Below are 89,322 nucleotides of genomic sequence, written 5' to 3' on the forward strand. Positions count from 1 at the left end.
AGGAGGCCCGCGACGCCGCAGACGCCCCTTCGCTGCTGGGCGGCCTGCCCGGGCTCGGCGAGGACAGCCCGGTCTTCCTGCCCCGGCAGGCCGACCTGGTGGGCCTGGAGCCGGTCATGGGCGAGGAGGTGCTGGACGAGCTCCCCGGGTACCCGGAGGACTCGCCCGAGCTGGCCGCCGCCCGCCGGCGTCACCCCTCGCACCCCGACTTCGTACCGGTCCAGGCCTCGCACCCCGGTGCCGACCACGAGCGCACCGTGAACCGCCTGGAGGAGCTCGCCGAGGCCCGTACGGCCCTCGCGGACGTCCGTCCCGGCCCGCTGGGCACGCTCGACGTGTACGTCTTCACCGACGGCACGACGCTCTGCATGACCCCGGGGCACCGCGAGACCGCGGAGCGCCTCGCCGAGGCCCTGCGCTCGGGCACCGCCCCAGTCCTGCTCGGCGGCTCGGGGATCTCCGGCGCCTACGCCCTGACCTTCTCCTGCGGTGACGTCGAGGACCCCGACAGCAACGTCTACATCCTCGCGGACCGCGTCATCGCGTCGCTCTGATCTCCGCCTGCTCCACCAGCGATACGGCCTCGTCCAGGATCTCGGACGGGGCCTTCGCGCTTCCCCGGGCGCCCGATCCACCGCGCAGGGCCTCGGCGAGGTCCCGTCCGGCCACCGCCACCTGGTCCCCGACGACGAAGATGCCCGCGTCCGGCATCTCCCGCGGCGCCTCCCCGGGCGCCTCCAGGCCCTGCGCCCGCGACGAGAGCTCGCGGGCCAGCTCCAGCGCCACGGCGGCCGCTCCCTGCTGGAGGCGGCTCTGCGGTGCGGCCCGCAGCCGGTCGGCGAAACGTTCCACGGCGGCGCTCAGGGGCGAAGTATCCAGCACCCGGCCGACCTTACGCGCCGCCCGGGCACCATTGCCAACGGGCGAACTCTCCGGCACGGTGGCGTGAAGAGGACAGCACGGCAATACCTCCGGAGGCGCCCATGTCCGTAGAGTTCTCCGAGCAGACCCACCGCAACATGATCGACAGAATCCCCCAGACCACCGGTCGTGAGGTTTCCGACTGGCTCCGCACCGTCGACGAAGGCCCCTCCCTCGTCCGGTTCGAGGAGAAGGTCAGCTGGCTGCGCGGCGCGCACGAGCTGTCGTACGGCCAGGCGAAGGCGATCATCCACGAGTACGACCTGCGCAGAGCCGCACGCCGGTTCGGCTGACCCCCTCCCCCGACCCCCCAGTCCCTCCACACGCGGGAAGGCCCCGCGAGCTGTCGCTCGCGGGGCCTTCCCCGTGCTGTGCGTGCCGCACCGTGCGGGCCGGGCGGCCCACAGGTGCTGCTAGTCGTCGCCCGAGAGGATCGAGAAGATGCGCAGCATCTCGACGTAGATCCATACCAGGGTCATGGTGAGGGCGAAGGCCGCCAGCCAGGACTCCTCGCGGGGGGCGCCGTAGGTGATGCCGTCCTCGACCTGCTTGAAGTCCAGGGCGAGGAAGCAGGCGCCGAGGATGACACCGATGGCGCCGAACAGCAGGCCGAGGCCGCCGCTGCGGAAGCCGAGGCCGTCGCCGCCGCCGAAGACCGCGAACAGCGTGTTCACGAGCATCAGCAGGATGAAGCCCAGCGTCGCCGCCATCACGAAGCCGTAGAAGCGGCGGGTGACGCGGATCCAGCGCATCTTGTACGCGAAGAGCACGGCGGCGAAGACGCACATCGTGCCCATCACGGCCTGCATGACCACGCCGGGGCCGAGGTAGGTGCTGACGGCCGCGCTGATGACGCCGAGGAACACGCCCTCGAACGCCGAGTAGGCCAGGATCAGGCCCGGGACGGGCTTGCTCTTGAAGGACTGGATCATCGCGAAGACGAACGCGACCAGGGCGGCGCCGATGCCGATGGCGTACGACATGCCGAGGTTGGCCGGGTCGACCGGCAGCAGCACCCAGGAGAGGGTCGCCGTCACGATGAGCACGCCGAGCGTCATGGCCGTACGGCTCACGACGTCGTCCATGGTCATCGCGTTGGTGCGCGCCGGCGCCTGCGGCATACCCGTGGCCGGGTCGGTCGCGTAAGGGTTCGTCGCGTACGGGTTGGTCCCGGCCTGCTGGTGCTGCGCGTCAAAGCCCGCGTAGCCACCGTTGTCGCGGCTGAACCCCCGTCGCGAGAAGACCGGGTTACTGCTCCTCATCTCACTCCTCCGTGGCCACCGAGCGCGGCCTTGCAACAAGAGTAATGCGCTCGCAAAGAAAGCACCCTACTGCTGGAGGAGGATCTTAGGAGAAGGCATGGCGAAGCGCAGGGGATAAACGAGGGAGCCCCGCCGCAACCACGAGGAGGACCTCGCCAGAGCTGCGGAGTGCCCGGAGCCGGACTTGAACCGGCACGGCCCGAAGGCCAGCGAGGTTTAAGCTCGCCGTGTCTGCATTCCACCATCCGGGCAGGGCGTGGCGGCCCCCGTGGAAAAAGCCTTGAACGCTGTGCCGAGCCTATCCGGAACACACTCGCCGCCGACCGGCCGCCTATCCGATGTTGTCTGATTTTATTGGCGCTTGAGGGTCCGTCAGGCCCCAGAATGCACGGTCGGCCCGTTCTGGACGTCGATCACCACCTGTACGGGAATGACGGGATTTCGATGGCCCGCGCCACCCCGCGCGCCACCCTCCGCGCCACCCCGGGTGACAGCCCGCCGATCAGGCCTCCTGTCATACCAGAGGAGGAGGCGCGCCCGCCCGCCGTCACTCTCGAGTGGGCCCGGGAACAGGCACGGCGGCTGATCCGCGGCAGGTAAGGGCGCGGTGAAGATGGAGGAGTCCCGCACAACAGACCGAGGAGCCGTCCTGTGACCACCATGAACTACGCCCCGCACACCGCCCAGGCTGTGGCCGCCCGCGCCACCGGCCTCTCCAAGGTGTACGGCCAGGGCGAGACCCAGGTGGTCGCCCTGGACAACGTCTCCGTGGACTTCGGCCAGGGACAGTTCACCGCGATCATGGGCCCCTCGGGCTCCGGCAAGTCCACCCTGATGCACTGCGTCGCCGGCCTGGACACCTTCTCCGCGGGCTCCGTCCGCATCGGCGAGACCGAGCTGGGCTCCCTCAAGGACAAGCAGCTCACGCAGCTGCGCCGGGACAAGATCGGCTTCATCTTCCAGGCGTTCAACCTGCTGCCTACGCTGACGGCCCTGGAGAACATCACGCTCCCCATGGACATCGCCGGCCGCAAGCCCGACAAGCAGTGGCTGGACACCGTGGTGGACATGGTCGGCCTCTCCGGCCGCCTGGGCCACCGGCCCACCCAGCTCTCCGGCGGCCAGCAGCAGCGCGTGGCCGTGGCCCGCGCCCTGGCCTCCCGCCCCGAGATCATCTTCGGTGACGAGCCGACCGGAAACCTGGACTCCCGCTCCGGCGCCGAGGTCCTCGGCTTCCTGCGCAACTCCGTCCGCGAGCTCGGCCAGACCGTCGTGATGGTCACCCACGACCCCGTGGCCGCCTCCTACGCGGACCGCGTCATCTTCCTCGCCGACGGCCGGATCGTCGACGAGATGCTCAGCCCCACCGCCGACGGCGTGCTGGACCGTATGAAGGCCTTCGACGCCAAGGGCCGCACCAGCTGATCCCGGGTCCCGCCCCGGCCCTTCCTCCAGACTTCCAGCCCCAGGACTGAGATCCCCCATGTTCCGTACCGCCCTGCGCAACGTCCTCGCGCACAAGGCCCGGCTGCTGATGACGGTGCTCGCCGTCACCCTCGGCGTCGCCTTCGTATCCGGCACCCTCGTCTTCACCGACACCCTCAAGAAGTCCCTCTCCGGCCAGTCCGCCAAGAGCTACGAGGGCGTCGCCGTCTCGGTCACCTCGTACGGCCAGGGCCGCAACGAGCAGGGCGAGAAGGAGGGCGAGCCCGGCCTCGGCCAGCAGACCCTCGACAAGATCAAGGCGCTCCCGGGCGTCGACACCGTCTCCGGCCGCGTCTCGGGCTTCGCCGGCGTCGGCGACGAGAACGGCAAGCTGATCGGCTCCGGCTGGTCCAACCAGGGCGCCAACTTCACGCCGGTCAAGGACGGCAAGGACCCGCGCTACGCCTTCGCCCAGGGCGCCGGCCCGGCCAAGGCCGACGAGGTCGCCCTCGACAGGGCCACCGCCGACAAGGGCAACTACAAGGTCGGTGACAAGGTCCGCGTCGCCACCAACGGCCCGGTCAAGGAGTACTCCCTCGCCGGCGTCTTCACCACCGAGGACGGCGCCGTCCAGGCCGGCGGCAGCCTGGTCCTCTTCGAGACCAAGGTCGCCCAGGAGCTCTACCTCAAGCCCGGCTACTTCCAGGAGCTGTCGGTCGCCGCGAAGAACGGCACCTCCGCCGACAAGCTGCTCGCCGACATCAAGCCGCTGCTCGACAAGAACGCCAAGGCGCAGACCGGCACGGCGCTCGCCGCCGAGCAGGCCAAGCAGATCGAGAAGGGCCTCAGCAACCTCAGCACGATGCTGCTCGTCTTCGCCGGCATCTCGCTCTTCGTCGGCATCTTCCTGATCTACAACACCTTCACCATGCTGGTCACCCAGCGCACCAAGGAGCTGGCCCTGCTGCGCGCCGTCGGCGCCAACCGCGGCCAGGTCATGCGCTCCGTGCTCGCCGAGGCCCTCGTCGTCGGCGTCCTGTCGGCCGTCGTCGGCCTGGTCAGCGGCATCGGCCTGGCCCTCGGGATCCGCTCCGTCATCGGCTCCCTCGGCGCGAAGCTGCCGGGCGGCGCCCCCGTGATCGCCCCGGGCACCATCACCGCCGCCCTCGTCATCGGTGTCGTCGTCACCACCGTCGCCGCCGTGCTGCCGGCCTGGCGCACCGGCCGGATCGCCCCGGTCGCCGCCATGGGCAGCGCCCACCTGCCGGCCACCTCGAAGTCCCTGCTCGTACGCAACATCCTCGGCTCGATCATCAGCCTCGGCGGCATCGGCCTGGTCTTCCTGGGCGTGTCCACGGGCGGCAACACCGGCCGCATGACCATGGGCGGCGGCGCCTTCTTCATGCTGATCGGCATGATCGTGCTGCTGCCGCTGCTCTCCAAGCCGGTCATCGGCGCCGTCCGCCCGCTGCTGCAGAAGGTGTTCGGCGTCCCCGGCAAGCTGGCCGCCCAGAACGCGGTCCGCAACCCGCGCCGCACCGCCGTCACGGCCGCCTCCCTCGCGATCGGCCTGACCCTGGTCACCACGCTGTCCGTCCTCGGCATCACGGTCGGCAAGGTCGTCGACCGCATGAGCACCGAGAAGCTCAAGGCCGACTACCGGGTCTCCATGTCCTCCGACGCGGGCAGCCTCGACAAGTCCGTGGCCGAGACCCTGGCCAAGGCCCCCGGCATCAAGGCGGTCTCCCCGCAGTCGGCCGGCTACTTCCTGGTCGACGGCGACTTCCGGGCCGCCTCCGGCGTCAACCCGGCCACCATCGGCCAGCTCCTCAACATCGAGGTGCTCAGCGGCTCGCTCGACAGCCTCGCCCAGGGCGACGTCGCGGTCGCCGAGAAGACGGCCACGAAGCAGAAGTTCACCGTCGGCACCGCGCTCAAGCTGAAGTACGACGACGGCAAGGAAGCGTCGGTGAAAATCGGCGCGATCTACAAGGACATGGAGGGCCTGCTCTCCCCGTACATCATCGACAACAAGATCCTCAGCGAGCACAGCGAGGACATGTACATCCCCGAGGTGTACGTCAACGTCGACGGCGGGGCCTCCAAGGCCGCCCAGCAGAAGGTCGTCGACGCGCTCGGCAAGAACCCGGCCATCACCGTCGCCACCCAGCAGGACATGCGCAACGAGATGGGCGGCATGATCAACACGATGCTGAACATCATGTACGGCCTGCTCGGCATGGCCCTGGTCATCTCGGTGCTCGGCGTGGTCAACACCCTGGCCATGTCCGTCTTCGAGCGGACCCAGGAGATCGGCATGCTGCGGGCCATCGGCCTCGACCGCAGCCGGGTCAAGAACATGATCCGCCTCGAAGCCGTGGTGATCTCGCTCTTCGGAGCCGTCCTCGGCGTCGTCATCGGCATCTTCCTCGCCTGGGCCGTCGGCTCCACGCTGGCGAAGGCCATGCCCGGCTACGAGCTGATCCTCCCGTGGGACCGGATCGGGATCTTCCTCCTGCTGGCCGCCGTGGTCGGCGTCCTGGCCGCCATGTGGCCGGCCCGCAGCGCCGCCCGCCTGAACATGCTGACCGCCATCAAGACCGAGTAGCGCCGCACGCGGCGAGGACAGCAGGACGCGGACACGGAAGGGCCCCGGGGCGACATGCCCCGGGGCCCTTCCCGTCGGCGGCGCAACGCAGCGCAGGAACGATTACGCCGGCTGCCCGCCCCAGGTCCGCAGCCGCAGCGGCAGCCCCGAGTCCCCGCGTGCCGCGGAGCGCACGGCGAGCACCTGGTTGACCCCCAGGCGGCCCCGCTCGAAGCCGAGCGCGGAGGCGGCCATGTAGAGCTGCCAGACCCGGGCCCGGCCGGCCGAGGTGAGGGCCACGGCCTCGTCCCAGTGCTCCTCCAGCCGTGCCACCCAGGCCCGCAGGGTCAGGGCGTAGTGCTCGCGCAGCGCCTCCACGTCGCGGACCTCGAAGCCGGCCCGTTCCAGCTCGCCGACCGTGGCGCCGACCGGGGACAGCTCCCCGTCGGGGAAGACGTACGCGTCGATGAACTCGTCCACCCGGTAGGCCGCTTCGTCGGTCTCCGGCGGGCGGGCGATCTGGTGGTTGAGCAGCAGGCCGCCGGGGCGCAGCAGGGCGTGCAGGGTGCGCGCGTAGTCGCGGTAGCGGTCGGCACCGACGTGTTCGGCCATCCCGATGGAGGAAATGGCGTCGTAGGGCCCGTCCTTGACGTCCCGGTAGTCCTGGATGCGGATCTCGACCAGATCGGCCAGGCCCTCGTCCGCGACCCTCTTGCGGGCGTACACGGCCTGTTCGCGCGAGAGCGTGACCCCGGTGACGCGGGCGCCGTACTCGCGGGCCGCGTGCAGGGCCATGGAGCCCCAGCCGCAGCCGACGTCGAGGAGCCGGTCGCCGGGCTTCAGGGCGAGTTTGCGGCAGACCAGGTCGAGCTTGTCGTGCTGGGCCCGCTCCAGGGTGGAGCCGGGGGTCCAGTAGGCGCAGGAGTACACCATGGAGGGGCCGAGGACCCGCTCGTAGAAGTCGTTGCCGACGTCGTAGTGGTGACTGATGGCCTGCCGGTCGCGGCCCTTGGTGTGCCGGGGGCCGCCGCGCCGGGCCGCCTCCTCCGCGGGCGGCGCGGGCGCAGGCCACGGCCTGGCCAGGGCGACGAGGTCCCGTACGGCCTCCCGCGCGTCCGCGTCGCCCAGCAGTGCGGCGGCGGCCGCGGCGGTGTCCGCGGCGGCGGAGACCCGCCGGGGCAGGCGCGGGCGCAGCGCGCCCACGAGGGAGGTGGGCGGGGCCGGTGCGGGCGCCCGGTCCCGTTGCCAGAGCAGGCCCGCCACCCGGTCCAGCAGCTCGAACAGGTCGCCCTCGACGGTCAGGTCACCGGCGACCCAGGCCCGGGCCAGGCCCAGCTCTCCGGGCTTCCACAGGATCCGGCGCAGGGCACGGCGGCCCCGGACGACGAGTACGGGGCCGTCGGGCGGCCCGGCCTCGGTTCCGTCCCACGCGCGGATGCGCACGGGCAGGGGGCCGCCCAGCAGGGTCTCGGCAAGAGCGGCCAGCCGCGGAGCGGCGTCGGTCATGGCGCACCTCCACAAAGTTCCGACCCATCCCTCTACCCATCCGCGGCCCCGGGTACGCCGAAGGGGCCGCCCGCACCACGGATGGCGGGCGGCCCCTTCGGGGTCGTACATTCGGCCGGCTCAGCGGCCGGGCTCCCTACGCAGGGTCAGGAGGCCTTGGCCTTCTCGGCCGGGGCAGCGGCGGCGGCCGGGGCCGGCGCCGGCTTGGCAGCCTCGTAGAACTCCTCGCGCGGGGTCTCCAGCGCACCGAGGGAGACGACCTCGCGCTTGAGGAACATCGCGAGGGTCCAGTCGGCGAAGACGCGGATCTTGCGGTTCCAGGTCGGCATGGCCATGCCGTGGTAGCCACGGTGCATGTACCAGGCGAGCCGGCCCTTGAGCTTGATCTTCGTCTTGCCCATGACGATCATCGCGACGCCCTTGTGGAGGCCGAGGCCCGCCACCGCACCCTTGTTGGAGTGCGAGTACTCGGCCTGCGGGAAGCCCCGCATGCCCGAGATGACGTTGTCGCCGAGGACCTTGGCCTGGCGCAGCGCGTGCTGGGCGTTCGGCGGGCACCAGGCGTTCTCGACGCCGGCCTTGCGGGACGCGACGTCCGGAACCTGGGCGTTGTCGCCGGCGGTCCAGATGTAGTCCGTGCCCGTGACCTGGAGGGTCGGCTGGGCGTCCACGTGGCCGCGGGGGCCCAGCGGCAGGCCGTAGCGGGCCAGGACCGGGTTGGGCTTGACGCCGGCGGTCCAGACGATGGTGTTGGAGTCGACCTCGAGGCCGTTCTTCAGCACCACGTGGCCGTCCACGCAGGAGTCCATGGAGGTGTTGAGGTAGATCTCGATGCCGCGGGACTCGAGGTGCTCCTTGCCCCAGGTGCCGAGCTTGGGCCCGACCTCGGGAAGGATCTTGTCGGCCGCGTCGACCAGGATGAAGCGCATGTCCTCGCGCTTGATCGTGGAGTAGTACTTGGCGGCGTCGCGGGCCATGTCCTCGACCTCGCCGATCGTCTCGGCACCGGCGAAGCCGCCGCCGACGAAGACGAAGGTGAGGGCCTTGCGGCGGACGTTCTCGTCCGTCGTGGACTCGGCCTTGTCGAGCTGCTCGAGGACGTGGTTGCGCAGGCCGATGCCCTCCTCGACGCCCTTCATACCGATGCCCTGTTCGGCGAGGCCGGGGATCGGGAAGGTGCGGGAGACGGCGCCGAGCGCGATCACCAGGTAGTCGAAGGGCAGCTCGTACGCCTCGCCGACCAGCGGCGTGACGAGGGCGACCTTGCGGTCCTGGTCGATGCTGGTGACCCGGCCGGTGAGAACCTCTGCCTTGGGCAGCACGCGTCGCAGCGGGACGACGACGTGCCGAGGCGAGATGCTGCCTGCGGCCACTTCGGGGAGGAAGGGCTGGTAGGTCATGTACGAGCGCGGGTCGACGACCGTGACGGTCGCCTCGCCGTAGCGCATCTTCTTCATGATGCGCTTGGCTGCGTACAGGCCTACGTACCCACCTCCTACAACGAGGATCCTGGGACGCTCCGTGGTGCTCATGAGAACGAGTATCCAGCACCCAATGGGGTGTTGCTCGTGAGCCCCTTCACAAGGAGTCGGAGGGCCTCTGCTACACTCCGCCGCCCACGTGACGGACGTCATGGCGCGCGACGGGAACCAAGAGGTGACCGGAGTCGTTGTTCACCCGTCCTGAACTGGCCTCCGAGGCTTTGACCGGAGTAGACCACCGGGTTTCGTCCGTACCTCTGACGCGCAGCCCGCCGCCTCCGACGATCGCACGAACGCGAGACAAAAGGGGCTCCAGGACTTCCGGAAGGCCCCGAAGGGCCCTTCCCGGGACCCAGGAGGCCCCTTTTCCTTGTGAAGAACTTCACGAACTTTTTTTGGATCATGGCTTTCGCGACCCCCACACCCTGGTTCGAAGGTCGTTCGGCCGATGGACCCGGCGATTGTGTCCGTCATATCGGGTGGGACCACGGGTCTGCCATGCACATCCTCGCCGCGCTGACCGCCCTGGGGGACGACCCCTGCCGCGAGGACGCCGACGTCAAGAAACTCACCGGACCGTCCGGGTTCTACCGGCTCCGGATTTTCGTCGTCAGGGCAGGCGACCGCCGCGACGTCCACCGCGGCATCTGAGAACGGCGACGGCGCCCCGGTCGGTGGACCGGAGCGCCGTCGCCGTTCGGCGGCTCAGCGCCTCACGCGGGGCCCGCCATGCTCCAGGCGATGCCGTCGAGGATGTCGTGCTCCGAGACGACGACCTCGCGGGCGCCGGTGCGCTCCATGACGGCCAGCAGGACCAGCGCGCCCGCGCCGATCACGTCGACCCGGCCCGGGTGCATCACAGGGATCGCCGCGCGCTCGTCGTGCGTGGCCGCCAGCATCCGCTCGGTGATCGCGCGGACCTGCTCGTAGGAGATCCGGGAGTGGTGGATCTCCGAGGAGCGGTACTCGGGCAGCCCCAGCGCGATCGCGGCGATGGTGGTCACCGAGCCCGCCAGGCCCACCAGGGTGCGCGCCTCGGCCAGCGGCACGGTCTCGGCCGCCAGGTCCAGCGCGGCCTCGATGTCGGACCGGACGGCCGCGATCTGCTTCTCGGACGGCGGGTCGGTGACGACGCCGTCCACCACCAGGTGGCGCTCGGTCATCCGGACGCAGCCCACGTCCACGGAGCGGGCGGCCCGCACGTGGTCGTCGCCGACCACGAACTCGGTCGAGCCGCCGCCGATGTCGACCACCAGGAACGGCCGCTGCAGGTGTTCGTGCGCGGTCAGCTCCCTGGTGGCGCCGGTGAAGGAGAACTCCGCCTCCTGGTCGCCGGAGATCACCTCGGGCTCGACGCCCAGGATCTCCACGACACCGCGCACGAAGTCGTCGCGGTTCTCGGCGTCGCGGGAGGCGGAGGTCGCCACGAAGCGCACCCGCTCCGCGCCGAACTCCTTGATGACCGCCGCGTACTCGCGGCAGGCGGCGAAGGTGCGCTCCAGCGCCTCCGGGGCCAGGCGCCCGGTCCTGTCCACGCCCTGGCCGAGCCGGACGATGATCATCCGCCGGTCCAGCTCGACCAGCTCGCCCGTGGCCGGGTCGCAGTCCGCCACGAGCAGCCGGATGGAGTTCGTACCGCAGTCGATGCCCGCGACCCGGGTCACTGGGACTCCTCTTCCTTCTTCTCGCCGCACGGCGTGACGCAGGCGCCCTTGGCCCACCACTCGGGCAGCATCGCGAGGGCCTCGTCGCCGAACGGGTTCACGCCGGGGCCGGCGGCCAGCGAGTGGCCGACGAGCACGTGCAGGCACTTGACCCGGTCCGGCATCCCGCCGGCGCTCGGGAAGCCCTGGAGCACCTCGATGGCGTCGCGGCGCCGGATGTAGTCCTCGTGCGCGGCCTGGTAGGCGGCGGCGAGCTCCGGGTCCTCGGCGAGCCGCGCCTGCATCTCCTTCATCACGCCGTTGGCCTCCAGCGTGCCGATGGCGGAGGCCGCGCGCGGGCACGTCAGGTAGTACAGCGTCGGGAAGGGGGTGCCGTCGGGGAGCCGCGGCGCGGTCTCCACCACGTCGGGCTGCCCGCAGGGGCAGCGGTGCGCGATGGCGCGCAGCCCGCGCGGCGGGCGGCCGAGCTGCTGCTCGAACGCCTCGATGTCCGCGTCGGTCGGCTCGGTCCGGTCGGTCTGGGGCGGGGGCGTCTGCATGCCTGGAGGAAGTCTCTTCGTTCTCGTGGATGGGTGCTGCGGTGCTAGTCGTTGGGGCGGTCGGCCTTGTCGACGCCGTCCCAGACGTTGGAGTACCAGGGGCGGTCGGAGCCGGCCTGGCCGGTCCGGTGCGGCTCCGGGGGCCGGGATCCGGGGTCGCCCATGATGTAGCCGACCTCCCCCGGACGCAGGAAGTGCAGGTGCTTGCGCGCCTGCTGCTCCGCGTAGGCGTCGTCCTGCCAGCGGGCCTTCTCGTCGCGGAGCCGCTCCAGGCGGTCCCGCGCGGCCGCGGCGGCCCGCTGCTGCTCCGCGATCTCCGAGCGCTGGGAGACGTACTGGCGCATCGGATACGCGAGGGCGACGACCAGCGTACAGAGCACGAGCACCAGGAGTGCCGCCCTGCCGGTGAGGCGGCTGCGGCGCACCTGCCGGCGCGACTGCGAGCGGTAGACGTGGGCCGCGGTCCGCTCACCGAGCTGCTTGAGCCGCGTCGCGGTGGAGAAGGTGGAGAACCGATCCCGGTTCCCGGCCATTGGTCCGCCTCCCCTTATGTACGCACTACGCAATACGTCCCCGCACACGGTACGGGACCGAGTGCGGGGACGTACGGAGGCAGAGCGTGATTAGCCCTTGAAGCGCGGGAAGGCGCTGCGGCCCGCGTACACCGCGGCGTCGTCGAGGATCTCCTCGATGCGCAGCAGCTGGTTGTACTTGGCGACGCGGTCCGAGCGGGCCGGGGCGCCGGTCTTGATCTGACCGCAGTTCACGGCGACGGCGAGGTCGGCGATGGTGACGTCCTCGGTCTCGCCGGAGCGGTGCGACATCATGCACTTGAAGCCGTTGCGCTGGGCCATCTCGACGGCGTCGAGGGTCTCGGTCAGCGAGCCGATCTGGTTCACCTTCACGAGCAGGGCGTTCGCGGAGCCCTCCTCGATACCGCGGGCCAGACGCTCGGGGTTGGTGACGAACAGGTCGTCACCGACGATCTGGACCTTGGCGCCCAGGCGGTCGGTGATGGTCTTCCAGCCGGCCCAGTCGTCCTCGAACAGCGGGTCCTCGATGGAGACCAGCGGGTACGCCTCGACGAGCTCGGCGTAGTAGTCGGTCATCTCGGCGGCCGAGCGGGACTGGCCCTCGAACTCGTACTTGCCGTCCTTGTAGAACTCGGACGCGGCGACGTCGAGCGCGAGCGCGATGTCCTTGCCCGGGGTGTAGCCGGCCTGCTTGATGGCCTCGATGATGAGGTCGAGCGCGGCGCGGTTGGACTCCAGGTTCGGGGCGAAGCCGCCCTCGTCACCGAGACCGGTGGAGAGGCCCTTGGTGTGCAGGACCTTCTTGAGGGTGTGGTAGACCTCGGCGCCCCAGCGCAGCGCCTCGGAGAAGGACTCCGCGCCGATCGGGGCGATCATGAACTCCTGGATGTCGACGTTGGAGTCGGCGTGCGACCCACCGTTGAGGATGTTCATCATCGGAACGGGCAGCAGGTGCGCGTTCGGGCCGCCGAGGTAGCGGAAGAGCGGGAGGTCCGAGGCCTCGGACGCGGCGTGCGCGACGGCGAGCGAGACGCCGAGGATGGCGTTGGCGCCGAGCGAGCCCTTGTTGTCGGTGGCGTCCAGGTCGAACATGGCCTGGTCGATCAGGCGCTGCTCGGTGGCGTCGTAGCCGACGAGCTCCGGGCCGATCTGCTCGATGACGGCGAGGACGGCCTTCTCGACACCCTTGCCCATGTAACGGTTGGGGTCACCGTCACGGAGCTCGATGGCCTCGAATGCACCGGTGGAGGCGCCGGACGGAACGGCAGCACGGCCGGTGCTGCCGTCGTCGAGGCCCACCTCGACCTCGACCGTGGGGTTGCCTCGGGAGTCCAGGATTTCCCGGGCTACGACGACGTCGATGGACGGCACGAGCATCTCCTTCTGGGATGTGACGCTGGGTGTGCGGTGGCGTGTCAGGCCGTGGGATGGCCTTGCCGCCTAGAGCCTAACCGGCTTCCGGGGTTCGACCGGCCGACCGCCCGACCCCTGGGACGAAAAAGGGACCGAATACCCCTCTTCCGGGACATACGACTCTCGATTCCCGGCTCGCGGAGCCGCACACACCGCCGCCCGGCGCGTGGGGGGAAGGGCGCCGGGCGGTGGGAATTCTGCGCGTTGCGTGCGCTTTTGCGGCTATTGCCGCGGGGTTCAGCTGAGCTTCAGCTTCTGACCCGGGTAGATCAGGTCGGCGTCCGAGACGATGTCCTTGTTCAGCTCGAAGAGCTGCTGCCAGCCGCCCTTGACGCCGTTGGCCTCGGCGATGGTGCCCAGGGTGTCGCCCGGCTTGACCTCGTACGAGCCGTTGCCGGTCTTCGGCGCGGCCGGAGCCTCGGTGCGCTCGGAGCGGGTGGTCGGGGCCTCGGCGCGCTTGGTGTCCTTCTTCGGCGCGGCCTTGGTCTCGGCCTTCTTGGTCTCGACCTTCTTCGTCTCGGCCTTCGGCTTGGTGGAGGCCGGGGTCTCGGTGGAGCCGCCACCGGTGTAGGACGAGTTCGACAGGCCCTTGCCGCAGTGCGGCCAGGCGCCCTTGCCCTGCTTCTTGAGGACCTTCTCGGCCACGGCTATCTGCTGCGCCTTCGAGGCCTGGTTGGCCTGCGGGGCGTACGACTTGCCACCGAACGAGGACCAGGTGGAGGACGAGAACTGCAGTCCGCCGTAGTAGCCGTTGCCCGTGTTGATGGACCAGTTGCCACCGGACTCGCACTGCGCGACCTTGTCCCACTCGGACGCGGTGGCGGCACTGGCGGCGCCCGCGGCCATCAGGGGGGCGGCGACGGCCACACCGGCGACACCGGCGAGCGTGACGATGCGAACGGCCTTGGAACCGCGACGGTGCTTGCCCTTGCCGGAAAGCAGCATGAGGTTTCTCCTCACCGACGCCTACGAGGTGAGCTGTCGGGTTCGGGCCTGTGAGTGCCCGGCGGTGCGACCTTGCGCCCCGCTTAACCCCAAGCCGGTTGCGTGACCGTCTCTCAACGGCCGCTCGCGGCACCTACCTTGGTTCCCCCGCTCCTGCCTTCGGCGCTTTACGCGACGACTGTTCCCCCCGTCCGCCGGCAGGATTCGGCGATGCGGTCGAAGGAGCCCGCGGTGGCGGGCGACTCAGAAGGTAGACATGTCTCTCCCCGATGCTCAACCAGGAACATCGGGGAGAAACGGCCCCTACTTGCGCTCCCCGTGGGGGTGTTTGCGCAGGTGAGAACGGGGTTTGCGGAACCCCCGAGGCGGGACACGCCAGTTGACTGGAAGAGACGCATGTCTCACTTGCAGAAAACAGACAATCAGGTTCTTACCGGGCGAACCAACTGTCCTTATTAGGTGGTTAGATCCAGGTTCTGCCCGGGCTTGATGAGGTTGGCGTCTCCGCCGATGACCTGCTCGTTGGCCGCGTAGAGGCCGCTCCAGCCGCCCTTCACGCCCTTGGCGACCGCGATGGTCGCCAGGCTGTCGCCCGCCTGCACCGTGTAGACGGGGTCCGCCGCAGCATCGGACGGGGCGCCCTCCTCGGGCGAGGGGGCACCGCGGTGCTTGCCGTTGCCCTCGGCAGGAGTGGCGTCCGGGGTCGCCGGGGTCGTCGGCGCCACGGGGGCGGTCGGGTCGGCCGGGGACGGACTCGGGGTGACCGGCGGGGTCGTGGGCGCCGTCGGGTCGGCCGGGAGGGTCGGGACCGTCGGGTCGGTGGGGCTCACCGGCGGGGTCGTCGGGTCGGTCGGGACGACCGGGGTGCCCGGGTCGGCCGGAGGCGTCGTCGGGACGTCGGGCGCGGGCATGACGGGCAGTCCGACGGACGGCGCGTCGGGAATCAGGAAGGGGGAGCCCGAGGGGCTCGGCGTCTCCGCGGTCGGGAGCCCGAAGTCCGTGGCGGGCTTGCCGCCCGTGGTGGAGGGCACGGCGTCGTCGGGGCGGGACGGCGCGGGGCCCACCGCGGTGGCGCTGCCGGGCAGACCGGGGTCGACGACGGCGGCCGGACCCTGCTGGTCCAGTCCGGCGGAGGCCGCGCACAGCGGCCAGGCCTGCGGGCCCTGGGAGGCCAGCACGCGCTCGGCCACGGCTATCTGCTGTGAACGGCTCGCGAGGTCGGGGCGCTCGGCGAAGTCCAGACCGCCGGCCTTCTGCCACTCCTCCTGGGTGAACTGGAGCCCGCCGTAGGCGCCGCTCCCGAAGTTGGCGCTCCACGAGCCGCCGCTCTCGCACTCGGCCACCTTGTCCCAGGTGGTGGTGTCGGCAGCGGTCGCGCTGGTGGCAGCCAGCAGCGGCATGGCCAGCGCAGAGCCAGTGACACCGGCTGTGACGACCAGCGCGGGGACCTGGCGGGGGCGTCTGTGACGGCCGTTCCCGGAGAGCATGAGGGATCACCTTTCGCATAACAGCGGGGTAACGGCAGAACCTAGCGGCCTTCGAACGATTGTCACAAGTTCAAGCCGAATCTGACTTTTAATCAGAAGTCGCACAGGTGTTTTGAACCGTGAAGCGAACGGGAAGGGTGCGCAGCCCCCGCATGATCAACCCCCCACGCCAGCGCAGGTCTTGGGGTGGAACTGCCAGTTCCAGATCGGGCAGGCGCGTGAGCAGCGTCGCGAGGGCGGTCTGTCCTTCGAGTCGTGCGAGCGGCGCGCCCAGGCAGTAGTGGATGCCGTGCCCGTACCCGAGGTGCTGGTTGTCGGTCCTGGAGAGGTCGAGGGTGTCCGGATCGGCGAACCGCGCCGGGTCCCGGTCGGCGGCCGCGAGGACGACCAGGACCGGATCGCCGGTCTCGATCCGCTCGCCGCCGAGGGTCAGCGGCTGGGTCGCGAACCGCCACGTCGCCAGCTCCACGGGGCCGTCGTAGCGCAGGAGTTCCTCGACACCGGTGGCCAGCAGCCCGCTCTCCCCGGCGGCCAGGGAGCTCTGTAGCCGCTCGCGCTGGTCGGGGTTCATGAAGAGGGAGTGGACGCCGTTTCCGATGAGGTTCACGGTCGTCTCGAAGCCGGCGAAGAGCAGGATGAAGGCCATCGCGGTGGCCTCGCCCTCCGTCAGGTGGTCGCCGTGGTCGCTCGCCCGGATCAGGTCGGAGATCAGGTCGTCGCCCAGATCATCCCTTTTGCGATGGATGAGTTCACCGAGATAGGTCCGCATCTGCTTCACCGAACGGGCGACGCCGCCGCGCGGTCCGCCGCCGTGGCGGATCATCATCCCGGCCCAGTCACGGAAGTCGTCCTGGTCCTCGCGCGGTACCCCGAGCATCTCGCAGATGGCGTAGATGGGGAGCGGGAAGGCGAACTCGTGGATGAGGTCGGCCTCCCCCCTCTCCGCGAACCCGTCGATGAGGTGATCGGTGAGCGCCTGCACCCGCGGGGTGAACTCGGCGACCCTGCGCGGGGTGAACGCCTTCGACACCAGGCGCCGCAGCCGGGTGTGGTCCGGCGGGTCGATGTTCAGCAGATGCGTCATCAGCTCCGCCTTGCGCTCCCCCGGGATCCCGGTCTTGCCCTTGGCGTGCGCGGGCTCCGCGTGGTGCGCCGGATTCTTGCTGAGCCGCTGGTCGGCGAGGGCCTGGCGGGCGTCCGCGTACCGGGTGACCAACCAGGCGTCGACCCCGCTGGGGAGCTTGGTGCGGTGCACCGGCGCGTTCTCGCGCAGCCACGCGTAGGCCGGATAGGGGTCGGTCGCGAACTCCCACGTGAAGAGTTCGGGCGCCGCGCCGACGGAGGGAGTGGACGACTGATCGTGCATGTCCCCGACAGTAGCCGCCGCGCGCCGGCGGGCCGGCGCGGGCCGCGACCCGCCGATTCGTCATCCCATATGACTGCTTCGTCGCGGCTGTCCGCAGATCGGACAACACTTGACCTCGCCCCGTCCGGCACTCCTACTTTCGGTTGGTGGATGTGAGGATCTTGAAAAGCAGTTTCGCGGTGGTGGAGCGACGGGCCGAGCACGCGGTCAAGTTCTTCTACTCGCACCTCTTCTGGCACAACCCCGGAGTCCGCGACCTCTTCCCGGTCTCCTCCGAGGACATGGAACGCCAGCGGGACCGGCTCTTCGCCGCACTCACCCACGTCGTCTCCCGGATCGACGACGAGGCCCTCGGCCCCTACCTCCGCGACCTGGGACGCGACCACCGCAAGTTCCTGGTCCGCCCCGAGCACTACGCCGTCGTGGGCTCCAGCCTGCTCGCCGCGCTCGCCGAGACCTCCGGCGACGCCTGGACCCCGCAGGTGGAGAAGGCCTGGACCGAGGCCTACCAGCTGATCGCCGACGCCATGCTCGCCGGCGCCGACGCGAGCGAGGACCCGCCGTGGTGGGACGCGGAGGTCGTACGCCACCTCCAGTACGGGCGGGACATCGGCGTGCTCACCCTGCGGCCGCACGCCCCCTTCCCCTATCTCCCCGGCCAGTACACGAGCGTGAGCAGCGACCGCGTCCCCAGGACCTGGCGCACCTACTCCCTCGGCAACGCCCCCCGCCCGGACGGCACCGTCGACCTGCACGTCAGCCGGATCGACGGCGGGCGACTCAGCACCGCCCTGGTCGACGGGACGCGGCCCGGCGACCTCCTGAAGCTCGGCGCCGCGGGCGGGCAGCTCACCTTCCGCCGCTCGGACCGCCCGGCCAGCCTGATCGCCGCCGGCACCGGCTGGGCCCCGATCCGGGCGATGCTGGAGGACCTCGCGGACCGGCCGCCCGATCAGGACGTACGGCTCTTCGTGGTGGCCCGCGACGGCGCGCACCTCTACGACCGGCCGCTCATCGACGCGTACGGCACCTCGTGCGGCTGGCTCGACGTCACCTACATCACGCCCGCGCCCGGTCGGCACCGCAACGAGGCCACCGACCGGCTCGCGACGGCGCTGTGCAACCGGGGTCTCTGGCCCGACCAGGACGTCTACCTCAGCGGGCCGCCGCAGTTCATCGAGGAGACCGCCGGGCTCCTGGAGGGGCTCGGCGCCCGCCCCGGCCGTCTCTTCCACGACTCCGTACCCGCCGGGGCCACCGGCAACGGGCCCGGGGGCCGCCCGCTGGGCTTCGGCGAGTGGTTCCTGAACCGCCCGGCGCCGCACTGGCACAACCCCTCGGCCCGCGGCCCCAGGGAGTACTGACAGGACCGGAAGAACTACCGCGCGGGGTCTGCGACGCCCTCGGCCGCCCGGATCGCGTCCCGGTAGACGCGGGCCGCCGCGCGCAGTGCGGTCTCGGGGTCGACACCCTCCGCCTCGGCGCGCGCGGCCAGTTCCAGCAGTTCGTACCCGATGCCCTCGCCGCGGGGCAGCTCCACGGCCACGCCGCCGGCACGGGCCCGGCCCGCGAGCTTGGCGGCGAGCGCCAGGCCCGGCTGACCCACCGGGACCCCGTCGGTGACCGACTCCCGCCGCTTCTCGACCGCCTTGGTGCGCTGCCAGTGCGCGTGGACGTCCTCCGGGGTCTCGGCCTGTGCGTCGCCGAAGACGTGCGGGTGGCGGTGGATCAGCTTCTGCACGAGGGCCCCGGCCACGTCGTCGATGGAGAAGGCCCCCAGGGCCTCCTCGTCGTCCCCGCCGTCCCCGCCGTCCTCCCCGTCCTCGCCCGCCGGGATCCCCTCCTCGGCGATCCGGGCGTGGAAGACCACCTGGAGCAGCACGTCGCCGAGCTCCTCGCGCAGCTCCTCCCGGTCCCCGGCCTCGATCGCCTCGACGAGCTCGTACGCCTCCTCGATCGCGTACTTGGCCAGGCCCCGGTGGGTCTGCCGGGAGGTCCACGGGCATTCGCGGCGGACCCGGTCCATCACCTGGACCAGGTCCAGCAGGCGCGCCCCCGGCAGGTCGTAGGAGCCGGGCAGCAGCTCCAGGTCGGGCATCGCGACCCGGCCCGAGCCGGCCAGCCGGGCCAGCCCGTCGGTGAGCCGCTGGTCGCCCTCGCCGGCCGGGAGCACCACGACCGTACGGCCGCCCGCGCAGGCCGCCACCAGCTCGTGCGCGTCCGCAGCCGTGTGCTCGACCTCGACGCCCGCCTCCCGCAGGTACGGAAGCTGCGGATGGCCGGGGTCGGCGCACAGCACCCGGTCCGCGGCGTGCAGGGTCTGCCACGCCGGCCAGGACAGCACCCCGGGGGCGACCCGGTGGCTGGTGGTCAGCAGGACGATTCGGCCGGTGGGCTCGGCGGCGGCGGTGGACTGGGAGTGGTCGGTCACCCTCCGAACCTACCCCCGCCGCAGGACGTCAGGCTCCGGCGGGTTCCTGCTCGGGCCGGGTCCGCTGGGTGATCCACGCGGTGTCCGCCGGGCCGAGGCCGACCTGCTTGGCGTCCCAGGCCCCGTAGCGCGGGTTCACCTCGATGTGGAGGGCCTCGGAGGCCTTGGTGAGCGGCTCGATGATCCTCTCCTCGCCGAAGCGTGCGCTCAGCTTGTCGAGCAGCAGCCGGAAGCGCAGGTCCTCGTCGATCTGCTCGGGCGCCAGCGGGACCCGGGCCTGGAGGGCCATCTGCTCCAGCGCCGCCGCGCCCTTGTCCCCCTCCTGCGCCTTGCGGGCGTCCTCGATCTCCTTGGTCGTGACGGAGATGCCCGCGTCCTCGGCCGCCCGCTCCAGCACCCGCAGCTGGATCATCTTGCCGAGCTTGATCCGCTCCAGCTGCGGGGTGTTGGCGATGAGCGTGGCGGCCTGCTCGGACCGGTTCTGCGCGGTGCGGACGTCGTTCACCTGGGCCTGGAGCGCGGAGGTGGTGATCCGTTCACCGCCGACGACGGCCGCGGTGCCGGGCCGGGTCTCGCCCGAGCAGGCGGACAGCAGAGGCGCCGCCACGAGCAGGGCGGCGGAGACGGAGAGCGCAGTGCGACGGTGCAAAGGAGCCTCCAGGGCCGGGAGATTGTGCGTCAATGCACAAGGGCCGTGCGGTGATCGATGGTATGCAGTAAGGGTGGCCCGGGCCACCGGTTCGACCAACGATTCGCGGGGTGTCCGGGGTACGTGTCTGTTCGTGTCGCAGCCACTCCGCGGCCATCCCCGCTTCCCTCGGTACTGCCAGGGTCGGCCCACCATGTCGACACCGCACCGCTCGCCGCGCCGCCCCAGCCTGTCCGGTTCGGCGCTCGCCGCCCTGCTCACGGCGGTGGCCGTGTGCGCCGGGGACGCCGCCGCCCGCGTCTTCCCGTACGGATCGCGCCACCGCAGCGTGAACGACCTCGGCAATCAGTTCGTACCCTTCCACGCGCACCTGTGGGACCTCCTGCACGGCCACGCGCAGGGCGGACTGCTGTTCAACTGGCAGTCCGGATACGGCACGAGCTTCCTGCCCGACCTCGGCACCTACCTGGCCGGCCCGTTCTCCGTCCTCGTCGCCGTCTTCCCGCGCGCCGACATCGACCTGGCCGTGTACGTCGTCACCGTCCTCAGGACGGCGGCCGCGGCGGCGGCGATGGCCTGGCTGCTGCGCACCCTGCACCGGGGGCCGTGGTGGGCGGCCGGACTGCTCGGGGCCTCGTACGCACTGTGCGGCTGGTCGGTGATCGAGGCCTCCTACAACCCGATGTGGCTGGACGGGCTGATCGCGTTCCCCCTGCTGTGCCTGACCGGTGAATGGGCCCTGCGCGGACGGCGGGCCCTGCTCGCCCCGCTGCTCGTGGCCGTCTGCTGGACGGCGAACTTCTACACCGCCTACATGGCGACGCTCGGCGCCGCGCTGGTGCTGCTGGTACGGGTGGTGCTGACCCGGGAGGGCGTGCGGGCCCGGATCGCGGTGATCGCGCGGGCGGCCGGGACCACCGTGGCGGGCATCGCGCTGGCGGCGCCGGTCCTGCTGCCGCTGTTCCTCAGCTCGGGGCAGGCCTACCCGGGCTGGGTCAGGGAGTTCCGGCCGGTGTCCTGGGCGGACCTCTTCGCGCGGCTGCTGCCCGGGACCTACTCCTTCTCCTCCCCCGCCGTCTTCGTGGGCACCGGCACGCTGCTGCTGGTCGCCGCGCTGCCCTTCCACCGGGCGTTGCCGGCACGCGACCGGCTGTGGTGGACGGGGCTGACGGCGGCCGTCGCGCTCTCCCTGCAGTGGGCGCCGGCCCATCTGGCCTGGCACCTGTTCGCCACCCCGAACGGCAGCCCCTACCGGCAGACCTTCGTCCTGGCCGGGATCGCCGTCATCGCCGCCTGGACCGCGCTGGAGGTCGGCCTGCCGCGGCTGCCCGCGCTGGCCGCGGGGACGGGCCTCCTGGCGGCCGCCGCGCTGTGGGCGCGCACCAGCACCCTGACCACGACCGGGGGGTACGTACTGTTCGCGGCCGGCCTGGCGCTGACGGGTGCGGCCTGGTGGGCGCTGCGCCACCGCCGTCCGGTGCTCCCGGCGGCCACCGTGCTGGCCCTGGTCCTGCTCGCGCAGGCCGCGGCGACCACCGCCTTCGGCCACCGGGGCAAACTGGGCGGCCTCGACGACTACCCGTCCTGGGGGCAGGGCCACACCGCGCGCGCCCGGGCCCTGGCGGCCGCGGAGGGCTGGCCGGCGTACCGCACCGACCCCAGCCGGCCCGCCCTGTCGGGCAACGACCCGCTGCTGCTGGGCGGGGAGGGCGGCTCCTACTACAGCAGCCACACCCCCGAGGTGTTCACGCGGACGATGGTCGCCCTCGGTGCCGGCTGGACCTCGCGCGGCCGCAACGTGCAGAGCATCGACAACCCGGTCACCGACGCCGTCTTCGCGGTCGGCGCCCGCCTCCAGCCGGACGGCTCGATGCTGCGCGCCGAGGTGCCCCCGCTGGTGACGACCCGCCCGCCCGGCCCGGCCCTCTCCTACGGAGATTCGCCCTTCGCCAACCAGGAACTGCTTCTGGGCGCCCGCGTGTACGAGGACCCGATCGCGCCCGGGGTCTGCCGCGCGGGCACCGAGGCCCACCTGTGGGCGCCGGAGTACAACGCGACGGTCCGCCTCGCCGACGGCCCGGCCTTCCGGCTGAACGGCAACGCCCCCCGCAACCGGGCCGCCCTCCAGCCGATGGGCGTCTCCCGCGGCGCCTCCTCGGCGCTGGTCTTCGAGGCGGCCCCGCCGCCGCGCTGGACCCTGTCCTGCCTGGACCGCCCCCGCCTGGACGCGGCGGTGGCCGCCCTGCGTGCCACGGCCGCGACCTCGGTCCGGGTCGGCTCCTCCGGTGTCCGGGCCGACCTGCCCGCAGGCAGCACGGGCACGGCGGTCCTCTCCGTCCCCGCGATCGCCGGCTGGACCTGCAACGACCGTCCCGCATCGGCCCACCTGGGGCTGGTCGCGGTCCCCCTGGACCCCGGCACCACGCGGGTCGCCTGCTCCTTCCGCCCGCCCGGACTGCTCCCCGGGCTGGCGGTCGCGGGCGTGGCCCTCGCGCTCCTCGCGGTCACCGCCGTCAGGACCCGCGGCGCCCGCCGCCGGGCCGCCTGAGGGGCCGGTCCGTCAGCGGACCTGGCTGAGCCACTGCAGGGTGCGGCGTATCTCCGACGGGAAGGGATGCGCCGGGCCGTGCAGTCGTTCCGCGTCGAACAGCAGCCGGGCCAGGGTCTCGTGGGCCGCCGGGCGGTCGCCGAGGGAGAGCAGCAGGTGGGCGATCCGGCGGCGGATCTCCAGCGGCAGGGCCTGGTCCGGGTTGGCGTAGCGGTTCTCGAAGTACGGGAGCAGCGAGCGGTACTCCGCCAGGGCGGCGGCCGGCTCGCCGAGCTGCTCCAGGCACTGCGCCGCGTCGTAGCGGAACCGCAGCGACTGGGGGTCGCCCGCCGGGAACTCCTCGGCGAGGCGGCGCAGTTCGGGAAGGGCGCGGCGGTACTGCCCGTCGTCCATCAGCGTGGCCGCGTACTGCTTGCGCAGGGAGCGGACCACCGGGGAGCGCTCGCCGTGCTCGGCGGCCGCCGCCGGGAGGATGCCGCCGAGGATGTCCACGGCCTGCGTGAGCCGCCCCTGGTCCAGGAGCGTGCGGGCCTGGTCCACCGCGCCCGGGATGTCGGGCTTCTGCGGCACCGGAACCGGCGCGGGGGTCCGCGTCGGCGTCGGCGCGGACGTGGGCGGCACGGGGGTGCCCGTCGGCGTGGAGGTCGGCGGGGTGGTCGGCCGCGGCGGGATGACCGCGGCCCGGTCCGGCCAGGGTGCCTGGGGACGGACGAAGGGCCGGGTCGGGTCCAGCGGGCCCGACGCGCCGCGGCCGTCGCGGGCCGGGAGCAGCGGGGCGAGCGCCTCGTAGACCTCCTGCGCCGAGGACGGCCGGTCCTGCGGGTCCTTGGCGAGCAGGCGCATCAGGAGCGCCTCCAGCTCCTGCGGGACCTCCGGACGCTGCGGGCGCACCGGGACCGGGGCCTCGTACAGGTGGCGGTGGAGCACGCCCAGGGCGGTGGACCCGGCGAAGGGGACGTTGCCGCTGAGGAGTTCGTAGAGGAGCACGCCGAGCGCGTACAGGTCGGTGTACGGGCCCACCGCGCCGCTCATCGCCTGCTCGGGTGCCATGTACGCGGGGCTGCCGATGGGCGTGCCGGTGCTGGTGAGGCGGGTGGTGTCGGTGTCCATGACCGAGGCCACGCCGAGGTCGAGGACCAGGACGGTGCCGTCCGGGCGGACCATCACGTTGCGGGGCTTCAGGTCGCGGTGGACGATCGGCACCGCGTGCACGGCCGAGAGGACCGAGCACAGCTGCGCGACGACCGCGACCGCCCACTGCCAGGGGTAGGGGCCGTGGGCGGCGAGGTGGTCGGCGAGGTCGGAGCCCTCCACGTAGCCCATGACGAGGAACAGCTCGTCGCCGTCGCTGCCCGCGTCGTGGACGGTGACCAGGCCGGGGTGGTCCACCTGCGCCGTGACCCGGCACTCGCGCACGAAGCGGCGGCGCAGCTCCTCGGCGACGGTGCCGGGGCCGGCGACCTTGTCGGGGCGCAGCAGTTTGACGGCGACCCTCCGGTCCAGACGGCGGTCGTACGCCGTCCAGACCTGGCCCATGCCGCCCTGTCCGAGGATGCTCGCCAGCTGGTAGCGGTCTCCGATGAGGCGGTCGGTCACTGCTGCGGATCCCGGAAGGGGGTCTGGTTCGGGTCCTGGTGGTGCCCGCCGGGCGGCGGGGTCTGCTTGCGCAGCAGCTCGCTGAGCTCGTCGAGTTCGGCGCGGACCTGCCCGATGCGCGGGGGCGGGGTCGGCTGCGGCGGCACCTGCGGGGCGGCCGGTGTCTGGCCCGAGACCACGGTGGAGGCCTGGGCGTGCGGGTAGCCGTAGGAGGGCGAGGTCTGCTGCGGGTGGCTGTACGGCGCGGCCTGCCCCGGGTACCAGGGCGCGGGCGCCGCGGACCGCACGGCCTCGTGGTGCTTGATGTCGGCGACGAGGAAGTACACGCAGATCGCGAAGCCCGTGAGGATCGAGCCACCGGCGCCCAGGTTGCCCTGCCAGCCGTTGACGTCCGGGGTGGGGTCGAGCTGGATCAGCGTCATCCAGACGACGGCGAGCACACCGCTGAGCACCAGCAGCGCCCAGTCCCGGGACTTGCGGGTGACCAGCGCGAGCCGCAGCATCGAACCCCACGCCAGGAAGCCGCAGCTCAGGATGGGCAGCAGCATGAACACCACGCGCAATGTCACCACACCGCCCGAGGTGGACTGGGGGGCGTGCTGCGGCGGAAGGCCGGGGCCGTGCATCGCTGCTCCTGACGGGCCGTGCGGAAGAGGTTTCGGTCTGAGGGTATACAGCGTTCCCGGCCATCAGTGAGGGGATGCGCGCAACCGTTGCAGGGTCGCAGCACGGCACCCGCCGTGGTGGGGGCCGCGGCCGGGGAACCCTCGCTCCCCGGCCGCGGCCGCCGGTGCCTACGAGCCGAGGATGGTGGTGAGGAACTCGCCGGTCCAGGCCAGCAGTTCCCGGCCGACAACCGGCTTGCCGCCGATCTTGCCCGCCTTGGGGCGGGGGATCAGCACCTGCGAGGTGGCGGGCTTGAGGACCGTCCCCGGGTAGAGGCGCTTGAGCCGCAGCTCCTGCGACTCGCGCAACTCGACCGGACCGAAGCGGATGTTGTTGCCCTGGAGGGTGATGTCGCCGACCCCGCAGGCCCGCGCCAGCATCCGCAGCCCGGCCACCAGCAGCAGGTTCTCCACCGGCTCCGGGAGCTTGCCGTAGCGGTCGGTGAGTTCCTCGCGCACGGCCTTGATGTCCGCCTCGGAGGTGGCCGAGGCGATGGCCCGGTACGCCTGCAGGCGCAGCCGCTCGCCGGGCGCGTAGTCGTGCGGGACGTGCGCGTCGACCGGCAGCTCGATCTTGACCTCCAGCGGCGGCTCCTCCTCCACCCCTCCCTCGACGGCGGCCCGGTAGTCCGCCACGGCCTCGCCGACCATGCGGATGTAGAGGTCGAAGCCGACGCCCGCGATGTGGCCGGACTGCTCGCCGCCGAGCAGGTTGCCCGCGCCGCGGATCTCCAGGTCCTTCATCGCCACGTACATGCCGGCGCCCATCTCGGTGTGCTGGGCGATCGTCGCCAGCCGCTCGTGAGCGGTCTCCGTCAGCGGCTTCTCCGGCGGGTACAGGAAGTAGGCGTACCCGCGCTCGCGGCCGCGGCCGACACGGCCGCGCAGCTGGTGCAGCTGCGAGAGGCCGAAGTTGTCGCCGCGCTCCACGATCAGGGTGTTGGCGTTGGAGATGTCGATGCCCGACTCGACGATGGTCGTGGAGACGAGGACGTCGAACTTCTTCTCCCAGAAGTCGACGACGACCTGCTCCAGCGCCTGCTCCGACATCTGGCCGTGCGCCGTCGCGATCCGCGCCTCGGGCACGATCTCGCGCAGCTTGGCCGCCGCCCGGTCGATGGACTCGACCCGGTTGTGGATGTAGAAGCACTGGCCCTCGCGCAGCAGTTCGCGGCGGATGGCCGCGCCGATCTGCTTCTCCTCGTACGGGCCGACGAAGGTGAGCACCGGGTGGCGCTCCTCCGGCGGGGTGGTGATCGTCGACATCTCGCGGATGCCGGTCACCGCCATCTCCAGGGTGCGCGGGATCGGCGTCGCGGACATGGTCAGCACGTCGACGTTGGCACGGAGCTTCTTCAGCTGCTCCTTGTGCTCGACGCCGAAGCGCTGCTCCTCGTCGACGATGACCAGGCCCAGGTCCTTGAACTTCGTCTCCTGCGAGAACAGCCGGTGCGTGCCGATGACCACGTCCACCGAGCCCTCCCGCAGGCCCTCCAGCGTGGCCTTCGACTCGGTCTCGCTCTGGAAGCGGGACAGCGCCTTCACGTTGACCGGGAACTGGCTGTAGCGCTCGGAGAAGGTCCCGAAGTGCTGCTGCACGAGGAGGGTGGTGGGTACGAGGACGGCGACCTGCTTGCCGTCCTGGACGGCCTTGAAGGCCGCCCGGACCGCGATCTCGGTCTTGCCGTAGCCGACGTCGCCGCAGATCAGCCGGTCCATGGGGACGGACTTCTCCATGTCCTCCTTGACCTCGGCGATGGTGGTGAGCTGGTCGGGGGTCTCCGCGTACGGGAAGGCGTCCTCCAGCTCGCGCTGCCAGGGGGTGTCGGGGCCGAAGGTGTGGCCGGGCGCCGCCATGCGCGCGCTGTACAGCTTGATGAGGTCGCCGGCGATCTCCTTGACGGCCTTCTTGGCGCGCGCCTTGGTCTTGGTCCAGTCGGCGCCGCCGAGCCGGTGCAGGGTCGGGGCCTCGCCGCCGACGTACTTGGTGACCTGCTCCAGCTGGTCGGTGGGGATGTAGAGGCGGTCGCCGGGCTGCCCGCGCTTGGCGGGGGCGTACTCGACGAGGAGGTACTCGCGGGTGGCGCCCTGCACGGTGCGCTGGACCATCTCGACGTAGCGGCCCACACCGTGCTGCTCGTGGACGATGTAGTCGCCGGCCTCCAGGGTCAGCGGGTCGATCGTCTTGCGGCGGCGGGTCGGCATCCGGCCGAGGTCCTTGGTGGCGGTGCGCTGCCCCGTCAGGTCGGTCTCGGTGAGCACGGCCAGGCGCAGGACCGGGTCGACGAAGCCGTTGTCGATCGATCCGCAGGAGACGTGGACCAGGCTCGGCTCCAGCGCGGCCAGGTCCGGCTCCAGCCGGGCGGCGATGCCCTCGCCGGCGAGGACCTCGACGGTGCGGGCGGCCGGGCCGTGGCCCTCGGTGAGGTAGACCGTGTGCCAGCCGTCGGCGATCCAGCCCTTGGTGTCGGCCAGCGCGCGGGCGGTGTCGCCGCGGTAGGCCTCCGGGGCGTGCATGCCGAGCTTGAGGGTGTCCGAGCCGGACGCGTCCTCGTCGGCGGCGAACGGGGAGATCGACCACCACATCATGTCCAGCTCGCGGGCCCGGTCGCGGACGTCCGCGATGCCGCGCAGCGAGGCCGCGCCGACGTCGATGGGGGCCTCGCCGCCGCCCGCGGTGGCCGCCCAGGAGGCCATCAGGAACTCCTGGCTGGTCGCGACGAGGTCGGCGGCCCGGGTCCGTACCCGCTCGGGGTCGCAGACCACGGCCATCGCCCCGGCGGGCAGGACGTCGATCAGCAGCTCCATGTCGTCGACGAGGACCGGCGCGAGGGACTCCATGCCCTCCACCGCGATGCCCTCGGCGATCCTGCCCAGCAGTTCGCCGAGCTCGGGGTGGGCCTCGGCGAGGGCCAGGGCCCGCTCCCGTACGGCGTCCGTCAGCAGCAGCTCACGGCAGGGCGGCGCCCACAGCCCGTGTTCGGCGATCTCCAGGGACCGCTGGTCGGCGACCTTGAAGTAGCGGATCTCCTCGACCTCGTCGCCCCAGAACTCCACGCGCAGCGGATGTTCCTCGGTGGGCGGGAAGACGTCGAGGATGCCGCCGCGCACGGCGAACTCGCCGCGCTTCTCGACGAGCTCGACGCGTGCGTACGCGGCCGCCGCCAGGGCCTGGGTGACCTCGCCCAGATCCGCGGTCGCCCCGTTCCGAAGACTCACCGGAACGAGCTCCCCCAGGCCCTTGACCTGCGGCTGGAGCACGGACCGGATGGGTGCCACGATCACGCTCACGGGACCCGCGGCCGGGTCGTCCTTGCTGGGGTGCACCAGTCGGCGCAGCACGGCGAGGCGGCGGCCCATGGTGTCGCTGCGCGGGCTGAGGCGCTCGTGCGGCAGCGTCTCCCAGGACGGGTAGTCGGCCACCTCGTCGGGCGGCAGCAGGGACCGCAGCGCGGCGGCCAGGTCCTCGGCCTCGCGCCCGGTGGCGGTGACCGCCAGCACGGTCCGCCCGGTCTGCCGGGCCAGCGCGGCGATCGCGAAGGGGCGCGCGGCAGCCGGTCCGACGAGGTCCACGTGCATGCGGTTGCCGTCACCGGCCGCGGTGACCGCCTCGGTGAGGGCGGCGTCCCGGGTGACGGCGTCGAGCAGTCCGTGCAGGCTCATGAGGAGGCTTTCCGTCCGGTGGAGGGGCAACGCGAAGGGCCCGACACGTCGTACGGGCCGGGGGTTCCCACCCTACGACGGCGCCCACGGCGACGCGCGAGGGATTCGGGTCACGGCACGGCCCCCGACCCTCCTCATCCTTGTGACGTTGCTCCCGCTTTACGATGTTGACGTAACCACCGCCTGAGCTCGCCGCGTCCCCTTCCGCATGAGTTCACGCCGAACGGCCGAGGAGCACGAGTCCGTGACGAGCGATGCCATAGCCCGCCCGGTACCGGCGGCCCAGACCCCGCCCCGGGCGGCCACGCCCCGGTGGGCCGGACCCTGGCTGGTGGCCTGCGGGCTGTTCCTCGTCTACCTCGTCCTGTCCGTCGGCCGGTTCCGGCGCATGGACTGGGCCTCCTGGGACCTCGGGATCTTCGAGCAGGCGATCCGCGCGTACGCCCACCTCCAGACGCCCGTGGCCGACCTGAAGGGGCCGGGGGCCAACATCCTCGGGGACCACTTCAGCCCGATCATCGCGCTCGTCGCCCCCGTCTACCGGGTCTTCCCCGGGCCCGTCACGCTGCTGGTCGTACAGGCGGCGCTGTTCGCGCTCTCCGCCGTCCCCGTCACGCGGGCGGCCGCACGGCTCCTCGGCCGGCCACGCGGCATCGCCGTCGGCGTCGCGTACGGCCTGTCCTGGGGCGTCCAGCGGGCGGTGGAGTTCGACTTCCACGAGATCGCCTTCGCCGTGCCGCTGCTGGCGTTTGCCCTGGAGGCGGTCCTGGCCCGGCGCTGGCGGGCCGCCCTGCTGTGGGGGCTGCCGCTGCTCCTGGTCAAGGAGGACCTCGGCTTCACCCTGGCCGCCCTGGCCGTCGTCGTGGCCTGGCGCAGCCGCACCACCGACCGGCGCACCGCCGTGACCGCGCTCGCCCTCGCCGCGGCCGCCTGCGTCTTCGCCGTACTGGTGTTCACCGTGTTCATACCGGCCTTCGCGACCGACGGATACGGCTACTGGCACAAGATCGACGGGGCGGGGCCCTTCGCCGGCCTCGGCACCAAGCTGGCCACGCTGGGCTGGGTCCTGATCCCCACCTCCGGCCTGCTCGCCCTGCGCTCGCCGCTGCTGCTGGTCGCCGCCCCCACCCTCGGCTGGCGGTTCCTGTCCGGGGACGACCACTACTGGTCCACCGACTGGCACTACAGCGCCGTGCTCATGCCCGTCGTCGCCCTCGCCCTGGTCGACGCCATCGACACCGTCCGCCGCGGCGAGCGGCCCTGGCTGCGGTCCTACGCACTCCAGCTGCCCACGGCGGTGCTCGCCGCCTCCCTCGCGCTGGCCATGACCAGCATGCCCACCGCCAAGCTCACGGAGGCGTCCACGTACGAGAAGCCCGACCGCGTCATCGCGGTCGAGAAGCTCCTCGACCGGATCCCCGACGGGGCCACCGTGGAGGCGGACACCACCCCGCTGACCCGGCTGACCTCCCGCTGCCGCGTCCTGTGGATCGGCGGCAGCAAGGGCGTCGTCCCCGACTGGATCACCATCGACAACGGGAACAAGTGGGCCGGCGAGGACCCGACCCACTACGCCTCCCAGCTCCACCCCGGCGAGCGGTACACCCTCGTGGGCGAGGCCGGCGGGATCGTCCTGATGCAGCGCGACACCACCGGCTGACCCGCCCGGCCCGGCCCGGATACGGAAGAAGGGCGCAGGCCCGGGACGGTGAGTCCCGGGCCTGCGCCCACCCCCGTACGAACACGGCGCCGGCTACTCGCTCGCGATCGCGTTCAGTACGTTCATCCGTCCCGCCCGGAAGGCCGGGACCAGGGCGGCGAACAGGCCCACGAAGGCCGATGCCGCGAACACCCCGATGATCGTCGGCCACGGGATCTCCAGGACCTTCAGGCCCTCCAGCGCCAGCAGCTGCTGGGCGGTGGCCCCCCAGCCCATGCCCAGCCCGAGGCCGAGGAGGGCGCCGAAGAGGGCGATGACCACCGATTCCAGGCGGATCATGCGGCGCAGCTGGCGGCGGGAGAGGCCGATGGCGCGCATCAGGCCGATCTCACGGGTCCGCTCGACCACCGACAGGGCCAGGGTGTTCACGACACCCAGGACCGCGACGATGATGGCGAGGCCTAGGAGCCCGTAGACCATGTTCAGCAGCTGGCCGACCTGGTCCTTCAGGGCCTGCTTGTAGTCGGCCTGGTTGCGCACCACGTACTGCGGGTACTCGCCCATGGCCGCCTTGACCGACGTGTACGCGGCGGCGTCGGACTGCCCGTCCTCGGCGGTGGCCAGCATCATGAAGGGCAGCGGCATCCGGTCCGCCGGCACGTTCGCCCGGGCGGTCTCGGTGCTGATGTACTTCATGCCCTTGTCGAGGTTGCCCTCGTCGCTGGTGATCGCCGCGACCTTCAGTTTGACGGTCTTGCCGCCGGTGAAGGCGACCGTCATCTCGTCACCGAGCTTGATGCCGTGCGCGGTGGCGTAGAGGGAGCCGACCGACATGGAGCCCGCGCCGTAGGCGGCCGCGTGCTCGCCGGCCGTCATCTTGCGCCGGATGTCCTTGGCGTACGTCGGGTCGGTCGCGCCGACGTCGGTCTTCTCGTTGGTGCCGTCGGGCGCGGTGAGAGTGACCTCCAGCTGGCGGTAGGCGGTGACGTGGTCGAGGCCGGCGGTGGCGCGCAGGGCCTGCTCGGCCTGCGGCAGGACGGGCTGGCCGGACTCGGAGGCGACGATGTAGTCCGCACCGACCGACTTGTCGAGCTCCTCGGTCGCGGATGCCACCATCGAGGAGCCGACCACCGACAGGCAGGCGACCAGTGCGAGGCCGATCATCAGCGCGGCGGCGGTGGCGCCGGTGCGGCGCGGGTTGCGCAGGGCGTTGCGCTCGGCGAGCCGGCCCACGGACCCGAAGGGCCGCAGGACCACACCGGAGAGCACCCGCACCACGCCCGCGGCGAGCAGCGGGCCGATCACGATGAAGCCGACGAGGGTGAGGACGACGCCCAGGCCCAGCCAGAGGGATCCGGCCGCGGCCTTCTCGGCGGCCCCGGCGAGGTAGAGGGAGCCGCCGCCGACGGCGGTGAGGACCAGGCCGAGGGCGGCCCGGACACGGCCGGCCTTCTTGTCGCCCGGGGTGCCGGACTCGCGCAGTGCGGCCATCGGGGAGACCTTGCCGGCGCGACGGGCCGGGACGAAGGCGGAGACGACGGTCACGACGATGCCGAGGACGATGCCCACGACGGGGGTGGTCCAGGCGACGGTCAGGTCGTCGGTGGACAGCTGCATGCCCATCTGACCCATGAGTGCCATCAGGCCGACGGCCAGGCCCACGCCCGCTGCCACACCGAGGACCGAGCCGACCACGCCGAGCAGGAAGGCCTCGAGGACCACGGACTTCAGGACCTGTCCGCTGTCGGCGCCGATGGCGCGCATCAGGCCGATCTCGCGGGTGCGCTGCGCGACCAGCATGGAGAAGGTGTTGAAGATCAGGAAGATGCCGACGAGGAAGGCGATGCCGGCGAAGCCGAGCATCACGTACTTCATGACGTCGAGGAAGGCGCCGACGTCCTTGCGGTTGGCGTCCGCGGCTTCCTTGGCGGTCTGGAGCTTGTAGGCGTCCGCTCCGACGGCGCTCGCGATGTTCGCCTTGAGCTGCTCGTCGCTCACCCCGTCCTTGGCGGTGACGTTGACGTGCGTGAAGGAGTCGGGGGAGCCGAGCAGCGACTTCTGCGCGGTGGCGGTGTCGAAGTAGACGACGGCCGCGCCCGGGTTGGTCACGGTGAAGGTGGCGATACCGGTGATCTTCGCGCGGATGTCGCCGGTGATGGCGATGGTGCGCAGTTCGTCACCGAGCTTCAGGCCGTGCTTCTTCGCGGTGTCGGCGTCGACCATCACCTCGGTGGGACCGCGCGGCGCCTGACCCGAGGTGATCTTCATGGACTTGAGCTCGTTGTCGCTCCAGTTGCCCGCGATGGTCGGGGCGCCGGTGGTCGAGCCCATGTTCTCGTTCTTGGAGTTGACCACCGTGACGGCCATGGAGACGACGCCGCCCTCGGCGCCCTGGACCCCCTCGGCCTTCCTGACCTGCTCGACGACCGAGCCCGCCAGCATCTCGGGCTTGCCGCGGTCGGGGGTCTCCTCCCCGCTCTCGGCGGCCTTGGGGCTGACCGTCACGTCGGAGTTGGTGACGGCGAACAGCTTGTCGAAGGTGGTGTTCATCGTGTCGGTGAACACCAGCGTGCCGCAGACGAAGGCGACGGAGAGCAGGACCGCGACGGCCGAGAGCGCCATCCGCCCCTTGTGCGCGACGAAGTTGCGCCGCGAGGTCTTCAGGACCGTGTTGCTCATGAGGTCCGCCCGCGCGCGTCGAAGTCCTTCATCCGGTCCAGGACCTGGTCGGCGGTGGGCGCGTGCATCTCGTCGACGATGCGGCCGTCGGCCAGGAAGATGACGCGGTCGGCGTAGGAGGCGGCCACGGGGTCGTGGGTGACCATGACGATGGTCTGGCCGAGGTCGTCCACCGAACGGCGCAGGAAGCCGAGGACCTCGGCGCCCGCACGGGAGTCCAGGTTTCCGGTCGGCTCGTCACCGAAGATGATCTCGGGGCGGGCGGCGAGGGCGCGGGCCACCGCCACGCGCTGCTGCTGGCCGCCGGACAGCTCGGTCGGACGGTGCTTGAGCCGGCCGGCGAGGCCGACGGTCTCCACCACCCGGTTCAGCCACTCCGCCTCGGGCTTGCGGCCCGCGATGTCCATGGGGAGCGTGATGTTCTCCAGGGCGTTGAGCGTGGGCAGCAGGTTGAAGGCCTGGAAGATGAAGCCGATCCGGTCGCGGCGCAGCCGCGTGAGCTTCTTGTCCTTCAGCCCGGTGATCTCGGTGTCGTCCAGGTGGATCTGCCCGCTGGTCACCGTGTCGAGGCCGGCGAGGCAGTGCATCAGCGTGGACTTGCCGGAACCCGACGGACCCATGATCGCGGTGAACTGGCCGCGCATGATGTCCACGTCCACCTCGTCGAGAGCGACGACACGCGTCTCCCCGGAGCCGTAGGCCTTGACGACCTTCCGTGCCCGGGCCGCGACGGCAGCATGCCCTCCAGTACCCCCGTGCCTGGTTTCGGTCATTGCCGTTGTCACGGTCTGTCTCCTTCTTCGAATGCGTGCGTCTGCGTGCGCGCGTCGCCGTGATGAAGTCTGCGGCGGCACGACCTGCGGCGCGCTGGTGCCCGTAGCCGTATCCGTCCGGGGGTTATCCCCACCCGCACCCCCGGCTCGTATGGTCCAGTTAAGGAGATGCCCGACGCCTCCACCTCCTCCGCCGGGAGGAAAGACCCCTGGCCCGTAGTGCGGAGGGACCCCTAGGGGTTGTCCGCCCTTCGGACGACACGGCCTGAGGGATACCGCCCGCAAGGCGGTGGTGAGATGGTGTCCCCCGCAACTACGTGCAAGGGGAAGGGATCTCGGTGCCCGCAGCGGACAGCACGGACGGAGGTCCGGACGGCATACCCGCCGGGCGCGCGGGCGCCGCCCCCGGTGCGGCCGTTTCGGCCAAGGGCACGACCGACGGCGGAGCCGGCAGGCCCGCCGGACGCCCCCCGACCCCCGTCGTCGTCTCGCTGATGCTCGGCATGGCCCTCGTCGCCCTCGACAGCACCATCGTCGCCACCGCCGTCCCCCAGATCGTCGGCGACCTCGGCGGCTTCTCCGTCTTCTCCTGGCTCTTCTCCGGCTACCTGCTCGCCGTCACCGTCACCCTGCCGGTCTACGGCAAGCTGTCCGACACCTTCGGCCGCAAGCCCGTCCTGCTCTTCGGCATCGCCCTCTTCCTCCTCGGCTCGCTGCTGTGCGCGTCCGCCTGGAACATGGCCGCCCTCATCGCCTTCCGCATCGTCCAGGGCCTCGGCGGCGGCGCCCTCCAGGGCACCGTCCAGACCCTGGCCGCCGACCTGTACCCGCTGGCGGAACGCCCGAGGATCCAGGCCCGCATGTCCAGCGTCTGGGCCACCTCGGCCGTGGCCGGCCCCGCCCTCGGCGGACTGCTCGCCTCCTACGCCCACTGGCGGTGGATCTTCCTGATCAACCTGCCGCTGGCCGCCCTCGCCCTGTGGATGATCACCCGCCACCTGACCGAGCCCGTCCGCTCACCCGGCCGCCGCGGGCGCGTCGACTGGGCGGGCGCCCTCGGCGTCTTCTGCTGCGGCGGACTCCTCCTCTTCGCCCTCGTCCAGGGCGGCGTCGCCTGGCCCTGGCTGTCCGCACCCTCACTGGGCCTGCTGGGCGCGAGCGCCGTACTGGCCGCGGTGGTCGTCCGGGTGGAACGGCGGGCGGAGGAACCGATCCTGCCCGGCTGGGTGTGGCGCCGGCGCACCATCGCCGCCGTCAACCTGGCCATGGGGGCGCTCGGCCTGCTGATGGTCGCCCCGATGGTGTTCATGCCGACGTACGCCCAGTCCGTACTCGGCCTCGGACCCGTCGGCGCCGGACTCGTCATGTCGGTGATGACCCTCAGCTGGCCCGTCACCGCCGCCCTCAGCCAGCACGTCTACCGGCGCATCGGCTTCCGCAACAGCGCGGCCGTCGGCATCGGCCTCGCCGCGGTGATCCTCTACTCCTTCACCCTGCTGCCGTACCCCGCCCGGCCCTGGCAGCCCGCCCTGATCATGCTGCTGCTCGGCGCCGCCCTCGGCCTCTTCCAGCTCCCGCTGATCGTCGGCGTCCAGTCCACCGTCGGCTGGGCCGAACGCGGCACCACCACCGCCTCGGTGCTCTTCTGCCGCCAGGTCGGCCAGAGCGTGGGCGCCGCCCTGCTCGCCGCCGTCGCCAACGCCACCATCGCCGCCCGCCTGGCCGACGCCCCCACACCGGGGCTCCCGAGCCACCTCGACGATGTCGCCAAGGCCCTGGAACACCCTGACCTGCTCCCCCGGGCCGCCGCCGACCAGCTGCGCGAAGCCGTGGCCGCCGCCGTCGAGCACATCTTCCTCGGCGCGACGGCCGCCGCCGTGGCCGCGCTCCTCATCCTGCTCCTGGTGGCACCCCGCAGGTTCCCGGTCCTCCCCGAACTGCGCGACGACTGAGGTCCGCCGTGTCGCCTTGTCATGACCAGGGCAGTCGGCGACCCTCGTACGCAGCACCGACATCCGGGGGGACACCATGGCATCCGCACTGCTCGCACTGCTGTTACTGGCCGCGCTGGCCGGCCCGATCTGCCTGCGGCTCAGCCGCCACCCGGCCTTCATCACCGGCCGCGACGGCCGGCTCTCCACCTCGACCGCACTCGCCCTGGCTTGGACCGTGATCCTGGTCTGGCTCCTGCTCGCCATCCTGGGCCACGGCCTCACCGCGGGCGGCGGCGTGAAGTACTTCAGCGGCTCCGACGGCCCGCTGTCCACCCTGACGACGGTGTACCTGCCGCTCCTCGGCGGCCCGTACGTGGCGCTGATCGCGGCCAAGGCCGTCGTCGGCCTGCGCGTGGAACGCGGCAGCCTCGCCAAACCGGCCGCCCCGCCCACCGCGTCGGGCCGGCGCCCGCTGCGTGAGCTGATCGCGAACGACAGCGGACGCACCGACCTCGTCGACCTCCAGTACGTCACCCTCAGCGCGGTCACGATGCTCTACGTCGTCCTGTTCTTCCTCGCCGACGTGGGCGCGGGCCTCCCCCGCCTCCCGGAGGAGATCTGGGCCCTCACGGGCGCCCCGGCCGGTGCCTACCTGGTCAACAAGATGGCCACCCGCCCCAACCCGGTCATCACCGGCGCCTCGGTCTCCGGCGACCGCCTCACGGTCGAGGGCGGCGGATTCACCCCCGACCCGGCGGGCCGCCCGCCCCTGGTCACGGTCGACGACACCCCGCTGGAAGCCCGGCCCGACCCCCTGACCGGCGCACTGACGACCACCCTCCCGCCGACGGCGAAGCCGCCCCTGACGGTGGTGGTCACGTCCCGGGGCCTGCGCAGCGACCCGTACTGCTACGAGGGCCCCACCATCCCGGCACAACACGCCGGGGACGGGTCCGGGACGTAGGACGTGATGTGTCGGCGCGGCGGGAGCCCGGGGAAGCGGATCCGCCGTCCCGAACGACCCCAGCCCGTCCCGGGCCCGGGCAATGGCCCACCCCGGCACCGGCCCGGCCCGGCCATGGCAATGGCGCACCCCGGCACCGACTCCGGCCCGGCCAGGACCCGCGCAACGGCCCACCCCGACACTGGCCCACCCCGTCCCGGGCCCGGGCAACGGCCCACCCCGGCACCGACCCGGCCCGGCACTGGCCCACCCCGGCACCGACCCGGCCCGGCACTGGCCCGGCTCGGCCAGGGCAACGGCGCACCCCGGCAGCAGCCCGGCCAGGGCAAGGGCAACGGCCTCAGCCCTCCGCCGGGGCCCTCCCCGTCAGCGCCGACAGACTGGCCCTGACATGCGCCATGTGAGCCCGCATCTCCTCCTGCGCCTCCACGTGCTCGCGCAGCACCCGCTCCGTCTCACGCGAGATCCGCTCCTGCGCCACCCCCGCCTGCGCCACCAGCTCCGCGGCCCTCGCCTCCGCGTCCTCCTGGCCGTGCCGCGCCGCCTCCTCCGCCTCCGCGAACCCCCGCCGCGCCTCCGCCAGCCCGGACTCCGCGTACCGCTCCGACTCCGTGAGGCGCGCGTCCAGCTCCGCCTCCCTCGCCGCCAGCTCCCGGCCCGCAGCCTCCCAGCGCTCCCCCTGCTCCCGCTCCCGCTCCGCCCGTTCCGCTTCCGCCCGCCGCCGCACCTTCGCCAGCACCGCCGCCGCGTCCGCCCGCCACGCGGCAGCGTCCTGGCGCGCCCCCGCCCGCAGCTCGTCCGCCTCCCGCTCCGCCCGCGACAACCCCTGCCGCGCCCGGACCTCGGTCTGCTCGCGCACCGCCTCCGCGTCGCCGCGCGCCAGCTCCGCCACCCGCTCGGCACGCACCCCGGCCGCGTCCAGCGTCGCGGACACGTCCGCCCGCGCCTCCGTCCGTACGGCTTCGGCCTCCTCCTCCGCCAGCCGCAGGATCCGCCGGGCCCGCTCGCCCAGTTCGTCGTACGTCTGCGGGGCGAGCCCGGCCACGACCTCGCGCAGCCGCGCCGCCTCCGCCTCCATCTGCTTGGCCAGGACCGTCAGCCGCGCCACCCTCTCCCAGGCCTCGTCACGGCTCCCGGAGAGCCGGGCGAGATACCGGTCGACCTCTTCCATGCGGTAGCCGCGACCGCGCACGGTCGCAATGGGTGCACTCATCCTGGATGCGCCTCTCTCGCGGGGATTCCCGTCAAGGATGCGCCATTTGATCCCTGAAGCCCGAATGGCCGGGCCGAGACCCCCTCCGAGGGTCCCGACCCGGCCACTCAACCGATCACGCGGTCAGACGGGAGACGTCACAACAGCCCGTCCCACATCTGCTCCAGCAGCACCGACCACCAGCTCTCCGGCGACGAAAGCGCCGCACTGTCGAGCCCCGCCAGATTCGCCTGGAAGTCGACGGTCCAGCGACCCGCCTGCTCCGGCGTCAGATGCTGGCGCAGCCGCCACATGTGACCCAGCATCGCCATCGAGCGCACGAACTGCGGCAGGCTCGAATTCACGAACTGCGGGGGCACCGGAGCACCGCCCGGACCGCCCTCCACCGGCACCGCCACGATGTGCGCGGTCCCGTACTGCACGCACAGCGCCTTGCCGAAGTCGCTGCCGATCACGAGGTACGAGCCCGCGTCCGTCGCCGGCTGCACCTGCCGCTGCGCCGCCAGCTCGGCCAGCGTCGGCACCGGCTGCCCCGGCACCGCCTGCGCCCAGAAGAACGGCCCGAAATCGACCGGCAGGCCCGCCCACATCAGCGTCTGCGCCACGATCTCCGGCACACCCTGACGGGACACCGCCCGCTGGTCGAAGCGGAACACGCCCTGCGGACCGAACGCCGCCGCCAGCTCCTGCCCGATCGCGTCCAGCGGGATCGCCTGCTGCAGCGGGACCTGCGGCAGCGGCGCGCGCACCGGCGCCGGGCGCGCCGGACCGTCCGCGACCTGGTGCAGCTCGCCCTGGTGGGTGAGCAGGTGCCGCATGCCCTGCTGGCGGCCCGCGTGGTCCTGCCCGTACGGAGCCACGCTCGTGATCCGCACCTGCGGCCACGTCTCCCGGATCATCCGGGCGCAGTAACCGCCGGGCAGTTCACAGGACTCCAGCTCGGTGTGCAGCTCCAGCACCTGCTGCGGCGGCACGTTCATCGCGCGCAGCTCGTAGAGGATCTGCCACTCCGGGTGCGGGGTGCCGGGCGCCGAGCGGCGGATGAGCTGCTGCTCGGAGCCGTCGGGAGCGCGGTAGCGCAGCACCGCCTGGTAGCCGGGGCCGACCGTGGGCGCACCCGTCGGGGCCTGCGGCTGTGCCGCGGGCCCGCCCGGCGGCGGACCGGGAGGACCGGGGGGCTGCGGTACGCCGGGACCGGCGAGCATCGTCGCGGCATGGTCGAGCCCGCCACCGGGCGCAGCCGGGGCACCAGGCGCACCGGGCGGACCCGGAGGCTGCGGTACGCCGGGACCGGCGAGCATCGTCGCGGCGTGATGCGCCCCGCCACCGGGCGCACCGGGAGGACCGGGCGGGCCGGGAGGCTGGGGCGCACCGGCACCCGGAGCACCGGGCGGACCCGGAGGCGCCGGCGGCTGACCCGTCACGGCCGGACCGGCCAGCATCGTCGCGGCATGATCGAGGCCGCCACCGGGCGCACCGGGAGGACCCGGCGGGCCGGGAGGCTGGGGCGCACCGGCACCCGGAGCACCGGGCGGACCCGGAGGCGCCGGCGGCCGACCCGTCACGGCCGGACCGGCCAGCATCGTCGCGGCGTGGTCGAGCCCGCGGCCCAGCGACCCGGGAGCCCCGGGCGGACCGGGGGGCGCCGGCGGCTGACCCGGAGCACCGGGCGCACCGGGAGGACCCGGAGGCGCCGGCGGCCGACCCGTCACGGCCGGACCGGCCAGCATCGTCGCGGCATGATCGAGCCCACCACCGGGCGCACCAGGCGCACCGGGAGGACCGGGCGGCGTCGACGACTGCCCCGCACCCGGGGCCGCGTCGGCGCCCGGCCGCGAGACGCGGGCCCTGCTCGTCGGCGCGTCCGCGATGTCCTGCGGCGAAGACCCCAGCGCGGGCACCACGGCGGTCCTCGGCAGCTGGCTGCCGCCGGGCATCAGCGTCGTCTTCGCCTCGGAAGCCACCCCGGACGACGGCGCGTCCTCCAGGTCCGACCCGGACAGCGGCGGCGCGAACACGGTCGCCGGCAGCGGCACGGACGCGTCGTCCGAGCCGGAGTTCACATCGGTACCCGCCCACGGCGTGGCCCCGATCGGCAGCGCGGCAGCGGGCGTCGCCGGGACCCCGTCGTTGGCCGTCGGCTCGTAGGGGATCTCGCCCCCGCGCCGCAACGGCACCGCGTCCGCGGAACCCGGAACCGCAGCCGGCCCGGACTCCTCGGAAGCCGAACCCGAACCCGAACCCGAAGCCGAATCCGAAGCAGGCGCCGCATCGGACACCGCGTCCGAAACGGCGGGCTCCGGGGAGGCGGAAGCGGAGGACGCGGCCGACCGCGGAGCGATCCCCGCCCGGTCCGCCGCCTCCTGCAGCCACTCCGGAGGACTCAGCATGAACGAGGTCTGTTCGGAGTCGATCCGCGGAGGCGGAACCGAAGCCTCGGAAGCCGCGTTCGCAGCCACGGCCCCGTACTCCTCCTCGTACCGCCGGATCACCTCACCCACCGGAAGCCCCGGCCACAACGTGACCTCGCCGCTGTCCCGGGCGATGACCAGCCGCTGCCGGCCGCCCCCCGACACCGGACCCGCCGCGCGGTCCTCCGCCCACACCACGAACCCGAGCCCGAACTCCCGTACGCGCACCTCCCGGTGCTGGTACGCGGGCACGTCCCCGTTGATCCACTCCTCGGCGCGCTCCTGCGCCTGCGCAAACGTCACCATCGCGCCGTCACCCCTCATCCGAACCGGCACGCGCCACCGGAACCGAACGTGCGAATCCGCCGTCCACCATCAGACCGGCCACCGTCTCCAGTTCCGGCGGGTTGCCCGCCAACCGCTCAAGGAAGGAGTCGAAATCACCACCGCACGGCAGCAAAAGCCGCTCCACGCGCTCCTGCACCGACCATCCGTCCTGGTCACGTGCGTCGTCGTACGGGGAGAACCACACCGATCCGAGGCCCTCGCCCTTCACCTTCAGCGCGAGCAGCCCGCCCTGCACGAAGGCCACGCACAGGTAGTCCTTCGTCAGGTGGTCGCGCAAGCACTTGTTGGCGTAGACGAGGTCGTTGACCGCCGCCTCCTCACGCACCGTGAAGAACGGCTGGTCCACCAGCAGGCCGAGCTCCACGTCCAGGCCGGCGCCCACCGGCGCACAGCCGCCCGCCGCCTTCAGGAACGAGCGGTACGCCTCCGGCAGCCGGTAGCCGAGGTCCTCCTCGACACCCTGCACCTGGCTCTCGGAGACCGACACCACGGACTTCGGCAGCCCGATGTGCACCGGACGCAGCTCCTGCAACGCCCGCGTCCCGCGCTTGTCGTGGTCCACCGGAGCCGTCGCCAGACCCGCGTGATGCCGCAGCAGCGCCTTCACCTCGACCGGGACCAGCTCCATGCGCCGCGAACCCGCCACGTGGTGCCAGGTCCAGCCGTGCGGGGTGCCCACCGGCCCGACCGTGTCCCACAGCTCGTGCCCCGCGGCCTTCATCGCCGCGTTCGCGGACACGTAGTCCGTCAGCCGCAGCTCGTCCACGCCGAAGCCCTCGGGCGGCTCGGCGATCTCCACCGCCGCACGCGCGTAGGCGGAGAAGTCCGGATACCCGTCGCCGTCCATCCGCACTCCGTGGGGATGCCGAGCGGCCCGGACCGGGTCCGGGAAATGCACGACCTGCCCCGAGTAAGCGGCGTTGGGTGGCGCGGCCTGCTGCCCGAGCCGACCTGTCGTCATGGCGGTAGCCCCCTGCTGGATCTGGCTGGTTCACCACAGCCTATGCGCTGGGGCAAGAGGCTCCCTCGCCCGCGACCCGCACACCAGCCCGACGGCCAGGAACATCCGAATTGATACGAAAATTCGACCCCGCTTCCGTATGACAGATGACATTTGGCAGGCTGTCCCCGCGGCACGGGGGCGTGCGCGACAGCGGTCACCACCGCCGCCACGGGAGGGAAAGCGCGACCATGCAGAACACGGCAACACGTACGGAACCGGGCGATGGCACCGCCGACGCGGCAGGCACACCCGCCGAAGCGGGCGGCTCCACCGGCGACCCCCGCCTACGCTGGAGCAGCAGCGACGGCCGGCCCACCCCACCCGTCCTGCGCTTCCGCCGGGACGGCATCCTGCCCACCGTCGCCGCCGCGCTCTCTGTACGCGGCGAGACCCTCACCGGCACCGCCGGCAAGGCCGACCAGCCGCCCGCGCTGCACCCACTCGTCCAGGACTTCCTGGACACCCTCACCAGCGGCCAGCGCGAACGTTTCACCGGCCGATGTCCCGAAGCGATACTGCTCTCCCGACACCTGGCCTCCATCGAGGCCGCCCGCTCCCGACGCGCCTCCCGCAAGCCCCTCTCGCCCAGCGAGGCCCGCCGCTCCCTCAAGCACGCGAAGATCACAGCCCGGCACATCCGCGAGGACGGCGACCCCCTCCACGGCAGCTACGCGCCCCCCTGCCGCTCCTGCGACGCCCTCCTCGCCCACTTCGGCGTACGCCCCGTCGACCTCACCCCAGCCGAGTAGCCATGACGACCACCTCAGCCTCCTACGACCGCTCCTCGACCACCCGCTTCCCGGTCGCGGTGGACTCCGTGCTGCGGACCGCCGGCTGGGAACCCGGCCGCTGGGACGCCAAACAGGCCGAGTACTGGGCCGACGCCCTCCGGGACCACACCACCCCCGCCGGCCACCGGCACACGGTCTTCCCCGCCGCCGTCGAGGCCTGGGCGGAGTTCGGCGGCCTCACCGTCACCGCGCCCGGACCCGGCCGCCAGGTCGCCCCGAGCCCGCTGCGGATCGACCCCCTCACCGGACTCCACCTGGCGCGCACCTTCGCCGACCTGGGGCGGGCCCTCTCGACGCAGCTCTGCCCCCTCGGGGTGGAGGCCGACGGAGGCTCCCACCTCGCCCTCGACCGCGAAGGCCGCGTCTACGGCATCGACCACACCGGCGACTGGTACCTCGGCTCCACCGTCGACGAGGCCCTCACCCTCCTCCTGACGGGCCTCCAGCCGACGCGCTTGGCGCTGCCGCCGTCCTAGGCCGTTCCGCTCCCGCGGCGGGTCGCGGGTCCGGGTCCCACCCCGGACCCGGCGGCGCCACCGCGCCTCCCGGGACAGGCAGGCGCGCCCCCTCGCGGGGAGCCGGGCCGGGGTCGGTCGCGGTGCCGTACCCCTCGCGGGGGGCCGGGCCGGGATTTTCGGTCGTGGTCCCGTACCCCTCGCGGGCGGCCGGGCGGGATCCGGGCTCGGTGCCGTACCCCTCGCGGGGCGGCGGGGCAGGATCCGGGCTCGGTGCCGTACCCCTCGCGGGGCGGCGGGGCAGGATCCGGGCGCAATGCCGTACCCCTCGCGGTGCGGCGGGTCGGGATCCGGGCGCGGTGCGGGGGGTCGCGGTGCCGCCGAGGGGTATCTCCTCGGCTCGCGCCAGGCGGGCACTTCGCGGCTGTGGGCGGTGGTTGCGCGCTCGGCCTGCGGGGACACCCCTCCCCGTCCCCACTCCAGCAGTACGAGCCCGGTACCGGGAAGCCAACCGCGCCGGCCCGGAGCACGCAGCACGGGCAGGGGTAGCGGAGCGCCGGCGTGGGGTGGGGACACGGCGGAGTGTCCCCGCAGGACGAGCGCGCAACCCAGGCCGCCTGGCCGAGACCCCCCGCACGCGCCGAGCCGAGGAGATACTCCGGCGGGGCACCGCCCCACCCGTTCCATCCCGCCCCGCGGAAACCCGGCCACCCCGGCGGAAGCCGAGCGGCCCCGCGGAAACCCGGCCACCCCGGCGGAAGCCGAGCGGCCCCGCGGAAACCCGGCCACCCCGGCGGGAGGCGAGGGTCAGGGGAGTGGGAGTACCGCCGAGACTCTGAAGCCCCCCGTGTCCGTCGGGCCGGAGACGAAGACGCCGCCCAGCCCGAGCACCCGTTCCCGCATGCCGACCAGCCCGTTCCCGCCGCTCGGCAGCCCGACCCCGCCGGAGGCGCCCTCGCGCGGCCCGTTCTCCACCTGCATCGCCACCTCGCTCTCCCGGTGCGCCAGCCGTACGACGACCCGCGCCCCCGGAGCGTGCTTGTGGCAGTTGGTGAGCGCCTCCTGCACCACCCGGTACGCCGTCTGCTCCACCTCCGCCGCGTACGCCGCCCCCTCGCCCTGCACGACCATCTCGACGGCCATCCCGGCCGCCCGCGACTGGCCGACCAGCGCCTCCAGCGCCTCCAGCGAGGGCCCCTCGTCCGCGCCGCCCACGAGCGCGACCGGGCCCACCGGCACCGCTGCGGCCGCAGCCGCAGCCACCGCCGCCTTCGGCGGCGCCGCCCGCAGCACGCCGAGCATCTCCCGCAGCTCTGTCAGCGCCTGCCGCCCCATGTCCCCCACCAGCGCGGCGTTCTTCGCCGCCCGTGCCGGGTCCTTGACCGCCACCGCCTCCAGCGCGGCCGCGTGGACGACCATCAGCGACACCCGGTGCGCGACCACGTCGTGCATCTCCCGCGCGATCCGGGTCCGCTCCTCGGTACGGGCCCACTCGGCCCGCTCCTCCGCCCGGTCCGCCAGCAGCGACAGCTCCCGCTCCAGCGAGTCGGCCCGTTCCTGCAGGCTCTCCATCAACCGGCGCCGGGCGCCGATGTAGAGCCCGAGCAGCATGGGCGGCACGGTCAGCGCCACCGCGACGAACCCGGACAGCGCGACCACGAGCGCCGGATCGGCCTCCACGTCCCCGCGGGTCTTCAGGTACATCACGACGAAGGTCGCGACCAGCGACATCGAGGCCAGCGCCGCGATGATCCGCCGGGGCACCTCGGACGAGGCGAGCGAGTACATCCCCGCCACCGAAAGCAGGAACCCCATCTCGGCCGGCGCCACGGCGATGCCCACGAGCACCACGGCGATCGGCCAGCGCCGCCGCAGCACCAGCGTGGCCCCCACTGCGGCGCCGAACAGCACCCCGGCGGCCACGGGGATCCCCGCCTCGTGCGCGAAGCGGATCCCCTCCCATGCGCACTCCGCCGCGGACACCGCGGCCAGCGCCACGTCCACCACGGCATCCCGCCGCCGCGCCCACCACAAAGGCGGCCCAGCGCGGCCTTCCACTTCCCCCGTACTGGTCATGCCGTCCAGCGTACGCAGGCGTCCCGACAGACCACCGACAGAAGTCCGGCGCACACCGACAGACCGGATGCCGAGACCTGCATCCCACAGTGCGGGCGACTCGCGGTACACGCCCGCCGGCGCCGATCTTTACCGTCGCATTGGAGGGCGATGGTGCGGCATAGTAGGTGCCGTCGACTCGACCACCATGACGCAATGTCCGGTTTAGTCGGACATAGTCCCCTGTGGTGTAATTGGCAGCACTGAGGCTTTTGGTGCCTTATGTCCGGGTTCGAGTCCTGGCGGGGGAGCTTACGCACGTTCGGGTCCTGACCGCGGTGGTCGGGACCCGGCCTCGTTTCACGGCGTTAACGCCCCGGTATCCTTCACGGGTCCACCCCCGAAGCCGAAGGGCACACCCGTGAGCGCCAACCGCCCGGCAGCCGTCGTCGTACTCGCAGCGGGTGAAGGCACCCGCATGAAGTCGGCGACACCCAAGGTTCTGCACGAGATCTGCGGGCGCTCGCTCGTCGGTCACGTCGTCGCCGCCTCCCGCGAGCTGGACCCCGAACACCTCGTCGTGGTCGTCGGGCACGCCCGGGAGCAGGTCACCGCGCACCTCGCCGGCGTCGATGCCGACGTCCGCACCGCCGTCCAGCACGAGCAGAACGGCACCGGCCACGCCGTCCGCATGGCCCTCGAAGAGCTCGGCGGGCCCGTCGACGGCACCGTGATCGTCGTCTGCGGCGACACCCCGCTGCTGACCGGGGAGACGCTGGGCCGGCTCGCGCAGACGCACGCCGCCGACGGCAACGCCGTCACCGTGCTCACCGCCGAGGTGCCGGACTCCACCGGATACGGCCGCATCGTGCGCGACGCCGGCGGCGCCGTGACCGCGATCGTCGAGCACAAGGACGCCACCGACTCCCAGCGCGCGATCCGCGAGATCAACTCGGGTGTCTTCGCCTTCGACGGCGCCCTGCTCTCCGACGCGCTGGGCAAGGTCCGCACCGACAACAGCCAGGGCGAGGAGTACCTCACCGACGTCCTCGGCATCCTGCGCGAGGCCGGCCACCGGGTCGGCGCGGCCGTGGGCAGCGACCACCGCCAGATCCTGGGGATCAACAACCGCGTGCAGCTCGCCGAGGCCCGCGCCCTGCTGAACGCGCGCCTGCTGGAGCAGGCCATGCTCGCGGGCGTGACGGTCGTCGACCCGGCCAGCACGTTCGTCGACGTGACCGTGACCTTCGGGCAGGACGCGATCGTGCACCCCGGCACCCAGCTCCTGGGCGCCACGCACATCGCCGAGGGCGCCGAGGTGGGCCCCAACACCCGGCTGCGGGACACCCGGGTGGGCGCGGGCGCGCGCGTGGACAACACGGTGGCCGAGAGCGCGGTCGTGGGCCCTCAGGCGAGCGTGGGTCCGTTCGCGTACCTGCGTCCGGGCACGTCCCTCGGGGCCAAGGCCAAGGCCGGCACCTACGTGGAGATGAAGAACGCGACGATCGGCGAGGGCACCAAGGTGCCGCACCTGTCGTACGTGGGCGACGCGACGATCGGCGAGTACACGAACATCGGCGCGGCGAGCGTCTTCGTGAACTACGACGGTGAGCACAAGCACCACACCACCGTCGGCTCGCATTGCAAGACGGGGTCGGACAACATGTTTGTGGCACCCGTCACCATCGGGGACGGGGCCTACACGGCCGCCGGGTCCGTGATCACGAAGGATGTCCCGCCCGGTGCGCTGGCCGTGGCCCGTGGCCAGCAGCGGAATATCGAGGGCTGGGTGGCTCGCAAGCGTCCGGGAAGTGCCGCCGCGACGGCTGCGCAGTCGGCGACCTCGGAGGACTCCGAGCGCCCTTGAGGTGAACTGACCGGAAACAGGTACGCCTCGAACGGCGTACCGTGATAGGTGCACGCAATTCGGCTGGCTCACCGTGTGCGGGACGGACGCACATGGGGGCGAGCAGCTTCAACACGTCTGAGGAGACAGTGCTGTGACCGGGATCAAGACGACCGGCGAGAAGAAGCTGATGCTCTTCTCCGGCCGCGCCCACCCCGAGCTGGCCGAGGAGGTCGCGCACCAGCTGGGAGTCGGCCTCGTGCCGACCAAGGCTTTCGACTTCGCGAACGGTGAGATCTACGTCCGCTTCCAGGAGTCGGCGCGTGGCGCGGACTGCTTCCTGATCCAGAGCCACACGGCTCCGATCAACAAGTGGATCATGGAGCAGCTGATCATGATCGACGCGCTGAAGCGCGCGTCGGCACGTTCCATCACCGTGATCGTCCCGTCCTACGGGTACGCCCGCCAGGACAAGAAGCACAAGGGCCGCGAGCCGATCTCGGCGCGTCTGGTGGCGGACCTGCTGAAGACCGCGGGTGCGGACCGCATCCTGACGGTCGACCTGCACACGGACCAGATCCAGGGCTTCTTCGACGGCCCGGTGGACCACCTCTCGGCCCTGAACGTCCTCGCGGACTACGTGGGCGCCAAGGTGGACCGCACGAAGCTGACGATCGTGTCCCCGGACGCCGGCCGCGTGCGCGTGGCGGACCGCTGGTGCGACCGGCTGGACGCGCCGCTGGCGATCGTGCACAAGCGCCGCGACAAGGACGTCGCCAACCAGGTGACCGTCCACGAGGTCGTCGGTGAGGTCAAGGGCCGCGTCTGCGTCCTGGTCGACGACATGATCGACACGGGTGGCACGATCTGCGCCGCGGCCGAGGCGCTCTTCGCGCACGGCGCGGAGGACGTGATCGTGACGGCGACGCACGGCATCCTGTCGGGCCCCGCCGCCGACCGCCTGAAGAACTCCAAGGTCAGCGAGTTCGTCTTCACGAACACCCTGCCGGACCCGTCCGACCTGGAGCTGGACAAGATCACGGTGCTGTCGATCGCCCCGATGATCGCGCGTGCGGTGCGCGAGGTCTTCGAGGACGGTTCGGTGACGAGCCTGTTCGAGGAGCAGCAGTAAACCTCTGCGGCTAGATCCTTTTGAAGTGCGGCCTCCCCGCCGGGTAGACTCATCGAGTTGCTCGGCGAGGGAGGCCGCACTTCTGTGTGCGGATGCTCCGTTATCGACGCGCTCTTCGTAGCAGGCCGTTCAGGCCGGGTGACTGTGTCCATTTCCATCACCCCACGAGGAGTGAGCATGTCCGAGGTCAAGCTTTCCGCTTCCAGCCGTTCCAACTTCGGCAAGGGTGCCGCCCGTCAGGCCCGCCGCGACGGCCTGGTCCCCGGCGTCATCTACGGCCACGGCACCGCCCCGAAGCACGTCGACGTCGAGGGCCACGGCCTGATGATGGCCCTCAAGACCCCGAACGTCCTGCTGTCCCTGAACATCGCGGGCGACGGCACCGAGCTGGTCATCCCGAAGGCCGTGCAGCGTCACCCGGTCAAGCGCACCCTGACCCACGTCGACTTCCTGATCGTCAAGAAGGGCGAGAAGGTCGTCGTCGAGGTTCCGGTCGTGACCGAGGGCGACCTGGCCGCCGGTGGCAACCTGCTGGAGACCCTCCTGACCACGATCTCCGTCGAGGCCGAGGCCACCCACATCCCGACCGAGATCACCGTCTCGATCGAGGGCCTGGAGGCCGGTACGGCCGTGCACGCCTCCGACCTGAAGCTGCCGGCCGGCACCACCCTGGCCGTCGACGGCGAGACCGCCGTCCTGCAGGTCGTCGCCCCGCAGGCCGAGGAGCCGGCCGCCGAGGCCGAGGGTGAGACCGAGGGCGCCGAGGCCTGAGCCTCGCCCCTTCCCCTCAGCAGTTGCTGACCGACCGCCGTCCGGCTCCACTGGAGCGGGACGGCGGTCGTCTTCGTTCTAGGCGGTAAGGAGCTTTTGATGTCGGACGACGCGGCGCCCTGGCTGATCGTGGGCCTGGGCAATCCGGGTTCGGAGTACGCCGGGAACCGCCACAACATCGGGTTCATGGTGGTCGATCTGCTGGCGGAGCGGATCGGCGGGAGGTTCAAGGCGCACAAGGCGCGGGCCCAGGTGGTCGAGGGCCGCATCGGTCCGCCGGGGCCGGCGAACCGCCGGGTGGTGCTGGCCAAGCCGATGTCGTTCATGAACCTGTCGGGTGGGCCGGTGACGGCTCTGCGGGACTTCTACAAGGTGCCGCTGGAGCGGATCGTGGCGGTCCACGACGAGCTGGACATCGACTATCCGACGCTGCGCCTGAAGCTGGGCGGCGGGGACAACGGGCACAACGGCCTGAAGTCGATGACGAAGTCGATGGGTGCGGACTACCACCGGGTGCGGTGCGGCATCGGGCGCCCTCCGGGCCGGATGCAGGTCGCGGACTTCGTGCTGAAGGACTTCTCCTCCACGGAGCGCAAGGAGCTGGACTGGTTCGTGGACCGGGCGGCGGATGCGGTGGAGTGCCTGGTCTCGGAGGGCCTGGAGCGCGCCCAGTCGGCGTACAACGGGTAGCCGTTCACGCTTCGTTACATGGGACAAGTGCCTCGGAGTAGGTCAGTTCATAGCAAATTCGTACGCATGGCTCTTGACCGGGGCGGTGTCGCATCAGCATGCTTGCGCCGCCGCCCCCCATGGCCCCATGTTCCCCTCCCTCCCCAGAGGTGCCTCAATGCTCCGTTCCCGTAAGCGCTGGGCGGCTGTTGCCACTGCGCTGCTCCTCTCCGCGTCCGCCGGCCCGGCGTTCGCCGCCGATGCCTACGAGGTGCCGCTGCACCAGGCGAAGGACCTTCCGATCTACGCCGCCCAGTACAAGGGCAAGCCCGGTGAGACCTGCGCGTCCATACCCGCGACGAAGGACGGGTGGCACTTCATCGCGCCGGGCAGCCCGAACGAGGTCTCGTTCGTGAAGCTGACGGTGAAGTTCGAGCCGGGGGGCGAGCAGGTGATCACCGTGTTCGGTCCGCCGAACGACAACCACGCGTACGCGGCCTCGGAGCCCGGGGCGAAGCTGGTCTCGGCGGTCGCCGAGGTCGAGGGCACCACGGGCGGTGGCAAGAAGCTGGAGTGGTTCAACCTCTCGCACACCTGCCCGTCGACGGCCACGGCCGAGCCGACGCCGTCGCAGTCGTCCACCACGCCCGCGCCGTCGACGTCTACGTCGGCCTCGACGTCGCCGAGCACCAGCACGTCGGCCTCCGCGTCGGCGTCGACGAGCACGGGTCCGTCGTCCTCGACGAGCGTGTCGCCGTCTTCGTCGGCCTCCTCCCCCGTCCCGTCCGCGTCCGCCTCTGCCTCCGGCGGTACGACCGGTGGTGACCTGGCGAAGACCGGTTCCGACGCTCCGATCGGGCTGCTGGCCACGATGGCGGCGGTCCTGATCGCGGCCGGAGCGTTCCTCGTGGTCCGCCGTCGCAGGTCCGGTGCCCAGGGCTGAGCCCCATAGGTACGCAGAGGGGGGTCCCCCGCACCGGTCGGTGCGGGGGACCCCCCTTCTCGTGCGTACGGCGGCCGGGTCAGCCGGTGTTGCGCAGGCCTGCGGCGACGCCGTTGACGGTGAGGAGCAGGGCCCGGGAGAGGAGCGGGTCGGCCTCCTCGCCGCGGGCGGCGGCGGCGCGCTGGCGGGCCAGGAGGGAGACCTGGAGGTAGGAGATGGGGTCGAGGTAGGCGTCGCGCACGGCGAAGGTCTGCTGGAGCACGGGGTGCGAGTCGAGGAGCTCCTCGCCCCCGGTGATGCGCAGGACCTCGCGGACGGTGAGCTCGTGCTCGGCCTCGATGCGGGTGAAGACGTGCTTGAGGTGGTCGGGGACGAGGGTGTCGACGTAGTGGCGGGCGATCCGCAGGTCGGTCTTGGCCAGGGTCATCTCGACGTTGGACAGGAAGTTGCGGAAGAAGTGCCAGCGCTCTCCCATCTCGGTGAGGGCGTCCTCGTGCCCGGCCTCGCGCAGCGCCTTGAGGCCGGAGCCGACGCCGTACCAGCCGGGGACGATCTGGCGGGACTGGGTCCAGCCGAAGACCCACGGGATGGCGCGCAGGCCGTCGAGGCCCGCTCCGGAGTCGGGCCGGCGGGAGGGCCGGGAGCCGAGGTGGAGGTCGGCGAGCTGGTCGACGGGGGTGGCGGCGAAGAAGTACGCGGGCAGGTCGGGGTCTTCGACGAGCTCGCGGTAGGCGGCGTGGGCGGCGTCGGAGACGGTGTCCATGGCCGCGTCCCAGCGGGCGAGGGCCTCGTCGGACTGGCGGGGCGCGGTGTGCAGGGCGGAGGCCTGCAGGGTGGCGGCGACGGTCAGTTCGAGGTTCTCGCGTGCGAGGGAGGGGACGAGGTACTTGTCGGAGATGACCTCGCCCTGCTCGGTGACCTTGATCTCGCCCTCCAGGGTGCCCCAGGGCTGGGCGAGGATCGCGTCGTGGGAGGGGCCGCCGCCGCGGCCGACGGTACCGCCGCGGCCGTGGAAGAGGCGCAGGCGCACGCCGTAGCGGTGGGCGACGTCGCGCAGGCGGCGCTGGGCGCGGTGGATCTCCCACTGGCTGGTGGTGATGCCGCCGAACTTGGAGGAGTCGGAGTAGCCGAGCATGACCTCCTGGACGTCACCGCGCAGGGAGACCAGGCGCCGGTAGGAGGGGTCGGCGAGCATCTCGTCGAGGATGACGTCGGCGGCGCGGAGCTCGTCGGTGGTCTCCAGGAGCGGGACGATGCCGATCTTGGCCCAGCCGGCGTGGAGGTCGAGGAGGCCGGCTTCGCGGGCGAGGACGGCGGCGGCGAAGACGTCGTCGGCACCCTGGCACATCGAGATGATGTAGGACTCGATGACCTCGGGTCCGAACTTCTCGAAGGCGTCCTTGACGGCGGCGAAGACACCGAGGGTCTTGGCGCCTGCGGCGTCGAGGGGGGCCGGGGTGGGGGCCAGCGGGCGGCGCGAGCGGAGCTCCTTGGCCAGGAGCTTCTGGCGGTAGTCGCGCGGCATGTCGGCGTAGCGCCAGGATTCCTCGCCGAGGCGGTCGAAGAGCTGGCCGAGGGCGTGGTGGTGGGCGTCGGCGTGTTCGCGGACGTCCATGGTGGCGAGCTGCAGGCCGAAGGCTGCGAGGGTGCGGATGGTGCGGTCCATGTGGCCTTCGGCGAAGAGGCCGCCGCGGTGCTCGCGCAGGGAGGTCTGGATGAGGGTGAGGTCCGTGAGGAACTCGGCGGTGCCGAGGTAGTCGCGGCCCTCCTCGTGGGGGATGCCCTTGGCGAGGCGCTCGCGGGTGTTGAGGAGCTTCTGGCGGATGCAGGTGGCCTTGAGCCGGTAGGGCTCCTCGGCGTTGAGCCGCTTGTAGCGGGGGCTGATCTCGGGGAGGCGTTCGAGGTCGGCCTGGAGGGAGGCGAGGAGTTCCTCGGTGGCTCCGGTGTAGCGGATGGAGTTGGAGAGGAGGCTGCGCAGGAAGTCGACGAGTTCGAGGGCGTCGGTGATGCCGTGCTCGTGCTGGAGGATCAGCACGTCGCGGGTGACGTCGGGGGTGACGTTGGGGTTGCCGTCGCGGTCGCCGCCGATCCAGGTGCCGAAGGTGAGGGGGCGGGTGCCGGCGGGCAGTTCGATGCCGACGCGCCGTAGTTCGGCGGCGAGGTCCTCCAGGACATCGCCGACGGCGCCGGCGTGGAGTTCGTCGAGGTAGTAGATGGCGTTGCGGGCCTCGTCGGCGGGTTCGGGGCGGACGACGCGCAGTTCGTCGGTCTGCCAGACGAGGTCGATGTTCTCGGCGAGGCGGAGGTCGTGGCGGCGCCGGTCGCCGGCGCCGGTGACGGGCTCCTCCAGGAGGGCCGCGATGCGGCGCAGCTTGTTGAGGACGCTGCGGCGGGCCGCCTCGGTGGGGTGTGCGGTGAAGACGGGGCGGACGTTGAGGTTCTTGACCGTCTCGCGCAGGTGCTCGGGGTCGGCGTCCTTGAGCATGTCGGCGGTGCGGGCGAGGAGCCCGCCCTCGGCGGCCCGGTGGGCGCGCAGTTCCTTGCCGCGGTGGACCTGCTCGGTGATGTTGGCGAGGTGGAAGTAGGTGGAGAAGGCCCGCACGAGCTTGCCGGCGGTCTCCAGGTCGGTGTCGCCGAGGAGGGCGGCGGCGGCTTCGCCGTCGGTACGGGTGAGGGCGCGGACGCGTTCGACGAGGTCGAGCAGGTCCTGGCCTTCCTGGCGTACGAGCGTCTCCCCGAGGAGGTCGCCGAGGCGGCGGATGTCCGCGCGCAGTTCCGCGTTGGCGGTGGCGGCCGGGGTGACGGGGGCCTGCTGGGTGGCCAGGGGGGCCTTGTCAGCACTGCTCACAGGTGCGGCTCCTTGCAGTGTTCGAGCGCTACTGGGCGGTGGGCTCCCGGCCGTGCGCGGCGTTGACCCTTCGGACTGGCGTCCGGGGGACCGCCGCTCCTGAGGTGTGGCTCGGGCTGCCCGTGCGGACCGCGCTGTCCGACGGGGAACAGGATAGGTGTCCGATGCCCGTGCCTGGGCAAACGTCTCATAGGCCGAGTCGTCGGGGGTCCGGCGGCGGGTGGCGGGCGTGGGCGCGCGCCGGTTGTCGTGGCCGTGCTCCTCTTGTCCCGGGCCCCGGCTGCGCCATACTTACGATGCCGTAGGTTACGGGCCCGTAGGGTCTGGTGACCTGCGAGCCTCCGACTTCCCTCACCCCCCAGGGGACACCCATGACCACCAGCCCCGATCTGATCGAGGGTGCCTCCGCGCCCTCCGAGAATCCTGTGCCGTCCGCGACGCTGGGCGGCGAGAACAAGCGCTCGATCGAGCAGGTCGCCCTACTGCTGTTCATCACCGTTCCCTTCGTGGCGCTGCTGGCGGCGGTGCCGCTGGCCTGGGGCTGGGGGGTGAGCTGGCTGGACCTGGGCCTGATGGTGTTCATGTACTTCCTGGCCTGCCACGGGATCACCATCGGTTTCCACCGCTACTTCACGCACGGTTCCTTCAAGGCGAAGCGGCCGCTGCGGATCGTGCTCGCCGTGATGGGTTCGATGGCGGTGGAGGGTCCGCTGGTGCGGTGGGTGGCGGACCACCGCAAGCACCACAAGTTCTCGGACCACGAGGGTGACCCGCATTCGCCGTGGCGGTTCGGCGAGACGGTGCCGGCGCTGATGAAGGGCCTGTGGTGGGCGCACATCGGCTGGCTGTTCGACGAGGAGCAGACCGATCAGCAGAAGTACGCCCCGGATCTGATCAAGGATCCGGCGATCCGGCGCATCTCGCGGGACTTCATCTGGTGGACGATCTTCTCGCTGGCGGTTCCGCCGCTGGTGGGTGGTCTGGTGTCGATGTCGTGGTGGGGTGCGTTCACGGCGTTCTTCTGGGGTTCTCTGGTGCGGGTGGCGCTGTTGCACCACGTGACGTGGTCGATCAACTCGATCTGTCACGCGGTGGGCAAGCGGCCGTTCAAGTCCCGGGACCGGTCGGGCAACGTGTGGTGGCTGGCGGTGCTGTCGTGCGGTGAGTCGTGGCACAACCTGCACCACGCGGACCCGACGTCGGCGCGGCACGGTGTACTGCGGGGGCAGGTGGATTCGAGTGCGCGGCTGATCCGCTGGTTCGAGCAGCTGGGGTGGGCCACGGACGTGCGGTGGCCCTCGGCGTCCCGGATCGACGCCCGGCGCAGGGAAAACCGGCCGAACCCGGCATGATGGGGGACGTGGCGATCGACGGTAATTCCAGCAGCGACAAGCCCAGGCGTGGCCGCCGGGTCCGGATGACGGGCGCGGAGCGGCGCCAGCAATTGCTGGACATCGGCCGGACCCTGTTCGCGGAGAAGGGCTTCGAAGGCACGTCGGTGGAGGAGATCGCGGCGAAGGCCGGGGTGTCCAAGCCGGTGGTGTACGAGCACTTCGGCGGCAAGGAGGGGCTGTACGCGGTCGTCGTGGACCGGGAGATGCGCCAGCTGCTGGACGGGGTGACGGGTGCGCTGACGGCCGGGCATCCGCGGGAGCTGCTGGAGCAGGCGGCGTTCGCGCTGCTGGACTACATCGAGTCGTACACGGACGGTTTCCGGATCCTGGTGCGGGATTCCCCGGTCGCGCAGTCGACGGGTACGTTCGCGTCGCTGATCAGTGACATCGCCACGCAGGTGGAGGACATCCTGGGTCTGGAGTTCAAGGCCCGGGGCTTCGATCCGAAGCTGGCCCCGCTGTACGCGCAGGCGCTGGTCGGGATGGTGGCGCTGACGGGCCAATGGTGGCTGGACGTGCGCAGGCCCAAGAAGGCCGAGGTGGCCGCGCACCTGGTGAACCTGGCGTGGCACGGACTGGACGGGCTGGAGTCGAAGCCGCAGCTGGTGGGCCGCCGCAAGAGCTAGTGCGGTCACAGCACTGGGCGGTCTGCGGGCGGTACGACGGCGCCCCGTCACCGGTGTTCCGGTGACGGGGCGCCGTCGTGTCGTGCGGGGCTGCCTACCGGTCGGAGGCGGCTCCGGCGTCCGCGTCGAAGGGTTCCAGGAATTCGAGCCGGTTGCCCACGGGGTCCTCGGAGTAGAAGCGGTGGTGGCCCGGGAGGTTCTCGTCCCAGACGACCTTGGCGCCCCCCTCCTCCAGTCTCCGCGCGTACGCCTCGATGCCGGTGACCCGCAGTCCGGGGTGCGCCTTGCGGGCGGGCCGGAAGTCGTCCTCGACGCCGAGGTGCAGTTGGACGGGGCCGGCGGCGAACCAGCAGCCTCCGCGGGCGGCGAGCACGGGCGGTTTGGGGATCTCGGTCATGCCCAGGACATCGGCGTAGTAGGCGCGCAGCCGGTCCTCCGAGTCCGGCGGCGCGGCAAGTTGGACGTGGTCGACTGCGGTGAGCACGGTCAGGCCTCCTTGCGGGCGACGGCGAAGATCCTTCGGAACGGGAAGACGGTTCCGCGCGGCCCGCTCGGGTAGGCCGCGCGCAGCCGGTCGCGGTATTCGGCGAGGAAGGCGTCGACCGCTTCCCGGTCGTCGCCGAGGGCGGTGAGGACGGGCCGCAGGGCGGTGCCCTTGACCCAGTCGAGCACCGGGTCGGGCCCCTGCAGGAGCTGGTGGTAGGTGGTCTCCCAGACGTCGGCGTCGCAGCCGAGCGCGGTGAACCGGGCGAGGTATTCGGCAGGTTCGAGAAGGTGGATGTAGCGGGCGCCGTGGCCGGCGAGCCGGGACCGCCAGCGCGGGGTGTCGCACAGTTCCGCGAGCAGGGCGTGGCTGGGGGCGGTGAAGTTGCCGGGGATCTGGAAGGCAAAGGTGCCGCCGGGGCGCAGGCCGTTGATCCAGGCGCCGAAGGAGCCGGGGTGGCCGGGGACCCATTGGAGGGCGGCGTTGGAGACGATCAGGTCGTAGGGCTCCTCGGGGAGCCAGCCGGCGATGTCCCCGTGGCGGAAGTCGAGGCTGCCGCCGCCGGCGGTGGGGCCGGCGTACTGCTCGGTGGCGCGCTGGAGCATCTCCGGCGAGAGGTCGAAGCCGGTGATGGCGGCCTCGGGCCAGCGGGTCGCGAGGAGCTCGGTGACGTTGCCGGGGCCGCAGCCGAGGTCGGCGATGCGGGCGGGGCCGGTGGGGAGTTCGGGTATGCGGGTGAGCAGGTCGAGGAAGGGCCGTGCGCGGTGGCCGGCGTGCCGGAGGTACTGCTGGGGGTCCCAGGTGGGTGCGGAGGGCGCGGTGGACGTGGGGGTCCCTGCGTGCGCGGTATCGGAATACATGTTCGAGCCTCCCTGCTGGCGGGGCGGTCGGAAGCGGAATCTGTTCCGGCCCCCTCCATGCCCCATGCTCGCTTCATTTATATCTCGATGTCAAGATACTCGCGATCGAGATACTCGGGATGAAGAGACTTCACATCGACAGACCCCTTACACTGATCGGCATGGAGGACGAGGTCGACCGACTGGTGGCGGCATGGCGGCGGGAGCGCCCTGACCTCGACGTGGAACCGCTCGAGGTACTGAGCCGCGTCAGCAGGCTCGCGCGCCATCTCGACCGCGCCCGCAGGCTGGCCTTCTCCGAGCACGGCCTGGAACCCTGGGAGTTCGACGTCCTGACGTCGCTGCGCCGCGCCGGCGCCCCCTACCAGCTCTCCCCCGGCCAGCTGTTGACCCAGACCCTGGTCACCTCCGGGACCATGACCAACCGCATCGACCGGCTGGCCAAGAAGGGCCTCGTCGAACGGCTCCCCGACCCCAGCGACCGCCGGGGGGTCCTGGTGCGGCTCACCCCCGAGGGCCGGGACCGCGCCGACCAGGCCCTTGCCGGGCTGCTGGCCCAGGAACGGGCGATCCTGGCCCAGCTCTCGCAGAGTCAGCGCGGTGATCTCGCCGGGCTGCTACGCCAGTTGACCGCTCCGTTCGACAACATCCCCGGCTAGGTCGGCGGGTCGTACGCCGGCCCGCCGGGCCAGCGCCACCGCGGCCAGGGTGGAGTGCACGCCGAGCTTGCCCAGCACGTTCTGCATGTGGGTGCGGACCGTGTGCGGGGACAGGAACAGCCGCGCCGCCACGTCCTTGCGGCCCAGCCCCGCCACCATGCAGCGCAGCACCTCGTGCTCGCGCGGGGTGAGGGACTCCACGAGCCGTTCGCTGTCCGTGCGGTGCTTGCGCGCCGCGGTCAGCTCCCGGAGCACCCCGGTGAGCAGGGCGGGCGGGAGGTGGGTCTCCTCCCGCAGGACCCCGCGGATGACGGCCAGCAGGCGCGAGAGCGAGCAGTCCTTGGCCACCCAGCCCGAAGCCCCCGCCTGCAGGGCGAGAGCGGCCCGGCGCGGGTCGTCGCGCTCGGCGAGGACGACCGTACGGACCCCGGGGTGGGCCACCCGCACCCCGGCCACCAGCGCGATCCCGTCCGCGCCGGACTGGGGCGGCCCGGCCCCCGGCTCCCGCTGGGCGGGCACGGCCCCGGCGACCGTGCCGAGATCGGCGTCGACCAGCAGGACGTCGAAGCGGCGGCCCTCGGCCACCGCGCGTTCGAGGCAGCGCAGCGCGGCGGGGCCGCTGCCGGCCGCGGACACGTCCACGTCCGGCTCGGCCGCGAGCGCGGCTGCGAGCGATTCGGCGAAGATGCGGTGATCGTCGACGACGAGAACCCGGATACGAACCACAAAACCCCCAAGGGTAGGGGAACGGACGACGGCGGGTACGGCGCCAGGACCGGGTGATCCGCAGCCCCCGGCCGCCGCCGAGACATATCTGCACTACCCCGGACCGGACGCCGTACCCGACTTGTCTCGACCCCTGAATCAACACCGGCCCCCACCGGTGTCACGCATCAGCGTAGGGCCGGGGGCGGCTCGCGGTTGGCCGAATAGCAGAAGTTTTCCCCGCGGATTTCAGGAGCGTGCGTTCCGAAGGGGCTCGGCCGTGGCTTGAAATCGCCTGAATCGGGGGCTGTGGGACGTCATACGCGCGGGCGTGTGCCATCGGCAGTTGCACGGGGGGCATTTCACCCGGCGTGCGCACGCCGGGCGCCCGCGCGCAGCGCCCGGCCGCAGCGCCCGGCCCCGGCATGCACGCCCCCACCCCGGCGCACACCGAACCGCGCGCCACCGAGGCCCGACGGAAGCGCTGCACGGGCGAGTGAGCCGAAGGGGCGCCCCGGGGGGTGAGGGCGTGCGCGCACAGGAAATTCCTGTGCGCGCACGTCCTCACGAGCCGGCAACAGGCGCCCGGAGGCGAACCGAGCCCTAGGAAGCAGCGTGGGTGCGGGCGAAGTTCCACGCGTCCTGGATGATGCCGGTCAGGTCCGAGCGGTTGGGGGTCCAGCCGAGGCGCTCGTGGGCCGTGCGGGCGGAGGCGACCAGCATGGCCGGGTCGCCGGCCCGGCGCGGGGCGACGACCTCGGGGATCTCGCGGCCGGTGACCTTGCGGACGGTCTCGATGACCTCCCGGACCGAGAAGCCGCTGCCGTTGCCCAGGTTGCAGATCAGGTGCTCCCCGGCGGTGGCGGCGCGCAGGGCGGCCAGGTGGGCCTCCGCGAGGTCGGCGACGTGGATGTAGTCGCGTACGCAGGTGCCGTCCGGGGTCGGGTAGTCCTCGCCGAACACCGAGATCGACTCGCGCTCGCCGAGCGCGACCTGGAGGACCAGCGGGATGAGGTGCGTCTCGGGGCTGTGGCGCTCGCCGAACTCGCCGTAGGCGCCGGCCACGTTGAAGTAGCGCAGGGACACCGCGGCCAGGCCGTGCGCCACGCACTCCCCCGCGATCATGTGGTCGACGGCGAGCTTGGAGGCGCCGTAGGGGTTGGTCGGCGCGGTCACCGAGGCCTCCGTGAGCAGGCCCTCGGTCGGCTCGCCGTAGGTGGCGGCGGTGGAGGAGAAGACGAGGCGGCGCACGCCGGCCTCGCGCATCGCTGCCAGCAGGGCGAGGGTGCCGCCGACGTTGTTCTCCCAGTACTTGCCCGGGTTCACGACGGACTCGCCGACCTGCGAGGAGGCGGCGAAGTGCAGCACCGCGTCGTAGGAGGAGTCGATGTGTCGGGCGGCGTCCTGGATCCGGCCCTCGACGAAGGTGGCGCCGGCGGGAACGCCGACGCGGAAGCCGGTGCTGAGGTCGTCGAGGACGGTGACCTCGTGGCCGGCCTCCAGGAGGTGGGCCGCGACCACGCTGCCGACGTATCCGGCGCCACCGGTTACCAGGTACTTGCTCACTCGCCTACTGCCTCTCGCGGGGGACCACGCGCGCGTGGGTGCGCGTGCTTGTGCACTGGCTTACCCGATGCGGCGCCCGCGGGGGAAATCGGCGGCCCCCGGCCGCCGCCCGGTCAGCCCTGCGCCGCGGCGGGCGACGACCCGGGCAGGGCCCGGTCGAGGAGGCCGGTACGGGCGGCCAGCGCGGCCGCCTCCAGCCGCGATCCGACGCCCAGCTTCATCAGGACCCGCTGCACGTGCGTACGGGCGGTGCTCGGGGCGATCGCCATGCCGGCGGCGATCAGCCGGGTGTCCTCGCCCTCGGCGACCCGCACCAGCACCTCCACCTCGCGCGGGGTGAGCAGCCGCAGCAGTCGGCCGGCTTCGTCGTCGGGCTGGACGGCGGGGTTCAGGAGCTCCGCGAAGGCCCCCTGGAGCAGTTGCGGGGCGATCGCCGCCTCTCCCGCCCTCGCCTTGGCCAGGGCCCGCTCCACGCCCTCGATGCGCTCGTCCTGGCGTACGTATCCGCAGGCGCCCGCGGCGAAGGCGGCGGCGATCCCGCGCGGGCTGGGTACCGGGCCGAGGACGACCACGGCGATCTGGGGGCGCTCCCGCTTGATGCGGACGACGGGCTCGAAGGCCCCGGGCTCGGCGGGGGTGGCGGTGCCGAGGAGGCAGACCTCCGGGGCGCGGCTGATGACGAGCTCGGCGGCGCCGGCCGCCGGGGCCGCGGCCGCCAGTACCCGGTGGCCGCGCAGTTTCAGGGCAGAGGCCAGTGCCTCGGCCAGCAGCCGGTGGTCGTCGACCACCACGACGCGTACGCCCATTGAGGAACCCACCCCCCACCCTTCTGCCCCGGCAAGCTACACGCTTGTTCGACGGCGCGAGGGGGATACCGCGCAGAAGCCCCCGATCGGTGCGTACCGTTCGGGGGCTTCTGAAGTGGCGGGCGGATCAGCTCGCGGTGAAGGAGACGAACAGGATGTCCTTCTCCGGCCTGTCCGAGAACGGCTTGCTGACGTTCTGCTTGGCCATGAAGAGCTTGCCGCCCCGGTAGCGGAACTCGGAGGACGACTCGGGCGAGAAGGAGCCCTCGGCGCTCTTGACGTCCTTGTCGGCCGGGTTCTCCATGAGGAGGGTTTCCTTCATCGTCCGGCTGTCGATGCTGACGATCTGGCCGCCCTTGTCGTACGGGGGGACCTTGTAGGCGATGATGTTCGACCCGTCCATGCGCAGCGGGTACATCGTGTACCGCTCGCCCGCGTCGGCGCGGTCGGTGGTCTGCTTGCCGGTCTCCAGGTCGAAGGAGAGCAGCTCGTTGGTGCGGCCCGTCGGGGACTGGCCCTGGTGCTCCGCGGAGGGCAGATAGACCTTGCCGTTGCCGACGACCATGTTCGAGCACTTCTCCACGTCGGTGGAGGCGCACTTGGCGGCGAAGCTGCCGGCGGCGAGCGGGATGCGCGCCTTCAGCTCGCCCTTGGGGTCGACGACGAACAGGTCGCTGACGCCCTTGCCGCCCTTGGCGTTGTCGCCGACGTCGGCCGCCACCACGAAGGGCTTGGTGGAGACGATGTGCGCGTACTCGATGCCCTGGGAGAGCTTGTACGAGGCGATGGGCGCGCCCGTGGCGGGGTCGAGGATCTGCGCGTTCAGGGTGTAGTTGGGGTGCTGGCCGCACTTGCGGATGACACCGAGGGCCTCGCCGCCGGCGTAGCCGGTGTCGCGGCAGCTCTCGCCGTCGACCTTGGGCTGCCAGAGGTTCTTGCCGTCGGCGAGGTTCCAGGCGGCGCCGCCGCTGGAGACGCCGGCCGCGGCGACGGTCTTGCCGCTGATGGTGATCTCGGAGAACTGGGCGGACCTGTCGCCGCCGTTGGCGCTCTTGATGTTGCCGGACCAGGCGAGCTTGCCGGCCTCCAGGTCGATGACGCCGACCTCGGTGCACGGCGGGTACTTGTTCTCGGCAGTGGGCTGGGCGGGCCGGAAGAGGACAGCGGTCCTGTTCTCGCTGACGTGGTGGGTGGCGCCGCAGATCTCGCCGGTGAGCGGGACCTCCCACTTCTTGCCGCCGTCGACGAGGTTGTAGCCGACGACCTTCGACACGTCGGACTTGACGTAGGTGGTGTCGGTCAGCCAGGAGCCGTTGACGGACACGAGGTCGGCGACCTCCGGAACCTGCTGCTTGAGGAGGACCTTCGACTTGGGGTTGCCGGGGACCTTCTCGGTGCCGGCCACATAGCCCTGGTTCTTGTCGCCGCCCGGGGAGGCGCTGGGGTCGCTCTGCGCGGTGGTCCCGCCGTCGCCGTCGCCGGAGGCGTACCAGAGGCCGCCGCCGACGATGAGGACGATGGCCAGGAGGGCCGCGCCGACGATGGTCAGCTGGGTGCGCTTGTCCCCGCCGCCGCCACCGCCGGCCGGGGGCTGGGCGGGGGGCAGGGGCGCGCCGTACTGCGCGGGTCCGGCGGGCTGCTGCGGGTATCCGTAGCCGGGGTCGGACTGCGGGTATCCGTACGCGGGCTGCCCGGCCGGCGGCTGCGGGGCGGCGGCGGGCGGTCCGGGCGGCGGCGAGGGCGGTCCGGCGGGCGGCGTGGGCGCTCCGAACCCGCCCGGCGGGGGATCCTGCGGCGCTCCGAAGCCGCCGGACGGCGGCTGGCTGGGGGGCGGCGGGGTACTCATCGGTTGCTGTTGCCTCTCGGTGGACGGCGCGTTGGACGGGTGTTCACTTGCCGAAGACCATCAGGAGCTTCTCGTCCTTGTCCTGGGCGAGCAGGCGGGTCGTGGAGATGAAGAAGCGCCCGTCGGAGTAGTCGACGTCCGGGGAGTAGAAGGAGCTCTCGATCGGCGCGGAGGGGCCCGACGGGTGGCGCAGGAGGGCGGTGGGGGTGCTGCCGTCGGCGGGGATCGAGACGACCTCGCCGCCCCGGTCGGCTTCGGCCTTGCGGTAGGCGATCAGCTGCCCGTTCGCGGCCTTGAGCGGCTCCAGGGTGCGGCCCTCGCCCGCCGGGACGCGCCACTTGGCCTTGCCGGTGTTCAGGTCGAAGGCGACGATCTCGTTGGCCTTGCCGATGGCGGCCTTGGTCGGCAGGTAGAGGGTGCCCGCGTCGACGACGGCGGTGGCGCAGCCCTGCAGGGAGTCGTCGTGGCTCACGCTGCACTCGGTCGAGAACGTGCCCTCGCCGGCGAGCGTCGTGCGCTGCTTGCCGTCGGGGCCGAGGACCACGATGGAGTTCTCCTTCGTGGTGGCGTTCGTGAGGTGGAGGACGATCGGGTCGACCCCGTAGACGCGGCCGACCTTCCAGCCCTTGGGGAGCCGGTAGGTCCACGTCTTCTTGCCGGTGGCCGGGTCGGCGTCCTGGACCTCGACGGTCATGTCGGTGTCGTTGCAGGTGGCGACGCCGATCAGCTTGCCGTTGCCGGCGGCGTAGGCGCCGGGCACGCAGCCTTCGGACGGGCTGCCGAAGAGCTTGTCGCCGGTGCTGATGCGGAAGGCGGTGGCGCGGGTGAGCCGGTTGACGGTGACGATGTCGCCGGTCATGGCCAGGCTGGGGTCGATGAACATGTCGAAGGCGCTCTCCTTGGGCACCTCCTTGGACCAGCCCTCCTTGCCCGTCTTGAGGTCGACCATGCGGATCTGGTTGCAGTTGGCGGTCTCCGAAGGGCCGTCCTCGTACATGACGACGGTCTTGCCGTCGTCGGTGGTCCGCTTGGTCATGCCGCAGATGTCGGCAGGGAAGGTGATCGTCCACTTCTCCTTGCCGTCGGCGGCCGCGTAGCCCTTGATCGTATTGCCGACGGTCTTGGCGACGGTGTCGCCCACGACCCACTGGCCATGGGTGGCCACACCGGCGCCGGGACCGTCGATCTTGGTGGTCTTGAGCCAGAGGACCTTGTCCTCGCCCTGCTTGCGGCCGGCGTTGAGGTCGGTCTGCTGGTTGCCGCCGGGGCCGCTGCCGTCGCCCTTGTCCACGGACGGGGAGCCGGAGGGCTTCGCGTCGCCGGACTCCTGGGCCACGGGCTCCTTGGGGTCCTCGCCGCCGGAGCCGAAGGCGAGGTAGCCGACGCCGCCGAGGACGAGGGCGGCGGCGGCCGAGACGGCGATGAGCAGGGTCGGCTTCTTCTTCGGCGGCATGCCGGGTGCGCCGGGCGGGGGCGGCTGCAGGCCGTGGGCCGGGTACGCCGGGACGGTGGGCGGCTGCGGCACGTGGCCGGGCTGCTGGGGGTACGCGGGCGCCCCCGCGTACGGGTTGTCGCCCTGCTGCGGATACCCGTAGGGCTGCTGCGGCGGCCCGGGGAGGTGTCCGTAACCGGAAGGTGTCGGTGGCTGGTTCGGCGGCTGGGGCGGCTCGGTCATCAGCGCACTTTCGGCTTCGGGGGGGCGGGGAGAATGACCTTTCTATCACTGACACCGCGCATACAACGGACCGGTCCGCCCCCTGTTCCCAAGGGAGGACCGGCCCGTGATGCCGCCGTTATCCGGCCAACTGGTCCCGAGGACCGGCGGAATCTAGGACTCTTCGGCCAGCTCCAGCCAACGCATCTCCAAGTCGTCGCGGTCGGCGAGAAGTTCGCGCAGCTCCGCGTCGAGCTTGGCCACCTTGTCGTAGTCGGTGGAGTGCTCGGCGATCTGCGCGTGCAGGTTCCCCTCGCGGTCGGCGAGCTTGTTCAGCTGCCGCTCGATCTTCTGGAGTTCCTTCTTCGCGGCGCGCGAGTCACCGGAGGAGGTGGACTTGGCGGCGGCCGCGGCGGGTGCGGCGGCCGGAGCGGCGGCCTCGATCATCTTCTGGCGGCGCTCCAGGTACTCGTCCAGACCGCGCGGCAGCATGCGCAGGCTCGCGTCGCCGAGGAGCGCCATCACGGTGTCGGTGGTGCGCTCGATGAAGAAGCGGTCGTGGGAGATCACGATCATCGAGCCGGGCCAGCCGTCGAGGAGGTCCTCCAGCTGGGTCAGGGTCTCGATGTCGAGGTCGTTGGTGGGCTCGTCGAGGAAGAGGACGTTGGGCTCGTCCATCAGCAGGCGCAGGATCTGCAGCCGGCGGCGCTCGCCGCCGGAGAGGTCGCCGACCGGCGTCCACTGCTTCTCCTTGGTGAAGCCGAACTGCTCGCACAGCTGGCCGGCCGTCATCTCGCGGCCCTTGCCGAGGTCGACGCGGTCGCGGACGCGCTGGACGGCCTCCAGGACGCGCAGGGAGGGGTCGAGTTCGCCGACCTCCTGGGAGAGGTAGGCCAGCTTGACGGTCTTGCCGACGATGACCTGGCCCGCGGCGGGCTGCGCCTCGCCCTGGGTGCGGGCGGCCTCGGCGAGGGCGCGCAGCAGGGAGGTCTTGCCGGCGCCGTTGACGCCGACGAGGCCGACGCGGTCGCCGGGGCCAAGGTGCCAGGTGAGGTGCTTGAGGAGGGTCTTGGGGCCGGCCTGGACGGTGACGTCCTCGAGGTCGAAGACGGTCTTGCCGAGGCGGGCGTTGGCGAAGCGCATCAGCTCGGACTTGTCGCGCGGCGGCGGCACGTCGGCGATGAGCTCGTTGGCGGCCTCGATGCGGTAGCGCGGCTTGGAGGTGCGGGCGGGGGCGCCGCGGCGCAGCCAGGCGAGCTCCTTGCGCATCAGGTTCTGCCGCTTGGTCTCCTCGGTGGCGGCGATGCGTTCGCGCTCGGCGCGGGCGAAGACGTAGTCGCTGTAGCCGCCCTCGTACTCGAAGACGTCGCCGCGCTGGACGTCCCACATGCGGGTGCAGACCTGGTCGAGGAACCAGCGGTCGTGGGTGACGCAGACGAGTGCGGAGCGGCGCGTCTGGAGGTGGCCGGCCAGCCAGGAGATGCCCTCGACGTCGAGGTGGTTGGTGGGCTCGTCGAGGATCAGGAGGTCCTGGTCGGCGATGAGGAGCTTGGCGAGGGCGATGCGGCGGCGCTCGCCGCCGGAGAGCGGGCCGATGACGGTGTCGAGGCCCTGGTTGAAGCCGGGCAGGTCGAGGCCGCCGAAGAGTCCGGTGAGGACGTCGCGGATCTTGGAGTTGCCGGCCCACTCGTGGTCGGCCATGTCGCCGATGATCTCGTGGCGGACGGTCGCCGCGGGGTCGAGGGAGTCGTGCTGGGTGAGGACGCCCATGCGCAGGCCGCCGGACTGGGTGACGCGGCCGCTGTCGGGCTCCTCCAGTTTGGCCAGCATCCGGATGAGGGTGGTCTTGCCGTCGCCGTTGCGGCCGACGACGCCGATCCGGTCCCCCTCGGACACGCCGAGGGAGATGCCGTCCAGCAGGGTACGTGTGCCGTACACCTTGCTGACTGCCTCGACATTGACCAGATTGACGGCCATCAGACGCGCTCCAGGGAAAGGGTGTGGATCAGCCCCTCAGCCTAACCCTCCGGGCCGGGGCTGACCGTTCCACCAGCCAGGCGCCCCCCAGTGCCATGGCGATCGCGGCGGGTGCGGTGACCGGGACGGCGATGAGCATGGCGCTGTGGCCGTCGAGGAGCCCGCCGAGCCCGGTCATGGAAAGGCCGAGGACGCCCAGCAGGCACAGGGTGATCCCGAAGGCGGCGACGGGGCCGGCGGCGGTGCCCGCGGGGTCGGCCGGGCGGGCGGGAGCGGGGGCCTCGAAGCGGCGCAGGAGTGCGACGAACACACCGGTCAGCGCGGCCGCGGCCAGGATCCGTACGGGGACCTGCGCCCACCAGGCGGCGGTGGCGGGTGCCGGCAGGTCGATGCCGAGGGCGAGCTGGGCCCCGTACACGGCGAGCATCGCGGTGAGGTGCCAGAGGAAGGCGGTCATGGCGACCCCGTTGGCGGTGACGACCGCGCGCCACACGCGGGGGCGCTCCAGCCAGGCGCCGGCGGGCCGGGCGGCGAGCTGCACGGCGCCCACGAGCCACAGGCCGTGGCAGAGCAGGGCCAGGGTGGGCGGGGCCATGTTGGAGACCTTCTCGCCGGGCATCCCGACCATGGACAGCGGGTACGGGCCGTACGCCACCAGCAGTCCGGCCGAGGCGAGTCCGGCGGCGGCGAGGACGGCGGGCCGGCGGATGCGGCCGTCGGCGCGCAGGAAGCCGAGCTGGTGCACGGCGAGCCAGACGAGGGCGAAGTTCAGGAACTCCACGTAGGGGACACCGAGCGCGAAGCGCAGCACGTCGACCAGCGCGGCGGCGCCGGCCAGCGCGGCGAAGGCGGCCCAGCCGTGGCGCTCGTGCAGCTTCAGCAGCGGCGGGGTGAAGGCGACCATGGCCAGGTAGATCCCGATGAACCACAGCGGCTGGGTGACCAGCCGCAGGGCGGCGCCGGTCAGCGGGCCGCCGCCGCGGCCGGCGAGCTGCACGGCGAGCGCGACGGCGGCCCACACCAGGACGAAGGCGAGGGTGGGGCGCAGCAGTCGGCGCAGCCGGGCCCGCAGGAAGGCGGCGTAGACGGAGCCTTCGGAGCGGCGGGCCAGGGAGCGGTAGGAGAGGGCGTGCGAGAAGCCGCCGACGAAGAAGAAGACGGGCATGATCTGCAGCCCCCAGGTGAGGACCTGCAGGGCGGGCACGAGGGCGAGCAGGTTCCCTATGCCGTCGCTGCTGACTGCGGCCATCAGCCAGTGCCCGGCGATGACGGTGCCGAGCGAGGCGACGCGCAGCAGGTCGACGTACCGGTCGCGGCCGGCGGGGGTGGCGGCGGCCATGTCGCGTGCGCTGACTGTCATGGCCCCACGATGTCGACCGCCCCGGCCCCGCCGACAGGGTGCGGATACTCAACCCGCACCTGAGTACGTATCAGCCGAGCCGGGCGGCGGGCCGCCCGGGCGGGGTTTCAGCGGGGCAGGACCGTGGCTCCGGGGGCGGGGGACGAGGCCGTGCGGGTGGCGCGGCAGGTGCCCGAGGCGTCGAGGGCGGCGGCGACCTTGGCGGCGGCTTCCTCGTCCGCGACGAGGAAGGCCGTGGTGGGGCCCGAGCCGGAGACCAGGGCGGCCAGGGCGCCGGCGCCGAGGCCCGCGTCCAGCGTCGCCTGCAGGGACGGCCGCAGCGAGAGGGCGGCCGGCTGGAGGCCGTTGGCCAGGGTGGCGGCCAGGGCGTCCGGGTCGCCGGAGGCGAGGGCGGCGAGGAGAGCCGGGGAGGCCTGCGGCTGCGGGACCGCCTCGTCGGCGGTGAGGCGGTCGAACTCGCGGAAGACGGCCGGGGTGGACAGTCCGCCGTCGGCCACCGCGAACACCCAGTGGAAGGAGCCGGTCGGCACCGGGGTGAGGACCTCGCCGCGGCCGGTGCCGAGCGCGGCGCCGCCGACGAGGCTGAAGGGGACGTCGCTGCCGAGCTCCGCGCAGATGTCGAGGAGTTCCTCGCGCGGGGTGTCCAGGCCCCACAGGGCGTCGCAGGCGATCAGGGCCGCCGCGCCGTCGGCGCTGCCGCCGGCCATGCCGCCGGCGACCGGGATGCGCTTGGCGATGTGCAGGTGGACCAGGGGGGCGAGGCCGTTGCGGGCGGCGAGGATCTCGGCTGCCCGCGCCGCGAGGTTGGTGCGGTCCAGCGGGACCTTGTCGGCGTCGGGGCCCTCGCAGGTCACCGTCAGCGCGTCGGCCGGGGTCGCCGTCACCTCGTCGAAGAGGGAGACGGCGAGGAAGACGTTGGCCAGGTCGTGGAAGCCGTCGGGGCGGGCCGCGCCCACCGCCAGCTGGACGTTGACCTTCGCGGGGACCCGTACGGTGACGGGCGCCGTGCGCGTGCTCTCGGGGCGCGTGCTCACAGTGCGGGCCTCTCCGGGGCGGGCTTGTGCTCGGCGATCGCGGCGAACTCCTCCACCGTCAGGGACTCTCCGCGGGCCTGCGGGGAGACGCCCGCGGCGACCAGCGCGGCCTCGGCGCCGGCCGCGGAGCCGGCCCAGCCGGCCAGTGCGGCGCGCAGGGTCTTGCGGCGCTGCGCGAACGCCGCGTCGACGACCGCGAAGACCTCTTCCTTCGAGGCGGTGGTCTCGATCGGCTCGGTGCGGCGCACGAGGGAGACGAGCCCGGAGTCGACGTTGGGGGCGGGCCAGAAGACCTTGCGGCCGATGGCTCCGGCGCGCTTGACGTGCGCGTACCAGTTGGCCTTGACGGAGGGCACCCCGTAGACCTTGTTGCCGGGCTCGGCGGCGAGCCGGTCGGCGACCTCGGCCTGGACCATGACGAGGGTCCGCTCGATGCTCGGGAAGCGGTCGAGCATGGTCAGCAGGACGGGCACGGCCACGTTGTACGGCAGGTTCGCGACCAGCGCGGTCGGCGCCGGGCCGGGCAGCTCGGTGACCAGCATCGCGTCGGAGTGGACCAGCGCGAAGCGGTCCTTCTTCGCGGGCATGCGGGCCTCGATGGTGGCGGGCAGGGCGGCCGCCAGGATGTCGTCGATCTCGACGGCGACGACCCGGTCCGCGGCCTCCAGCAGCGCGAGCGTCAGCGAGCCCAGGCCGGGGCCTACCTCGACGACGACGTCGTCCGGGCGGACCTCGGCGGTGCGCACGATCCGGCGCACCGTGTTGGCGTCGATGACGAAGTTCTGCCCCTTCTGCTTCGTCGGGCGTACGCCGAGGGCGGCGGCCAGTTCCCTGACGTCTGCGGGGCCGAGGAGGGCGTCGGGGGTGCTGGGCGCGGGGTTATCGGGCTGCTGCTCTGCGGTGCTCACCGGTAAAGCGTCTCAGATCGGCCGAGTGGTCCCGACGACGACGTGGGCCCGCGGCCCACGACCGCGGCCTACGACGTGAGCCTGCGGCCGCAGTGGGGCCACGGGCTCGCCCCCCGCTGCACGTAGAGCTTCTTCGCCCGGTAGGTCTGCTCCCCGGCAGTGGCGTCCTGGGGGCGGCCGCTCCCGCCGAGGCCCTGCCAGGTGCGGACGTCGAACTGGTACAGGCCGCCGTACGTCCCCGAGGCGTCCGTGGCGGAGGGCCGGCCGCCGGACTCGCACTGGGCGAGGGCCGCCCAGTTGAGGCCGTCCGTGCCGGAGACGGAGCTCGGCAGCGGCCTGGTGCCGACCCTGACGAGCTGGGCGACGGGCTCGCGCACGACCTCGTCGGCGATGGCGCGCGGCTTCTGCCGGACCCCGTTGACGGTGCGCAGGCTGTACGTGACCCTGCGCGCCCCGGGCCGGCCGGCGCGCTCGACGACCTCGGTTCCGGCGAAGAGCTCGCCGTCCTTGACCTTCTCGGTCTCGAAGGGGATGCGTTCCTCGCGGACCTCGCGGGTGCCGGTGATGCGGAGCACGGTGACGGTCTGGCCGTCGCGCGGGAAGGCCGTGGGCGGCACGGAGGTGGTGTCCTGTCCCTGGAGGGTGATCCCGGCCTGGTCGAGGGCCTCCTGGACGGTGGCGGCGTTGGTGCGGATGGTGCGTTCGCGGCCGTCGGCCATGAAGGTGACGCTGCGCTCGGTACGCACGCTGAGGGTCAGGCCGGAGCGCGGTACGGGGGCGGTGCGCGGAGCGGAGAGGTAGGCGCCCTCGGCGCGGATGCCGAACTGGCGCAGGGCGCCGTCGACGGTGCGGGCGGTGGTCCACACTTGGCGCTGCTGTCCGTCGAGGGTCAGGCGCAGCGGGCGGCCGTAGCGGACGACGATCTCCTCGCCGTCGTCCAGGCGTTCGCCGGGGGCGGGGGCGACGAGGTCGTGGGGGCCGACGTCGAGTCCTTCCGCGGCGAGGAGTTCCTCGACGTCGCCGGCGAAGGTGTGCAGCTCTCTCGGGACTCCGTCCACGGTGAGGCGTACCGATTTGTCGGCGGCGACGAACGCGGTCGTACCGCCGGCGAGGAAGGCGACGACCAGGGCCTGCGGCACGATCCGCCGCCAGGTGCCGCCGGGCGCTGCGGGGCCGAGGAGCACGGGGCCCGCGGCCCGGCGGCGGCCGTGCCCCGTCCCGGCAGGGGCGTCGGGGACCGCGACGGCCGGTTCTGCGGGGCCGCGGCGGCGGCCGGTGCCGGCCGGGGGCTCCTCGACGGCGGTGCGGCCACGGGCCCGGCGGCCGGGGGCGAGTACGCCGGCGTCGGCGAGGGTGGGGGTGGGCGCGGGTGCGCGGCGGCGGCCCGTCCCCGGCGCCGGGAACGTCTCGGGCCGCTCCCCGTCCCGGCCCGCGCCCCCGCCGCCCGCGCCGTCCGAGCCGTCCGAGCCGTAGGCGCCGTACGCGCCGTCCTTGGTGGCGGCGGGGTGCGCGGGGCGCCGGCGGCGTCCGGCGCGCCGTTCCTCCGCGCGTGGGGCGGGAAGGGGTAGGGCGGGCTCCGTCTCCCACGACGAGGGCCCGGCGTCGACCGGGCCGTCGTCGGCCGGCCCGTCGTCCGCCGGCCAGGCGTGCCAGGTCGGCCAGGCCGGGGCTTCGCCCCCGTACGCCTCCGGGACGGGAGCGCCTCGGCGGTGACTGCCCTGCGTATCGCTCACGACGCTCGCTCCACTGGTGGTCCGGCACCCGCTGGTTGGGGCACGGCACCCTAGCGGAGGAGGCGTCACGGAACAAAGTCGTACGACTACCCTACGTGTCGACCAGGTGGAGCCGGTCAGTAGTCGAAGGCGCGGGCGGTGTTGGCCGCCAGGGCGGTGGCCATCGCGTCCTCGTCGATCCCGCGGACCGCGGCCATCGCGCGCACCGTCAGCGGAATGAGGTACGGCGCGTTGGGCCGGCCGCGGTACGGCGCGGGGGTCAGGTAGGGCGCGTCCGTCTCGACGAGGACCAGCTCCAGCGGGGCCACGGCCAGCGCCTCGCGCAGCGGCGCGGCGTTCTTGAAGGTGACGGTTCCGGCGAAGGACATGTAGTAGCCGGCGGCGGCGCACTCGCGGGCCATGTCGGCGTCCCCGGAGTAGCAGTGGAAGACGGTCCGCTCGGGGGCGCCCTCCTCGCGCAGCACGCGCAGCACGTCCGCGTGGGCGTCGCGGTCGTGGATGACGAGGGCCTTGCCCTGTCGCTTGGCGATCTCGATGTGGGCGCGGAAGGAACGCTCCTGCGCGGCCATGCCCTCCGGCCCGGTGCGGAAGAAGTCGAGGCCGGTCTCGCCGACCGCCTTCACGTGGCCGAGGGCGGCCAGTGCCTCGATCTCGGCGAGGGCATCGTCGAGGGCGGCCTCGCCGCCGCCGGACCGGGCGCCCTGGCGGGACCACCCGTCGGGGTCCCCGTGCACGATGCGCGGGGCTTCGTTGGGGTGGAGGGCGACGGCGGCGTGGACGTTGTCGTACGCGGCCGCCGTCTCGGCGGCCCACCGGGAGCCCTTCACGTCGCAGCCGACCTGGACGACGGTGGTCACCCCGACCGAGGCGGCCTTGGCGAGGCCCTCCTCGACGGTCCCCGCCTGCATGTCCAGGTGGGTGTGCGAGTCCGCGACCGCCACCCGCAGGGGCTCGGGCAGCGGCGGCGGTGCGTCCTTGGAGGCGGAGGAAGAGCTCATGGGGCCGATCCTATGACCGGCGGAAGAAGCCCTTCAGCCGGAAGAGCAGGCCCCCGCGCTTCTCGGCCTCGCTGACGGCGACGGGTCCGGGGGCATCGTGGAACCCGGTGGCCGTGCGGGGCTTCGGGGTGCGCGGGACGTTCGCCCCCGCCGGCACCGGTCCGGCGATCCCGGGGGCGATGCGGTGGTGGTAGAGGTGGTCGATCATCCCGAGCACCGAGGAGACCTGTCCCGCGCGCATGATCCGCACGACGTGCCCGCCGCAGTTCAGGCAGGTCGGGTTGGACAGCGGGGAGGGCACCCGCTCGCCGTCGACCGTGTACATGATGAACGGCTCGCCGCGGCCGTCGACGTGGTGCTCGATCCGGTACCCCTGCTCCCAGCCGAACCCGCAGCGCATGCACGCGAAGGAGTACGCCTCGTGCACGGTCTGCACGTCGGGGCTGGAAAAGCGTGCGGGTGCCGGGGCCTGGACCGGTACCGGGGTGTCTGCGATCTCACTCATGCCAGCTCCTCTTGTTCCACTGGTGCCTCTGCCAGTGGACGCCTCTTCGGGCGGGAGCGCATCAGGTCCTGTCCAGTGTTGGACGGCCTTTGGGCGACTCATGCCCAAAGCGCCCGGCGCACGGTCTGAGCTTTGCTTTTTCAGGCTAGCTCTTTACCGGTTTATGGCGCCTTTTGTGCCGCATTCTTTGCCGCCACGACCGCGTCGAAGACATCGCGCTTGGGTACGCCCGCCTCCGCCGCGACGGCCGCGATGGCCTCCTTGCGGCGCTCCCCCGCCTCCTCGCGCACCCGCACCCGGCGCACGAGCTCCTCGTCGTCCACGTCTCCGGGTCCGGCCGCCGGGGCGCCCTCCACCACGACGGTGATCTCCCCGCGCACCCCCTCGGCCGCCCAGGCTGCGAGCTCGCCGAGCCCGCCGCGCTTGACCTCCTCGTAGGTCTTCGTGAGCTCGCGGCAGACCGCGGCCCGCCGCTCGGCGCCGAAGACCTCGGCCATCGCCGCCAGGGTGTCGTCGAGCCGGTGCGGGGCCTCGAAGTAGACGAGCGTGCGCCGCTCCCCCTCGACCTCGCGCAGCCGGCCGAGGCGCTCGCCCGCCTTGCGCGGCAGGAAGCCCTCGAAGCAGAACCGGTCCACGGGCAGCCCGGACAGCGCGAGGGCGGTGAGCACGGCCGACGGCCCGGGGACCGCGGTGACCTTGATGTCCTTCTCCACGGCGGCGGCGACCAGCCGGTAGCCGGGGTCGGAGACGGACGGCATGCCGGCGTCGGTCACCAGCAGCACGCGCGCCCCGCCGGCCAGGGCCTCGACCAGCTCCGGGGTGCGGGCCGACTCGTTGCCCTCGAAGTACGACACCACGCGCCCGGTGGTGTGCACGCCCAGCCCCTGGGTCAGCCGGCGCAGCCGCCGGGTGTCCTCGGCGGCGACCACGTCGGCCCGCTCCAGCTCCGCGGCCAGGCGCGGCGGGGCGTCGGCGAGATCGCCGATGGGGGTGCCGGCGAGGACGAGGACGCCCTCGGTGGAGGTGGGCTCGGTCACGCGGGGCTGGTCAGTTGTCACCCGCCCATCCTCTCAGTCCCGCGGCTCGTCACCCACGCCACTGGGGCACACACAGATCTCTTCCCTACGATGTGCCGGTGACCAGTACCGCGACGCCGCCGCCCAGCCCCGCGGGGGCCCTGCCCTCGGCAACGGCGGGCGGCGAAGAAGAGCCGCCCACCTGGCTGCGCCGCCTGCGCGGCTTCGGCTACGCGCCGGCAGCCGGCGCGTCGCCGCGCGTGGACGTCCGCACCCGCCTGGTGCCCCCGTACACGAAGCCGTCCCGGCAGCTGTGGATGACCTTCGGGCTGCCGCCGGAGGTGTGGGGGACCTGGCAGCGCATCATGGCGTGGGCCGGACCGCTGCTGGTGGCTCTGGTCGCGGGTGTGCTGCGGTTCGTGCACCTGGGCAGCCCGAAGGCGGTGATATTCGATGAGACGTACTACGCCAAGGACGCCTGGGCCACGATCAAGCAGGGCTACGAGGCGAACTGGCCCAAGGACATCGACAAGTCGATCCTCGCCAACCCCGACGGGGTCGCCCTGCCGGTGGACCCGGGCTACGTCGTGCACCCGCCCGTCGGCAAGTGGGTGATCGGGCTCGGCGAGTGGATGTTCGGCCTCACCCCCTTCGGCTGGCGGTTCATGACCGCTGTGCTCGGCACCCTGTCGGTGCTGATGCTGTGCCGGATCGGGCGGCGCCTCTTCCGTTCGACCTTCCTCGGCTGCCTGGCCGGCGCGCTGCTCGCGGTGGACGGCCTGCACCTGGTGATGAGCCGCACGGCGCTGCTCGACCTGGTGCTGATGTTCTTCGTGCTCGCCGCCTTCGGGGCGCTGCTCATCGACCGCGACCGGGCCAGAGCCCGGCTGGCGGACGCTCTGCCGGTGGACGAGGAGGGCCGGACCCGGCCCGACGCGAGGATCGCCGAGACACTGCGGCTGGGCTGGCGCCCGTACCGGATCCTGGCCGGGGTCTGCCTGGGGCTGGCTGCCGGCACGAAGTGGAACGGCTTCGTCGTCCTGGCCTTCTTCGGCATCCTCACCGTGCTGTGGGACGCGGCCGCCCGCCGCACCGCGGGCGCGGGCGCCCCGTACGCGGCGATGCTGCGCCGTGACGCGCTGCCCGCCTTCGTCTCCACGGTGCCGGTGGCGATCGTGACGTACGTGGCGTCGTGGTCGGGCTGGATCTTCAGCCCGGACAACGGCAAGGGCGGCTACCTGCGCGACTGGGCGGCCAAGAACGACCAGAACAGCTCGCTGTCGTTCCTGCCGGAGTGGGTGCGCAGCCTGTGGCACTACGAGACCGAGGTCTACGACTTCCACGTCGGCCTGACCTCCGGGCACACCTACGAGTCCAACCCGTGGAGCTGGCTGGTGCTGGGCAGGCCGGTCTCGTACTTCTACGAGTCCCCCGAGCCCGGCACCGACGGCTGCCCGGCGACGGCGGCCGGCAAGTGCGCCCGCGAGGTCCTGGCCCTGGGCACGCCGCTGCTGTGGTGGGCGGGCTGCTTCGCGCTGCTGTACGTGCTGTGGCGGTGGTTCTTCCGCCGCGACTGGCGGGCGGGCGCGATCGCGTGCGCACTGGCCGCGGGCCTGCTGCCCTGGTTCAACTACCAGGAGCGGACGATCTTCTACTTCTACGCGGTGGTCTTCGTCCCGTACCTGTGCCTGGCGGTGGCGATGATGATCGGCGCCCTACTCGGCCCGGCCGGCTCCTCGGAACGCCGCAGAGCCCTGGGCGCGATCGGCGCGGGCGTACTGGTCCTGCTGATCGTGTGGAACTTCATCTACTTCTGGCCGATCTACACGGGCCAGACCTTGCCCATGGACTCCTGGCGCGGCCGCATGTGGCTGGACACCTGGGTCTAGCAGCCAAAACGACGGGCCCGGCACCGACAGGTGCCGGGCCCGTCGTGGTTGTTGCCGGTGGTCGCCGGCCGTCCTGGGCCGCCCCTTGACGGCCCACAGACGGCCCAGGTCTCACGAGTTTGGCTCATCTCGCTCGCCGCTCTCCAACCCCTCCTCAGAACCCGTCACTCGGATCCTGCACAGAACCCGCCACCCAACCCCTAAAGCACTCATGCAAGTTTTCTGCATAAAACTGAAGCGCAGGGTGTAGCCTTCTGGGCAATCCGCTACCAAGCGACGGGAGGGGTCAGTGAACAACTCCGTGCCGGACTGGGCTCGAAGGCGATTCGGAAGCGACGCCGAGGCAGTGCAGGACGCCGTGTGGGGAGCCCTGGAGGAAACGGCCGAGGGCATGCTCGACGTCCAGGCGGTCTCGCGTAACCGAAGGGGCTTCGCCCCCGGCGGTGAGCGCATGGTTGATCAGTTCGACCTGCTGGTCGAGCGGATCCTAGACCTGGGCCTCGAAGGAACCGAGGTAGTCAAAACGGGAACTTGGTACAAGTTGGCCTTGGTCGGCGAGGCCCTGTTCTACCCCGTTCACATCGATTCCCCCGACGAGAACATTGATCAGTGGCCGCGCAAGGTCTCGAACCTCGTGAAAGAGATCTTTGCCGCTACGGATTCGGCCTCCCGACGCTGGATCGCGGATCCTCTGCCCGGCGACGAAGCGCTGCTGCCCCTACGGCCCTCCCTCGAAGAGGTGGCCAGCCGGAGCCCCCGCCCGCGCCTCGTTCTCGTGGCCTACGAGATGGACAGGTCGGGCCTTAAGCGCGCATGGTGGGGCGAAGTGGAGATGAGCGATGATTCGGGCACCCTCGAATGGCTCACGGAGCAATCACCCCTCGCCGCGCCCGTAACACCGCACCTGATGAGCCTCGGGGCAACATCGACGGAGGATGATCGCTTTGACTCCGGCGACCTGCCGGAGGTGCCCATGTCCGGCCGCAGCCCCGCCGAGCGGAATCTTGGGGTGACGCCCCTGACCGAAGCGGCCGACGTAGCCGACCACGACACCGCAGAGAGCGATGAAGACTGAGAATCCGACGATCCCCGGCCTTGGCGAGACACCCAAGGCCGTTTGGGAGGGCTTCCACCCGCCCCGCCTCACTCAAGCTCGACACCTTGCCGGCATGACAAAGAAGGATGTCGCCCAAGGTGTCGGCGTTTCACCCGCAGCAGTCGGCCAGTACGAAACAGGTAGCAGCAGACCCAGACCGGAACTATTGCCACGACTTGCCGAAGTGCTCGACGTGCCCGTCGAATTCTTCCTGGCTGGGCGCCCCCTGGGAAAACTCGATACGACTATGGCCCACTTCAGGTCGCTGCGATCCACAAGCGGCGCCCAGCGAAACAAGGCGCTCGGCTTCGCTGGGCAAGTTTGGGAGCTTACCTACGCACTCGAAAAGCGGGTACAACTTCCGCTCGTCGACTTGCCGGGGTTTGCCGGGGGCGAGGTTCATCCTGGTACAGAGATTCCCCGCGATCCGGCCGAAGCTGCCCGCGCTTTGCGGGCACATTGGGGTGCCCCCAAGGGACCCGTGCGGCACCTCGTGAGACTTATGGAGGCTCGGGGAATCGTCGTCGTAGTGCCACCGGAAGCCGACCAGGCCACGTCCAAAATCGACGCTTTCGCTAGCTGTGGCCTGCCTCGACCGTTGATCATCCTGACCCCCAATAGGGCGGACGATGTCTACAGGCATCGATTCAGCGCCGCCCACGAACTTGGGCACCTCGTGCTGCACTCTTCATCGACCGGAGACATGCAGCAGGAACGCGAAGCCAACACCTTCGCCGCAGAATTCCTGACACCTCGCGATGAAATTCACCCCCTCCTGCCTCGCAGAATGGATTTGGCGCGACTCGCCAACATTTCTCGAACTTGGGGCGTCTCCGTAAAATCCCTCGTCTACAGATGTAGAGAACTCGGCCTTTCTTCAGACGCCACCACAAGCCGCGCATACCAAAAACTAAACACTCTATCCAACTTGCCGGGATTCTGTCCAGAGCCCGTCAGCGGATACCCGGGCGAGCAACCGATTATGTTGACACAGGCATTTGAACTAGCAAGTGCAGACCAAGGCTTGACCGTGCGCCGATTGGCGCGCGAGCTTGCCTGGAAAGAAGCTCGCGTTAGTGAGCTACTAGGGATGTCGGATACTCGACCGGTATTGCGGCTCGTTTGAGTTTCTCCCCCGCAAGGACGGCGCATTAGGCAATGCCTTGCAGGGGGAGACAATCCCGCAGGCTGACCAGTCACCCTCTCCTGAATACTGATGCAGGTTTCGGCGTTTGGTCCGACAGGGCGTGGCTCGGGTTGAGTCGCGCCGGACGCTGGGCGAGCCACCCCGACACACGCGGTCCGCCGTTCACGGCCCCGCCTTCCGTGACCGTGCGGACGTGCTCAAACCCGTGGCTGAGGTAGTAGCGCTGAAGCTGGTCGTTCGTCGTCCACGCGTCGAGGCGGAGCCAAGAAGCCTCGGACCGACACGCCCGATCTCCCGCCCAATCGAGCAACCGCCCTCCAAGATTCCGCCCAGCGTGCGTCCTGGCAACTGTCAGCTTGTTCACGAACAACGACGGCTCGGAAAGCTCTTCACTCGACCAAAGCCCGCCTTCCGCCTCCGACGTGAGGGTGATGGTTGCCGCGGTCGTTTCACCATCACGGACCATGAAAACCGTCCCGGCCTCGATGGTGGCCAGCAGGCGGTCCGCCGGATAGGGGCGACTCCACTGGTCCGAACCGAGTTTGGCCAGCCAGGCTGCCGCTTCCTGACGGAACTGCAACAGCCTGGGAAGGTCATCGGCGGTGGCAAGCTCTATGATCACGACTGCCCGCCCTCGACCCGGGTGGGAACTTCACCGATCTCATAGTTCATGCGATTGAGATCTCCTCGGAACGTGGTGATCGTGCACCGGATGACCCTGTCGCCGGCGTAGCCCGTGCGCGTCCAGAGCAGCACCGGCACGCCAGCGCCCACGTCCAGAAGGCGCGATTCATCAGGAGTCGGCATGCGCGTGGCGATCTCGTCGAAGTAGCCACCCTGCTCGATGCCGGCGGCCGCCAGATATCGCGTCGTCCCCTCCGCGATGTCCCCAGGCTCGGCAAGCCGGGGTGCCTCCTTCACGAGCCAGTCGGGGTAGTAGGTCGCCTGGGTGGACCACGGCACGTCATCCACGAAGCGGTGGCAAAACCGTAGGACCGTAGTGGAGCCGACGTCGACCTTGAGGCGTCCGGCGATGTAATCCGTTGCCGGGGTCACCTCAACGCGGAACGTCTGCGTCGGGTGTCGCCCAGCGTTCGTGACATCTGTGCTGTAGGCGTCGCCGTTCTGCGGGAAGGTCAGGTTCTCGAAGCGGGAAGCGTTGAGTTCGAAGACCTCGTGCTTGCGCACCTCGTAGCCGAGGCCCTGGCTGGAGGAGATCAACCCTTCGCCAACCAGGGCGTTCAGGCCCGAGCGGACCGTGTTCCTCGACGCATCGAAGCGGATTGAGAGTTCACTCTCAGACGGCAGCCGAGACCCCGGCGGGTAGACGCCGTTGTCGATCTCGCGACGGAGGGCGTCAGCCACCTGACGGTACTTCGGCTGCTTGTTCATGGCCCCATCATGACGCACTCGCTCAACTTGTTGGTACATGTGGGCCCCAATCCCTTGACGACTCACTGTCCGTGGGTGCAGCATCACTGCATCAGCTTGTACCAACAAGTTGAGCAAGCGGTGCAGCGGGGTCAAGTATGCCCTGCCCTGCTCTGCCTAAAGCACGACTCGCATGACCAGGAGCCCCGCAGCGGACGGGGGGAGGCGACCCGGCGCCTTGTCATTCACCGGAGGGCTAAGACCGAAAGGTCACGTCTCCATACGCCTTCGCCAGGTCGCAGACCTGAAGGGGACACACGCACTGCTCAGCCCTCCGCGCCACTCTCGGCGCTGCCGTTTGCCTCTCCTCCCGTCTCGTACGGGCGGGGTCAAGGAGAGCCGCAGTTCTTCCTGCTCCACAACGAAGTGCAGCCCCGGTGCTGGAACACCGGGGCTGCTGTTCGGTCCCGTTCCTCCGTAGAAGGAGCAAGACCCATGAAGTCCATCGCTGCACTTCACGATGTTGTTACCCCGTGGTCCGACGGCCTGCAGCCGTCGAACGCGGAGCTTGAGGCGATCGAGGTCGAGTTGCCGCTGATCCTGGCGGAACGCGACCTGCTCGACGCGGAGATCATGACGCTGGACCGCACACCCACCGAAGTAGACGTGCAGCGGCTGCGCCGGGCCTGCCGGCGCGTGCTCGCCGCCCGGACCGCGCTGGAGAACCGGGCCGCCCACCTCCCGTCCTCGGGTGGCGCTGCGTGAACCGCACCGGGCGGGTTCTGCTGGTGCTGGCCCTGGTGGCCGTGGTCGGCATGGCGTTCCGAGTCTCGTGGAACGCGCTGCGGGATGTGGCCCGGGCCATCGGTGCGGACACCACGGCCGCGTGGCTGTACCCCTTCGTGGTCGACGGGCTGATGGCCCTCGCCCTCGTCGCCGCCCTCGTCCTGACCGGGGACGCGCGGAAGTTCGCGCTGCGGGTGCTGGCCTCGTACACGCTCGCGTCGCTGGTCCTGAACTACGTGCACGGGCTCGTGCCGGACCTGCACTCGCAGTCGATCGGCTGGAGCCGACTGGCCGAGGGCGACTGGACGAACTGGGCACTGGTGCTGCTGGCGACATCGCTGCCGGTCGGGTCGATCTACTTCGGCTCCGACCTCGTCGCCAAAGTCCTCCACCACCGCCCAACGGCCGACCCGACCGCACCCGAATCGGTGCAGACCAATACAAATCGGTCGATGGCTGAGCTGGGCGAATCCGTGGTGGAAGAGCCCACCGCCCTGCCCGTCCCAGCGCCTGAGCTGGACTCGGCCGGGGCGGTCGATGTGCCGGTCGGTTCGGTCGATGTGTCGGCCGTGCCGGTCGTGGCGGCGGAAGTGTCGCGTCCTCGTCGGGCGACCGGTCGAGTTCCCGTGGCGGCGCGGTCTGCCCGACCGGTCCGGTCGGAGGCCGAACTGTTGGCGGAGGCCCGGAGTCTGACGGAGTCGTGGCCGGTCGAAAAGCTGACCGGTGAGGGGATCCGCAAGGCCCTGCACACCTCCGCGGCCAAGGCCCGGATCGTGCGCGAGGCCCTGAGGGCCGAGCGCGAGCGTGACGCGGCTGCGGTGGTGAGCTGATGGCCACCCTGCCGGTCTACCCCTGGCGGCTCGCCCCGGACGGGCTGGCCACCCGCCGGCAGCTCCGCGCGGCGGGGCTGCGGCCCGGCGGTCAGGACGTCGTGGCCCAGCTTGAGCGTCCGCGTCGGCGGCGCACTCCGCTGACCGCGTTCCTGTACCGCGTGGACCGGGCCAAGCCGGTCCGGCCGATGACCCCGGCCAAGCGCGCGGCTCTGGCCCGGGCGAATGCCGCCCGCCGTACCTGCCCGGCCTGCCGGGCCGATGCCGGATACGTCATCCCGGTCTCGCTCGGCATGTGCGTCCCCTGCGCCTACCCCGAAGCCCCCTGACGGGAGATGACCGTGAACCACCTGCCCGAACCCATCCGGCCGCCCGGCGTCGTGCAACTCCCGGACGGCACCCACATCTACGCCGACCAGCTCCCCGCCCCGTACGCCGGGCCGCAGGTCGTGCACCAGCACATCCACCAGGCCGCCCCGGACAAGACCGTCCAGCGCATAGCCCTCGGCTCCGGAGTCGGCGCCGGCGCGGTCGCGGCCGGCGTGTACTTCGGCCCGCTCCTCGTCGGCGCGCTCACCGCCATCGCTGCCAACCTGGCGATGCTCACCTTCCTCGCCCTGGTCCTCGGCTGGGGCGTCCACACGGTCGTGAAGTCGATCGGCAGCCCCGAGGCCGGGGCGGCCGTGAAGAACGTCGCGAAGGCCCGCCGGAAGCGGAGGCGGTGACGTGTTCGCCGCCGGAGACAAGGTGCGCATCGTCGCGTGCGCCGACGACCCGCGGGCCGTGGGCCGCACGGGACGGATCGTGGACGAGGTTCCGCCGGGGCCGTTGACCGCCGGCCGGTGGACCGTCGCCGGTATCGGCCTGCTGATCGGCCCGGTCCTGTGCCACGGCCACGAACTCTCCAAGACCGGTCCCTGACCGGCCGTCGCAGGTCTGACGTCTGCCTGCCCTCGCCGTCCGTCGTGGCGGGGCGGGTGGGGAGCCGGACAGCCCGGCCTCCGAAAGGAGCCTCTTGATGGCGCAGGACCCGAAGTTCACCGCTCGTGAGATCACGCAGATCGGCTGGTACGCGGCCCGGATGGCCAAGCGCGGGATCGCTGGGGAGAACGTTCACCTGGGCGACTTGCAGAAGAAGGTCGATCGGATCATCGACGGCGCCCGCGACCGCGAGGCCCAGCAGGCCGCCGACCAGGCCGAGGCCGAGAAGGCCGCCCGGAAGAACCGCGCCAGCAATGGCAAGACCCGCAAGTAGCTGTGCCCCGGGGCGGCCGCCCTCTCGCCAAAGAACGCCGGCCGCCCCGGGACCTACCCACCCGCCTTGTCAGCGAGAGCAGGAGTTCTCAGCATGACCGACAACGTCGTCCCCCTCTTCAAAGACCCCACCACCGGCACCTACACCCTCCCCGTCGACACCCCCGACAGCCCGCCCCCCGGCCCGGCCCCGGAGGCGGTCCGGCGGGTGCGGGTGTGGACGCGCTCCGCCTGCGGGATCCGCCGGATCGTCACCGACGAGCGGACCCGTGCGGCGGCGCGGCTGGTGGCCCGGCACGGCATGTACGTCATCGGCGGCACCCGCGTCACCGCCCGCCGCACGTGGGAGGGCCGGACCGCCTCCCGGTACGAGCGGATGATCCGCGCCGCCGAGGCCGGCGGGAACTTCGAGGAGGCCAAGGAGTGGGAGGACCGCCTCACCCGCTACCGCGCCGCCCGCCACCACCGCCGCATGGACCTGCTCAAGGCCCCGCAGAACGCGGTGAAGAGCGCCGGATACGCCACCGGCCTCACCCTCGGCGGTCTGCTCCTGCTGGGGATCGTGCTGGCCATAGCCACGAAAGACCCGTCGTGGATCCTCGCCCCGCTAGCGACGGTGATCGCAGCGGTCCACTGGATCGTGATGGTCGGCACCGTCGTGTGGGGACCCGCGGTCACGGTCGGCCCGTGGCTGGCCCTGCTCGCGCTGTGGGGAGTCGGCCGTAAGCAGCAGACGGCCCCGCAGTGGTCCCTGCCTGCCAAGCAGCGGGACAGCGTGGGCGCTCCGATCACGCCGTCGATCGTCGTCACGGCCCTGCGTGACCTCGGGATCAGCCCGCTGCGTAAGGCCATCAACGAGATGGGCGACGCTGGCGCGCAGATGCTCGGCCCGATCCGGATCGCCGGATGCGGCGTAGAGGTCGATGTCACCTTGCCGTCGGGGGTGTCGACGGAGGAGGTGCAGGGGCGGCGGCGCAAGCTCGCTGAGAACCTGGCCCGCCACCAGCACGAAGTGTTCATCACCATCCCTGTCGCGGCCCGCACGATCCGCCTGTGGATCGCCGACTCCGGCGCCCTCGACGAGCCGATCGGCCCGTCCCCGCTGGTCCTCGAAAAGGCCGTCGCCGCGAACTACAAGACCGGCAAGGCCATCTGGGGCCAGGACCTGCGCGGGGACGCGGCCACCCTCAGCCTGTATCAGCGGATGCTTCTCATCACGGGCAAGTCCAACCAGGGCAAGACCGCCGCCCTGCGCGCACTCGCCCTGTGGGCCGCCTTCGACACCTCGATCGAGTTCCGGATCGCCGACCTTAAGGGCGTCGGGGACTGGGGCATGTTCGACGGCGGTCTCGCCACGACCCTGATCCAGGGCCCGACCGACGCACACGTCGTCAAGGCGACCGAGATGGTCGAAGGCCTCGTCGCAGAGATGGACCGCCGCATCCAGGCCCCGGCCGGAACCGTGTTCACGCCGCTGATCGGGATCGTGGACGAAGCGCAGGTCGCGTTCATGTGCCCCGCCGTCGACGACGACAAGCACCCCTACGGCGGATCCAAGGCCACCTCCCGCTACTTCATGGCCGTCCGGAAGATCCACAACCAGGGCCGGGCCGTGGACGTGCTGCTGTGGGAAGGCACGCAGGACCCCACAGACCAGAACCTCCCCAAGCTCGTCCGCGAAGGCGCCCACACCCGCATCTCCCTCGTCCTGGGCACCGAGTCCCAGGCCCGCATGGCCCTCGGCGACAACGCCGTCGACGGCGGCGCCGCACCCCACCAACTCCGACTCGGCCTCGACAAGGGCACCGTCGTCGTCGCCTCCGACGGCATCACCATCCCCGCCGGCCAGACCTCCATCACCGTCCGCACCCACTACATCGACACCGACCAGGCCACCGAAGTCGCCGACCGCGCCAAGGCCCTGCGCGCCGGCATCACCACCACACCCGTCGCCGAGCCCGGCGAGCAGCGCGACCCGCTCACCGACATCCTCACCGTCCTCGGCACCGAGACCCGCGTCCTGACCCAAGACGTCCTCAAGCGGCTCACCGCCCTCGACCAGGACACCTACGGCAAGTGGACGTTCATCGACCTCAAGCGCGCGCTGGAGGGCACCGGCGCCGAGCCGTACAAGTCCGAAGGCCGCATGACCCTCGCCCGCGAACGCGTCGCCCGCGTCGTCGCCTCCCGCACCCCCGACGGTTCCACTTCCGCCGCCGAGTAGAGGGAGGCGACCCCACACACGTCAGGGAGGCAGGGAGAACTCCCTACCAGCCTCCCTGACCCACCTCCCCGGCACTGACCTGCACAAATGATCCACCAGGGAGGCAGGGAGGCGCCCCAGGTCAGACCCCCGAAACCCCCTGCACAACCCTCCCGGCAGGGGGTGCCCAAGCCTCCCTGACCTCCGACCGGCAGGGATTCCGCATCACCCCAGACATGCCGAGAGCGGCCCCCACATCCGCCAAGATTTGGGGCCGCTCTCGTCCAGAACACCAAGGACTGGAGAGACCAGCATGACCCACCCGACCGACATCCCGCGAGACCCCGGCGCCGTGGCCTTACCCGCCACTCTCCACACCGCGCTGCAACTCGCCGAACAGGGACTGCCCGTGCTGCCGCTGCGGCAGGGCAAGGGCCCCATGGGCAACTGCCGCACCTGCCGGAAGAACGCCTGCGGCGGCCGGCCGAACATGAAGACCCCCGGCCCCTGCGCGTGCCCGGCGCCGTGCCACGCATGGGCCGCCGCCACCACCAACCCGCACATCCTCACCTCGCCCGCGTGGGCCCCGGCCTGGCGGCAAGCCGCGGCCGTCGCCTACCACCCGGGCGGGGCCGGGGTCACCGTCGTCGACCTCGACAACCCCGACGCAGTCGCGTGGGCCCGCCAGAACCTCCCGGCGACCAGGACCGTGGCGACCACGCGCGGGGAGCACTGGATCTACTTCGGCGCCATGACCTCCCCCAACGCCGTACGCCCGAGCGTGGACATCAAGTCCTTGATGTCCTACGCCCGCTGGCTCGGGCCCGGCACCGGCGCCATGGTGCAGCTCCCGGACGTCGTGCGGGCGCTCGCCGTGAAGGAGCCCGCAGCGGTCCGGCCGGCGTCTCGTCCCGTGGCTGCGGCTGCGGCTGCGCCGGTCGGGGGCGGGGAGTGCCGGCACCGTTCGCCCGTCTACCTCGAACGCGGCATCGCCATGGCGGAGCAGCGGATCGAGGAGGCTCCGGACAGCATCCACCGGACCGTGTACCGGATGTTCCTCGCGGTGCTGTCCGCGCACGGCCGGTGCGGCTGCCTCACCGACGCCCACATCAAGCGCCTGTTCACCGCCGCGCAGGCCAAGGGCGAGTCCCTGCGGCACTGCGAGGACGCATGGTCCAACGCCGTTGCTGCTCTGGGGATGTGACATGCCTGAGGACGAGAAGAACCCCGCCCGCGAGGTCATCACCGACTACGCGCAGGCTCATTTCCGGTACTTCCGCACCGTGGACGGGACCGTCTACGCCCAGCGCAACGGCCACCCCGTGGCCCGCCCGATCCGCTCCCAGGGCACGACCGGCAGCCACCGGCAGGAACTCATGGTCGGCCTGTACCGCGACGGGGTCGGCGTCTTCAACGGAACCGCCCTCAAGGAGGCACTCGACTTGATCGAAGCACTCGCGCTCACCGAAGACGTCCAGCCTGTCCACATCCGCGTCGCCCCCGGATTCGACGGAGCCACCTGGCTCGACCTGGGCCGCGACGACGGCCAGTCCGTCCGCATCCACCCCAACGGCTGGGACATCCTCACCCCCGACCCCCGGGAGGTCTGCTGGCGCCGCACCCAGCTCACCGGCGAACTCCCCCTCCCCGTCAAGGACACCGACGGCAAGGGCATCGACCTCCTGATGCGCCTGGTCAACTTCTCCAGCGCCCAGAGCGAGGGCCTGGCCCTGGCCTGGCTCGTCGGATGCCTCGGCCCCGACGTCCCCGTCCCCGCCCCGTTCCTCACCGGCCCCCAGGGCGCCGGCAAGTCCACCGCCGGCAAGATGCTCGTCCGCATCATCGAAGGCATGAGCGGCGACCTGCGCCGCCCGCCCAAGGACGAAGAGAACCTCATCACCGCCGTCGCCGCCGGGTGGATCACCGGCCTGGACAACCTCTCCCACCTCGGCCCGGACCTCTCCGACCTCATGTGCTGCATCGTCACCGGTGCCGAGAACATCAAACGCGCTCTGTTCACCGACGGTGACGTCGTCCGCTCCCGCTACCGCCGCCCCCTGCTGCTGACCGGAATCGACGTCGGCGTGATCCGGCCCGACCTCGCTGAACGCCTGCTGCCTCTCCGTCTGGAACGCCCGCGCGTGCGGCGGACCGAGGAGGAGCTGTGGAGGGACTTCGCGCGGGACTTGCCCGTGATCCTCGGGTCCGTGCTCGACCTCGCCGTCAGCGTCCGCGCAGCCCAGGCCGACATCCCGACCGACCTGCGCATGGCCGACTTCGCCCACCTGTGCGCGCAGCTCGATGCCGCCCGCAGCTTCGGCGCGCTGGACGCCTACCGGGCCAGCCTGGACGACCTCAACGACGACGTCATCGAAGGCGACCTCCTCGCGCAGACCGTCCTCAAGCACGCCGCCAACATCGAGCCCGGCGGCGAGGACCGGATGACGTCCGCGGAGTGGCTGCACACCCTCACCCAGCTCTACACCGGAGACGACTTCCGGCCCCAGCCCAAGGGCTGGCCCACCACCGGCAAAGTCCTCTCCGACCGCCTCAAGCGCCTCCAGCCCGTCCTCGCCGCCCGCGGCGTCCTCGTCGACTGGGGCCGCGTCAACACCGCTCGCTACATCGCGATGGCCCGACCCCAGCCCCGGCAGGACGAGCAGAAGGATCTCTTCTAGACCCCGCGTCGGCGGTCCCAGCCGCACAAGCAAGAGGAGCACCCCCCGCCCGGGCGGCCCGGTGCTCTTCTTGTTCTTCGGCGGCCGTGCCGCCGCCCAACGGGCGTGCCGCTTGCGGCTCCGCATTTCGCCCGAAGGCGCACACACCAACAGACACAAGCCCCTCTCTTTTTCCTAAGTAGGAAGACGCTGCGTCACCTGCGTCACGACGGCCCCGAAAACCGGCCCTGACCTGCACCAACAGCGGTGACGCAGAGACCCATTTTCTGCGTCACCGTTCGTCACCTGCGTCACCCCATGACGGACGGCTGCGTCACCGGTGACGCAGGCCCCAAACCCCTGCGTCACTCAAAACCGCAGGTCAGAGCCCCGAGTGACGCAGATGACGCAGTGACGCAGAAATCCCAACCTCGGACACACACGGCCGCCCCGCGCTTCGGCTGGGCTCGCCACGCCCCACCCGACCCGCCGGAGGAGCAATGCCCGCCCAGAGCGACCCCCGCGCCACCCTGCGCGGCGGACTCCCCGACCGCTACCTCACCCCCGACGACATCGCCGAACTGCTCGCCGTACCCCTGGAGACCGTCTACCAGTGGCGGAAGAAGCGCACGGGGCCGCCCGGCTTCCGCGTCGGCAAGCACCTGCGCTACGACCCCACAGCCGTACACGGCTGGATCAACGACCAGATGAACGCGGACGCCCAGCGCGCCGCCTAGACCACCTACTGCCACCACGGGGGCGGCCCACACGGGCCGCCCCCTGGCGTTTCATGAAGGGGCACCACGTGGCCGGCCACATCCAAGACCGCTGGTACAAGACCGAAAAGGGTCCCGACGGCAAGACCCGGCGGGTCAAGACCGACCGCCACGGCACCGGGGCTCGCTACCGCGCCCGGTACGTCGGGCCCGACGGCACCGAAAAGAGCAAGTCCTTCCCGGACAAGCAGAAGCGCCTCGCTGAGCTGTGGTTGAACGAGACCGCGGCCGACATGTCCCGGGGTCAGTACGTGGACCCGCGTGCCAGCCGCGTCACCTTTCGGCAGTTCGCCGAGAAGTGGGTGAAGACCCACACGACGGAGATCAACAGCCGCGAGGCGGCGGAGCGGCGGCTGAGGCTGCACGCCTATCCGTACATCGGCACCCGCCCCATGCCGTCGTTTCAGCCGGGCCACATCCGGACCTGGCTGGGTGAGCTGGAGGAGAACGTCCCAGCCTCCTCGCACCGCCGCATCATCTTCGGCACGGTCAATGCCGCGTTCGCCGCCGCGGTGGATGACGGCCTCCTGCCCAAGAACCCGTGCCGGGCCCGGTCGGTGCAGGTCCCCAAGCCCGCGCCGCCGCGCGTGACGCCGTGGACCCCGGCACAGGTGTGGGGGGTGCGCGCCGCTCTGCCCCAACATCTGCGTACCGCTGTCGACGCCGGCGGCGGATGCGGCCTGCGACAGGGCGAGGTGTTCGGGCTCTCCGAGGAGGAGATCGACTACGAAGGCGCCTGGCTCCATGTGGAGCACCAGCTCAAGCGCATCCGGGGCAAATACGTCTTTGCCCCGCCAAAGGGCGCCAAGGCGCGCTCTGTGCCACTGCCCGGGTCTGTTGCGGCTGCACTGCGCGCGCACTCCAAGCTCCACCCCCCGGTGGCTGTCACCCTGCCCTGGCGGACGCCGGACGGCCCCCTCGTGACGCGGTCGCTCGTCTTCTCCAGCCTGGGCGGCACGTTCATCCGGGTCAGCCACTTCAACGACCACATGTGGAAGCCCGCCCTTGCGGTCGCGGGCATCATCCCTCCGGCCAAGGAGGGTGAGCGGTATGCCTCCGCCCCTCAGCACGGCATGCATGCCCTGCGGCACTTCTACGCGTCCGTCCTGCTGGACGCCGGCGAGAACATCCGGGCCCTGAGTCAGTACCTCGGTCACGCCGACCCGGGCTTCACCTTGCGGACGTACACGCACCTGATGCCCAGCAGCGAGGGGCGGACGCGGAAGGCTGTCGACGGGCTGTTCAAGGCGGCCCCGGACCATGATCACGGCCCAGAGACGGCCCAGTGACCTCCTCAGAGCCCCGGCCAGCAGCGTTCAGGCTGGTCAGGACTCTGCGGGTTAGGGTCGTCGGGACTTCATCTACTTCTGGCCGATCTACACGGGCCAGACGCTCCCGATGGACTCCTGGCGCGGCCGCATGTGGCTGGACACCTGGGTCTAGCAGCGCAGACGAGGTCCCCGACACCCGACGGTGGCGGGGAACGCCACTACTCCGACGGGGTGGGACAGCCGCATGGTGAGACGCAGGAAGGAGAGGAAGAAGCGGCCCGCCTGGGGCATCCCGAAGGGGATCGTGCTGTTGGCGACGCCCGAGGGCTGGCGCCACAGTGTCCTCACCATGGAAGGCGGCATGCTCTGCGGGCGTCTGGACGTGCCGGCCGACACCGACCCACAGGACGCGCGGGCCGCGGCGGCCCGGATGGTGGCCGACCTCGCGCGCGACTTCCACGACACCGACGTCGAGGTGAGCTGGGATCCCCCTCAGGAGCCCTGGTCATGGACGGCACAGGTCACCCTCGCGCCCGGAGCCGAACCGCCTCCGCCGGACGTGCCGGCCGACACCGACCCACAGGACGCGCGGGCCGCGGCGGCCCGGATGGTGGCCGACCTCGCGCGCGACTTCCACGACACCGACGTCGAGGTGAGCTGGGATCCCCCTCAGGAGCCCTGGTCATGGACGGCACAGGTCACCCTCGCGCCCGGAGCCGAACCGCCTCCGCCGGA

74 protein-coding genes, 2 tRNA genes, 1 pseudogene and 1 riboswitch (1 of these 78 cut by a window edge) are annotated in these 89,322 nt (G+C 71.7%); of the genes and pseudogenes, 36 read left to right on the forward strand and 41 right to left on the reverse strand.

The annotated features are described in order from the left end of the window. On the forward strand, positions 1–554 hold the 3' portion of the coding sequence (locus E6U81_RS24850) for a hypothetical protein (RefSeq protein WP_136232377.1). Its footprint begins 262 nt before the window's first position; only the last 554 of its 816 coding nucleotides appear in the window; the start codon falls outside the window, past its left edge; the stop codon is at positions 552–554. Here the strand turns inward: E6U81_RS24850 and E6U81_RS24855 are convergent. Continuing rightward, positions 538–882, reverse strand: a complete 345-nt coding sequence (locus E6U81_RS24855; RefSeq protein WP_136232309.1) for a hypothetical protein — start codon at positions 880–882, stop codon at positions 538–540. The two genes, E6U81_RS24850 and E6U81_RS24855, sit on opposite strands and share 17 nt — an antisense overlap. 101 nt (positions 883–983) lie before the next feature. Here E6U81_RS24855 and E6U81_RS24860 point away from each other — a divergent pair, with 101 nt between their 5' ends. Beyond that, entirely contained in the window at positions 984–1,214 is a 231-nt protein-coding gene (locus E6U81_RS24860) for a DUF4287 domain-containing protein (protein WP_030716449.1), read from the forward strand. Positions 1,215–1,334: 120 nt separating this feature from the next. On the opposite strand, the gene E6U81_RS24865 is transcribed toward E6U81_RS24860, so the two are convergent. Both E6U81_RS24865 and E6U81_RS24870 read right to left on the reverse strand, forming a co-directional pair. Next, positions 1,335–2,183, reverse strand: a complete 849-nt coding sequence (locus E6U81_RS24865) for a Bax inhibitor-1/YccA family protein (RefSeq protein WP_136232310.1) — start codon at positions 2,181–2,183, stop codon at positions 1,335–1,337. Positions 2,184–2,352: 169 nt separating this feature from the next. After that, positions 2,353–2,434, reverse strand: a tRNA-Leu gene (locus E6U81_RS24870). A gap of 409 nt (positions 2,435–2,843) precedes the next feature. On the opposite strand from E6U81_RS24870, the gene E6U81_RS24875 reads away from it, so the two are divergent. Beyond that, positions 2,844–3,608 (forward strand): ABC transporter ATP-binding protein, encoded by a 765-nt coding sequence (locus E6U81_RS24875; RefSeq protein ID WP_107064705.1) that lies wholly within the window; start codon positions 2,844–2,846, stop codon positions 3,606–3,608. Between the two features lie 58 nt (positions 3,609–3,666). Beyond that, positions 3,667–6,216 (forward strand): ABC transporter permease, encoded by a 2,550-nt coding sequence (locus tag E6U81_RS24880; RefSeq protein ID WP_136232311.1) that lies wholly within the window; start codon positions 3,667–3,669, stop codon positions 6,214–6,216. Between the two features lie 102 nt (positions 6,217–6,318). Here E6U81_RS24880 and E6U81_RS24885 read toward each other — a convergent pair whose 3' ends face one another. Further along, the gene (locus E6U81_RS24885; protein ID WP_136232312.1) at positions 6,319–7,701 is read right to left on the reverse strand and encodes a cyclopropane-fatty-acyl-phospholipid synthase family protein; all 1,383 of its coding nucleotides are present in this window, start codon (positions 7,699–7,701) and stop codon (positions 6,319–6,321) included. A 146-nt stretch (positions 7,702–7,847) separates the two neighbouring features. Continuing rightward, the gene (locus E6U81_RS24890) at positions 7,848–9,233 is read right to left on the reverse strand and encodes an NAD(P)/FAD-dependent oxidoreductase (RefSeq protein WP_136232313.1); all 1,386 of its coding nucleotides are present in this window, start codon (positions 9,231–9,233) and stop codon (positions 7,848–7,850) included. A gap of 444 nt (positions 9,234–9,677) precedes the next feature. On the opposite strand from E6U81_RS24890, the pseudogene E6U81_RS24895 reads away from it, so the two are divergent. Continuing rightward, a pseudogene (locus tag E6U81_RS24895) lies at positions 9,678–9,833 on the forward strand (type II toxin-antitoxin system RelE/ParE family toxin); the annotation flags it as partial. Between the two features lie 62 nt (positions 9,834–9,895). Here E6U81_RS24895 and E6U81_RS24900 read toward each other — a convergent pair. The 7 genes from E6U81_RS24900 to E6U81_RS24930 form a co-directional block, all read right to left on the reverse strand. Further along, positions 9,896–10,846: a Ppx/GppA phosphatase family protein gene (locus E6U81_RS24900; protein WP_136232315.1), complete on the reverse strand. Its 951-nt coding sequence runs from the start codon at positions 10,844–10,846 to the stop codon at positions 9,896–9,898. Continuing rightward, on the reverse strand, positions 10,843–11,385 hold the full coding sequence (locus E6U81_RS24905) for a DUF501 domain-containing protein (protein WP_136232316.1): 543 nt from the start codon (positions 11,383–11,385) through the stop codon (positions 10,843–10,845). The genes E6U81_RS24900 and E6U81_RS24905 overlap by 4 nt, the downstream gene beginning before the upstream one ends. Before the next feature lie 44 nt (positions 11,386–11,429). Beyond that, entirely contained in the window at positions 11,430–11,918 is a 489-nt protein-coding gene (locus E6U81_RS24910) for a septum formation initiator family protein (protein ID WP_031150830.1), read from the reverse strand. A gap of 90 nt (positions 11,919–12,008) precedes the next feature. After that, the gene (eno, locus tag E6U81_RS24915) at positions 12,009–13,295 is read right to left on the reverse strand and encodes a phosphopyruvate hydratase (protein ID WP_030028493.1); all 1,287 of its coding nucleotides are present in this window, start codon (positions 13,293–13,295) and stop codon (positions 12,009–12,011) included. A 273-nt stretch (positions 13,296–13,568) separates the two neighbouring features. Beyond that, the gene (locus E6U81_RS24920; protein ID WP_136232317.1) at positions 13,569–14,276 is read right to left on the reverse strand and encodes a transglycosylase family protein; all 708 of its coding nucleotides are present in this window, start codon (positions 14,274–14,276) and stop codon (positions 13,569–13,571) included. Positions 14,277–14,279: 3 nt separating this feature from the next. Further along, positions 14,280–14,451, reverse strand: a riboswitch (cyclic di-AMP (ydaO/yuaA leader). A gap of 280 nt (positions 14,452–14,731) precedes the next feature. Next, entirely contained in the window at positions 14,732–15,763 is a 1,032-nt protein-coding gene (locus E6U81_RS24925; RefSeq protein WP_168714729.1) for a transglycosylase family protein, read from the reverse strand. A gap of 88 nt (positions 15,764–15,851) precedes the next feature. After that, positions 15,852–17,129 (reverse strand): cytochrome P450, encoded by a 1,278-nt coding sequence (locus tag E6U81_RS24930; RefSeq protein ID WP_136232318.1) that lies wholly within the window; start codon positions 17,127–17,129, stop codon positions 15,852–15,854. Positions 17,130–17,281: 152 nt separating this feature from the next. Between E6U81_RS24930 and E6U81_RS24935 the strand changes: the two genes are divergently transcribed. Beyond that, complete coding sequence (locus tag E6U81_RS24935; RefSeq protein WP_240804004.1) at positions 17,282–18,493, forward strand: globin domain-containing protein; 1,212 nt, start codon at positions 17,282–17,284, stop codon at positions 18,491–18,493. A 14-nt stretch (positions 18,494–18,507) separates the two neighbouring features. Here the strand turns inward: E6U81_RS24935 and E6U81_RS24940 are convergent, their stop codons facing one another. Next, complete coding sequence (locus tag E6U81_RS24940) at positions 18,508–19,560, reverse strand: nucleoside triphosphate pyrophosphohydrolase (RefSeq protein WP_136232320.1); 1,053 nt, start codon at positions 19,558–19,560, stop codon at positions 18,508–18,510. Positions 19,561–19,588: 28 nt separating this feature from the next. Next, positions 19,589–20,209: a SurA N-terminal domain-containing protein gene (locus E6U81_RS24945; RefSeq protein WP_136232321.1), complete on the reverse strand. Its 621-nt coding sequence runs from the start codon at positions 20,207–20,209 to the stop codon at positions 19,589–19,591. Between the two features lie 193 nt (positions 20,210–20,402). Here E6U81_RS24945 and E6U81_RS24950 point away from each other — a divergent pair, with 193 nt between their 5' ends. After that, positions 20,403–22,757 carry a YfhO family protein gene (locus E6U81_RS24950; protein ID WP_136232322.1) on the forward strand — a complete coding sequence of 785 codons (2,355 nt, stop codon included), beginning with the start codon at positions 20,403–20,405 and terminating at the stop codon, positions 22,755–22,757. 12 nt (positions 22,758–22,769) lie between these two features. On the opposite strand, the gene E6U81_RS24955 is transcribed toward E6U81_RS24950, so the two are convergent. From E6U81_RS24955 to mfd, 3 genes are all read right to left on the reverse strand, one after another. Beyond that, on the reverse strand, positions 22,770–24,353 hold the full coding sequence (locus E6U81_RS24955) for a serine/threonine-protein kinase (RefSeq protein ID WP_136232323.1): 1,584 nt from the start codon (positions 24,351–24,353) through the stop codon (positions 22,770–22,772). Beyond that, positions 24,350–24,979 (reverse strand): hypothetical protein, encoded by a 630-nt coding sequence (locus E6U81_RS24960; protein ID WP_136232324.1) that lies wholly within the window; start codon positions 24,977–24,979, stop codon positions 24,350–24,352. The genes E6U81_RS24955 and E6U81_RS24960 overlap by 4 nt, the downstream gene beginning before the upstream one ends. A 168-nt stretch (positions 24,980–25,147) precedes the next feature. Continuing rightward, entirely contained in the window at positions 25,148–28,681 is a 3,534-nt protein-coding gene (mfd, locus tag E6U81_RS24965) for a transcription-repair coupling factor (protein ID WP_136232325.1), read from the reverse strand. 244 nt (positions 28,682–28,925) lie between these two features. Here mfd and E6U81_RS24970 point away from each other — a divergent pair, with 244 nt between their 5' ends. Beyond that, positions 28,926–30,341, forward strand: coding sequence for a DUF2079 domain-containing protein (locus tag E6U81_RS24970; protein WP_240804005.1), 1,416 nt, complete (start codon positions 28,926–28,928; stop codon positions 30,339–30,341). 93 nt (positions 30,342–30,434) lie between these two features. Here the strand turns inward: E6U81_RS24970 and E6U81_RS24975 are convergent, their stop codons facing one another. Together E6U81_RS24975 and E6U81_RS24980 are read right to left on the reverse strand one after the other, a co-directional pair. After that, positions 30,435–33,020 carry an FtsX-like permease family protein gene (locus E6U81_RS24975; protein ID WP_136232327.1) on the reverse strand — a complete coding sequence of 862 codons (2,586 nt, stop codon included), beginning with the start codon at positions 33,018–33,020 and terminating at the stop codon, positions 30,435–30,437. Then, complete coding sequence (locus E6U81_RS24980) at positions 33,017–33,805, reverse strand: ABC transporter ATP-binding protein (protein WP_136232328.1); 789 nt, start codon at positions 33,803–33,805, stop codon at positions 33,017–33,019. Before E6U81_RS24980 ends, E6U81_RS24975 begins: the two co-directional genes overlap by 4 nt. Positions 33,806–34,131: 326 nt before the next feature. Between E6U81_RS24980 and E6U81_RS24985 the strand changes: the two genes are divergently transcribed. Further along, the gene (locus E6U81_RS24985) at positions 34,132–35,745 is read left to right on the forward strand and encodes an MFS transporter (protein WP_240804006.1); all 1,614 of its coding nucleotides are present in this window, start codon (positions 34,132–34,134) and stop codon (positions 35,743–35,745) included. A gap of 76 nt (positions 35,746–35,821) precedes the next feature. Then, the gene (locus E6U81_RS24990) at positions 35,822–36,691 is read left to right on the forward strand and encodes a hypothetical protein (protein ID WP_240804007.1); all 870 of its coding nucleotides are present in this window, start codon (positions 35,822–35,824) and stop codon (positions 36,689–36,691) included. A 340-nt stretch (positions 36,692–37,031) separates the two neighbouring features. Here the strand turns inward: E6U81_RS24990 and E6U81_RS39995 are convergent, their stop codons facing one another. The 3 genes from E6U81_RS39995 to E6U81_RS25005 all read right to left on the reverse strand — a co-directional run bounded on the left by E6U81_RS39995 (position 37,032) and on the right by E6U81_RS25005 (position 41,624). Next, positions 37,032–37,904, reverse strand: coding sequence for a cellulose-binding protein (locus tag E6U81_RS39995; protein ID WP_168714730.1), 873 nt, complete (start codon positions 37,902–37,904; stop codon positions 37,032–37,034). 137 nt (positions 37,905–38,041) lie between these two features. Then, entirely contained in the window at positions 38,042–40,621 is a 2,580-nt protein-coding gene (locus E6U81_RS25000; RefSeq protein WP_136232329.1) for an SUKH-4 family immunity protein, read from the reverse strand. Between the two features lie 7 nt (positions 40,622–40,628). Next, positions 40,629–41,624, reverse strand: a complete 996-nt coding sequence (locus tag E6U81_RS25005; RefSeq protein WP_136232330.1) for an SMI1/KNR4 family protein — start codon at positions 41,622–41,624, stop codon at positions 40,629–40,631. A gap of 230 nt (positions 41,625–41,854) precedes the next feature. On the opposite strand from E6U81_RS25005, the gene E6U81_RS25010 reads away from it, so the two are divergent. Then, positions 41,855–42,415, forward strand: coding sequence for a YwqJ-related putative deaminase (locus E6U81_RS25010; protein WP_136232331.1), 561 nt, complete (start codon positions 41,855–41,857; stop codon positions 42,413–42,415). Between the two features lie 2 nt (positions 42,416–42,417). After that, complete coding sequence (locus E6U81_RS25015) at positions 42,418–42,933, forward strand: SUKH-3 domain-containing protein (RefSeq protein WP_136232332.1); 516 nt, start codon at positions 42,418–42,420, stop codon at positions 42,931–42,933. Positions 42,934–43,719: 786 nt separating this feature from the next. Here the strand turns inward: E6U81_RS25015 and E6U81_RS25020 are convergent. Continuing rightward, positions 43,720–44,988 carry a histidine kinase gene (locus tag E6U81_RS25020; protein ID WP_136232333.1) on the reverse strand — a complete coding sequence of 423 codons (1,269 nt, stop codon included), beginning with the start codon at positions 44,986–44,988 and terminating at the stop codon, positions 43,720–43,722. A gap of 218 nt (positions 44,989–45,206) precedes the next feature. Here E6U81_RS25020 and E6U81_RS25025 point away from each other — a divergent pair. The 6 genes from E6U81_RS25025 (at position 45,207) to E6U81_RS25050 (ending at position 50,328) form a co-directional block, all read left to right on the forward strand. Next, positions 45,207–45,278, forward strand: a tRNA-Gln gene (locus E6U81_RS25025). A gap of 110 nt (positions 45,279–45,388) precedes the next feature. After that, entirely contained in the window at positions 45,389–46,834 is a 1,446-nt protein-coding gene (gene glmU, locus E6U81_RS25030) for a bifunctional UDP-N-acetylglucosamine diphosphorylase/glucosamine-1-phosphate N-acetyltransferase GlmU (RefSeq protein WP_136232334.1), read from the forward strand. A 133-nt stretch (positions 46,835–46,967) separates the two neighbouring features. After that, positions 46,968–47,945 (forward strand): ribose-phosphate diphosphokinase, encoded by a 978-nt coding sequence (locus E6U81_RS25035; RefSeq protein WP_136232335.1) that lies wholly within the window; start codon positions 46,968–46,970, stop codon positions 47,943–47,945. Positions 47,946–48,122: 177 nt separating this feature from the next. Beyond that, complete coding sequence (locus tag E6U81_RS25040; protein ID WP_136232336.1) at positions 48,123–48,716, forward strand: 50S ribosomal protein L25/general stress protein Ctc; 594 nt, start codon at positions 48,123–48,125, stop codon at positions 48,714–48,716. A 99-nt stretch (positions 48,717–48,815) separates the two neighbouring features. Then, complete coding sequence (gene pth, locus E6U81_RS25045; protein WP_136232337.1) at positions 48,816–49,406, forward strand: aminoacyl-tRNA hydrolase; 591 nt, start codon at positions 48,816–48,818, stop codon at positions 49,404–49,406. 157 nt (positions 49,407–49,563) lie between these two features. Next, positions 49,564–50,328, forward strand: coding sequence for an LPXTG cell wall anchor domain-containing protein (locus tag E6U81_RS25050; protein WP_136232338.1), 765 nt, complete (start codon positions 49,564–49,566; stop codon positions 50,326–50,328). A gap of 79 nt (positions 50,329–50,407) precedes the next feature. Here E6U81_RS25050 and ppc read toward each other — a convergent pair whose 3' ends face one another. Continuing rightward, positions 50,408–53,152: a phosphoenolpyruvate carboxylase gene (gene ppc, locus E6U81_RS25055; protein WP_136232380.1), complete on the reverse strand. Its 2,745-nt coding sequence runs from the start codon at positions 53,150–53,152 to the stop codon at positions 50,408–50,410. Between the two features lie 395 nt (positions 53,153–53,547). On the opposite strand from ppc, the gene E6U81_RS25060 reads away from it, so the two are divergent. Together E6U81_RS25060 and E6U81_RS25065 are read left to right on the forward strand one after the other, a co-directional pair. Continuing rightward, positions 53,548–54,528, forward strand: coding sequence for a fatty acid desaturase (locus E6U81_RS25060; protein ID WP_136232339.1), 981 nt, complete (start codon positions 53,548–53,550; stop codon positions 54,526–54,528). Next, the gene (locus E6U81_RS25065; protein WP_240804013.1) at positions 54,528–55,196 is read left to right on the forward strand and encodes a TetR/AcrR family transcriptional regulator; all 669 of its coding nucleotides are present in this window, start codon (positions 54,528–54,530) and stop codon (positions 55,194–55,196) included. The genes E6U81_RS25060 and E6U81_RS25065 overlap by 1 nt, the downstream gene beginning before the upstream one ends. 94 nt (positions 55,197–55,290) lie before the next feature. Here the strand turns inward: E6U81_RS25065 and E6U81_RS25070 are convergent, their stop codons facing one another. Together E6U81_RS25070 and E6U81_RS25075 are read right to left on the reverse strand one after the other, a co-directional pair. Beyond that, positions 55,291–55,680 carry a VOC family protein gene (locus E6U81_RS25070; RefSeq protein WP_136232341.1) on the reverse strand — a complete coding sequence of 130 codons (390 nt, stop codon included), beginning with the start codon at positions 55,678–55,680 and terminating at the stop codon, positions 55,291–55,293. 2 nt (positions 55,681–55,682) lie between these two features. Then, positions 55,683–56,540, reverse strand: coding sequence for a trans-aconitate 2-methyltransferase (locus E6U81_RS25075; protein WP_136232342.1), 858 nt, complete (start codon positions 56,538–56,540; stop codon positions 55,683–55,685). Between the two features lie 161 nt (positions 56,541–56,701). Between E6U81_RS25075 and E6U81_RS25080 the strand changes: the two genes are divergently transcribed. Further along, a complete protein-coding gene (locus E6U81_RS25080) occupies positions 56,702–57,199 on the forward strand; it encodes a MarR family transcriptional regulator (protein ID WP_030659599.1) in 498 nt (165 codons plus the stop codon). Here E6U81_RS25080 and E6U81_RS25085 read toward each other — a convergent pair. The 13 genes from E6U81_RS25085 to rsmI form a co-directional block, all read right to left on the reverse strand. Further along, complete coding sequence (locus tag E6U81_RS25085) at positions 57,158–57,925, reverse strand: response regulator transcription factor (protein ID WP_136232343.1); 768 nt, start codon at positions 57,923–57,925, stop codon at positions 57,158–57,160. The two genes, E6U81_RS25080 and E6U81_RS25085, sit on opposite strands and share 42 nt — an antisense overlap. Positions 57,926–58,507: 582 nt before the next feature. Beyond that, entirely contained in the window at positions 58,508–59,470 is a 963-nt protein-coding gene (gene galE / locus E6U81_RS25090; protein ID WP_136232344.1) for a UDP-glucose 4-epimerase GalE, read from the reverse strand. Positions 59,471–59,583: 113 nt separating this feature from the next. Continuing rightward, positions 59,584–60,276, reverse strand: coding sequence for a LuxR C-terminal-related transcriptional regulator (locus tag E6U81_RS25095; RefSeq protein ID WP_136232381.1), 693 nt, complete (start codon positions 60,274–60,276; stop codon positions 59,584–59,586). 127 nt (positions 60,277–60,403) lie between these two features. Then, the gene (locus E6U81_RS25100) at positions 60,404–62,122 is read right to left on the reverse strand and encodes a PQQ-binding-like beta-propeller repeat protein (RefSeq protein WP_136232345.1); all 1,719 of its coding nucleotides are present in this window, start codon (positions 62,120–62,122) and stop codon (positions 60,404–60,406) included. A gap of 43 nt (positions 62,123–62,165) precedes the next feature. Then, positions 62,166–63,797: a PQQ-binding-like beta-propeller repeat protein gene (locus tag E6U81_RS25105; RefSeq protein WP_136232346.1), complete on the reverse strand. Its 1,632-nt coding sequence runs from the start codon at positions 63,795–63,797 to the stop codon at positions 62,166–62,168. Between the two features lie 153 nt (positions 63,798–63,950). Then, positions 63,951–65,753, reverse strand: coding sequence for an ABC-F family ATP-binding cassette domain-containing protein (locus tag E6U81_RS25110; RefSeq protein WP_136232347.1), 1,803 nt, complete (start codon positions 65,751–65,753; stop codon positions 63,951–63,953). Between the two features lie 28 nt (positions 65,754–65,781). After that, a complete protein-coding gene (locus E6U81_RS25115; RefSeq protein ID WP_136232348.1) occupies positions 65,782–67,113 on the reverse strand; it encodes an acyltransferase family protein in 1,332 nt (443 codons plus the stop codon). A 107-nt stretch (positions 67,114–67,220) separates the two neighbouring features. Further along, positions 67,221–68,147 carry a 4-(cytidine 5'-diphospho)-2-C-methyl-D-erythritol kinase gene (locus E6U81_RS25120; RefSeq protein WP_136232349.1) on the reverse strand — a complete coding sequence of 309 codons (927 nt, stop codon included), beginning with the start codon at positions 68,145–68,147 and terminating at the stop codon, positions 67,221–67,223. Beyond that, entirely contained in the window at positions 68,144–69,055 is a 912-nt protein-coding gene (gene rsmA / locus E6U81_RS25125; RefSeq protein WP_136232350.1) for a 16S rRNA (adenine(1518)-N(6)/adenine(1519)-N(6))-dimethyltransferase RsmA, read from the reverse strand. The genes E6U81_RS25120 and rsmA overlap by 4 nt, the downstream gene beginning before the upstream one ends. A 68-nt stretch (positions 69,056–69,123) precedes the next feature. Then, positions 69,124–70,788 (reverse strand): ubiquitin-like domain-containing protein, encoded by a 1,665-nt coding sequence (locus tag E6U81_RS25130; RefSeq protein ID WP_276615821.1) that lies wholly within the window; start codon positions 70,786–70,788, stop codon positions 69,124–69,126. Positions 70,789–70,904: 116 nt separating this feature from the next. Beyond that, positions 70,905–71,786: a TatD family hydrolase gene (locus E6U81_RS25135; protein ID WP_136232351.1), complete on the reverse strand. Its 882-nt coding sequence runs from the start codon at positions 71,784–71,786 to the stop codon at positions 70,905–70,907. A 10-nt stretch (positions 71,787–71,796) separates the two neighbouring features. Then, complete coding sequence (locus tag E6U81_RS25140; protein ID WP_240804015.1) at positions 71,797–72,186, reverse strand: hypothetical protein; 390 nt, start codon at positions 72,184–72,186, stop codon at positions 71,797–71,799. A gap of 266 nt (positions 72,187–72,452) precedes the next feature. Next, complete coding sequence (gene rsmI, locus E6U81_RS25145) at positions 72,453–73,349, reverse strand: 16S rRNA (cytidine(1402)-2'-O)-methyltransferase (RefSeq protein ID WP_240804008.1); 897 nt, start codon at positions 73,347–73,349, stop codon at positions 72,453–72,455. A gap of 119 nt (positions 73,350–73,468) precedes the next feature. Between rsmI and E6U81_RS25150 the strand changes: the two genes are divergently transcribed. The 3 genes from E6U81_RS25150 (at position 73,469) to E6U81_RS25160 (ending at position 77,418) form a co-directional block, all read left to right on the forward strand. Continuing rightward, positions 73,469–75,196 (forward strand): phospholipid carrier-dependent glycosyltransferase, encoded by a 1,728-nt coding sequence (locus tag E6U81_RS25150; protein WP_240804016.1) that lies wholly within the window; start codon positions 73,469–73,471, stop codon positions 75,194–75,196. A gap of 289 nt (positions 75,197–75,485) precedes the next feature. Further along, positions 75,486–76,271, forward strand: a complete 786-nt coding sequence (locus tag E6U81_RS25155; protein WP_136232354.1) for a hypothetical protein — start codon at positions 75,486–75,488, stop codon at positions 76,269–76,271. Continuing rightward, positions 76,261–77,418, forward strand: coding sequence for an XRE family transcriptional regulator (locus E6U81_RS25160; RefSeq protein ID WP_136232355.1), 1,158 nt, complete (start codon positions 76,261–76,263; stop codon positions 77,416–77,418). The genes E6U81_RS25155 and E6U81_RS25160 overlap by 11 nt, the downstream gene beginning before the upstream one ends. Before the next feature lie 70 nt (positions 77,419–77,488). Here E6U81_RS25160 and E6U81_RS25165 read toward each other — a convergent pair whose 3' ends face one another. Together E6U81_RS25165 and E6U81_RS25170 are read right to left on the reverse strand one after the other, a co-directional pair. Beyond that, the gene (locus E6U81_RS25165) at positions 77,489–78,061 is read right to left on the reverse strand and encodes a GNAT family N-acetyltransferase (RefSeq protein ID WP_136232356.1); all 573 of its coding nucleotides are present in this window, start codon (positions 78,059–78,061) and stop codon (positions 77,489–77,491) included. Then, a complete protein-coding gene (locus E6U81_RS25170; protein WP_136232357.1) occupies positions 78,058–78,831 on the reverse strand; it encodes a GntR family transcriptional regulator in 774 nt (257 codons plus the stop codon). The genes E6U81_RS25165 and E6U81_RS25170 overlap by 4 nt, the downstream gene beginning before the upstream one ends. Positions 78,832–79,305: 474 nt before the next feature. Between E6U81_RS25170 and E6U81_RS25175 the strand changes: the two genes are divergently transcribed. The 12 genes from E6U81_RS25175 to E6U81_RS25230 form a co-directional block, all read left to right on the forward strand. After that, positions 79,306–79,575, forward strand: coding sequence for a DUF6284 family protein (locus tag E6U81_RS25175; protein ID WP_136232358.1), 270 nt, complete (start codon positions 79,306–79,308; stop codon positions 79,573–79,575). Continuing rightward, a complete protein-coding gene (locus tag E6U81_RS25180) occupies positions 79,572–80,426 on the forward strand; it encodes a DUF2637 domain-containing protein (RefSeq protein WP_136232359.1) in 855 nt (284 codons plus the stop codon). The genes E6U81_RS25175 and E6U81_RS25180 overlap by 4 nt, the downstream gene beginning before the upstream one ends. Further along, a complete protein-coding gene (locus E6U81_RS25185; RefSeq protein WP_136232360.1) occupies positions 80,426–80,755 on the forward strand; it encodes an RRQRL motif-containing zinc-binding protein in 330 nt (109 codons plus the stop codon). The genes E6U81_RS25180 and E6U81_RS25185 overlap by 1 nt, the downstream gene beginning before the upstream one ends. 12 nt (positions 80,756–80,767) lie before the next feature. After that, positions 80,768–81,151: a DUF6251 family protein gene (locus tag E6U81_RS25190; protein ID WP_240804010.1), complete on the forward strand. Its 384-nt coding sequence runs from the start codon at positions 80,768–80,770 to the stop codon at positions 81,149–81,151. Between the two features lies 1 nt (position 81,152). Beyond that, positions 81,153–81,347, forward strand: coding sequence for a hypothetical protein (locus E6U81_RS25195; RefSeq protein WP_136232362.1), 195 nt, complete (start codon positions 81,153–81,155; stop codon positions 81,345–81,347). 97 nt (positions 81,348–81,444) lie between these two features. Beyond that, the gene (locus E6U81_RS25200; RefSeq protein ID WP_136232363.1) at positions 81,445–81,681 is read left to right on the forward strand and encodes a DUF6257 family protein; all 237 of its coding nucleotides are present in this window, start codon (positions 81,445–81,447) and stop codon (positions 81,679–81,681) included. A 93-nt stretch (positions 81,682–81,774) separates the two neighbouring features. Next, positions 81,775–83,904 carry an ATP-binding protein gene (locus tag E6U81_RS25205; RefSeq protein ID WP_136232364.1) on the forward strand — a complete coding sequence of 710 codons (2,130 nt, stop codon included), beginning with the start codon at positions 81,775–81,777 and terminating at the stop codon, positions 83,902–83,904. Between the two features lie 292 nt (positions 83,905–84,196). Then, a complete protein-coding gene (locus E6U81_RS25210; protein ID WP_136232365.1) occupies positions 84,197–85,087 on the forward strand; it encodes a bifunctional DNA primase/polymerase in 891 nt (296 codons plus the stop codon). 1 nt (position 85,088) lies between these two features. Next, positions 85,089–86,561: an ATP-binding protein gene (locus E6U81_RS25215; protein ID WP_136232366.1), complete on the forward strand. Its 1,473-nt coding sequence runs from the start codon at positions 85,089–85,091 to the stop codon at positions 86,559–86,561. A 479-nt stretch (positions 86,562–87,040) separates the two neighbouring features. Beyond that, positions 87,041–87,277 (forward strand): helix-turn-helix domain-containing protein, encoded by a 237-nt coding sequence (locus tag E6U81_RS25220; protein WP_136232367.1) that lies wholly within the window; start codon positions 87,041–87,043, stop codon positions 87,275–87,277. Positions 87,278–87,345: 68 nt separating this feature from the next. After that, positions 87,346–88,605, forward strand: coding sequence for a site-specific integrase (locus E6U81_RS25225; RefSeq protein ID WP_136232368.1), 1,260 nt, complete (start codon positions 87,346–87,348; stop codon positions 88,603–88,605). A 226-nt stretch (positions 88,606–88,831) separates the two neighbouring features. Continuing rightward, on the forward strand, positions 88,832–89,322 hold a 491-nt coding region (locus E6U81_RS25230; RefSeq protein ID WP_136232369.1), incomplete at its 3' end, for a hypothetical protein.

This window comes from Streptomyces sp. A0592, from assembly GCF_004795115.1.
Lineage (GTDB): Bacteria > Actinomycetota > Actinomycetes > Streptomycetales > Streptomycetaceae > Streptomyces > Streptomyces erythrochromogenes.

What these genes read in the sequence shown, in the direction of transcription:
- E6U81_RS25220 (WP_136232367.1), top strand. Translation starts at nt 87,041, where the DNA reads ATGCCCGCCCAGAGCGACCCCCGCGCCACCCTGCGCGGCGGACTCCCC.
- E6U81_RS25215 (WP_136232366.1), top strand. Translation starts at nt 85,089, where the DNA reads ATGCCTGAGGACGAGAAGAACCCCGCCCGCGAGGTCATCACCGACTAC.
- E6U81_RS25100 (WP_136232345.1), bottom strand. Translation starts at nt 62,122, where the DNA reads ATGAGTACCCCGCCGCCCCCCAGCCAGCCGCCGTCCGGCGGCTTCGGA.
- E6U81_RS25050 (WP_136232338.1), top strand. Translation starts at nt 49,564, where the DNA reads ATGCTCCGTTCCCGTAAGCGCTGGGCGGCTGTTGCCACTGCGCTGCTC.
- E6U81_RS24990 (WP_240804007.1), top strand. Translation starts at nt 35,822, where the DNA reads ATGGCATCCGCACTGCTCGCACTGCTGTTACTGGCCGCGCTGGCCGGC.
- E6U81_RS24975 (WP_136232327.1), bottom strand. Translation starts at nt 33,020, where the DNA reads ATGAGCAACACGGTCCTGAAGACCTCGCGGCGCAACTTCGTCGCGCAC.
- E6U81_RS25160 (WP_136232355.1), top strand. Translation starts at nt 76,261, where the DNA reads ATGAAGACTGAGAATCCGACGATCCCCGGCCTTGGCGAGACACCCAAG.
- E6U81_RS24960 (WP_136232324.1), bottom strand. Translation starts at nt 24,979, where the DNA reads ATGCACGGCCCCGGCCTTCCGCCGCAGCACGCCCCCCAGTCCACCTCG.
- E6U81_RS25000 (WP_136232329.1), bottom strand. Translation starts at nt 40,621, where the DNA reads ATGGTGACGTTTGCGCAGGCGCAGGAGCGCGCCGAGGAGTGGATCAAC.
- E6U81_RS25110 (WP_136232347.1), bottom strand. Translation starts at nt 65,753, where the DNA reads ATGGCCGTCAATCTGGTCAATGTCGAGGCAGTCAGCAAGGTGTACGGC.
- E6U81_RS24925 (WP_168714729.1), bottom strand. Translation starts at nt 15,763, where the DNA reads ATGCTCTCCGGGAACGGCCGTCACAGACGCCCCCGCCAGGTCCCCGCG.
- E6U81_RS24860 (WP_030716449.1), top strand. Translation starts at nt 984, where the DNA reads ATGTCCGTAGAGTTCTCCGAGCAGACCCACCGCAACATGATCGACAGA.
- E6U81_RS25115 (WP_136232348.1), bottom strand. Translation starts at nt 67,113, where the DNA reads ATGACAGTCAGCGCACGCGACATGGCCGCCGCCACCCCCGCCGGCCGC.
- E6U81_RS24890 (WP_136232313.1), bottom strand. Translation starts at nt 9,233, where the DNA reads ATGAGCACCACGGAGCGTCCCAGGATCCTCGTTGTAGGAGGTGGGTAC.
- E6U81_RS25075 (WP_136232342.1), bottom strand. Translation starts at nt 56,540, where the DNA reads ATGTATTCCGATACCGCGCACGCAGGGACCCCCACGTCCACCGCGCCC.
- E6U81_RS25015 (WP_136232332.1), top strand. Translation starts at nt 42,418, where the DNA reads ATGACGACCACCTCAGCCTCCTACGACCGCTCCTCGACCACCCGCTTC.
- E6U81_RS39995 (WP_168714730.1), bottom strand. Translation starts at nt 37,904, where the DNA reads ATGAGTGCACCCATTGCGACCGTGCGCGGTCGCGGCTACCGCATGGAA.
- E6U81_RS25200 (WP_136232363.1), top strand. Translation starts at nt 81,445, where the DNA reads ATGGCGCAGGACCCGAAGTTCACCGCTCGTGAGATCACGCAGATCGGC.
- E6U81_RS24865 (WP_136232310.1), bottom strand. Translation starts at nt 2,183, where the DNA reads ATGAGGAGCAGTAACCCGGTCTTCTCGCGACGGGGGTTCAGCCGCGAC.
- eno (WP_030028493.1), bottom strand. Translation starts at nt 13,295, where the DNA reads ATGCTCGTGCCGTCCATCGACGTCGTCGTAGCCCGGGAAATCCTGGAC.
- E6U81_RS25080 (WP_030659599.1), top strand. Translation starts at nt 56,702, where the DNA reads ATGGAGGACGAGGTCGACCGACTGGTGGCGGCATGGCGGCGGGAGCGC.
- E6U81_RS25040 (WP_136232336.1), top strand. Translation starts at nt 48,123, where the DNA reads ATGTCCGAGGTCAAGCTTTCCGCTTCCAGCCGTTCCAACTTCGGCAAG.
- E6U81_RS25185 (WP_136232360.1), top strand. Translation starts at nt 80,426, where the DNA reads ATGGCCACCCTGCCGGTCTACCCCTGGCGGCTCGCCCCGGACGGGCTG.
- E6U81_RS25010 (WP_136232331.1), top strand. Translation starts at nt 41,855, where the DNA reads ATGCAGAACACGGCAACACGTACGGAACCGGGCGATGGCACCGCCGAC.
- E6U81_RS24880 (WP_136232311.1), top strand. Translation starts at nt 3,667, where the DNA reads ATGTTCCGTACCGCCCTGCGCAACGTCCTCGCGCACAAGGCCCGGCTG.
- E6U81_RS24875 (WP_107064705.1), top strand. Translation starts at nt 2,844, where the DNA reads ATGAACTACGCCCCGCACACCGCCCAGGCTGTGGCCGCCCGCGCCACC.
- E6U81_RS24910 (WP_031150830.1), bottom strand. Translation starts at nt 11,918, where the DNA reads ATGGCCGGGAACCGGGATCGGTTCTCCACCTTCTCCACCGCGACGCGG.
- E6U81_RS24950 (WP_136232322.1), top strand. Translation starts at nt 20,403, where the DNA reads ATGTCGACACCGCACCGCTCGCCGCGCCGCCCCAGCCTGTCCGGTTCG.
- E6U81_RS24905 (WP_136232316.1), bottom strand. Translation starts at nt 11,385, where the DNA reads ATGCAGACGCCCCCGCCCCAGACCGACCGGACCGAGCCGACCGACGCG.
- E6U81_RS24920 (WP_136232317.1), bottom strand. Translation starts at nt 14,276, where the DNA reads ATGCTGCTTTCCGGCAAGGGCAAGCACCGTCGCGGTTCCAAGGCCGTT.
- E6U81_RS25020 (WP_136232333.1), bottom strand. Translation starts at nt 44,988, where the DNA reads ATGACCAGTACGGGGGAAGTGGAAGGCCGCGCTGGGCCGCCTTTGTGG.
- E6U81_RS25140 (WP_240804015.1), bottom strand. Translation starts at nt 72,186, where the DNA reads ATGCGCTGCGGGTTCGGCTGGGAGCAGGGGTACCGGATCGAGCACCAC.
- E6U81_RS25095 (WP_136232381.1), bottom strand. Translation starts at nt 60,276, where the DNA reads ATGGGCGTACGCGTCGTGGTGGTCGACGACCACCGGCTGCTGGCCGAG.
- E6U81_RS25210 (WP_136232365.1), top strand. Translation starts at nt 84,197, where the DNA reads ATGACCCACCCGACCGACATCCCGCGAGACCCCGGCGCCGTGGCCTTA.
- E6U81_RS25005 (WP_136232330.1), bottom strand. Translation starts at nt 41,624, where the DNA reads ATGACGACAGGTCGGCTCGGGCAGCAGGCCGCGCCACCCAACGCCGCT.
- E6U81_RS25205 (WP_136232364.1), top strand. Translation starts at nt 81,775, where the DNA reads ATGACCGACAACGTCGTCCCCCTCTTCAAAGACCCCACCACCGGCACC.
- E6U81_RS25105 (WP_136232346.1), bottom strand. Translation starts at nt 63,797, where the DNA reads ATGACCGAGCCGCCCCAGCCGCCGAACCAGCCACCGACACCTTCCGGT.
- E6U81_RS25135 (WP_136232351.1), bottom strand. Translation starts at nt 71,786, where the DNA reads ATGAGCTCTTCCTCCGCCTCCAAGGACGCACCGCCGCCGCTGCCCGAG.
- E6U81_RS25065 (WP_240804013.1), top strand. Translation starts at nt 54,528, where the DNA reads ATGGGGGACGTGGCGATCGACGGTAATTCCAGCAGCGACAAGCCCAGG.
- E6U81_RS24885 (WP_136232312.1), bottom strand. Translation starts at nt 7,701, where the DNA reads ATGACCGACGCCGCTCCGCGGCTGGCCGCTCTTGCCGAGACCCTGCTG.
- E6U81_RS25170 (WP_136232357.1), bottom strand. Translation starts at nt 78,831, where the DNA reads ATGAACAAGCAGCCGAAGTACCGTCAGGTGGCTGACGCCCTCCGTCGC.
- E6U81_RS25175 (WP_136232358.1), top strand. Translation starts at nt 79,306, where the DNA reads ATGAAGTCCATCGCTGCACTTCACGATGTTGTTACCCCGTGGTCCGAC.
- E6U81_RS25060 (WP_136232339.1), top strand. Translation starts at nt 53,548, where the DNA reads ATGACCACCAGCCCCGATCTGATCGAGGGTGCCTCCGCGCCCTCCGAG.
- pth (WP_136232337.1), top strand. Translation starts at nt 48,816, where the DNA reads ATGTCGGACGACGCGGCGCCCTGGCTGATCGTGGGCCTGGGCAATCCG.
- mfd (WP_136232325.1), bottom strand. Translation starts at nt 28,681, where the DNA reads ATGAGCCTGCACGGACTGCTCGACGCCGTCACCCGGGACGCCGCCCTC.
- E6U81_RS24930 (WP_136232318.1), bottom strand. Translation starts at nt 17,129, where the DNA reads ATGCACGATCAGTCGTCCACTCCCTCCGTCGGCGCGGCGCCCGAACTC.